This window comes from Nocardiopsis dassonvillei (genome assembly GCF_964273065.1).
GTDB classification, from domain to species: domain Bacteria; phylum Actinomycetota; class Actinomycetes; order Streptosporangiales; family Streptosporangiaceae; genus Nocardiopsis; species Nocardiopsis dassonvillei_B.
The window spans coordinates 1,821,132-1,935,971 of sequence record NZ_OZ186815.1 but is presented as its reverse complement, the minus strand read 5'-3'; the positions used below and the strand labels follow the sequence as shown (position 1 = coordinate 1,935,971).

The 114,840-nt window shown below is 72.9% G+C and carries 96 protein-coding genes and 4 pseudogenes (2 of these 100 running past the window's edge); 47 read left to right on the top strand and 53 right to left on the bottom strand.

What is annotated here, in order from left to right:
• From ACSUPR_RS08695 to ACSUPR_RS08675, 5 genes are all read right to left on the bottom strand, one after another.
• Positions 1-1,452, bottom strand: partial view of a S9 family peptidase gene (locus ACSUPR_RS08695; protein ID WP_436890631.1) — the 5' portion only. It extends 657 nt beyond the left edge of the window; only the first 1,452 of its 2,109 coding nucleotides appear in the window; the start codon lies at positions 1,450-1,452; its stop codon lies beyond the left edge, outside the window.
• Between the two features lie 201 nt (positions 1,453-1,653).
• Positions 1,654-2,664 carry an amino acid ABC transporter permease gene (locus ACSUPR_RS08690; RefSeq protein ID WP_436890630.1) on the bottom strand — a complete coding sequence of 337 codons (1,011 nt, stop codon included), beginning with the start codon at positions 2,662-2,664 and terminating at the stop codon, positions 1,654-1,656.
• Entirely contained in the window at positions 2,661-3,335 is a 675-nt protein-coding gene (locus ACSUPR_RS08685) for an amino acid ABC transporter permease (RefSeq protein ID WP_436890629.1), read from the bottom strand. Before ACSUPR_RS08685 ends, ACSUPR_RS08690 begins: the two co-directional genes overlap by 4 nt.
• Positions 3,336-3,414: 79 nt before the next feature.
• Entirely contained in the window at positions 3,415-4,281 is an 867-nt protein-coding gene (locus tag ACSUPR_RS08680) for a glutamate ABC transporter substrate-binding protein (protein ID WP_436890628.1), read from the bottom strand.
• A gap of 64 nt (positions 4,282-4,345) precedes the next feature.
• Positions 4,346-5,089 carry an amino acid ABC transporter ATP-binding protein gene (locus ACSUPR_RS08675; protein WP_436890627.1) on the bottom strand — a complete coding sequence of 248 codons (744 nt, stop codon included), beginning with the start codon at positions 5,087-5,089 and terminating at the stop codon, positions 4,346-4,348.
• 370 nt (positions 5,090-5,459) lie between these two features.
• On the opposite strand from ACSUPR_RS08675, the gene miaB reads away from it, so the two are divergent.
• A complete protein-coding gene (miaB, locus tag ACSUPR_RS08670; RefSeq protein WP_436891929.1) occupies positions 5,460-6,902 on the top strand; it encodes a tRNA (N6-isopentenyl adenosine(37)-C2)-methylthiotransferase MiaB in 1,443 nt (480 codons plus the stop codon).
• Positions 6,903-7,154: 252 nt separating this feature from the next.
• On the opposite strand, the gene ACSUPR_RS08665 is transcribed toward miaB, so the two are convergent.
• The 3 genes from ACSUPR_RS08665 to miaA all read right to left on the bottom strand — a co-directional run bounded on the left by ACSUPR_RS08665 (position 7,155) and on the right by miaA (position 10,398).
• Positions 7,155-8,402, bottom strand: a complete 1,248-nt coding sequence (locus ACSUPR_RS08665; RefSeq protein WP_436890626.1) for a cytochrome P450 family protein — start codon at positions 8,400-8,402, stop codon at positions 7,155-7,157.
• A 16-nt stretch (positions 8,403-8,418) separates the two neighbouring features.
• Complete coding sequence (locus ACSUPR_RS08660; protein WP_436890625.1) at positions 8,419-9,156, bottom strand: TetR/AcrR family transcriptional regulator; 738 nt, start codon at positions 9,154-9,156, stop codon at positions 8,419-8,421.
• Positions 9,157-9,408: 252 nt separating this feature from the next.
• Positions 9,409-10,398, bottom strand: a complete 990-nt coding sequence (gene miaA / locus ACSUPR_RS08655) for a tRNA (adenosine(37)-N6)-dimethylallyltransferase MiaA (protein ID WP_436890624.1) — start codon at positions 10,396-10,398, stop codon at positions 9,409-9,411.
• A gap of 60 nt (positions 10,399-10,458) precedes the next feature.
• Between miaA and dapF the strand changes: the two genes are divergently transcribed.
• Entirely contained in the window at positions 10,459-11,274 is an 816-nt protein-coding gene (gene dapF / locus ACSUPR_RS08650) for a diaminopimelate epimerase (RefSeq protein ID WP_436890623.1), read from the top strand.
• 6 nt (positions 11,275-11,280) lie between these two features.
• Here dapF and ACSUPR_RS08645 read toward each other — a convergent pair whose 3' ends face one another.
• From ACSUPR_RS08645 to aceB, 4 genes are all read right to left on the bottom strand, one after another.
• Entirely contained in the window at positions 11,281-12,594 is a 1,314-nt protein-coding gene (locus ACSUPR_RS08645; protein WP_436890622.1) for a (Fe-S)-binding protein, read from the bottom strand.
• The gene (locus tag ACSUPR_RS08640) at positions 12,591-13,841 is read right to left on the bottom strand and encodes an FAD-binding oxidoreductase (protein WP_436890621.1); all 1,251 of its coding nucleotides are present in this window, start codon (positions 13,839-13,841) and stop codon (positions 12,591-12,593) included. The genes ACSUPR_RS08645 and ACSUPR_RS08640 overlap by 4 nt, the downstream gene beginning before the upstream one ends.
• 14 nt (positions 13,842-13,855) lie before the next feature.
• Positions 13,856-15,340, bottom strand: a complete 1,485-nt coding sequence (locus ACSUPR_RS08635) for an FAD-linked oxidase C-terminal domain-containing protein (RefSeq protein ID WP_436890620.1) — start codon at positions 15,338-15,340, stop codon at positions 13,856-13,858.
• 204 nt (positions 15,341-15,544) lie between these two features.
• On the bottom strand, positions 15,545-17,149 hold the full coding sequence (gene aceB, locus ACSUPR_RS08630; RefSeq protein ID WP_436890619.1) for a malate synthase A: 1,605 nt from the start codon (positions 17,147-17,149) through the stop codon (positions 15,545-15,547).
• Positions 17,150-17,485: 336 nt separating this feature from the next.
• On the opposite strand from aceB, the gene hflX reads away from it, so the two are divergent.
• Entirely contained in the window at positions 17,486-19,021 is a 1,536-nt protein-coding gene (hflX, locus tag ACSUPR_RS08625) for a GTPase HflX (protein WP_436890618.1), read from the top strand.
• Positions 19,022-19,447: 426 nt separating this feature from the next.
• Positions 19,448-20,656: an amidohydrolase family protein gene (locus ACSUPR_RS08620; protein WP_436890617.1), complete on the top strand. Its 1,209-nt coding sequence runs from the start codon at positions 19,448-19,450 to the stop codon at positions 20,654-20,656.
• 420 nt (positions 20,657-21,076) lie between these two features.
• Here the strand turns inward: ACSUPR_RS08620 and holA are convergent, their stop codons facing one another.
• The 5 genes and pseudogenes from holA to ACSUPR_RS08595 form a co-directional block, all read right to left on the bottom strand.
• On the bottom strand, positions 21,077-22,033 hold the full coding sequence (gene holA / locus ACSUPR_RS08615; RefSeq protein WP_436890616.1) for a DNA polymerase III subunit delta: 957 nt from the start codon (positions 22,031-22,033) through the stop codon (positions 21,077-21,079).
• A gap of 49 nt (positions 22,034-22,082) precedes the next feature.
• A pseudogene (locus tag ACSUPR_RS08610) lies at positions 22,083-24,383 on the bottom strand (ComEC/Rec2 family competence protein); the annotation flags it as partial.
• Positions 24,384-24,840: 457 nt separating this feature from the next.
• Positions 24,841-26,529, bottom strand: coding sequence for a helix-hairpin-helix domain-containing protein (locus ACSUPR_RS08605; protein WP_436890615.1), 1,689 nt, complete (start codon positions 26,527-26,529; stop codon positions 24,841-24,843).
• A 285-nt stretch (positions 26,530-26,814) separates the two neighbouring features.
• Positions 26,815-27,084, bottom strand: coding sequence for a 30S ribosomal protein S20 (rpsT, locus tag ACSUPR_RS08600; protein WP_436890614.1), 270 nt, complete (start codon positions 27,082-27,084; stop codon positions 26,815-26,817).
• A gap of 181 nt (positions 27,085-27,265) precedes the next feature.
• Entirely contained in the window at positions 27,266-28,174 is a 909-nt protein-coding gene (locus ACSUPR_RS08595) for a hypothetical protein (protein ID WP_436890613.1), read from the bottom strand.
• 195 nt (positions 28,175-28,369) lie between these two features.
• Here ACSUPR_RS08595 and lepA point away from each other — a divergent pair, with 195 nt between their 5' ends.
• A complete protein-coding gene (gene lepA / locus ACSUPR_RS08590; protein WP_436890612.1) occupies positions 28,370-30,208 on the top strand; it encodes a translation elongation factor 4 in 1,839 nt (612 codons plus the stop codon).
• A 354-nt stretch (positions 30,209-30,562) separates the two neighbouring features.
• On the opposite strand, the gene ACSUPR_RS08585 is transcribed toward lepA, so the two are convergent.
• The 4 genes from ACSUPR_RS08585 to ACSUPR_RS08570 form a co-directional block, all read right to left on the bottom strand.
• Complete coding sequence (locus tag ACSUPR_RS08585) at positions 30,563-31,453, bottom strand: sugar ABC transporter permease (RefSeq protein ID WP_436890611.1); 891 nt, start codon at positions 31,451-31,453, stop codon at positions 30,563-30,565.
• Complete coding sequence (locus tag ACSUPR_RS08580; RefSeq protein WP_436891928.1) at positions 31,450-33,069, bottom strand: ABC transporter permease subunit; 1,620 nt, start codon at positions 33,067-33,069, stop codon at positions 31,450-31,452. The genes ACSUPR_RS08585 and ACSUPR_RS08580 overlap by 4 nt, the downstream gene beginning before the upstream one ends.
• Entirely contained in the window at positions 33,066-34,307 is a 1,242-nt protein-coding gene (locus tag ACSUPR_RS08575; RefSeq protein ID WP_436890610.1) for a sugar ABC transporter substrate-binding protein, read from the bottom strand. The genes ACSUPR_RS08580 and ACSUPR_RS08575 overlap by 4 nt, the downstream gene beginning before the upstream one ends.
• Positions 34,308-34,719: 412 nt before the next feature.
• The gene (locus ACSUPR_RS08570) at positions 34,720-36,321 is read right to left on the bottom strand and encodes a glycoside hydrolase family 13 protein (protein ID WP_436890609.1); all 1,602 of its coding nucleotides are present in this window, start codon (positions 36,319-36,321) and stop codon (positions 34,720-34,722) included.
• Positions 36,322-36,416: 95 nt separating this feature from the next.
• Here ACSUPR_RS08570 and ACSUPR_RS08565 point away from each other — a divergent pair, with 95 nt between their 5' ends.
• Entirely contained in the window at positions 36,417-37,478 is a 1,062-nt protein-coding gene (locus ACSUPR_RS08565) for a LacI family DNA-binding transcriptional regulator (protein WP_436890608.1), read from the top strand.
• A 96-nt stretch (positions 37,479-37,574) separates the two neighbouring features.
• On the opposite strand, the gene ACSUPR_RS08560 is transcribed toward ACSUPR_RS08565, so the two are convergent.
• Positions 37,575-37,997, bottom strand: a complete 423-nt coding sequence (locus ACSUPR_RS08560; protein WP_436890607.1) for a hypothetical protein — start codon at positions 37,995-37,997, stop codon at positions 37,575-37,577.
• A gap of 315 nt (positions 37,998-38,312) precedes the next feature.
• Between ACSUPR_RS08560 and hemW the strand changes: the two genes are divergently transcribed.
• Complete coding sequence (hemW, locus tag ACSUPR_RS08555; RefSeq protein ID WP_436890606.1) at positions 38,313-39,545, top strand: radical SAM family heme chaperone HemW; 1,233 nt, start codon at positions 38,313-38,315, stop codon at positions 39,543-39,545.
• 74 nt (positions 39,546-39,619) lie between these two features.
• On the opposite strand, the gene ACSUPR_RS08550 is transcribed toward hemW, so the two are convergent.
• From ACSUPR_RS08550 to ACSUPR_RS08540, 3 genes are all read right to left on the bottom strand, one after another.
• Positions 39,620-40,297, bottom strand: a complete 678-nt coding sequence (locus tag ACSUPR_RS08550; protein WP_436890605.1) for a DUF4870 domain-containing protein — start codon at positions 40,295-40,297, stop codon at positions 39,620-39,622.
• 42 nt (positions 40,298-40,339) lie between these two features.
• Positions 40,340-40,669, bottom strand: a complete 330-nt coding sequence (locus ACSUPR_RS08545; RefSeq protein ID WP_436891927.1) for a DUF4870 domain-containing protein — start codon at positions 40,667-40,669, stop codon at positions 40,340-40,342.
• A gap of 947 nt (positions 40,670-41,616) precedes the next feature.
• A complete protein-coding gene (locus ACSUPR_RS08540; protein WP_436890603.1) occupies positions 41,617-42,447 on the bottom strand; it encodes a DUF3097 domain-containing protein in 831 nt (276 codons plus the stop codon).
• Between the two features lie 131 nt (positions 42,448-42,578).
• Between ACSUPR_RS08540 and hrcA the strand changes: the two genes are divergently transcribed.
• From hrcA to ACSUPR_RS08525, 3 genes are read left to right on the top strand one after another with little or no spacing between them, the layout of a single operon-like run.
• On the top strand, positions 42,579-43,592 hold the full coding sequence (gene hrcA / locus ACSUPR_RS08535; RefSeq protein ID WP_436890601.1) for a heat-inducible transcriptional repressor HrcA: 1,014 nt from the start codon (positions 42,579-42,581) through the stop codon (positions 43,590-43,592).
• Between the two features lie 4 nt (positions 43,593-43,596).
• Positions 43,597-44,742 carry a molecular chaperone DnaJ gene (gene dnaJ / locus ACSUPR_RS08530; protein ID WP_436890600.1) on the top strand — a complete coding sequence of 382 codons (1,146 nt, stop codon included), beginning with the start codon at positions 43,597-43,599 and terminating at the stop codon, positions 44,740-44,742.
• On the top strand, positions 44,739-45,476 hold the full coding sequence (locus ACSUPR_RS08525) for a 16S rRNA (uracil(1498)-N(3))-methyltransferase (RefSeq protein WP_436890598.1): 738 nt from the start codon (positions 44,739-44,741) through the stop codon (positions 45,474-45,476). The genes dnaJ and ACSUPR_RS08525 overlap by 4 nt, the downstream gene beginning before the upstream one ends.
• A gap of 61 nt (positions 45,477-45,537) precedes the next feature.
• On the opposite strand, the gene ACSUPR_RS08520 is transcribed toward ACSUPR_RS08525, so the two are convergent.
• On the bottom strand, positions 45,538-46,275 hold the full coding sequence (locus ACSUPR_RS08520; protein WP_436890596.1) for a hypothetical protein: 738 nt from the start codon (positions 46,273-46,275) through the stop codon (positions 45,538-45,540).
• Complete coding sequence (locus ACSUPR_RS08515; protein WP_436891926.1) at positions 46,272-46,802, bottom strand: SigE family RNA polymerase sigma factor; 531 nt, start codon at positions 46,800-46,802, stop codon at positions 46,272-46,274. The genes ACSUPR_RS08520 and ACSUPR_RS08515 overlap by 4 nt, the downstream gene beginning before the upstream one ends.
• A gap of 298 nt (positions 46,803-47,100) precedes the next feature.
• Here ACSUPR_RS08515 and ACSUPR_RS08510 point away from each other — a divergent pair, with 298 nt between their 5' ends.
• From ACSUPR_RS08510 to era, 8 genes and pseudogenes are all read left to right on the top strand, one after another.
• Positions 47,101-47,454, top strand: a complete 354-nt coding sequence (locus ACSUPR_RS08510; protein ID WP_436890595.1) for a histidine triad nucleotide-binding protein — start codon at positions 47,101-47,103, stop codon at positions 47,452-47,454.
• Positions 47,455-47,659: 205 nt separating this feature from the next.
• A pseudogene (locus ACSUPR_RS08505) lies at positions 47,660-48,358 on the top strand (PhoH family protein); the annotation flags it as partial.
• Positions 48,347-49,135 (top strand): annotated as a pseudogene (locus tag ACSUPR_RS08500) (LAGLIDADG family homing endonuclease); the annotation flags it as partial. The pseudogenes ACSUPR_RS08505 and ACSUPR_RS08500, both read left to right, overlap by 12 nt.
• Before the next feature lie 279 nt (positions 49,136-49,414).
• Positions 49,415-49,834: pseudogene (locus tag ACSUPR_RS08495) on the top strand (PhoH family protein); the annotation flags it as partial.
• A gap of 123 nt (positions 49,835-49,957) precedes the next feature.
• On the top strand, positions 49,958-50,446 hold the full coding sequence (gene ybeY, locus ACSUPR_RS08490) for an rRNA maturation RNase YbeY (protein WP_436890594.1): 489 nt from the start codon (positions 49,958-49,960) through the stop codon (positions 50,444-50,446).
• On the top strand, positions 50,446-51,825 hold the full coding sequence (locus tag ACSUPR_RS08485) for a hemolysin family protein (RefSeq protein WP_436890593.1): 1,380 nt from the start codon (positions 50,446-50,448) through the stop codon (positions 51,823-51,825). Before ybeY ends, ACSUPR_RS08485 begins: the two co-directional genes overlap by 1 nt.
• Complete coding sequence (locus ACSUPR_RS08480; protein WP_436890591.1) at positions 51,822-52,163, top strand: cytidine deaminase; 342 nt, start codon at positions 51,822-51,824, stop codon at positions 52,161-52,163. Before ACSUPR_RS08485 ends, ACSUPR_RS08480 begins: the two co-directional genes overlap by 4 nt.
• A 10-nt stretch (positions 52,164-52,173) precedes the next feature.
• Positions 52,174-53,142, top strand: a complete 969-nt coding sequence (era, locus tag ACSUPR_RS08475) for a GTPase Era (protein ID WP_436890590.1) — start codon at positions 52,174-52,176, stop codon at positions 53,140-53,142.
• A 105-nt stretch (positions 53,143-53,247) separates the two neighbouring features.
• Here the strand turns inward: era and ACSUPR_RS08470 are convergent, their stop codons facing one another.
• Complete coding sequence (locus ACSUPR_RS08470) at positions 53,248-53,991, bottom strand: IclR family transcriptional regulator (RefSeq protein WP_436891925.1); 744 nt, start codon at positions 53,989-53,991, stop codon at positions 53,248-53,250.
• Between the two features lie 285 nt (positions 53,992-54,276).
• On the opposite strand from ACSUPR_RS08470, the gene ACSUPR_RS08465 reads away from it, so the two are divergent.
• Together ACSUPR_RS08465 and allB are read left to right on the top strand one after the other, a co-directional pair.
• A complete protein-coding gene (locus ACSUPR_RS08465) occupies positions 54,277-55,551 on the top strand; it encodes a DUF6986 family protein (RefSeq protein ID WP_436890589.1) in 1,275 nt (424 codons plus the stop codon).
• A gap of 117 nt (positions 55,552-55,668) precedes the next feature.
• Positions 55,669-57,018, top strand: coding sequence for an allantoinase AllB (gene allB / locus ACSUPR_RS08460; RefSeq protein ID WP_436890588.1), 1,350 nt, complete (start codon positions 55,669-55,671; stop codon positions 57,016-57,018).
• Between the two features lie 68 nt (positions 57,019-57,086).
• On the opposite strand, the gene alc is transcribed toward allB, so the two are convergent.
• From alc to uraD, 6 genes are all read right to left on the bottom strand, one after another.
• A complete protein-coding gene (gene alc, locus ACSUPR_RS08455) occupies positions 57,087-58,214 on the bottom strand; it encodes an allantoicase (RefSeq protein WP_436890586.1) in 1,128 nt (375 codons plus the stop codon).
• 89 nt (positions 58,215-58,303) lie between these two features.
• Positions 58,304-59,230: a LysR substrate-binding domain-containing protein gene (locus tag ACSUPR_RS08450; protein WP_436890585.1), complete on the bottom strand. Its 927-nt coding sequence runs from the start codon at positions 59,228-59,230 to the stop codon at positions 58,304-58,306.
• A gap of 93 nt (positions 59,231-59,323) precedes the next feature.
• Positions 59,324-60,817 carry a nucleobase:cation symporter-2 family protein gene (locus ACSUPR_RS08445; protein WP_436890584.1) on the bottom strand — a complete coding sequence of 498 codons (1,494 nt, stop codon included), beginning with the start codon at positions 60,815-60,817 and terminating at the stop codon, positions 59,324-59,326.
• Positions 60,818-61,024: 207 nt separating this feature from the next.
• A complete protein-coding gene (pucL, locus tag ACSUPR_RS08440) occupies positions 61,025-61,921 on the bottom strand; it encodes a factor-independent urate hydroxylase (RefSeq protein ID WP_436890583.1) in 897 nt (298 codons plus the stop codon).
• A gap of 367 nt (positions 61,922-62,288) precedes the next feature.
• Positions 62,289-62,633 carry a hydroxyisourate hydrolase gene (uraH, locus tag ACSUPR_RS08435; RefSeq protein WP_436890582.1) on the bottom strand — a complete coding sequence of 115 codons (345 nt, stop codon included), beginning with the start codon at positions 62,631-62,633 and terminating at the stop codon, positions 62,289-62,291.
• Positions 62,630-63,187 (bottom strand): 2-oxo-4-hydroxy-4-carboxy-5-ureidoimidazoline decarboxylase, encoded by a 558-nt coding sequence (uraD, locus tag ACSUPR_RS08430; protein WP_436890581.1) that lies wholly within the window; start codon positions 63,185-63,187, stop codon positions 62,630-62,632. The genes uraH and uraD overlap by 4 nt, the downstream gene beginning before the upstream one ends.
• Before the next feature lie 338 nt (positions 63,188-63,525).
• On the opposite strand from uraD, the gene ACSUPR_RS08425 reads away from it, so the two are divergent.
• The 3 genes from ACSUPR_RS08425 (at position 63,526) to gcl (ending at position 67,115) form a co-directional block, all read left to right on the top strand.
• Positions 63,526-64,323 carry a hydroxypyruvate isomerase family protein gene (locus ACSUPR_RS08425; RefSeq protein WP_436890579.1) on the top strand — a complete coding sequence of 266 codons (798 nt, stop codon included), beginning with the start codon at positions 63,526-63,528 and terminating at the stop codon, positions 64,321-64,323.
• A 65-nt stretch (positions 64,324-64,388) separates the two neighbouring features.
• Complete coding sequence (locus ACSUPR_RS08420) at positions 64,389-65,273, top strand: 2-hydroxy-3-oxopropionate reductase (protein WP_436890578.1); 885 nt, start codon at positions 64,389-64,391, stop codon at positions 65,271-65,273.
• A 126-nt stretch (positions 65,274-65,399) separates the two neighbouring features.
• On the top strand, positions 65,400-67,115 hold the full coding sequence (gene gcl, locus ACSUPR_RS08415) for a glyoxylate carboligase (RefSeq protein ID WP_436890577.1): 1,716 nt from the start codon (positions 65,400-65,402) through the stop codon (positions 67,113-67,115).
• A gap of 110 nt (positions 67,116-67,225) precedes the next feature.
• On the opposite strand, the gene ACSUPR_RS08410 is transcribed toward gcl, so the two are convergent.
• Both ACSUPR_RS08410 and ACSUPR_RS08405 read right to left on the bottom strand, forming a co-directional pair.
• Positions 67,226-68,434 carry a M14 family metallopeptidase gene (locus tag ACSUPR_RS08410; RefSeq protein ID WP_436891924.1) on the bottom strand — a complete coding sequence of 403 codons (1,209 nt, stop codon included), beginning with the start codon at positions 68,432-68,434 and terminating at the stop codon, positions 67,226-67,228.
• A 295-nt stretch (positions 68,435-68,729) separates the two neighbouring features.
• The gene (locus ACSUPR_RS08405; RefSeq protein ID WP_436890575.1) at positions 68,730-72,020 is read right to left on the bottom strand and encodes an AfsR/SARP family transcriptional regulator; all 3,291 of its coding nucleotides are present in this window, start codon (positions 72,018-72,020) and stop codon (positions 68,730-68,732) included.
• Between the two features lie 163 nt (positions 72,021-72,183).
• On the opposite strand from ACSUPR_RS08405, the gene ACSUPR_RS08400 reads away from it, so the two are divergent.
• Together ACSUPR_RS08400 and leuA are read left to right on the top strand one after the other, a co-directional pair.
• The gene (locus ACSUPR_RS08400; protein ID WP_436890574.1) at positions 72,184-73,248 is read left to right on the top strand and encodes an alkene reductase; all 1,065 of its coding nucleotides are present in this window, start codon (positions 72,184-72,186) and stop codon (positions 73,246-73,248) included.
• Positions 73,249-73,891: 643 nt separating this feature from the next.
• A complete protein-coding gene (gene leuA, locus ACSUPR_RS08395) occupies positions 73,892-75,592 on the top strand; it encodes a 2-isopropylmalate synthase (RefSeq protein ID WP_436890573.1) in 1,701 nt (566 codons plus the stop codon).
• A gap of 46 nt (positions 75,593-75,638) precedes the next feature.
• Here the strand turns inward: leuA and ACSUPR_RS08390 are convergent, their stop codons facing one another.
• Positions 75,639-76,352, bottom strand: coding sequence for a DUF2625 family protein (locus ACSUPR_RS08390; RefSeq protein WP_436890572.1), 714 nt, complete (start codon positions 76,350-76,352; stop codon positions 75,639-75,641).
• Between the two features lie 630 nt (positions 76,353-76,982).
• Positions 76,983-77,828, bottom strand: a complete 846-nt coding sequence (locus ACSUPR_RS08385; protein WP_436890571.1) for a CAP domain-containing protein — start codon at positions 77,826-77,828, stop codon at positions 76,983-76,985.
• Between the two features lie 327 nt (positions 77,829-78,155).
• Between ACSUPR_RS08385 and recO the strand changes: the two genes are divergently transcribed.
• The 4 genes from recO to ACSUPR_RS08365 all read left to right on the top strand — a co-directional run bounded on the left by recO (position 78,156) and on the right by ACSUPR_RS08365 (position 81,482).
• On the top strand, positions 78,156-78,887 hold the full coding sequence (recO, locus tag ACSUPR_RS08380) for a DNA repair protein RecO (RefSeq protein ID WP_436890570.1): 732 nt from the start codon (positions 78,156-78,158) through the stop codon (positions 78,885-78,887).
• Positions 78,884-79,720 carry an isoprenyl transferase gene (locus ACSUPR_RS08375; RefSeq protein WP_436890569.1) on the top strand — a complete coding sequence of 279 codons (837 nt, stop codon included), beginning with the start codon at positions 78,884-78,886 and terminating at the stop codon, positions 79,718-79,720. Before recO ends, ACSUPR_RS08375 begins: the two co-directional genes overlap by 4 nt.
• Positions 79,720-80,514 (top strand): SGNH/GDSL hydrolase family protein, encoded by a 795-nt coding sequence (locus ACSUPR_RS08370; protein ID WP_436890568.1) that lies wholly within the window; start codon positions 79,720-79,722, stop codon positions 80,512-80,514. Before ACSUPR_RS08375 ends, ACSUPR_RS08370 begins: the two co-directional genes overlap by 1 nt.
• A 149-nt stretch (positions 80,515-80,663) precedes the next feature.
• Positions 80,664-81,482, top strand: coding sequence for an SGNH/GDSL hydrolase family protein (locus ACSUPR_RS08365; protein ID WP_436890567.1), 819 nt, complete (start codon positions 80,664-80,666; stop codon positions 81,480-81,482).
• A gap of 159 nt (positions 81,483-81,641) precedes the next feature.
• Here the strand turns inward: ACSUPR_RS08365 and ACSUPR_RS08360 are convergent, their stop codons facing one another.
• From ACSUPR_RS08360 to ACSUPR_RS08345, 4 genes are all read right to left on the bottom strand, one after another.
• Positions 81,642-82,031: a Fur family transcriptional regulator gene (locus tag ACSUPR_RS08360; RefSeq protein ID WP_436890566.1), complete on the bottom strand. Its 390-nt coding sequence runs from the start codon at positions 82,029-82,031 to the stop codon at positions 81,642-81,644.
• Positions 82,028-82,930 (bottom strand): metal ABC transporter permease, encoded by a 903-nt coding sequence (locus tag ACSUPR_RS08355; RefSeq protein WP_436890565.1) that lies wholly within the window; start codon positions 82,928-82,930, stop codon positions 82,028-82,030. Before ACSUPR_RS08355 ends, ACSUPR_RS08360 begins: the two co-directional genes overlap by 4 nt.
• Complete coding sequence (locus ACSUPR_RS08350; RefSeq protein ID WP_436890564.1) at positions 82,923-83,759, bottom strand: metal ABC transporter ATP-binding protein; 837 nt, start codon at positions 83,757-83,759, stop codon at positions 82,923-82,925. The genes ACSUPR_RS08355 and ACSUPR_RS08350 overlap by 8 nt, the downstream gene beginning before the upstream one ends.
• A gap of 62 nt (positions 83,760-83,821) precedes the next feature.
• Positions 83,822-84,193, bottom strand: a complete 372-nt coding sequence (locus ACSUPR_RS08345) for a DUF6703 family protein (protein WP_436890563.1) — start codon at positions 84,191-84,193, stop codon at positions 83,822-83,824.
• A 369-nt stretch (positions 84,194-84,562) separates the two neighbouring features.
• Here ACSUPR_RS08345 and ACSUPR_RS08340 point away from each other — a divergent pair, with 369 nt between their 5' ends.
• Complete coding sequence (locus ACSUPR_RS08340; protein WP_436890562.1) at positions 84,563-88,300, top strand: CDP-glycerol glycerophosphotransferase family protein; 3,738 nt, start codon at positions 84,563-84,565, stop codon at positions 88,298-88,300.
• Positions 88,301-88,368: 68 nt separating this feature from the next.
• Here ACSUPR_RS08340 and ACSUPR_RS08335 read toward each other — a convergent pair whose 3' ends face one another.
• The 4 genes from ACSUPR_RS08335 to ACSUPR_RS08320 are packed head-to-tail and all read right to left on the bottom strand — an operon-like array spanning position 88,369 to position 89,659.
• The gene (locus ACSUPR_RS08335) at positions 88,369-88,512 is read right to left on the bottom strand and encodes a hypothetical protein (RefSeq protein ID WP_436890561.1); all 144 of its coding nucleotides are present in this window, start codon (positions 88,510-88,512) and stop codon (positions 88,369-88,371) included.
• A 3-nt stretch (positions 88,513-88,515) separates the two neighbouring features.
• A complete protein-coding gene (locus ACSUPR_RS08330; RefSeq protein ID WP_436890560.1) occupies positions 88,516-88,749 on the bottom strand; it encodes a hypothetical protein in 234 nt (77 codons plus the stop codon).
• Complete coding sequence (locus ACSUPR_RS08325; protein WP_436890559.1) at positions 88,746-88,964, bottom strand: hypothetical protein; 219 nt, start codon at positions 88,962-88,964, stop codon at positions 88,746-88,748. Before ACSUPR_RS08325 ends, ACSUPR_RS08330 begins: the two co-directional genes overlap by 4 nt.
• Positions 88,964-89,659: a hypothetical protein gene (locus ACSUPR_RS08320; RefSeq protein ID WP_436890558.1), complete on the bottom strand. Its 696-nt coding sequence runs from the start codon at positions 89,657-89,659 to the stop codon at positions 88,964-88,966. The genes ACSUPR_RS08325 and ACSUPR_RS08320 overlap by 1 nt, the downstream gene beginning before the upstream one ends.
• Positions 89,660-89,847: 188 nt before the next feature.
• Between ACSUPR_RS08320 and ACSUPR_RS08315 the strand changes: the two genes are divergently transcribed.
• From ACSUPR_RS08315 to ACSUPR_RS08305, 3 genes are all read left to right on the top strand, one after another.
• Positions 89,848-90,684 carry a helix-turn-helix domain-containing protein gene (locus ACSUPR_RS08315; protein WP_436890557.1) on the top strand — a complete coding sequence of 279 codons (837 nt, stop codon included), beginning with the start codon at positions 89,848-89,850 and terminating at the stop codon, positions 90,682-90,684.
• Between the two features lie 8 nt (positions 90,685-90,692).
• Positions 90,693-90,887, top strand: coding sequence for a DUF397 domain-containing protein (locus ACSUPR_RS08310; RefSeq protein ID WP_436890556.1), 195 nt, complete (start codon positions 90,693-90,695; stop codon positions 90,885-90,887).
• A 158-nt stretch (positions 90,888-91,045) separates the two neighbouring features.
• A complete protein-coding gene (locus tag ACSUPR_RS08305) occupies positions 91,046-91,243 on the top strand; it encodes a DUF397 domain-containing protein (RefSeq protein WP_436890555.1) in 198 nt (65 codons plus the stop codon).
• A 380-nt stretch (positions 91,244-91,623) separates the two neighbouring features.
• Here ACSUPR_RS08305 and ACSUPR_RS08300 read toward each other — a convergent pair whose 3' ends face one another.
• Both ACSUPR_RS08300 and ACSUPR_RS08295 read right to left on the bottom strand, forming a co-directional pair.
• Complete coding sequence (locus ACSUPR_RS08300) at positions 91,624-92,091, bottom strand: NUDIX domain-containing protein (protein WP_436890554.1); 468 nt, start codon at positions 92,089-92,091, stop codon at positions 91,624-91,626.
• Between the two features lie 6 nt (positions 92,092-92,097).
• On the bottom strand, positions 92,098-92,844 hold the full coding sequence (locus tag ACSUPR_RS08295) for a transcriptional regulator (RefSeq protein ID WP_436890553.1): 747 nt from the start codon (positions 92,842-92,844) through the stop codon (positions 92,098-92,100).
• Between the two features lie 119 nt (positions 92,845-92,963).
• Here ACSUPR_RS08295 and ACSUPR_RS08290 point away from each other — a divergent pair, with 119 nt between their 5' ends.
• The 6 genes from ACSUPR_RS08290 (at position 92,964) to ACSUPR_RS08265 (ending at position 98,181) form a co-directional block, all read left to right on the top strand.
• Positions 92,964-93,116 (top strand): albusnodin family lasso peptide, encoded by a 153-nt coding sequence (locus ACSUPR_RS08290; protein WP_436890552.1) that lies wholly within the window; start codon positions 92,964-92,966, stop codon positions 93,114-93,116.
• Positions 93,117-93,162: 46 nt separating this feature from the next.
• Entirely contained in the window at positions 93,163-94,875 is a 1,713-nt protein-coding gene (locus ACSUPR_RS08285; RefSeq protein WP_436890551.1) for an albusnodin/ikarugamycin family macrolactam cyclase, read from the top strand.
• Positions 94,876-95,009: 134 nt separating this feature from the next.
• On the top strand, positions 95,010-95,591 hold the full coding sequence (locus ACSUPR_RS08280) for a lasso peptide biosynthesis B2 protein (RefSeq protein WP_436890549.1): 582 nt from the start codon (positions 95,010-95,012) through the stop codon (positions 95,589-95,591).
• Positions 95,584-96,171, top strand: a complete 588-nt coding sequence (locus ACSUPR_RS08275) for a GNAT family N-acetyltransferase (protein WP_436890548.1) — start codon at positions 95,584-95,586, stop codon at positions 96,169-96,171. The genes ACSUPR_RS08280 and ACSUPR_RS08275 overlap by 8 nt, the downstream gene beginning before the upstream one ends.
• A 152-nt stretch (positions 96,172-96,323) precedes the next feature.
• The gene (locus ACSUPR_RS08270) at positions 96,324-96,629 is read left to right on the top strand and encodes an antibiotic biosynthesis monooxygenase (RefSeq protein ID WP_436890547.1); all 306 of its coding nucleotides are present in this window, start codon (positions 96,324-96,326) and stop codon (positions 96,627-96,629) included.
• A 163-nt stretch (positions 96,630-96,792) separates the two neighbouring features.
• A complete protein-coding gene (locus tag ACSUPR_RS08265; RefSeq protein WP_436890546.1) occupies positions 96,793-98,181 on the top strand; it encodes a glycine--tRNA ligase in 1,389 nt (462 codons plus the stop codon).
• 39 nt (positions 98,182-98,220) lie between these two features.
• Here the strand turns inward: ACSUPR_RS08265 and ACSUPR_RS08260 are convergent, their stop codons facing one another.
• Positions 98,221-98,907, bottom strand: a complete 687-nt coding sequence (locus ACSUPR_RS08260; protein WP_436890545.1) for a GntR family transcriptional regulator — start codon at positions 98,905-98,907, stop codon at positions 98,221-98,223.
• A gap of 67 nt (positions 98,908-98,974) precedes the next feature.
• Positions 98,975-100,192, bottom strand: a complete 1,218-nt coding sequence (locus ACSUPR_RS08255; protein ID WP_436890544.1) for a molybdopterin molybdotransferase MoeA — start codon at positions 100,190-100,192, stop codon at positions 98,975-98,977.
• Between the two features lie 75 nt (positions 100,193-100,267).
• Here ACSUPR_RS08255 and ACSUPR_RS08250 point away from each other — a divergent pair, with 75 nt between their 5' ends.
• From ACSUPR_RS08250 to fdhD, 5 genes are all read left to right on the top strand, one after another.
• A complete protein-coding gene (locus tag ACSUPR_RS08250) occupies positions 100,268-101,284 on the top strand; it encodes a 2-dehydropantoate 2-reductase (RefSeq protein ID WP_436890543.1) in 1,017 nt (338 codons plus the stop codon).
• Between the two features lie 103 nt (positions 101,285-101,387).
• On the top strand, positions 101,388-103,343 hold the full coding sequence (locus tag ACSUPR_RS08245) for a molybdopterin oxidoreductase family protein (protein ID WP_436890542.1): 1,956 nt from the start codon (positions 101,388-101,390) through the stop codon (positions 103,341-103,343).
• Between the two features lie 178 nt (positions 103,344-103,521).
• Positions 103,522-105,471, top strand: a complete 1,950-nt coding sequence (locus tag ACSUPR_RS08240; protein WP_436890541.1) for an NAD(P)H-dependent oxidoreductase subunit E — start codon at positions 103,522-103,524, stop codon at positions 105,469-105,471.
• The gene (locus tag ACSUPR_RS08235) at positions 105,468-106,409 is read left to right on the top strand and encodes a 2Fe-2S iron-sulfur cluster-binding protein (RefSeq protein ID WP_436890540.1); all 942 of its coding nucleotides are present in this window, start codon (positions 105,468-105,470) and stop codon (positions 106,407-106,409) included. The genes ACSUPR_RS08240 and ACSUPR_RS08235 overlap by 4 nt, the downstream gene beginning before the upstream one ends.
• 52 nt (positions 106,410-106,461) lie before the next feature.
• Positions 106,462-107,343, top strand: a complete 882-nt coding sequence (fdhD, locus tag ACSUPR_RS08230; RefSeq protein ID WP_436890539.1) for a formate dehydrogenase accessory sulfurtransferase FdhD — start codon at positions 106,462-106,464, stop codon at positions 107,341-107,343.
• Positions 107,344-107,489: 146 nt separating this feature from the next.
• Here fdhD and ACSUPR_RS08225 read toward each other — a convergent pair whose 3' ends face one another.
• From ACSUPR_RS08225 to sucC, 3 genes are read right to left on the bottom strand one after another with little or no spacing between them, the layout of a single operon-like run.
• Complete coding sequence (locus ACSUPR_RS08225; protein WP_436890538.1) at positions 107,490-109,046, bottom strand: aldehyde dehydrogenase family protein; 1,557 nt, start codon at positions 109,044-109,046, stop codon at positions 107,490-107,492.
• Positions 109,043-109,987, bottom strand: coding sequence for a succinate--CoA ligase subunit alpha (gene sucD / locus ACSUPR_RS08220; RefSeq protein WP_436890537.1), 945 nt, complete (start codon positions 109,985-109,987; stop codon positions 109,043-109,045). Before sucD ends, ACSUPR_RS08225 begins: the two co-directional genes overlap by 4 nt.
• Before the next feature lie 17 nt (positions 109,988-110,004).
• The gene (gene sucC, locus ACSUPR_RS08215; RefSeq protein ID WP_436890536.1) at positions 110,005-111,174 is read right to left on the bottom strand and encodes an ADP-forming succinate--CoA ligase subunit beta; all 1,170 of its coding nucleotides are present in this window, start codon (positions 111,172-111,174) and stop codon (positions 110,005-110,007) included.
• A gap of 124 nt (positions 111,175-111,298) precedes the next feature.
• Here sucC and ACSUPR_RS08210 point away from each other — a divergent pair, with 124 nt between their 5' ends.
• The 3 genes from ACSUPR_RS08210 to frc all read left to right on the top strand — a co-directional run.
• Complete coding sequence (locus tag ACSUPR_RS08210; protein ID WP_436890535.1) at positions 111,299-112,660, top strand: MFS transporter; 1,362 nt, start codon at positions 111,299-111,301, stop codon at positions 112,658-112,660.
• A gap of 85 nt (positions 112,661-112,745) precedes the next feature.
• Positions 112,746-114,437, top strand: a complete 1,692-nt coding sequence (locus ACSUPR_RS08205) for a thiamine pyrophosphate-binding protein (RefSeq protein ID WP_436890534.1) — start codon at positions 112,746-112,748, stop codon at positions 114,435-114,437.
• A 14-nt stretch (positions 114,438-114,451) separates the two neighbouring features.
• Positions 114,452-114,840, top strand: the beginning of a protein-coding gene (gene frc, locus ACSUPR_RS08200) for a formyl-CoA transferase (RefSeq protein WP_436890533.1). The gene runs 841 nt beyond the window's last position; the window shows 389 of its 1,230 coding nt (coding positions 1-389); its start codon is at positions 114,452-114,454; its stop codon lies off the right edge, out of view.

The following is a 114,840-nucleotide window of genomic DNA, read 5'->3' as shown; positions in this document are numbered from 1 at the left end:
GGCCCGGGCCACCGCGGTGACGTCCTCGACGTCCACCACGCCCCACTCCTTGTGCAGGCGCTTGCGGTAGGAGCGCCCGTACCCGGTGGACCCGCCGTAGTTGACGTCCACCACGCCGATGCCCCGGCTGGTGAAGTAGGCCTTCACCGGGTCGAACGCGGTCGTGGCGTGCGACACCGGACCGCCGTGAACCCACACCGCGTACGGCGCGGGGCCCACGGAGGGGTGCTCCGGGTGGGTCGGCGGGTAGACGTTGGCGTGGACCGGGGCGCCGTAGCGGCCCGGGAAGACGGCCTTGCGGGGGACCGGCAGGTAGGCGGCGTCGGGGACCGACTCCATCGACCCGCGCAGCACCTCCACCCGCCCGGTCTCCGGGTCCAGCCGCACCAGCGACTGCGGGACGGTCGGCGACGCCGCCACCCCCACCACGGTGCGCCCGTCGGTGTCGAGCATCGACCACGAGGTCAGGTCGGTGTCCACCGGGGACAGGTCCAGGGTGTCGGGGTCGTACACCCCCGGCACCATGTCGGCGTCGCCGTGCAGTGCCACGACCCTGCCCGAGTCCAGGACGCAGAACGACCGGTCGCCCAGCCGCCCGGGCGGGGCGTGGAACTCCTCCTCGGCCGGGTACAGGGCGATCGCCGGGCCGGTGAGCCCCACCTGGTAGAGGTTCCAGAACCCGGGCCAGTCGGAGGCCGCGTACAGGGAGGAGTCGTCGATCCACACCGGGGAGACCACCGACTCCTCCGAGGAGCCCTTGAGCGTGTACTCGCCGGTCAGCCCGTTGCCGTCGAACAGGCCCATCCGCAGCTCGGTCCCGTCCCAGGGCATCTTGGGGTGGTTCCAGCGCACGTACGCCAGCCGTGTCCCGTCGGGGGAGGGGGCGGGGGAGGCGTAGAAGTCCGCTCCCGAGACGATCTCGCGCACCGCCGCCGGATCGACCGCGCCCCGGCCCGACAGCGGCACCGAAACGATCGACCGCCGCACCGTGCCCCCGGCGTGCTGCTCGCGCACGCACAGGACGCTGCGGCCGTCGGGTCCCAGGACCGGTTCGGCGTAGCGCAGCGCGGCGGGCGCGTCCGGCTCGGGGGTGAGCGGCACCGGCTCGGCGGCGCCGCGTTCCAGCAGGTACAGGCGCTGGTCGGGGGAGTTGACGAAGACGACGCCCATGCGCACCAGGGCCTTGTCGTCCCGCCGGGGCACGGGGCGGTAGGCCCGGCCCCCGTACTCGTGCACGCGGCTGCCCACGCTCCACGGGGCGGCCAGCAGCTCGGTCACGGTGCCGTCCGCACCGCGCCGCATGATGGTCCGGCGTCCTTCCTCCGGTCGGCTCTCCTCCCACCACACCTCGTCGCCCACCACGGAGGGGAAGGCGAGGGCGCGCACCCCCCGGGCGACGTCGGCGGCGCTGATGGGCGATGACCAGGAGCCGTGGCTCGACAGTTCAGACATATCCCGCTCAGGATGGGTCGTGGGGTGGATCGGATGACATGTCGACCTTAGTCCTCGCGGGCTCACGTGTGCAGTCCCGCCGCATCCCGTGTCCGTCTTGTAAGGGTTCGTCGCCGCTCCGGGTGCGGGAACGCCGACGGCCCCGCCCACGGGGTGGACGGGGCCGTCGATCGGGCACTGCGGCGGTGCGGTCGGAACGGTCTAGGGCTGCTTGCGCGGCCCCTCGCCGTCGGGAGGCTCCACCGCGGAGGCGCCGGCGGCCGTGCCGGTGGCGTCGACCGCGGCCGGGGCGCCCCCGGCGGCGGTCGGCCTGGCGGAGGGGCGCCCGCGCCGGGCGTTGCGCCGCTCCAGCCAGATCGCCACCCGGCTCAGGGCGATGTTGATGATGATGTAGATGATCGCGCAGATGATCGCGGCCGGGATCACGTTGCTCTCCCGGGTCGCCAGCAGCGTGAAGCTGCGCAGCAGCTCCGGGAAGGCCACGATGTAGCCGAGCGCGGAGTCCTTGAGCAGGACCACCAGCTGGGCGACGATCGCGGGCATCATCGACGTGATCGCCTGCGGGATCAGGATCTGCCACATCGTCTGCGACCGGGTCATGCCGATGGCCTGGGCGGCCTCGGACTGCCCCTTGGGCACCGCGAGGATGCCCGCGCGGAACACCTCCGCCAGCACCGACCCGTTGTACAGGGTCAGGCCGGTGACGACCGCGGCCAGCGCGGTCACCTGGAAGGTGCCGGTCGGGATGTCGAACACCTGCCAGGCGACGATGGGCAGCGCCATGGTGAAGAAGATCAGCATCAGCAGCGGGATGCCGCGGAAGAACTCCACGACGGCCCCGGAGGGGATGCGGATCCACCAGCGCTCCGACATCCGGCCGATCCCGAAGACCAGTCCGAACAGGATGGCGAGCACCGAGGCGGTCAGCGCCGCCGTCAGGGTGTTCTGCAGACCGGGCAGGACGTAGCCGGTCCACGTCTCGGGCCGCAGGAACGGCTCCCACTTCCCGGCCGCCCACTGGCCGTCCGGGTTGACCGCCCACGTGGCCGCCGAGAACAGCGGCCCCTCGCGGTCGGCCAGGGTCCGGTTGAAGCCCAGGTACAGCACGGCCAGGCCGACCGCGGCCAGGGCCACGGTGAGGACCGTGTAGATGACGTTGCGCTGCCGGGCGCGGGGGCCCGGGGCGTCGAAGAGGACGGACTGGGCGCTCATCGGACCACCGCCACTCGCTTGGACAGCCAGCCGAAGAAGTAGCCCGTCGGCAGGGTCAGGATGAGGAACCCGATCGCGAATCCGACGAAGGTCGGCAGGACCGGCGCGATGCCCTGGTCGAACATGAGCTTCATCTGGCGGGACGCCTCCTGGACGCCCAGCCCCGCGACGGAGGCGACGGTGGTGTTCTTGGTGAGGGCGATGAGCACGCTGCCCAGCGGGCCCACGACGGTGCGCAGCGCCTGCGGGATGACGATCAGGCGCAGGTTCTGGGTGAAGGTCAGGCCCAGGGACCGTGCGGCCTCGACCTGTCCCAGCGGGATGGTGTTGATGCCCGAGCGCAGCGACTCCGACACGAAGCAGGCCGTGTAGGCGGACAGGCCGATGACCGCCCACCAGAACACGTCCAGGGCGACGGTGTCGGAGAAGCTCAGGTTCAGGGCGCTGTTGAGGCCCAGCCCGCAGAACAGCAGCACCAGGGTCAGTGGCGTGTTCCGGATGCCTTCGACGTAGGCGGTGGACAGACCGCGCAGCAGCGGGACGGGGGAGACCCGCATCGCGGTGAGCAGGATGCCCAGGATGAAGGAGAACAGGGCACTGAGGAGGGTGAGCCGGACGGTCCATGAGAAACCGTCGACGACCCTGTCGATATTGCTGAGAAAGGCTTCCATGGGTCCCAGCCGGTCAAGGGCCGGGAGGTGGCGCCGGGTCGACCCGGCACCACCTCCCGGACGGGGTCAGATGACGGTCTTACTCGCAGGGGTCGAGCGCGGGCTGCGCCTCCTCGAAGGCGAAGTCGGTCTCACCGAAGGCGGCCTCCAGGAACTCGGTGGCCTTGCCCTCCTCCCACATCTTGGTGATGGCGGCGTTGACGTCCTCGCAGAGGTCGGTGGAGCCGTCGGGCAGGCCGACGCCGTACTTCTCCTCGCCGAAGGGGTTGTTGACGACCCGGTACTCGCCCGGGTTCTGGGCGGCGAAGCCCGCGAGGATGGTGTTGTCGGTGGTCACCGCGTCGACGGTGCCGTTGCCGAGCAGCTCCAGGCACTCGGAGTAGTTGCCGGCCTCTCGCAGCTGGGCGTCGACGCCCAGGCCGCCGTCCTCCTCCGAGTCCACGATGTTGTTGGCCGAGCGGGAGCCGGAGGCCGAGCACAGGGTCTTGCCCGCGAGGTCCTCGGGGCCGTTGATGTCGGTGTTGTCGGCCTGGGTGAGGATGTCCTGCTGGGCGATGTAGTACGGGCCGCCGAAGTCCACGACCTGGCGGCGCTCGTCGGTGATCGAGTAGGTCGCGAAGATCATGTCGACGGTGCCCTGCTGGAGGAACGACTCGCGGTTGGCGGAGGCGGCCTCGGTCCACTCGATCTGGTCCGGGCTGTAGCCGAGCTCGCCGGCCACGTAGGTGGCGACGTCCACGTCGAAGCCGACGGGGGTGCCGCCCTCGTCCAGGCCCAGGCCCGGCTGGTCGTACTTGACGCCGATGGTGATGGTCTCGCCACCGCCGTTGCCCTCGCCTCCGCCTTCGCCGCCCTCTCCGCCGACCTCGGCGGTGCCACAGGCGGTCAGGGCGAGGGCCAGGGCCGCGGCGCTGCCCAGGGCGGTGCTGATGCGACGGACTCGCATTGGGGATACCTCTTCCTTGAGATGCTGCGAAGTTCGCGTGGCCCCTGTGGGGCCGCGGGGACTGCTAGTGGGTCAGGATCTTCGAGAGGAAGTCCTGGGCCCGCTCCGACTGCGGGTTGGTGAAGAACTCGTCCGGTGTGTTCTCCTCCACGATCTCGCCGTCGGCCATGAACACGACCCGGTTGGCGGCGCGGCGGGCGAACCCCATCTCGTGGGTGACCACGACCATGGTCATGCCCTCGCTCGCGAGGTCGGTCATGACGTCGAGGACCTCCTGGACCATTTCGGGGTCCAGGGCGGAGGTCGGCTCGTCGAAGAGGATGACCTTCGGGTTCATCGCCAGGGCACGGGCGATGGCCACACGCTGCTGCTGGCCGCCGGAGAGCTGGGCCGGGTACTTGGCGGCCTGGTTGCCGATGCGCACCCGCTCCAGCAGTTCCATGCCGCGGGCCTCGGCCTCGGCCTTGGACTGGCGCAGCACCTTCATGGGCCCCAGCGTCACGTTCTGCAACACGGTCTTGTGCGCGAACAGGTTGAACGACTGGAAGACCATGCCGACGTCGCTGCGCAGGCGCGCCAGGGCGCGGCCCTCCGCCGGGAGCGGCTGGTCATCGAGGCGGATCACCCCGGTGTCGATCGTCTCCAGGCGGTTGATCGTGCGGCACAGTGTCGACTTGCCGGACCCCGACGGCCCGATGACGACTACCACCTCGCCGGAGTTGACCGTCAGATTGATGTCGCGGAGCACGTGCAAGTCGCCGAAGTGCTTGTTGACGTTCTCCAGCACGACGAGAGGAGTTGAGGTCATGGTCGGAACCTAGTGGGTCGGTGCTGTGGTGTCACCACGAAAAACATGGCCCACAAGCGGAGTGGCCGACTTGTTACTGCGTGATCGATGAAACCGTTATGCGATCAGAGGAAAGGTACCCGTTTGGTCACCCACCGTACTGGAATCGTTTCCAGCGGTTCCGGGGTACCCGGTGCCAGCTTGTGAGGTGACCGACCTTTTCTCCCAGTTCATGTGTCCGATATGCAACCTGGTGGTCCCTAAACCGGTCCCCGGCCCGGAACGCTGAGAGTGACCCCCTCCGCGGCGGCGTCCCGCGGTCCGTGGCACCGGATAGCCTGGGGAGGTGAGCCAGAGTCGTACCTACGAAGTGCGGACCTACGGCTGCCAGATGAACGTCCACGACTCCGAGCGCCTCTCCGGTCTGCTGGAGGACGCTGGGTACGCTCGGGCGGCCGAGGACACCACCGCCGACATCGTCGTCTTCAACACCTGTGCCGTCCGGGAGAACGCGGACAACCGCCTGTACGGCAACCTCGGGCACCTGCGCCCGGTCAAGGACGCCAACCCGGGCATGCAGATCGCCGTGGGCGGCTGCCTGGCGCAGAAGGACCGGGGAGAGATCGTCCGGCGCGCCCCCTGGGTCGACGTCGTGTTCGGCACCCACAACATCGGCTCCCTGCCGGCCCTGCTGGAGCGCGCCCGCGTCCAGCGGGAGGCCCAGGTCGAGATCGCCGAGTCGCTGGAGCACTTCCCCTCCACCCTGCCCAGCCGCCGCGAGTCGGCGTACGCGGCGTGGGTGTCGATCTCGGTGGGCTGCAACAACACGTGCACCTTCTGCATCGTTCCGGCCCTGCGCGGCAAGGAACAGGACCGCCGCCCCGGCGACATCCTCGCCGAGGTGCGGGCCCTGGTCGCCGAGGGGGTCAGCGAGATCACCCTGCTCGGCCAGAACGTCAACGCCTACGGCAGCGGTTTCGGCGACCGGCAGGCGTTCTCCAAGCTGCTGCGCGCCTGCGGCGGGATCGAGGGCCTGGAGCGGGTCCGCTTCACCTCCCCGCACCCGCGCGACTTCACCGACGACGTCATCGAGGCGATGGCGCAGACCCCCAACGTGATGCCGCAGCTGCACATGCCGCTGCAGTCGGGGTCCAGCCGCATCCTCAAGGCGATGCGCCGCTCCTACCGCCAGGAGCGCTTCCTGGGCATCGTGGAGAAGGTGCGCGAGGCCATGCCGCACGCCGCCATCACCACCGACATCATCGTGGGCTTCCCCGGCGAGACCGAGGAGGACTTCGAGGAGACGCTGCACGTGGTCCGCGAGGCACGCTTCTCCGCCGCGTTCACGTTCCAGTACTCCAAGCGCCCCGGCACCCCCGCCGCCACCATGGACGACCAGGTGCCGCCGGAGGTCGTCAAGGAGCGCTACCAGCGGCTGGTCGACCTCCAGGAGCAGATCTCCTGGGAGGAGAACAAGAAGCTGGTCGGCACCGAGGTCGAGCTGCTGGTCGCCGAGGGCGAGGGCCGCAAGGACGGCGAGCACCGCCGCCTGTCCGGCCGCGCCCGCGACAACCGCCTCGTGCACTTCGCCGTCGGCGACGCGGAGGAGCCCCGGCCCGGCGACGTGGTGACCGTCGAGGTCACCTACGCCGCGCCGCACCACCTGGTGGCCGACTCCGGGGTGCGGGACCTGCGCCGCACCCGCTCCGGGGACGCCTGGGCCGCCCGCAACGGCGAGCCCGTCCCGGAGAAGCGGCCCGGCGTCCTGCTGGGCATGCCGCGCGTCGGCGAACCCGCCGAGCAGCCCGCCCCGGTCGGCGGCTGCGACCTCTGACCCCCGACGCGAACGGCCCCGGCGCTCCCGCACCGGGGCCGTCGCCGTGGGGCGTGGCGCCGCCCCGGCCTGGGGTCTGTTTTTTTTGAGTGCCGTCCTGTTCCGCGGGGGGTGTGTGAGGCGCCGGCGGGGTTCTGGGGGCCCGGAGGGGATGTCCGGGGAACGGGGACGTTCCCGTGGGGCCGAGGGTTCCCGCCTTCGGGGGGCGCCGAACGCGGACCGAAGCGGAGCGGAGGTTCAAAAAAACACAGCCTAGAGGCGCACGTAGAGGTCCTGGAAGCGGACGAACGCCAGGTTGGGCTGGCGGGCCGGCGGGCGCTGCGGGTCCAGGGCCAGGCCGGGGAAGGCCGCCAGCAGGGCGGAGACCGCCTCCTGCCCCTCCGCCCGGGCCAGCGCGGCGCCCAGGCAGTAGTGCAGCCCGTGCCCGAAGGCCAGGTGGGCCTCGCCGGGCTCCCCCCGGTGCCGGGTGATGTCGAACCGGTGCGGCTCGGGGTGCGCCCCGGGGTCCCGGTTGGCGCCCGGGCCCATGGCGATCACGGGGGTGCCCGCCGGGACGGTCGTGGTGGACAGCTCCACGTCCTCCACGGCGTACCGTGGGCGGGTCTGGAACACCGGACCGCACCAGCGCAGCATCTCGTGCACCGCCGACGGCATCAGGTCCGGGTCGCTGCGCAGGAGTTCCAGCTGGTCGGGGTGGGTGAGCAGGGCGTGCATCCCGTTGGCGACCAGGTTGGCGGTCGTCTCGTGTCCGGCGATCACCAGGGTGATGACCATGGTGATCAGCTCCTCCTCCGAGAGGCGGTCGCCGTCCTCGTCGCGGACCCGGACCAGGTCGCCGAGCAGGTCGTCGTACTCCTCGGCGCGGTGCAGGGCGATGAGGTCGCGGGAGGCGTCCACGAGGGCCCCGACCGTCGTGTTCATGTGCTCCGGCCCGGAGAAGGAGAACGAGGTGAGGGTGTGCCCCCACTCCCGCCAGGGCCCGCGCTCCTCTTCGGGGACCCCGAGCAGGTCGCAGATGACGGCGATCGGCAGCGGGTAGGCGAAGTGGTCGAGCAGGTCCACGGAGCCGCCCTCCGCGTGGCCGGGCAGGGCGGCGACCAGCTCCCCGGCGATGGCGCGGATACGCGGTCGCATCGCCTCGGTCCGGCGCACGGTGAAGGTGCGAGAGACCAGCTTGCGCAGCCGGACGTGGTCGACCCCGTCCTTGTCGAGCAGGCCCTGGGTGATGTGGGCGATCAGTTCGGGCCGCAGGCCCATGGCGCGCAGCATCTCCGCGCGGGTCGGGGCGTTGCGCTCCCCGGGCAGGTTCTCGGCGTTGACCACGAACCTGCGGTCGCTCAGGACCGTGCGGGCGTCGGCGTCGTCCACGACCAGGCGCACCTCCATCCCGCCCAGGGTGGCGCGGGCCTCCTTCCCGGCGGCGCGGACGCGCTCCAGCAGGGCGACGTGGTCCAGGTCGGCGGGCGGACTGGTGATGTCGAACAGGGGCTGGGTGCTCATGTGCCCTCCAGGGCGTTCACTCGACGGGTGGGAGGTACTCCTCCAGCACGGAGCGGGCCCGTCCCATCAGGTTCTCGAACAGGGGGACGACGTCGGCCCGGGCGGCGCGCAGGACGGAGGGGCCGGCGGTCCGCTCCAGGCTCCGGTGCACGGTCTCGGCGAGGATGTCGGCCCGCGTCCGGGCGTCGGGGACGGGGTAGGACTGCCGGGCCAGGAGCGGCGGCGAGGTCAGGGCGCCCATGACGGCCGAGACGAACATGTAGTTCTGCTCCTCGACCGTCCGGTCGGTGCGCAGCAGCCCGTGGGACCGCAGCGCGGCGAAGAAGTCCTGCATCACGCGGGCCCGCAGGCCGATCAGGTCGCCCTGGGTCCGCCCGAGGGTCTCGACGACGGAGCCGAGGGCGGAGCCGTCCCGGGTGAAGATCGCGTTGACCAGGGGTGTGTCCTCCTGGACCAGGTACAGGCTCCGGGCGACGGCGGCGGGCATGATCATCGCCGGGTCGGCCCGCATGCCTTCGATGAGCCCGGTGCCGACCTGCACCTGGGCCCGGACCACGACCATGCCGAACAGCACCTCCTTGGTGGGGAAGTGCAGGTAGACCGTTCCCTTGCCGATGCCCGCCCGGCGGGCGACGTCCTCGACGGTGACCTTGCCGTACCCGAGTTCGGTGAGCAGCGCGCCCGCGGCGTCAAGGATGCGCGCCGCCCGGCGGGCGCGCTCGGCGTCTCGAAGGGAACCTGCGGTCGTGGCCAACTGGTGCTCCTGGGGATCGAAGGAACGCGGGAGGCCGGGGACGGCCTGTGCCCTCATGTTCTCGCACCCCCGATCCGTGACTGTATGACTGGATTTCATATCCGGTCACGTGGTCAAAACTACGCCGTCGGCGTCCCCCGGGCAAGCCCCCGGTGCGGAGGGAGGGGCTGGGGAGCCCCGGGGGAGGGAGGAGGAGGAAGAGAGCAGGGGTGCGCCCCCGGGCGCACCCCTGAAAGTCCTGGCGGCCGCCGCCTACAGGTTCCGCGGGAGCATCGTCGCGATGTCCACCAGCGCCTCGCCGGGTTCCTCGGGCGACGCCGACAGCGCGGTGTCCACCTGGTGCAGCGCGCGCTCCACCAGGTCCGGGGCGTCGTGGTTCAGCCAGCGCACCCGCGGGTCGCGGCGGAACCACGACTCCTGGCGGCGGGCGAACCGGCGGGTGGCCTGGGCGGTCGCCGCCCGGGCCTCCTCCTCCGACAGCTCCCCGTCCAGCTGCGCCAGCGCCTGCGCGTACCCCAGGGCCTTGGACGCGGTGCGCCCCTTGCGCAGCCCCCGGGCGTCCAGGCCGCGCACCTCGTCGAGCAGCCCCTGCTCCCACATGCGGTCCACCCGCAGGCCGATGCGCGCGTCCAGCTCCGGGCGCGGGGCGGCCAGCCCGATCTGCGTGCACGGATAGAACGCCGAGTGGTCGGGCAGGGTCGCCGTGAACGGCCGCCCGGTCAGCTCGATGACCTCCAGCGCCCGCACGATCCGGCGCCCGTTGCCGGGCAGGATCGCCCGCGCCGCCGCCGGGTCGGCCTCGGCCAGCCGGGCGTGCAGCACCCCGGGGCCCACCTCGGCCAGCTCCGCCTCCAGCCGGGCCCGCACCAGCGGGTCGGTGCCGGGGAACTCCAGGTGGTCCAGGACCGCCCGCACGTACAGGCCGGAGCCGCCCACCAGGATCGGCAGGACGTCCCGGTCGGCGCAGTCCTCCACCCGTTCGCGCGCGAGCGTCTGGTAGCTGGCCACGTCCGCGGGCTCGGTGACGTCCCAGATGTCGAGCAGGTGGTGGGGCACGCCCCGCCGCTCCTCCAGGGGGAGCTTGGCGGTACCGATGTCCATCCCCCGGTACAGCTGCATGGAGTCGGCGTTGATCACCTCGCCGCGGCGCCCGGTGCGCTCCTCCAGGCGCAGGGCCATCTCCACGGCCAGATCGGACTTGCCCACGGCGGTCGGACCCACGACCGCGATCACCTTGATCATCTCCCCAGACTAAGCGGCCCGCGGGCGCTTCGGACCACGTGGAAGCACTACCCTTGGCGCATGCGATTCGCCAAGGGCCACGGAACCGAGAACGACTTCGTGATCCTCCCCGACCCCGACGGGGAGTTCGACCTCACGGAGGCGGACGTCCGCCTGCTGTGCGACCGGCGTGCCGGGATCGGCGGCGACGGCGTCCTGCGCGTGGTGCGCACCCGGGCCCTGGGCGAGGAGCTCGCCCCCTCCGCCCGGACCGCCGAGCGCACCGAGTGGTTCATGGACTACCGCAACGCCGACGGCAGCGTCGCCGAGATGTGCGGCAACGGCGTGCGGGTGTTCGCCCGCTACCTGCGCCACGCCGGACTGGTCGGGGCCGACCGGTTCGAGGTCGGCACCCGCGACGGGGCCAAGGAGGTCACCGTCGAGGCGAACGGCGACATCACGGTGGACATGGGCCGCGTGGAGCGGCTGGGCGCGTCCTCGGCCGAGCTGGCCGACCGCACGGTCCGCGGCGCCCGCATCTCCGTGGGCAACCCGCACCTGGCCTGCGAGATCCCCGAGCCGGTCGCCGAGGTGGACCTGCGGACCCTGCCGGTGCTGGACGCCGAGGCGTTCCCCGCCGGCGCCAACGTCGAGGTGTACAACGAGGTCGGCCCGGGCGTGCTGGAGATGCGCGTGTACGAGCGCGGTGCGGGCGAGACCCGCTCCTGCGGCACCGGCATCGTCGCCACCGCCGCGGCCGCCACCCCGCCGGGGGAGGGCGCGACCTGGCGGGTGCGCGTCCCGGGCGGCGAGTGCACCGTGTTCCTCGACGCCGACGGGGCCCGCCTGCGCGGGCCCGCCGCCATCGTCGCCGAGGGCGAGACCACTCTGCTCTGACCCGCCTCAGCCGCCCAGCAGGCTCTCCGCGGGCAGTCCCCGCAGGGACGCGTCCAGGACCCGGGCGGTGTGCGCCACCGCCATGGGGGCCCCGGCCCGCTCCAGGGCGGAGGCGATCTGGAGGGAGCAGCCCGGGTTGCCCGACACCAGCAGCCGGGCTCCGGTCGAGGCGGCGTCGGCGGCCTTGCGGTCGCCCAGCTCCCGGGCGGGTCCGGGGTTGAACAGGTTGTAGACGCCCGCCGAACCGCAGCAGATCTCCTTGTTCGGCAGGTCGGACAGCGTGAGCTCGGGGATGCCCGCCAACAGGGCACGGGGCTGGCGGGTCACGCCCTGGCCGTGGGACAGGTGGCAGGCGTCGTGGTAGGCGGCGTGCAGCGGCAGCGGGTGGCGTTCGGCCACCGGGCCCAGGTCCACCAGGAACTCGGCGAGGTCCACGACCCTGGCGGCGAACGCCCGGCCCCGCCGGACCAGGGTGTCGTCGGCCCCGGCCTCGGACAGCACGCGTTCGGCGTGGCGCATCCCCGAGCCGCAGCCCGCCGAGTTCACCACGATCCGCTCCACGCCGGCGCGCTCGAACGCGCCGATCAGCGCTTCGAGGAACCCCGCCGCCTCGGCGCCCCGCCCGGCGTGGCCCGAGAGCGCCCCGCAGCAGCCCTGGTCGCGGGGGACGACGACGTCGCAGCCCTCCAGGGCCAGGATCCGCGCCGTCGCCGTGTTCACGTCCGGGAAGAACGCGTCCTGCACGCACCCCAGCAGCATCCCCACCCGGGCCCGCGCCCGGCCCACCGCCGGGACGGTCTCGGGCAGGTCGGCCGGGCGGGCCGACAGCGGCGGGGCGACGCGCTCCATGGTGGCCAGCGCGGGGGAGATCCGCTCCAGCAGCCCGGACCGGCGCACCAGCGAGGAGGCCCCCGACGCCTGGTAGGCGCGGAGCGGGCCGCGCAGCAGGCGCAGCCGCCGCCGGTGCGGGAACAGCGCGAACACCGCTCCGCGCAGCGCCCGCTCGGGCAGCGGCCGCCGGTGCTCCTCCTCCACCCGGACCCGGGTGCGGTCGATGAGGGCGTCGTAGGCCACCCCGGAGGGGCAGGCGGTCACACAGGCCAGGCAGCCCAGGCAGTTGTCGAAGTGGCCGACGGCGGCCTCGGTCAGGACGTCGTCGCGGGTCTGCGCCATGAGGTGGATGCGCCCGCGCGGGGAGTCCATCTCCTGCCCCCACAGCACGTGGGTGGGGCAGGTGGGCAGGCAGAAGCCGCAGTGGACGCAGTCGCCCAGCAGTTCCTCGAAGGGGCGGGCGGCGGTGGGGTCGGGCAGGTCGGTCACGGTCGTTCCTCCCGGGGGGTGTGCGGGGCGTCGGTCACGAAGCGCCCGGGTGCCATGCGGTGTCCGGGGTCCATGGCGTCCTTGACCGCGCGCATCAGTGCCAGCCCGGGCACCTCGCCCCACAGGTCGACCCCCGCCTCGTGCAGGTGCGGCTCCGCCCGCACGGCCGTCGCCGTCCAGCCGCCGTGCGAGCGCAGCCCTTCCAGGAGCACGGCGACGGCGTCCGCGGAGGTGCCGGGCGGGACGGCGACGACGAGCGCCCCCGTCCGTGCCGACCCGGTGGTGCGCACGTCGGCGCCCACGGCCCCGCCGAGTTCGGCGGCCCGGGCGGCCGCCGCGGGCGCCGCCGCCGGGGGCACGGACAGCCGGACCAGGGTCCCCTCGGTCGGCAGCAGCCCCCACGCCGGCGGCAGGGCGTCGCCCACGGTCACCTCCTCGGCGGGCAGGCCCCGGGCCAGCGCGGTGACCAGTTCGGCGGAGCGGGCGTCGACGCCCGCGGGGGTGCCCTCCAGTACCACGCGCAGGAGCGACCGCCCCTCCACGGGCCAGTCGAGCTCCACCGCGGCGGGCACGGCGTGGCTCGACCGCAGCAGGGCGAGTCGGCGTTCGGCGTGGGCCAGGGAGGGCAGCGGCAGTTCGATCAGCCGAAGGGCCGGGGGCAGCGGGTGCAGGCGGAAGGCGGCCGAGACGATGAGACCGAGGCTCCCGTACCCGCCGACGTGCAGCTTGGCGAGGTCGTAGCCGGCGACGTTCTTGACCACCCGGCCGCCGCTGCGCGCGACCACCCCGTCGGGGCGCACCACGGTCATGCCGATGACCAGGTCCCGAAGCGCGCCGGTGAGCAGCCGCCGCGGCCCCGACAGGCCGGTGGCCAACAGGCCGCCCACGGTCCCCCCGGCGCGGACCGGGTCCACGGACAGGCGCTGGCCCGCCGCGGCGAGCACCTCCGCCAGTTCGGCCACCGGGGTGCCCGCGCCGACCTCCGCCACCAGGTCGCCCGCGTCGTGGTCGATCCGGGTCAGGGCACCGGTGTCCACCAACAGTTCCAGCGCTCGCGGCCGCCCGCCCCAGTCCAGGGCGGTGCCGCCGCCGCGGGCGGCCACCGTCCACCCGCGCCGGGCCGCCTCCGCCAGCAGCTCCGCCGCCTCGTCCGCGTTCCGCGGGCGCGCGGTGCGCACCGGGACGACACCGCACACGGCGTCGTCCGGCCCGCCCGCCCGGGCGCCCTCGATCCCCTTCCGCGCCACACCGGTCCCTTCGCTCAGAACTGCTCGGCCCTGCCCGACTCCACCAGCGGGTGCACACCCGTGCGCACGCCCGGCCTCTCCCCGCACAGGCGCGGGGTGGGCAGCAGCTTGTACGGGTTGGCGATCCCCTTCGGGTCCAGGGCGCCCCGGAACAGGTCGAAGGTCGCCAGGTCGTCGGGGGAGAACATGCGCGGCATCTTGCACGCCTTGTCCACGCCCACCCCGTGCTCGCCGGTGATCGACCCGCCGTGTTCCACGCACAGGTCGAGGATGGCCCCCGAGACCTCCTCGGCGCGCTCGCCCGCGCCGGGCTCGCCGTCGTCGAACAGCACCAGCGGGTGCAGGTTGCCGTCCCCCGCGTGGAACACGTTGGCGACCCGGATGCCGCTCTCCCGGGACAGCTCGGTGATGCGGCGCAGAACCTCGGGCAGCGCGGTGCGGGGCACCACCCCGTCCTGGACGATGTAGGAGGGGCTGATCCGGCCCACCGCGGCGAACGCCGACTTGCGGCCCCTCCAGATCCGGGCCCGCTCGTCGGCGTCGGCCGCGGCCCGGGTCCCGAACGACCCGGCGGCCGCGCACAGCCGGGTCACCTCGGCGAGCTGCGCCTCGACCTCGACGGCCGGGCCGTCCAGCTCCACGATGAGCACCGCGGCGGCGCCTTCCGGGTAGTCGCAGGCCACGGCCGCCTCGGCGGCCTCGATGGCCAGGGCGTCCATCATCTCGATCGCCGAGGGCAGCACCCCGGCGGCGATGATGTCGCTCACCGCGCGCCCGCCCGCGTCCATGGACGTGAACGCCGACAGCAGGGTGACGGTCCGCTCCGGCAGCCGCGTCAGGCCCACGGTGATCCGGGTGGCGACGCCCAGGGTCCCCTCGGAGCCGATGAACGCGCCGATGAGGTCGTGGCCGGGAGCGTCGGGGGCCTTGCCGCCCAGGCGCACCAGGGCGCCGTCGGGGGTGACCACGTCCAGTCCGCGCACGTGGTTGACGGTGAACCCGTACTTGAGGCAGTGGGCGCCGCCGGAGTTCTCGGCGACGTTGCCGCCCACCGAGCACACCTGCTGGCTGGAGGGGTCGGGAGCGTAGTAGTAGCCGTGCGGCGCGGCGGCCCGGCTGACGTCGAGGTTGGTCACCCCGGGCTCGACCACGGCGCACTCGTTGTCGGGGTCGACCTCGACGATCCGGCGCATGCGCGAGGTGGCCAGCAGCACGCCCTCGGGGTGGGGGAGGGCACCGCCGGACAGTCCGGTGCCCGCGCCCCGGGGGACGAAGGGCACCCCCTTCCCGGCGCACAGCCCCACCACGGCGGCGACCTGCTCGGCGGTGGTGGGCAGCACCACCACGCCGGGGACCTCGCGGTGGTGGGTGATGCCGTCGCTGTCGTAGACGCGGCGCCTGGAGGCGTCGGTCAGCACGCCGTCCTCGCCGCAGATCTCCCGCAGGCGGGGGACGAGTGCGGCCACGGCTGCCGGGATGGGATGGGCGGTCTCGGGCACGGGCACCTCCCGGGCTGCCGTCGTGGATGCGGTCAGACCTCTGAGTGGACAGCCCGTTGTGGAAAGGTACGGCGGTGTGGTCCGCGACACAAGAGGGCGTGCGGAATTTCTTTTTCGATGGGCGGAATGTCCTCGCGGCAATGGAAAAGGGGCGGCGATCCGGATGGACCACCGCCCCGGGGACCGCGGTGCGGCCCCGTGCCGCTACGGCATGCGCTCGTAGGCGGGCAGGGTCAGGAAGTCGACGTACTCGTCGGCCAGCGCGACCTCGGAGAACAGCTCCTTGGCCTGCTTGTACAGGCCCTCGTCGAACGCCGCGCCCAGGGACTCGCGGATGGTCGCCAGCTCCTCGTCGATGATCCGCGTGACGAGCTCGGCGGTCACCTCGGGCCCGTCGTCGAGGGTGACGCCGTTGTGCAGCCACTGCCAGATCTGGGAGCGGGAGATCTCGGCGGTGGCGGCGTCCTCCATGAGGTTGTGGATCGCCACCGCGCCGTTGCCGCCCATCCAGGCCGCCAGGTACTGCAGGGCGACGTTGATGTTGCCGCGCAGGCCGGCCTGGGTGACGCCGCCCGGCGTCCGGTCGACGGCCAGCAGGTCGGCCGCGGTCACCTCGACCTCGGGGCGCTGCTTGTCGATCTGGTTGGGCTTCTCGCCCAGGACGCCGTCGAAGATCTCCATGGCGATCGGCACCAGGTCGGGGTGGGCGACCCAGGAGCCGTCGAAGCCGTCGCCGGACTCGCGGGACTTGTCGTCGCGGACCTTGGCGAAGGCGACCTTGTTGACCTCCTCGTCCTTGCGGGACGGGATGAACGCGGCCATGCCGCCGATGGCGTGGGCGCCGCGCCGGTGGCAGGTCTTGACCAGCAGTTCGGTGTAGGCGCGCATCATCGGGGCGGTCATGGTGACGGCGTTGCGCTCGGGCAGCAGGAACCCGCGGCCGCGGGTGCGGTGGGTCTTGATGATGCTGAACAGGTAGTCCCAGCGGCCCGCGTTCAGGCCCGCGGAGTGCTCGCGCAGCTCGTAGAGGATCTCCTCCATCTCGAACGCGGCCGGGATGGTCTCGATGAGGCAGGTGGCGCGGATGGTGCCGCGCGGGATGCCGAGGCGCTCCTGGGCCAGGACGAAGATGTCGTTCCAGAGGCGGGCCTCCAGGTGGCTCTGCATCTTCGGCAGGTAGAAGTACGGGCCCTTGCCCTTGTCCAGCTGGCGCCGGGCGCAGTGGAAGAAGTAGAGGGCGAAGTCGACGATGCCGCCGCCGGCGCGTCGGCCGTCGACCAGGATGTGCTTCTCGTCCAGGTGCCAGCCGCGCGGGCGGACCACGATGGTCGCCAGTTCCTCGTCGGCCTTCAGGGCGTAGGTCTTGCCCTGCGGGGACGTGAAGTCGATGGTGCGGTCCAGGGCGTCGCGCAGGTTGAGCTGCCCCTGGATCATGTTCTCCCACAGCGGGGTGTTGGCGTCCTCGAAGTCGGCCAGCCACACCTTGGCGCCGGAGTTGAGCGCGTTGATCGTCATCTTGCGCTCGGTCGGGCCGGTGATCTCGACGCGCCGGTCGGTGATGCCGGGAGCGGGCGGGGCGACCTGCCAGGAGTCGTCCTCGCGGATGTGCTTCGTCTCGGGGAGGAAGTCGAGGTCGACGCCGGAGGCGACCTGCTCCTCGCGCACCCTGCGCGCCGCCAGGAGCTCCTGGCGGCGATCCTCGAAGGCGCGGTGCAGCTCGGCGACGAGGGCGAGAGCCTCGTCGGTGAGGATCTCGTCGAACCGGTCATGGAGAGGGCCGGTGATTTCGACCCCGTGGGTGGCGCCCATGGCAAACCTTCCGCAATACGAAACAAGCTTCTGGGATGTGGAAAACGCTATCGTTGCGGGGGAGGCGAGGTCAACGCCGCCCCCGCTGCGCATGTCGGCGTATTTTCACAAAATGTGAAGCTTGTTGAAATTTTTCCGATAACTTCCGTGGTTCTTGTTCTCCCGCTGAGATGCGGGAGTTCGGAACCGCCCCGTCGGCGGGGTGTCTTCCGCCACGTGGCCTGCGATAATTCAAGTGCCCCGACGGGAAGCGCGTGTCACCATCGACGGGGCGGTCCGCACGGCGAGGACCGGGAAGAATCACCCCGGTGACCGCGTTGACCCACCTGGAGGGATATGAGTACTGCTGAAACCCGTGGAAGCGCCCGCGAGGCCTTCGAGGCCGCCGACGAGGAGAGGCTCCACGACACGTTCGCCACCGAGGACGGGACCGACACCGGTGAGGGGTCCCGCCGCGACACCGGCGGCGACCGTCACCCGTACGGGGACGCCCCCGACCAGGGCGAGATGGAACTCGCCGACCGGCACGCACTGCGCCGCGTCCAGGGGCTGTCCACCGAACTCACCGACATCACCGAGGTCGAGTACCGGTCGCTGCGGCTGGAGCGCGTCGTCCTGATCGGCGTGTGGACCAGCGGCACCCAGGCCGACGCCGACAACTCGCTCGTCGAGCTGGCGGCCCTGTCCGAGACCGCCGGGGCCATGGTCCTGGAGGGCCTCACCCAGCGCCGCTCCAAGCCCGACCCCGCCACCTACGTGGGCAAGGGCAAGGCCGCCGAGCTGCGCGACATCGTCGAGGCCACCGGGGCCGACACCGTCATCTGCGACGGTGAGCTCACCCCCGGCCAGCTGCGCCAGCTGGAGGACGTCGTCAAGGTCAAGGTCGTCGACCGCACCGCGCTCATCCTGGACATCTTCGCCCAGCACGCGCGCAGCAGCGAGGGCAAGGCCCAGGTCGAACTGGCCCAGCTCAACTACCTGCTCCCGCGCCTGCGCGGCTGGGGCGACAGCCTGTCCCGGCAGGCCGGCGGCTCCGGCGGCGGTGGCGCCGGCGGCGGTGTGGGCCTGCGCGGTCCCGGTGAGACCAAGATCGAGACCGACCGGCGGCGCATCAACGACAAGATGGCCAAGCTGCGCAGGCAGCTCGCCCACATGCGCATCGCCCGCGACGTCAAGCGCGACGTCCGGCGCACCCGGCACGTGCCCTCGGTGGCCATCGCCGGGTACACCAACGCCGGCAAGTCCAGCCTGCTCAACCGGCTGACCGGTGCCGGAGTCCTGGTGGAGAACGCCCTGTTCGCCACCCTGGACCCCACCGTCCGCCAGGCGCGCACGCCCGACGGCCGGGCGTTCACGCTCAGCGACACCGTCGGGTTCGTCCGGCACCTGCCGCACCAGCTGGTCGAGGCGTTCCGGTCCACCCTGGAGGAGGTGGCCGACGCAGACCTCGTCCTGCACGTGGTCGACGGCTCGCACCCCGACCCGGAGAGCCAGATCGCCGCGGTGCGCGAGGTGTTCGCCGACATCGACGCCACCGACGTGCCGGAGCTGATCGTGGTCAACAAGGTCGACGCGGCCGACCAGGACGTGCTCAAGGCCCTGCGCACCCGCTACCCCGACATGGTCGAGGTCTCCGCGCGGACCGGGGAGGGCGTTCCCGCCCTGGTCACCGCACTGGCCGGGGCCCTGCCCGAGCTCGCGCACGAGGTGCGCGTCCGGGTGCCCTACTCGCGCGGCGACCTGGTCGCCAAGATGCACGAGGAGGGGCGCGTCCTGACCGAGGAGCACACCGCGGAGGGCACCGAGATGCACGCCTTCGTCTCGGGAGTCCTGGCGGGCAAGCTGGAGGAGTTCGCCCTCAGCACCGCCTGACCCGCACCCCGCGCGGGCCCGGAGCGCCGACGCTCCGGGCCCGTCGGCGTGCCGGGGGTCTCACGTTCTCGGGCGGTCCCCGGCGCTCCCGGCGACCCCCGGATGTCCGCTGGTCACCGCCGTCGGGCACGGGTTTCGTCACGTCGCGCTCCCGCGGGTTCTGCGGCGGAACACTCGCATTCGTCCCTGTGGAGAGGTGTACACGGAGTCCGCGGATGGACTACGGTTTTGGAGCACCGGCCGCCGCCTCACCGACCGGCGGACACGGCGCGCCCGGCGTGCCGGAGCCCCGGCCCGCGCGGCGGTGCCCCCGGCCGCCCCCGTCGGCCCTGTCGGATCGTTCCAGATACGAGGTCGCCATGTCCGCCCGTTCCCCGCACGACCCCTTCCTGCAGTCCACGCGGCGGAACTGACCGGCGGCTGACCATGGCGGTCGTACTCCTCAGCAACATCGGTCGGCTGTGGACCGGCAACGAGATGCTGACCAAGGCGGCACTCCTGATCGACGACGAGCGGGTGGCCTGGGTCGGCCCCGCCGCAGAGCTGCCCCAGCGGCTCCCCGGGGTCTACGAGGACCTCACCGACGTCGACGACATCATCAACATCGGCGGCGGGCTCATCACCCCCGGCCTCGTCGACGCCCACTGCCACCCCGTCTACGCGGGCGACCGCTACGCCGAGGTCAGCATGTGGGCCAAGGGCGCCTCCCAGGGGGACATCTTCGCCGCCGGGGGCGGTGTGTCCACCACCGTCACCATCACCCGCGGCACCGATCCCTGGACGCTGTGCAACGCCGTGCGGGAACGGCTGCGGCACTGGGTCATCACCGGGACCACCACCGTCGAGGCCAAGACCGGCTACCACCTGACCCGCGACGGCGAGCTCGCCGACGTGCGCCTGCTGCGCTCCCTGGAGGAGGAGCCCGGCATGCCGCGCCTGCACATCACGTTCTTCCCCGCCCACGGGGTGCCGCCCGAGTTCTTCGGCCGCCCCGGCGAGTACGTCACCGCCGCCGCCTCCTGGCTCGCCGACGCCGCCCAGGTCGGTGCCGACGGGGTGGACGTCTACTGCGACAACCGGCAGTTCACCACCGAGGACGCCCGGATGCTCCTGTCCGTGGGCCAGTCCGTCGGGCTGCGCACCACCCTGCACGCCTGCTCGCGGCCCCGCCACGGGGCCGTCCGCATGGCCGCCGAACTCGGCTGCAACTCGGTGGACCTGCTGCACGAGACCGACGACGAGGACATCCTCGCGCTGGCCGCCACCCGCACCCCCGTGGTCGCCTGCCCCACCACGTCGATGCACGAACGCCGCCACCCGCCGGTGCGGTCCCTGCTCGACCACGGCGTTCCCGTCGGCCTGGGCACCGACCACAACCCCGGGCAGAGCGGCGCCACGTCGATGCCGCTCATCATCTCCCTGGCCATCGCCATGTTCCAGATGACCGTGCAGGAGGCGCTGCACGCCGCCACCGTCGGCGGTGCTCGGGCCCTGGGGCTGGCCGACCGCGGCATGCTCGCCCCCGGCAACCTCGCGGACCTGGTCCAGTGGGACGCCGACCACGAGGGCGCGTTCGCCTGGTCGATGGGCCTCAAGGCCCTCCACGTCTGGCAGGGCGGCCGCACCATCCACTAGGCTGTGTTTTTTGAACCTCCGCTCCGCTTCGGTCCGCGTTCGGCGCCTTTGGAGGGCGGGAGCCTTCGGCCCTACGGGAACGTCCTCGTTCCCCGGACATCCCCTCCGGGCCTGCAGAACCCCGCCGGCGCCTCACACACCCCCCGCGGAACAGGACGGCACTCAAAAAACAGACCCTAGGCGCGTCCGGTGGTCGCTCCCGCACGGTTCGGCGCCCCGCCGACCGGCGGGGCCGCGGGCCGGAGGCGGCCACGGGCCACCGAAGCGGGGCACCGCGACCGGCCCCCGTCCGCAGGTGGGTGGCGCTGCCGTCGTAGGCCGTCCGCTGAGGGTGGTGACGGGGGGCGACGCGAGTGCGGTGGTCGGTGGCGGGAGGGCGGCGGGCGGCCACAGCGCCGTGGAGCCCCGGGAGGGGGCGGGCTAGCGGTGGCCGCGGGCCCGGGCGATCTCGATGACGGCGCGCTCCAGCGCGTACTCCGGGTCGCGGCCCGCGCCCTTGATCAGCGCGTCGGTCTCGGCGACCACCGCCATCGCCCGGCCGATCCCCGCGGGGGACCAGCCGCGCGCCTGCTGGCGCAGGGTGCGCAGCTTCCACGGCGGCACCTTGGCGCTCTTGGCCAGGTCCGCGTCCGAGCCGCCGGGCCCCGCCACCACCGCGATGCCGCGCACCGCGCCCGCCAGCGCGCTGTTGATGAGCACCGGGGCGGTGCCCACCGCCAGCGACCAGCGCAGCTGCTCCAGGGCCTCGGGCAGGCGGCCCTCCACGGCGCGGTCCGCGACGGTGAACCCGGACGCCTCCGCCCGGCCCGAGTGGTACCGGGCCACCGCGGCCGCGTCCACGCGCCCTTCCGTGTCGGCGATCAGCTGGGTGCAGGCCGCCGCGATCTCGCGCAGCTCGCTGCCGACCGCGTCCAGCAGCGCCTGGGCCGCGTCCGGGGCGATCTGCCGTCCCGCCGCCGCGAACTCGGCCTTGACGAACGCGACGCGCTCGGGGCCCTTGGTCGGGCCCTTGCAGTCCACCCGGGCCGCCCCGGCCTTCACCGCCGCCTGCAGCAGGGCCTTGCCCTTGTTGCCGCCCGCGTGCGTCAGGACGAGGGTGACGTCGTCGGCCGGGTCCTTGAGGTAGGCCGTCACCGTCTCGGCCAGCTCCTTGACCAGGTCCTGGGAGGAGCGCAGCACGACCACCCGGCGGTCGCCGAACAGCGACGGGGAGGTGACCTCCACCAGGGTGTGCGGGCCCACCTGGGCGGGGACCAGGTCGTGGACGTCCACCTCCGGGTCCTGGGCGCGGACGGCGGCCACGATGGAGGCGACGGCCCGGTCGACGAGGAGCTCCTCGTCGCCGACGATGATCGTGATCGGGGCGGGTGCAGGCATACCACGAGGATGCCACGCCCCACCGACCTCCCGCGCGCCGGAGCGACCGGTCCGGCCCCCGGACCAGCGCTAGCGGCCCCTCGCCGGTGCCCACCACCGCGATGTCGCCCGACAGGTCGGTGCGCAGGTCCAGGGCGCCCATCCGGCGCAGCACGCTCTGCGTGAGCGGCGCCGGGTGCCCGTACGGGTTGTCGGCGCCCACCGAGGTCAGCGCGATCCGCGCCCCCGTCGCCTCCAGGAACTCCGGCACCTGCGCGGCCGACCCGTGGTGGGGGACCGCCAGCACCGCCACCGCCAGCGGCTCCCCGAGCATGCCGCGCTGCGCCTCCTCCTCGACGTCGCCCGGCAGCAGCACCGACAGGTCCGGGGCGTCGGCGCGCACCACCACGGAGCCGTCGTTGACCGAGCCGCGGTACCCGGGCGGCGGCCACAGCACCCGCAGCGTCCAGGCGCCGACCCGCAGCCGGTCGCCGCGTTCGGCGGTCAGCAGCCCCACACCGGCTCCGGCGAGCAGCCCGCCGACCGGGGTGTCGCCGAACCCCGGCGGCGCCAGCGCCCGGTCCACGTGCCGGTGCCGCAACACCCCCGGAACGCCGTCCACGTGGTCGGCGTGGTCGTGGCTCAGTACCAGCAGCGGCACCTCGCGCACCCCCAGGCGCTCCAGGCAGCCGTCGACCGCCCGCGGGTCCTGGCCCGCGTCGGCGACCACCGCCGAGCCGGGGGCCACCGACAGTACGAACGCGGCACCCTGGCCCACGTCGCAGGCCGCCACCGCCCAGCCCCGCGGCGGCCAGCCGCCGGGCAGGCAGCGGGCCGCCGCGGCCAATACCAGCACCGCGACCAGCCCGGCGGCCAGCACCCGCCTCACCCGCCCCCGGGACACCACCAGCACCACCACCAGGCCGGCCAGCAGCAGCGCGCCCGCGATGTCGGACCGCCAGGGCAGCGCCCCGTACGGGACACGGGCGCCCGCCCGCGCGACCGCCGCGATCCACGCAACGCCCCACCCGGGCACCACGGCCAGCGCGGCCGCGGCCCCGGGCGCCACCATCGCCAGCGCGGCCACCAGCGAGCCGAGCACCGTCACCGCCGCGACCACCGGCGCGGCCAGCACGTTGGCGGGGACCGCCACCCAGGACACCTCCCCCGACAGGGTGACCACCACCGGCGCGACCGCCACGTGCGCGGCCACCGCCACGGCCAGGGCCTCGGCCACGACCCCGGGCATCGACGCCGACCACTCCCTCGTCCAGCGCGGTACCAGCAGCACGATGCCCGCGGTGGCCAGCACCGACAGCGCGAAACCGTAGGAGGACGCCAGGGCGGGGGAGACGAACAGCACCCCGACCACGGTCACGCCCAACGCCCCCAGTGCCATGTGGGCGCGCCCCGTGGCCAGCGCCAGCAGGGCCAGGGAGCCCATGAACGCGGCCCGTACCACGCTGGGCTCGGGGCGGCAGACCAGGACGAACAGCCAGATCATCGCGGCTCCGCCCGCCACCGTCCACCACGGCGGAGCGCGCACCAGACGGCCCAGCGCCACCACCACGCCGGTCAGGACGGCCAGGTTCGCCCCGGAGACGGTGAGCAGGTGCGTCATCCCGGTCGCCCGGAAGTCGTCCGCCACCTGCTCGTCCACGCCGGAGGTGTCACCGACGATCAGGGCGGGGAGCAGACCGCTCTCCGGCTCGGGCAGCCCGGCGGCGGCCCCGCGCAGCCCGGCCCGTACCTCACCGGCGAACGCCTGCCGGCGGTCGGGCGGCGCCACCTCGCGCGGCGGGCCGCGCACCAGCACCAGGGCGCCCAGGAAGGGGTCGTCCTCGGCCGCCGCGAACACGCCCCGGGCGGTGAGGGACTGGCCCGGCAGCAGCCGGGGCCACTCCTCGCCCGAGGCGAGCAGCACCACGGGGTCCGCTGCGGCGCGCCCCTCCACGCGGGTGACGCGGGCCCGGACCACCCACTCCGCCCGGTCCCGGCGCGGCGTCCCGGAGCGGGCCCGCGGATCGCCGGTGACCTCCGCGGTGAACTCCACCTCGCCGCCCGCCTCCGCCGCGACCCGGGCGGCGCCGACCGCAACCCGGTGCACCTGGACTCCGGCGACCACGGAGACGGTCCCGGCGCAGGCCAGGGCCGCGGCGGTGGTCAGCGCCAGCGCCTCCGCCGGCGCCCTGGTCAGCAGGAACACCAGCACCGCCGTACACAAGGCGGCGCCGCCCAACAGCCACGCCGCCCACGGCGGCAGCAGCGGTGCGGCCAGAGCGGCCGCCCACGCGGCCCCGGCCGGCACCACCGACCGCAGGTCCATCGGCCGGCCCACCCCGTACCCGTCCGCCCCCAGCCACACCACCACACCCGCCACCTCCTCCCACCGGGCCCGCGCTTCGTGCCGGCCGTCCCCGGACCGGGCCCCACCGCCCCCTGGCCGTGCCGCCTCCGCCCCGCCCGGTGCCGTCCCGGCGCTGTCCGCTGCTCCGGTGTCCGCTGTTCCCGCACGGCACCGCGCCGTTCCCGTGCCGTGCCGTTCTGTGCCGAGCCGTGCCGTAGTCACCGCTGAGCCCGCCGTTCCAGGCCGTTCCATGCGGCGCGGTGCCGTTCCCGTGCCGAGCCGTGCCGTAGTCACCGCTGAGCCCGCCGTTCCAGGCCGTTCCATATGGGGCGGTGCCGTTCCCACACGGGGCGGTGCCGTTCCCGTGCGGTGCCGTGCCGTCTCCGCGCGGTGCCGTGCCCGCAGCCACCACTGAGCCCGCAGGTCCCCACCGCGCCGCGCCGTTTCCGCGTGCCCGGCGTCGTTCCGGCGCGGGCGGGGCTCATCCGACGGTCACGTGCGGACGGATCTCCTCCAGGGTCTTGGCGCCGATGCGGTCGACGTTGATGAGGTCGTCCACGCTGGTGAACGGACCGTGGGCCTCGCGGTAGGAGACGATCCTGCCCGCGGTGACCTCACCCACCCGGGGCAGCGTCTCCAGCTCCGCCTCGTCGGCCCGGTTGATGTTCACCAGCGGGCCCCGGGCGGTCCCCGGGGCGGGCGCGGCGGCCTCCGGCTGCGGCAGGCCCACGAGGATCTGCTCGCCGTCGACCAGGGAGCGGGCCAGGTTGAGCAGGTCCAGGTCGGCGTCGGGCAGGGCGCCCCCGGCCGCCTCCACCGCGTCCGCCACACGGGAACCGGGTGGCAGCGTGTACAGGCCGGGGTCCTCGACCTCCCCGCCCACGTGCACCACCAGGTCCGCCTCGGGGTCGGTGTCCGCGGCGGCAGCGGGGGCCGTGGCCTCGGCGGGCAGCACGTGGGCGACCGGTTCGGGCGCCACCGCCTCGGTGGGGCGGTCGCGCAGGAACAGCACGGCGGCGACCGCGAGCAGCGCCACGACGAGCAGGGCCGCCACCGCCCGCCGCGACATGGTCGCCTCCGGCGGCCACCGCCGCGCCCACCGCTCCACGAGGCTCCCGTCCCGCCGGGGGAGGAACTCGGTGTACCCGCTCGGTACCCGCGGGCCCTCCTCCTCCGCGGCGGCGGCCGTCCGCCGCCCGGCCGGTCCGCCCTCACCGCGGCCCCGCCGCCCCCGCCCCGTGTCGCGCTCCACGGGGTGCGCCGCCCCGGTGGTCCCGCCGTGCCCGAGACCCGCGCCGCCCGCCTCCATCCGTTGCCCGGCGTGCGTCGCCTCGCGAGCGGCCTCCGTGCCGTCCGTACCGTCGGACCCGTCCCATCGCCGCCCGGCGCGCGCCACCGCCTCGCGGGCGTCCCTGCCTTTCCCCCCAACGGCCGGGTGCGGGGGGCGCGGGTCGGTTCCGGCCGACCGGTTCCACGGCCGCCCGGCGGTGTGCGTCGCCTCCTCGCGGTCGTCCGGGCCGTTCGTGCCGGAGCGGTCGTTCCACCGCCGTCCGTTGTGCGCTGCCGCGTCCCCGGGGTCCGGGCTCCGCGCGTCGGCCCACCCGTGCGCCGGACGGGCGGCCGACCGCGTCCCCCCGCGGGCGGGTGCGCGGGTGTGCGCGCCCCGGTGCGGCTCGTCGGCGGCCGGTGCGCCCGGCGGACGGCCGGTCCGCGCGGCGTCCGGAGACCGCCGTGCCTCCGGTGCGGGAGCGCCGGGACGCCCGCCCCGCGGGCGCAGGCGCTCGGTGGTGCCCTCCTCGGCGTCCGCCGCGACGGGGCGGGGGAGGGGCGGGTCGTCGGCACCCGCCGTGCCCGCCGGGCCCGTCACGGAGGACCGCCGGGGGGCGGCCCCCGACAGCGGGGGGTGGGGGAGGCGGGCGCCGGTCCACGGGGGAGGGTCGCGCGGGGGAGGGGTGCGCACAGTGCGGGTGGAGTCCGGTTCCGGCGGCGCCGGGACCCGGTCGTGCGGATCGCGCTCGGGCCAGGCGCCCACCGAGTACGGGGCGCTCGGGATGCCCGCGGCGGGCTCGGGGGCGGGCCGGGGGATGCGGGCGCGCAACCGCCGAGCGGCCGGTGAGGCGTCCAGGCCCAGGGCCCGGAGCCGTTCCTGCTGGTCGTGTCGAGGGGTCATGAACCCAAGGTAGGAAGACCCGTCACGGAGCGCCAGCGGTGGTGTGCGGCCTGTGGATAACCCGAAGGCCCGGCCCCCTGGCGGGGACCGGGCCTTCGAGGAAGGGCTCTAGGCCGTGTTCTTTCGAACCTCCGCTCCGCTTCGGTTCGCGTTCGGCGCCTGTGGAAGGCGGGAACTTTCGACCCCACGGGAACGTCCTCGTTCCTCGGACGTCCCCTCCGGGCCTGCCGAACCCCGCCGGCGCCTCACACCCCGCGGAACAGGACGGCACTTGAAAAACAGACCCTAGGCGCTCTGCACCTCGTGCAGGCGCTTGGCGATCGCGCTCTTGCGGTTCGCGGCCTGGTTCTTGTGGATGACGCCCTTGCTCACGGCCTTGTCCAGGGCGCGGGAGGCGGCGCGCTGCGCCACGGCGGCCTGCTCGACGTTCCCGGTCTCGGCAGCCTCGCGGAACTTGCGGACGGCCGTCTTCAGCGAGGAGCGCACCGCCTGGTTGCGGACACGGGCCTTCTCGTTCTGCCGAATGCGCTTCTTCTGCGACTTGATGTTCGCCATGCGAAAACGTGCTCCAGTTGTTCTGTGCTTGTGCGCCGTTCGGTCCGCGGGCTCTGCTCACGGGCAGCCGTTCCGTGAGCGGCCGGCACGGGCGCCGACGCCGGGTGTGTGTTCCACAGGGCTCGAAAGAACGTGGAAGTCCGAGACACGGACTTCCAGTATGCCGTATGGAGCCCAGTGCTCAGCCCAGCCACCCGGCGGTGTAGAGCCGCAGGTCCGCCGGATCGGACAGGCTCACCCCGAGGCGCATCCCCTCGGGCGCCTCCGCGTCGGTCACGCCGATCCGCACCGCCGCCAGCACCGTCTCCGCCTGCTCCCCGGAGGGCACCCCGAAACGGACCGTCACCTCCTCGCGGGTGCGCAGCGCCGACACCGCCTCGGTCACCTGCCGTACCGTGAACCCCCCGTCCAGGACGTCCGCGGGCATCCCCGGGTCCGTCCCGGGCAGCACCACCTCGTCGGCCGGCCCGGCCACCCGCGCCAGGTACCCCTTGGACCAGTACTTCTCCTCGCGGTTCACCACGAACGAGGGGATGCGCCCGCCCGGGGCCGGCTCCACGTGGTGCGCCTGCACCGACAGCACCGGGTCCCCGCCCAGCTCCTCGCGCACCATCTCCATGAGCGTCGGCAGCGACGGGTCGTTGACGGTCACCGGCCGGATCTCCAGGTGCACCCCCGCGTACCCCTGCGCGGCCTCCGCCGCGGCCGGGGCCAGCCGCTCGCGCGCCTGCCGGTCGAACCGGTCGCTCAGCAGCGACGACCCCTCGGTGACGTGCCGCAGCCAGGCCAGCGCCCGCACGTCCGGATACCCCTCCACGAGGGGCCGCAGGTCCTCGGCGGCGGTGACGCCGCCGTCCGCGCCGATCTCCCCGGCGAGCAGGTACACGGTGTCCACCGCGCCGGTGTCCAGCAGCGCCCGCAGGTCCCCGGCGTCGTCGGCGGAGTCCACCCACACCGCGTCGGCCCCCTGGGAGACCGCCCACGGGGCCGGAGTCCCCGAGTACTGGGCCGCCAGGAGCGCACCCACTCCCGCCAGGACGACCGCGACCGCCGCCACGCCCGCCAGCAGCCGTGTCAGAAACCACTTCACCGCCGCAACTCCCGCCGTTCGTGCGCTCCGAGCGGCTCGGAGGTCGCATAATCTGGACATCGGAACAGACCCGCGTGCGCGACCCTACCGTCGCACCGTCCGCCGCCCGCCCCAGGGGAGGGCGCGCCCCTGCCATGGGATGATGGACGACGGCCCGCGGGCCGCACACCCCGAACCCTTGTCGAACGGAGCACGGTGGCACAGCCGAACTGGACCGATCCCGCGCTGATCCGCAACTTCTGCATCATCGCGCACATCGACCATGGCAAGTCGACGCTGGCCGACCGGATGCTCCAGATCACCGGCGTCGTCGAGGACCGTCAGATGCGGGCCCAGTACCTGGACCGCATGGACATCGAGCGCGAGCGCGGCATCACCATCAAGTCGCAGGCCGTGCGCATCCCCTTCACGGCGCTGGACGACCGGACTTACACCCTGGACCTCATCGACACGCCCGGGCACGTCGACTTCACCTACGAGGTGTCCCGCTCGCTGGCCGCCTGCGAGGGCGCCGTCCTGCTGGTGGACGCGGCCCAGGGCATCGAGGCCCAGACCCTGGCCAACCTGTACATGGCGCTGGAGAACGATCTGACGATCATCCCGGTGCTCAACAAGATCGACCTCCCGGCCGCCCAGCCGGAGAAGTACGCCGAGGAGCTGGCCGGGATCATCGGCTGCGAGCCCTCCGACGTGCTCAGGGTCAGCGCCAAGACCGGCGAGGGCGTCGAGGAGCTGCTCAACGAGATCGTCCGGCAGATCCCGCCGCCGGTCGGCGAGGCCGAAGCCCCGGCCCGCGCGATGATCTTCGACTCGGTCTACGACACCTACCGCGGCGTGGTCACCTACGTCCGGGTCGTGGACGGCCGCCTCAGCCCGCGCGAGCGCATCCAGATGATGTCCACCCGGGCCTCCCACGAGATCCTGGAGATCGGCGTCAGCTCGCCCGAGCCCACCAAGTGCGACGGCCTGGGCGTGGGCGAGGTCGGCTACATCATCACGGGCGTGAAGGACGTGCGCCAGTCCAAGGTCGGTGACACCATCACCGCCCTGAACCGGCCCGCCACCGACATGCTGTCGGGCTACCAGGACCCCAAGCCCATGGTGTTCTCGGGCCTGTACCCGATCGAGGGCACCGACTACCCGGTGCTGCGCGACGCCCTGGAGAAGCTCCAGCTCAACGACGCCGCCCTGGTGTTCGAGCCGGAGACCTCCGCGGCTCTGGGCTTCGGCTTCCGCTGCGGCTTCCTGGGCCTGCTGCACCTGGAGATCACCCGCGCCCGGCTGGAGCGCGAGTTCAACCTCGACCTCATCTCCACCGCGCCCAACGTGGTCTACCGGGTGGAGATGGAGGACGGCACCGAGCACGTGGTGACCAACCCGAGCGAGTTCCCGGCGGGCAAGATCGCCGCGATCTACGAGCCGATGGTCAAGGCCACGGTGCTCAGCCCCTCGGACTACATCGGCCAGATCATGGAGCTGTGCCAGGAGCGGCGCGGCGACATGCAGGGCATGGACTACCTGTCCGAGGACCGCGTCGAGATGCGCTACACCCTGCCGATGGCGGAGATCGTCTTCGACTTCTTCGACCACCTCAAGTCCCGCACCAAGGGCTACGCCTCCCTGGACTACGAGCCCACCGGCGAGCAGCAGGCCGACCTGGTCAAGGTCGACATCCTGCTCCAGGGCGAGGCCGTGGACGCCTTCTCGGCGATCGTCCACAAGGACAAGGCGTACACCTACGGCGTGGAGATGACCAAGAAGCTGCGCGAGCTGATCCCGCGGCAGCAGTTCGAGGTGCCGATCCAGGCCGCCGTCGGCGCCCGGGTGATCGCCCGCGAGAACATCCGCGCCATCCGCAAGGACGTGCTCGCCAAGTGCTACGGCGGTGACATCAGCCGTAAGCGCAAGCTGCTGGAGAAGCAGAAGGAGGGCAAGAAGCGCATGAAGATGGTGGGCCGGGTCGAGGTGCCCCAGGAGGCCTTCATCTCCGCGCTGTCCACGGACACCGGCGGCGAGGACAAGAAGAAGAAGTAGTCCCGCCGCCGCACGCGCCGCCAGGGGCGCCCCCGCCGGGGGGCGTCCCTTCGGCGTCACCCCGGAGCGGACCGCGGCCCCCGGGCCGCCCACCGGGGGCCGGGAGAGCGGAGCCGAACGCGGGGGCGCCCCTCGCGCCTTCCGGTCCCAGGGGCAGCGGCAGGCCCCCGGCGGCCGCCGGCAACGGGGCCGGACGAGGAACAGGGCCGGGGAGGCCGGGCAGGCCCCCGAGCCCGCTGCGGGCGGGCCGGGCTGGGGAGCGGCGGCAACCGGCCCTGGACCGGTTCGGACGGCCGGGAACGCGCCGAGGGGCGCCTCCCCCGGGGAGGCGCCCCTTCGCCGTGCCCGACGGCCTCAGCCCTTGACCGCTCCCGCGGTCAGGCCCTCGGTGATGTACCTCTGGAGGAACCAGAACACGACCAGCGTCGGCAGGGACAGCATGAGGGCCCCCACCGAGAACATCCCGAAGTTGGCGTTGCGCTGCGACTCCACCAGCTGGTACAGGCCCAGCCCCAGGGTCTTGGCGCCGGTGTCGCGCAGGAACACGCTCGCCATCAGGAACTCGTTGATGGTGGAGATGAACACCAGCAGCCCCACGATCGCCAGCACCGGGGTGACCAGCGGCAGCATGATCCGGAAGAACACCTGCGCGTGCGTGGCCCCGTCCATCTGGGCGGACTCGTCCAGCTCCTTGGGCACCGTGTCGAAGAAGCCCTTCATCAGCCACGTGTTGATGCTCAGCGCCCCGCCCAGGTACACCAGCAGCAGCCCCCACCGGGTGTCGAAGCCGACCTCGGGCCGGTACTCGCCGACGGTGCTGAACATCAGGTAGATCGCGACGATCGCCAGGAACTGCGGGAACATCTGGATGATCAGCAGGCCGATCATCCCCACCCGGCGGCCCCTGAACCGCATCCGGCTGAACGCGTACGCCGCCAGCGCCGACAGCAGGACCGTCGCCGCGGCGTTGGCCACCGCGAAGAACAGCGAGTTGGCGTACCAGGTGGTGAACGGGGTGTTCCGGAACAGCTCCACGGCGTTGTCGAGCCCGGCCCCGGTGGGCCACAGCCGGGCGCTGCTGAGCGTGCCGACGGGGTTGACCGCCGCCGACACCACGAACAGCACCGGGAACAGGGCGAACACCGCGACCACGGCCATCACGGCGTGCCGCCAGCCCAGCCGCACCGCCCACCGCGCGACCGCGGTGCCGGTGCCGCGCCGGTGCCCCTGCGTCGTCGCGGTCATCGGTCCACCTCCTGCAGGGCCTTGCTGCGGCTGAGGCTGATCACCGACATCACCGAGACGATCACGAAGATCATCACGGACAGCGCCGCCGCGTACCCGTACTCGGCCGTGGCCTGGCTGAACGCCATCCGGTACGTGTAGGTGATGAGCAGGTCGGTGGCGCCCGCGGACGGGTCGTCCGGCGGGAACGGCCCGCCCTTGGTGATCAGCCACACAGCGTTGAAGTTGTTGAAGTTGAACGCGAACGTCGCGATCAGGATCGGGGTCATCGCGACCATGAGCATCGGCAGGGTCACGTGCCGGAACGCCTGCCAGGCCCCGGCCCCGTCGATCCGCGCCGCCTGGGTCAGCTCCCGGGGGATGGCCTGGAGGGCGCCGGTGGCGACCAGGAACATGTACGGGTACCCGAGCCACACGTTGGCGAGGATCACCGCGAACCGGGCGGTCCAGGCGTCGCCCAGCCAGTCGACGTTCGTGCCCAGCAGCTGGTTGAACAGGCCGAAGTCGGTGTTGAACATGTCCCGCCACAGCAGGTACATGGCCAGCGAGCTCATCGCGTACGGCAGCACCACCAGGATCCGGTACGCCTTCCTGCCCCGCAGCCGCGGTACGTGCAGGGTGAGGGCGATGGCCAGGCCCACGACGAACACCAGGGCGGTGACGGAGACGGCGAAGGCGAAGTTCCACACCAGGATGGAGAAGAACGAGGAGGCGAAGGTCGGGTTGAACAGGAACCGGGCGAAGTTGTCGAAGCCGACGTTCACCTGCCAGCCCTGCGGCAGCCGTTTCCCGTCCTCGCTGTAGAACGCGCCGCGCTCGTCGTCCGCGGTGTAGACGATGCCCGTCTCCGTGTCGGTGACGCAGTCGCAGCCGGCGTCGTAGACGCGGGTGGCCCGGCCCTCGTAGGCGGTGGACAGGCTGTTGGCCCGGATGCCGGTGCCGTCGCCCACGGGGACGGCGAACTCCTCCAGCTCCCGGCTGCGCGCGTTGACCTGGGCGGGGGTGAGGACGGTGTAGCCGAAGGCCTCGGTGACCCTGCCGGAGGCGGGGTCGACGGTGGCGTCGTCCAGGGGCCGCAGCCCCTCGATGTCCCCGGCGTGGGCGGAGCCCCCGGGGTCGGTGAGGAGGAAGACCAGCTCACCGGTGTCGGGGTCGCCGGTGGTCGCGACGGTGAGGCCGAACTCGCGGCCCTGCTCGGCGCGGGTCACCGAGTACGCCTCGATGGCGGCGACGGCCTGCTCCTTGTCGCCGCGGTGGCCGTCGCTGAAGTTCGTGACCGAGGTGCTCATGGTGTACAGCACCGGCAGGATCTGGAACGCCACCAGGAACAGGACACCGGGGAGCAGGTACTTGAGGGGCACCGTCCGCCTGGACAGGTACACCCAGTAGACGAGGACGAGCACGGCCGCGACGACGGCGATGCCCCACCAGTTGCCGCCGACGTACAGCGGCAGGGCCGCCCACACGCCCAGGGCGGTGAACAGGCCGAGCAGGACGATCTTGGCCGCCTGGCCCCACAGGGAGCCGGAGCCGGAGAAGCGGCCGCCGGGCAGTGACGTGCGGGCGGGCGCCCCCGGAGCGGGAGCGCCCGCGCTGCTGCGGGAGGACACCCCTATCCGCCGATCTTCTCGGCGATCGTGTCGTGGGTGCTCTCCATGGTCTCGCGCACGTCGGCCCCACCGATGATCGCGGCCTCGGCCTTGCCGAGCGGCTCCCAGGTCTCGCCCATCTCGGGGATGGACGGCATGGGCATGCCCTCGGCGCCGGCCTCGGCGATGGCGGCGATGTTCGGGTCGTCGGCGGAGACCTCCTCCAGGGCCTCGAGCTGGACCGGCGTGCGCGGGTCGGACTCGTAGAGGCTGAGGATGAACCCCGGGTCGGTGACGTGGTTGGCCAGGAACTCCTGGGCCAGGGCGCTGTTGGCGCTGCCCTCGGTGACGAAGAAGGCCTGGTAGCCGATGTAGGGGCGGGCCGGGCCCTCGCCCTCGAAGCCCGGGATGGGGCTGATGGCGTACTCCAGGTCGGCGGCGTCGGCGTCGCCGATGTTCCACGGGCCCGCGATGAAGAACGGGGCCTCGCCGTCGAAGAAGAGGGCGGCGTCGTTCTGGGTGTCGATGGAGCGGCGCAGCACACCCTGGCCGGACTCGCCGTACTCGGCGATCTTCTCCATGGCGGCGATGGACTCGTCGCTGTTCAGGCCCAGGTCGGCCGGGTCCCAGGTGCCCTCGGCGTCCTGGCCGAAGAGGTAGCCCCCGGCGGAGGTGAACAGGGCGTTCATCCGGTAGGGGTCGCCCTCCTGGCCGACGGCCATGGACAGCACCTCGCTGGTCTCGCCGTCCTCCTTCAGGGCGGTACCGACCTCGACGAGCTCCTCGAAGGTCTCCGGGGCGTCCGGGGCCAGCGCGGTGTTGCGCATGAGGAAGATGTTCTCCTGCGAGTACGGCACGCCGAAGAGCTGGCCGTCGAAGCTCAGCGCCTGCAGGGAGGTCTCGTCGAGGGTCTCGGCGCGGTCCGCGGGGAGTTCGACGGGCTGCACGGCGCCGTTGCGGACCAGGTTGCCGGTCCAGTCGTGGGCGCCGATGAAGATGTCGGGGGCGTTGCCCGCCTGGTGGGCGTTGAGCAGGTCGCCCTGGATGTCGCCGAAGGCGAGCTGCTGCACGTCGACCTTGACGCCGTTGGTGTCGGCGAAGTTCTGCGCCGCGGCCTCGATGGCGGCGGCCCGCTCGGGGTCGGACCAGATGACGAGGGTGGTCTCGGCGGACTCCTGGGCGTCCTCGCCGCCGCCTCCGCAGGCGGTCGCCATCAGGGCGGTCGCGGCGAGGGCCGCGAACGCCGGTGCGCTGCGCAATCTCATGGGGTCTTCCTTCCGGGAGGACGGGCTGAGGAGGTCGTGCGTGCGGTCCGCCGGAGGACCCGGAGTCTGCCGCCGCCTGCGTGGTGATGTGACGTTAGCAATAACTTGCAAGCTTTGAAAGACTTTGCAGGCGCTTCGGATAAAGATGTGGAAACACCATGGAAACGGCGGTGTGATTCGATCCCGTGCGTCGTCGCCGCGTCACTCTGGGCTGATCTTATCTGTGACTATGCACCATTTGGTCACACCATTGCCGCCCTACCTGCAAGAACCCGGCGCAACCCCGCCGGCCTCACCGCAAGCACCCGGCACTCCGGCGGACCCGCCCGGGTACGGCGGCGGCCGGGCGCCGCGGGGGCACCCGGCCGCCGGGGTCCCGGAGCACCGCCGGGACCCCCGTTTCCGAGAACGGTCAGACGCGCAGCCAGACCGCGGTCTCTCCGGGCAGGGACAGCACGCCCTCCGCCTGGGCCGCGTACGGGCCGCTGGACAGCAGCACCTCGCCGCCGGTGGGCACCTCGACCGGCTCCGCGCCCAGGTTGACGGCCACCCGCACACCCGGCTCGCGCTCGAAGAACAGCACGCCCTCGGGGGCGTCCAGCCAGGACATCGACCCGTCGCCGAGCGCGTCCAGCTTCCGGCGCAGCTCCAGGGCCCGGGTGTACAGCTCCAGCGTGGAGCCCTCCACCCCGAGCTGGGTGTCGCGCGCCAGCTCCCCCCAGCCCTCGGGCATCGGCAGCCAGGGGGTGGAACCCGCCGGGCCAAACCCGAACGGCGCCTCGCCCGCCTCCCACGGCAGCGGCACCCGACAGCCGTCGCGGCCCCGCTCGGTGCGGCCGGACCGCTCCCAGGTCGGGTCCTGCAGCGCGTCCTCCGGCAGGTCGGTGACCTCCGGCAGGCCCAGCTCCTCGCCCTGGTACAGGTACACCGAACCGGGCAGCGCCAGCATCAGCAGCGTGGCGGCCCGGGCCCGGCGCAGCCCCTGCTCCCCGCCGCCGAACCGTGTGACGTGGCGGGTCACGTCGTGGTTGGACAGCACCCACGTGGTGGTCGCCCCCACGGCGCCGTTGGCCGCCAGGGAGCCGTCGATCACCTCGCGCAGCCGGGCCGCGTCCCAGGGGGCGGTCAGGTACTCGAAGTTGAACGCCTGGTGCAGCTCGTCCGGGCGCAGGTAGCGGGCGACCCGCGCGGCGTCCTCCACCCAGGCCTCGGCGACCATCGTGCGCTCTCCCGGGTAGGAGGCGGCGATCGCCGACCAGCGCCGGTAGATGTCGTGCACGCCGTCCTGGTCGAAGTACGGCAGAGAGGTGCTGCCGTCGAGCAGGTCCGCCTTGGCGTCCTCGGCGATGTCGGGCAGGGCCGGGTCCTTGACCATGCCGTGCGCGACGTCGATGCGGAACCCGTCCACGCCCCGGTCCAGCCAGAAGCGCAGCACGTCGTCGAACTCGTCGTGCACCTCCTGGCTCGTCCAGTCCAGGTCGGGCTGCTCGGGGTCGAACAGGTGCAGGTACCACTGCTCCGGGGTGCCGTCCGGGCGCTTGAGCCGGGTCCAGGCGGCGCCGCCGAAGATCGACTTCCAGTTGTTGGGCGGCTGCTCGCCGTCGGGGCCCCTGCCGTCCCGGAAGATGTAGCGGGAGCGCGCGGGGTCGCCGGGCTCGGCGGCCACGGCCTCGCGGAACCACCGGTGCGCGGAGGACGTGTGGTTGGGGACCACGTCGATGATCACGCGGATGCCCAGGCCGTGCGCGGCCTCCAGCAGCGCGTCGAAGTCCGCCAGCGTGCCGAAGCGGGGGTCGACGTCGCGGTAGTCGGCCACGTCGTAGCCGCCGTCGGCCAGCGGGGACACGTAGAAGGGCGTCAGCCAGATCGCGTCCACGCCGAGCGCGGCCAGGTGGGGCAGGCGCCCGCGGATGCCGGCGAGGTCGCCCTCGCCGTCCCCGTTGGCGTCGGCGAAGCTGCGGACGTAGATCTGGTAGATGGCCGCGTCGCGCCACCAGTGCGACTCATGGGTCATCGTGGGGGTCCTTCCCGGTCGGTGGCTGCAAGTTCTTGCGCAAGGTTACCGCCAACTTTCAACCATGTGACGGCCATCTCGACTAGAGTTGCCCCATGGGTCCACGACTTGCCGACATCGCGCGGCACGCAGGTGTCAGCGAGGCGACGGTCTCGCGGGTGCTCAACGACAAACCGGGCGTTGGCAGCGAAACCCGTAAGGCCGTCCTGACCGCGCTGGACGTCCTCGGCTACGAACGCCCCGCCCGGCTGCGCCAGCGCTCCGCCGGCCTCGTGGGCATGGTCATCCCGGAACTGGACAACCCCGTCTTCCCCATGTTCGCCCAGGCGGCCGAGGGGGCGCTCGCCCAGCGCGGCTACACCCCCGTCCTGTGCACGCAGACCCCCGGCGGCATAACGGAGGACGAGTACGTCGAACTGCTCCTGGAACGCAACGTCTCGGGCATCCTCTTCGTCTCGGGCAAGCACGCCGACACCACCGCCTCCCACGAGCGCTACCGCTCCCTCGTCTCCCGGCGCCTGCCCATCGTCCTGGTCAACGGGTTCGCCCAGGAGATCCCGGCGGCGTTCATCTCCTGCGACGACCGGGAGGCCGGACGCCTGGCCGTGGACCACCTGGTCGCCCTGGGCCACACCCGCATCGGGTTCACCAGCGGCCCCGAGCGCTACGTCCCCGTGCGCCGCAAGCTCGAGGGCTACCACGCGGCCCTGCGCGGCCACGGACTGGACGGGGACGACCTGGTGGAGCTGTCGCTGTTCGGCGTCGAGGGCGGCCACGCCGCCGCCACCCGGCTCATCGACCGCGGCGTCACCGCCATGGTCTGCGGCTCCGACATGATGGCACTGGGCGCCATCCGCGCCGCCCGCCAGCGCGGTCTGAGCGTGCCCCGCGACTTCTCCGTGGTGGGCTACGACGACTCCCAGCTCATCGCGTTCACCGACCCGCCGCTGACCACGGTGCGCCAGCCGGTCCACGCCATGGCGCTGGCCGCCGCCCGGGCGCTGTGCGACGAGATCGCCGGACACCCCGTCTCCCACACCGAGTTCGTGTTCGGCCCCGAGCTGGTCGTGCGCGGCTCCACCGGCATCGCCCCCGCCAACGGGGCGGGCACCCACCGAGCCCCCGGCGGCGCCGCCGTCCAGGGCTCCGCGCTCTAGGAACCCGTGCCCGGGGCCGCGGTCCACCGCGGGCGCCCCGGGAACACGGGAGACCCCTTCCGGCGCGGAGCGGGAGGGGCCTGTCCAGGGGAGCGGTCAGCGCAGCGCCGGGAACCGGCGGACCAGGGCGGTGGAGCCCCACCACCGGCCCGGCCCCAGGGTGTCGGCCGACCGTACCAGCGCCGGCCCCACCAGGACCGGGGCCATGACGATGTGGTCGTCCATGAACGGGTTGTCGGCGGGCGGCAGCACCGCCGCCCACATGAGCACCGGCAGCAGGGCCGCGCCGAGCCCGGCCAGGCCGGCCATGAACAGCGCGTCCGCCCAGGCCGCGCCCGCGAAGGAGCCGAAGACCCCTGCCAGCGGGCCGCTGACGGCGTTGCCGAGGAACCCGGCCGTGGGGCTGCCCCCGGCGATCCAGGCCCCCTCCGCCGGGGTGGCGAACCCCAGGCCGAAGAGCTTGTCCGCGAAGGCCCACAGGAAGATCCAGCCGATGGCGAGCCGGATCAGCGCGAACACGTACCGGGCGGCGGGGGACCGGTGAGGGGGGTGTCGTTGTCGGGGGTGGTCCGGTGGAGCGTCGCGTCGGACATCCCGTGTCCTTTCGGCGGGGGCCTGTGCGGCTTCTTTCACCCACCGGACGACCCCCTGCGCCCCGCCGGGCCGAGGGTCCGTCGGACCGGCCCGGCCGCCGCCGGTCCCGTCGGTTCGGGACGTTCGGCGCGTGCCCCGGTCACAGCCCCGGCAAGCCCGCGGACCTCCGTCCCCGTGAGCGGGATCTCCAAGCCCGCCGGGGCGGACCGGGCACACCGGCGGGTCGGTGACACTGGGTACATGCCTTCCGTTGCCCTCGACGGCGAACCCGTACCGCGCACCGGCGAACTGCCGGAGGCCTCCCTCGCCGAACTCGGCGAGCGGCCGCTCGGGTTCTACGTCCACGTGCCCTTCTGCGTCACCCGCTGCGGCTACTGCGACTTCAACACCTACACCGCCGAGGAGCTGGTCTCCCGGGACGGAACGGCCGTCGCCTCCCGCGACACCTACGCCGACCAGGCCATCGCCGAGATCGCCCTGGCCGACCGCGTCCTGGCGGGCCCCCGGCCCCCGGTGAGCACCGTGTTCGTCGGCGGCGGCACCCCCACCCTGCTGCCCGCGGAGGACCTGGGGCGCATCCTGGCCGCCATCGCCGACCGGTTCGGCCTCGAACCCGGCGCGGAGGTCACCACCGAGGCCAACCCCGAGACCGTCACCCCCGAGTACCTCGCCCGCCTGCGCGAGGCCGGGTTCACCCGGGTGTCGTTCGGGATGCAGAGCGCCCGCGCGCACGTCCTGCGCGTCCTGGAGCGCGGGCACACCCCCGGCCGCCCCGAACAGTGCGTCGCCTGGGCCCGCGAGGCGGGGTTCGAGCACGTCAACCTCGACCTCATCTACGGCACCCCCGGTGAGAGCGACGACGACTGGCGGGCCTCCCTGGAGGCCGCCGTCGCCGCCGGCCCCGACCACGTGTCCGCCTACTCCCTCATCGTGGAGGAGGGCACCCGCCTGGCCGCCCGGGTGCGGCGCGGCGAGCTCGCCGAACCCGACGACGACACCATGGCCGACCGCTACCTCATGGCCGACACCGTCCTCGCCGGGGCCGGGTTCACCCCCTACGAGGTCTCCAACTGGGCCCGCACCCCCCAGGGGCGCAGCAGGCACAACATGCTCTACTGGACCGGCGCCCACTGGTGGGGCGTCGGCCCCGGCGCGCACGGCCACGTCGGCGGCACCCGCTGGTGGAACGTCAAACACCCGGCCGCCTACGCCGCCCGCCTGGCCGTGGGCGACAGCCCCGCCCAGGCCAGGGAGGTGCTCACCGCCGGGGAACGCCGCTTCGAACGGGTGCTGCTGGAACTGCGGGTCGAGCAGGGCTGCCCCCTGGAACTGCTCGAGCCCCCGGGCCGGGAGGCCGCCGCCCGCGCGGTCGCCGAAGGGCTGCTGGACGCGGACGCGCACCGCGCGGGCCGCGCCGTGCTCACCCGCCGCGGGCGGCTGCTGGCCGACGCAGTGGTCCGCGACCTCACCTGAGGAGCACACCCGCACCGACACGCGACGAGGGGCCCGGTCCGAAGACCGGGCCCCTCGCGCGTTCGCTCCGGGACCTACTTGATCCAGGACACGTTGAAGGGGTAGCGGTACCACTCGCCCTTGTTGGCCGCGACACCGCCCAGGATGCCGAAGACGATGGCGGCGACCCAGCACAGGAACCAGGTGAGCATCCCGATGAAGACGAACATCAGGACGCTGGACACCACGTATCCGATGAGGATCAGCAGCTGGAAGTTGAGCGCCTGCCCCGCCTGGTCGCGGACGAACGGCGACTCGTCGCGCTTGATCAGGTAGATGACCAGCGGGACGAGGAAGCCGAGCAGGCCACCGCCCAGGTGGGCGAAGAGCGCCATCTGCCGCTCGTCCTGGCTGGGCGGGGCACCCGTGGCCGAGCCCGCCTGCTGGGCGCCGTAGCCGCCCTGGTGGTAACCGGCCGCCTGGTACCCGCCGGTCTGGTCCTGGTAGCCGCCCGGAGGCGGGTAGCCGCCGGGGGCGCCGGGCGGGGGGTACCCGCCGGGCTGCTGGCCCCCGGGGGGCGGGTAGCCGCCGGACGGGTCCTGGTGGCCCGCTCCGGGGTAGCCGCCGGACGGGTCCTGGTGGCCCGCTCCGGGGTAGCCCCCGGAGGGGTACTGCTGGCCGGGGGCGGGGTACCCGCCGGACTGGCCCTGTCCGCCCTGCTGCGGGTTCTGGCCGTAGGGATCGTCCGGCGGGGGCGTGTTGGGATAGGACATGTCGGATTCCTTAGGGAAAGGTGCGTTCGTGCGTGCGGTGGTTCATTTCAGCAGACGGATGCTGACCGGGTAGCGGTACCACGCCCCCTTGTTCGCTCCGTTGGCTCCTAGGACGCCGAACACGATCGAAACGATCCAGATCAGGGCGATCAGGAGGGAACCGATCCAGGACAGGCTCGGGAAGAAGATACCCAGGCCGATGAAGACCACCCCGGCGAAGACGTACGGGATCAGCAGGGTGATCTGGAAGTTCGCCGCCTCGGAGGCGTGGTGGCGCACGTAGGGCGAGCTGTTCCGCTTGGCGAGGTAGATGGCCAGCGGGGGGACCCAGCCCAGGCAGGCGATGATGAAGCCGGACAGGTGGGCGAGCATCGCCACCAGGACGTCGTTGTCGCCGCCGCCGGCCGGGGCGCCGGGGGCCGGCGGCGTCTGCGGGGCGCCGTACTGCGGCTGAGGCTGCCCGTAGGGCGCGGGGGCGAAGCCGGGCTGGGGCTGGCCGTACTGCGGCTGCGCCTGACCGGGGCCCGGTTGTGCGCCGGGCGGCTGCCCGTACCCGGGCTGGGCCTGGCCGTACCCGGGCTGGCCGCCCGTCTGCTGCCGGTGTTCCTGCTGCGCCTGCCCGCCGTACTGCCCGTACCCCGGTTGACCGCCGGAGGGCTGCCCGTATCCCGGCTGTGCACCGTAGGCCTGCTGCTCGTACCCCGGCTGGCCGCCGGAGGGCTGGCCGTATCCGGGCTGGCCGCCGGAGGGCGGTTGTGCCTGTCCGTAGGCCTGCTGTTCGTATCCCGGCTGGCCGCCGGAGGGCTGGCCGTATCCGGGCTGGCCGCCGGAGGGCGGTTGTGCCTGTCCGTAGGCCTGCTGTTCGTATCCCGGCTGGCCGCCGGAGGGCTGGCCGTATCCGGGCTGGCCGCCGGAGGGCGGTTGTGCCTGTCCGTAGGCCTGCTGCTCGTACCCCGGTTGACCGCCGGAGGGCTGGCCGTATCCCGGCTGTGCACCGTAGGCCTGCTGCTCGTACCCCGGCTGGCCGCCGGAGGGCTGGCCGTATCCGGGCTGGCCGCCCGAGGGCGGTTGTGCCTGCTCGTATTCCGGGGCGTAGGGGGACGGGGCCTGCTGCTGTTCGCCGTACCGCGGCTGCGCCTGCTCGTCGGAGGGCGGGCCCTGGTGCGGGTCCTCCGGGGACGGGGGGTTCGTCGGGGTCTCGCTCATGCTCTTCCTTGGCTCCGCTGGTGAGGGGCGCTATCTCGTGTCTACCGGGCTGTACCGACGACCGGAGGCAGAAACCGGGCCTCGTGTCCGGTTCAAATCCTAGGCGCAGCGGGTCAGGGGCCGTGCGGGCCGGTGACGAAGTCGATCAGCTCCTCCACCCGGCCCGACAGGGCCGGTTCCAGGTCAGCATAGGTACGCACCGATCCCAGGATCCGGCGCCACGCCTCACCCGTGCTCATCCGCCAGCCCAGCGCCTCCAGGACCCCCTCCTTCCAGGGAACCCCCCGGGGGACCTCGGGCCAGGCGCGGATGCCCACCACCGACGGGCGCACCGCCTGCCACACGTCGACGTAGGGGTGGCCCGCCACCAGGACGTCGGAGCCCCGCACCCGCTCGGCGATCCGCGACTCCTTCGACCCCGGGACCAGGTGGTCCACCAGGACCCCCAGGCGCCGGCCCGGACCGGGGGTGAACTCCGCCACGATCGCGGGCAGGTCGTCGACCCCCTCCAGGAACTCGACGGCCACCCCCTCCACGCGCAGGTCGTGCCCCCACACCTTCTCGACCAGCTCGGCGTCGTGGGCCCCCTCGACGTAGATCCGAGCCTCCCGGGCGGTCCGCGCCCTCAGGCCCTGCACGGCGACAGAACCGGAGGCGCTGCGCAGCGGTCCCCGCGGCGCCGCGGACGGCCGCACCAGCGTCACCGGCTCGCCGTCCACCAGGAACGCGGCCGGCTCCAGTCCGAACACCCGGCGCCGCCCGTGCCGGTCCTCCAGGGTCACGGTCGCCTTGTCCCAGCCGACCACCGCGCCGCAGAACGCCTCCCCGGCGTCCTCCACCACGAGGTCGCGGCTGAGCGTGACCTCGGGGACCTCCCTCCGGGGACGGTTCCGCGCCTGGGCCAGAACGTCGCGGCCGTACCGGCCGCCTCTCTTGGTAGCCACGGTGGTGCAGTTTACAGACGGCGTACCGTGCGAACGGGGAGGGAAGCGCCCGCCGACCGGTGGAACGCCCGGAGTTTGCGCGCGGGCATAGAATTAGCACTGATGACCGTGGAGTGCCAGGAGGTGGCGAGTTGCTGGACGAGCGCAAGCTCGCGGTCCTGCGTGCAGTCGTCGAGGACTTCGTCAACACCAACGAACCCGTGGGCTCCAGGGCCCTGGCCGAACGCCACCGCCTCGGGGTGTCCCCGGCCACCATCCGCAACGACATGGTCGCGCTGGAGGAGGACGGCTACATCACGCAGCCCCACACCAGCGCCGGGCGCGTGCCCACGGACAAGGGGTACCGGCTCTTCGTCGACCGCCTGTCCTCGGTCAAGCCCCTCTCGGCGGCCGAGCGCCGCGCCATCGAGTCGTTCCTCAGCGGTGCCGTGGACCTCGACGAGATCGTCGCCCGTACGGTCAGGCTGCTCGCGCAGCTCACCCGGCAGGTGGCCATCGTCCAGTACCCGTCGCTGACCCGTTCCTCGGTCCAGCACGTCGAACTGGTGCCCCTGGCGGGGCAGCGGCTCATGCTGGTGGTCATCACCGACACCGGCCGGGTCGAGCAGCGCGTCATCGACGGACTCGGGGAGGTCGACGCCGACGCGGTCGCCGACCTGCGCGGCATGCTCAACCGGGCCACCGCCGGGCTGCAGCTGGGCGCGGTCCCCGACGCGGTCGAGGACCTGCCCCAGCAGGTCCCCCCCGAGAACCGCGCCATGGCCGTCTCGGTGCTGTCGGTCCTGCTGGAGAGCCTGGTCGAACGCCACGAGGAGAAGATCGTCCTCGCCGGAACGGCCAACCTCGCGGCCGTCGACTTCGCCGCCAGCCTGAGGGACGTCCTGGAGGCGCTGGAAGAGAACATGGTCCTCATCCGTTTGCTGGGTGAGGCGAAGGACCCGTCAATGCTCACGGTGCGCATCGGCGCGGAGAACTTCCACGAGGGACTGCGGTCCACCTCGGTCGTGTCGGCGGACTACGGTGTGGGAAACCAGTCGCTCGCCAAGATCGGTGTCGTGGGACCCACCCGGATGGACTACCCAGGGACGATGGGGGCGGTGCGGGCCGTGGCTCGGTATGTCGGACAGATTTTGGCAGGACAGTAACCCAGTGGCCAGAGACTATTACCAGGTCCTCGGTGTGCGTCGCGACGCTTCCAAGGACGAGATCAAGAAGGCGTACCGCAGGCTCGCGCGCGAGCTGCACCCGGACATCAACCCGGACCCCGCCACCCAGGAGCGCTTCAAGGAGGTGACCCAGGCCTACGAGGTCCTCTCCGACGAGAACAAGCGCCGGATGTTCGACATGGGCCAGGATCCCTTCGCCCCGGGCGGCGGCGGTGGCGCGGGCGGCTTCGGCGGCGCCGCGGGGTTCCCGTTCGACGACATCATGAACGCCTTCTTCGGCGGAGCCCAGGCAGGCGGCCGCGGGCCGCGGGACCGGGTCCGGCGCGGGCGCAGCATCAAGATCCGCGTCGAGCTGGACCTGGCCGAGACGGCGTTCGGCGTGACCAAGGAGATCACCTTCCCCACCGCCATCCTGTGCGCCACCTGCCAGGGTGAGGGGACGGCCGCGGGCACCCACCGCACCACCTGTGAGATGTGCCATGGCCAGGGCGAGGTCTCCCAGGTCACCCGCTCCTTCCTCGGGCAGGTCATGACCTCCCGCCCCTGCCCCCAGTGCGGCGGCCAGGGCTCGGTCATCCCCGACCCGTGCCCCGACTGCGCGGGCGAGGGCCGGGTGCGCGAGAAGGTCACCCGCACCGTCAAGATCCCCGCGGGCGTCGACGACGGCACCCGCATCCAGCTGGCGGGCGAGGGCGAGGTCGGCCCCAACGGCGGCCCGCGCGGCGACATCATCCTGGAGATCCTCCAGCGCCCGCACCCCACCTTCGAGCGGCGGGGCGACGACCTGCACTGCACGGTCACCGTCCCCATGACGGCGGCCGCGCTGGGCGCCTCCTTCGCCTTCGAGACCCTCGACGGCACCGAGAACATCGACCTGCGCCCGGGCACCAACTCCGGCCACGTCATCACCCTGCCGGGCAAGGGCGTCACCCACCTCGACGGCGGGGGCCGGGGCGACCTGCGCATCCGCGTCGACGTGGAGACCCCCGGCAAGCTCGACGAGGAGCAGGAGGCGCTGCTGCGCAAGCTCGCCGAGCTGCGCGGCGAGGACCGTGCCCCGGGCCGGTTCAGCCCCGGCCACGGCGGCCTGTTCTCCAAGCTCCGCGACGCCTTCGGCGCGGGCAAGTGACACCGCCGGTCTTCCTGGCCGACACCGTCGACCCGGCGGCCGACACCGTCACACTCACCGGCCCCGAGGGGCACCACGCCTCCGCGGTGCGCCGCATCCGGGCCGGTGAGGCCGTCGACCTCACCGACGGCCGGGGGCTGCGCCTGCGCTGCACCGTCGTGGACACCGGCAGGGACCACATCGTCTGCCGGGTCCTGGAGCGGACCGAGGAACCCGCTCCGCACCCGCGGCTGACCGTGGTCCAGGCGCTGGCCAAGGGCGACCGCGGTGAGGCGGCCGTGGAGATGATGACCGAGGCCGGGGTCGACGCCGTCGTCCCCTGGTCGGCCGAGCGCAGCATCACCCGGTGGAAGGGCGACCGGGCGGCCAAGTCCCTGGCCAAGTGGCGGGCCACCGCCCGCGAGGCCGCCAAGCAGGCCCGCCGGGCCCGCTTCCCGGAGGTGGCCGAACCCGCCGACCGGGCCGCCGTCGCCGACCTGCTGGCCGCCGCCGACCTGGGCGTCGTCCTGCACGAGGACGCCTCCCTGCGCCTGTCGGAGGTGGAGGTCCCCGACGGCGGCGGGACGGGCGTGGTCCTGGTGGTGGGCCCCGAGGGCGGCTTCTCCGACGCCGAGCTCGACGCCTTCGAGGCGGCGGGTGCCGTGCGCGCCCTGCTGGGCTCCAGCGTGCTGCGCACCTCCACCGCGGGGGTGGCCGCGCTGGCCGTCCTCCAGGCCCGCACCGGACGCTGGTAGCGGATACCGCGACGACGAAGAGGGCCGCCCGGGGTCTCCCGGGCGGCCCTCTTCGCCGTCGTCACTCCTCGGTGGCGGCCCTGGCCGTGGAGGACTGCTGCTCGGTGGTGCCGCCGTCGCCGTCGGCCGAGCCGCCGCCGGTGCTGCCGCCGCCGGTACCGCCGGTGCCACCGGTGCCGCCCGTACCGCCGGTGTCGCCGCCGGTACCCCCGTTACCGCCGGTGTCGCCGCCGGGGTCCTCACCGCCGGTTTCGCCACCGGATGAGGGCTCCTCGGAGGGCGTGCAGTCCTCGTCCTTCGCCGTGTCCCCGTCCTCCGACGAGGCGGAGGGGGACGGGGGGGCCGACGGGCAGGTGGAGGTCGCGGTGGGACCCTCCTCCCCTCCCTCGGCGGGCTCGCTGGGAGCGGTCGAGGGCTCCGGCGAGGGCTCCGGCCCGGGGGCCTGCGGCTTCGGCGCGGAGGTCCGCTCCTCCTCGGCGGGCGCGGCCGCCCCGCCTTCGTCCTGCTCGGGCGGAGTGCCCTGCCGGTCGGCGCCAGCGGGCACCATCTCCAGCATCTGCTCGCGCACCTGGGGCGTGGACATGGCCACGGACGCGGCGATCAGCACGGCCCCGGCCACGGCCAGCGCCGGCCGCAGCCACGGGAGACCGAACCAGACTCCGGCGCGGTGGCCCGCCGTCCGCTCGCGGATGAGGTTCAGCGCCTCGGGCGAGGGCACGACGGTGTCGGCCTCGGCCCGGAGCACCTGCCGCAGGGTCGCCTCGAAATCGTCGTTCGCGGGATCTGTGGGGCTCGTCATGTCGTCTGCTCCAGAACGGTGCGGAGCGCGGAGATTCCACGGGACGTGTGGCTCTTCACCGCGCCCCGGCTGATCCCCATGGCGTCCGCGATCTGTGCCTCGGACAGGTCGCCGTAGTACCGCAGCACGATGGCCTCTCGCTGACGGGTGGGTAGCTTGCGCAGGGCACGGATCACGGCCTCGCGCTCCAACAGGTTCAGTGCGCCGTGTTCGGCGCTGGGGGCGTCGGGCAGGGCCTTGGGGGCGTGCTTCTCCACGACCGCCCTGTGACGCAGCACGGACCGGGCCTTGTTCACCACCGCCTGGCGGAGGTAGGACAGGGCCTTGTTGGGGTCCCGCAGCCGCCGCCAGGCACCGTGCATGGCCACGAACGAGTCCTGTACGACCTCTTCGGCGGTCGCGTGGTCGCGGACCAGCAGGGAGGCGAGGCGAACGAGCGGACGGTAGTGCTCCCGGTAGAGCTCCGTCACGGCATGGTCCGCGTCCCACTCCACGGCAAGGGGCGCCGTGGTGGCTCCGGCCACCAGGGTTTCTGTCGTCACATCCGTTCGACGCACACCCTTGTCGCGGGGTTTACGAAAGGGCATACCTCTTCTTTTCCAGGTAGGGGCTTTCGGCCCGAACACGCACAGAGGCGGTCCGAACACGCGCGGAGGCGGTCGAGAGAGGACGGAGCCCGATCCGCCGACGCGTATGGGAGGAAAGCGTATCGCGCTTCCCGCGGCACGGTGGTGAACCGTGTCTTTCGGGGCGGAAGGGACGAGTGCGGACCGCACGTCCCGCCTGCGGCATCATGGTGCCGACCCGATGCGACGGAGGTTGCCGATGTCCACACAGGCCGACTGCCTGTTCTGCAAGATCGTCCGGGGGGAGGTGCCCGCCGAGATCGTCCGCGAGGGGGACCGGACCATCGCGTTCCGCGACATCAACCCGCAGGCGCCCACCCACGTCCTGGTCATCCCGCGCGAGCACTACCGGGACGCCGGGGCCGCGGCCGAGGCCGACACCGGGCTGCTGGACGCGGTCGTCCGCGACGCCCGCGCGGTCGCCGAGGCCGAGGGCATCGCCGAGAGCGGCTACCGGCTGGTGTTCAACACCGGCAGCGGGGCGGGGCAGACCGTCTTCCACCTCCACGGCCACCTCCTGGGCGGGCGCGGCCTCAACTGGCCCCCCGGGTGAGCCGGAAATAACCGATCGAGCGGGCGGTGGACGCCTTGCTAGACTCGTGACCGTGGGCCCGAGGGGGCTGCAGGGGTCGTGCAGACCCCGGCCCGGGGCCCGGCCGGAGCCGCAGTCCAGGCGGTCCGGACCGTCACATGAGGCGCTCCGCCCGCCGACGGGCGCCCGACCCGAAGGGCAGGGACAGCGGCCGCAAGGCCACACCATGGCCGAGACAACGCACACGCATCCGCGACGGGACGCCCAGGTCAAGGTCGTGGTGCCCGACGAGCACACGATGATCAGCCTGCTCGGCTCGGGGGACGAGCTCCTCAGAGCCCTGGAGCGGGCCTTCGACAGCGACATCCACGTCCGCGGCAACGAGTTCACCATCAGCGGCTCCCCGGAGGAGACCGCCGTCGTCGTCCGCCTGGTCGAGGAGCTCATCGAACTCGCCAAGAGCGGCACCCACGTCACCCCCGACACCATCGAGCGCATGGTGCACATGCTGCGCTCCCCGGGGACCGAGCGCCCGGCGGATGTCCTCACCACCAACATCCTGTCCAACCGCGGCAAGACCATCCGGCCCAAGACGGTCAACCAGAAGCGCTACGTCGACACCATCGACCAGCGCACGGTCGTCTTCGGCATCGGCCCGGCGGGTACCGGCAAGACGTACCTGGCCATGGCCAAGGCGGTCAAGGCGCTCCAGGACAAAGAGGTCAACCGCATCATCCTCACCCGTCCCGCGGTGGAGGCGGGGGAGCGGCTGGGCTTCCTGCCCGGCACCCTCTACGACAAGATCGACCCCTACCTGCGGCCGCTGTACGACGCGCTGCACGACATGCTCGACCCCGACTCCATCCCCAAGCTGATGGCCGCCGGGACCATCGAGGTCGCCCCCCTGGCGTACATGCGCGGCAGGGCGCAGCCCGTGGACACTCCCGTGCTCACCCCGGACGGCTACCGGCCGATCGGCGAGCTGGAGGTCGGCGACCTGGTCGTCGGCTCCGACGGCAGGCCCACCCCGGTGCTGGGGGTGTACCCGCAGGGGGAGAAGGCGATCTACCGCTTCTCCGCCCAGGACGGGTCGTCCACCCTGTGCTCCGAGGACCACCTGTGGACGGTCCGCACGCGCGACGACGCCCGCCGCGGCAGGCCGCCGCGGGTACTCACCGCCAAGGAGATCGCCCAGAGCGGCCTGCGCAGCTCCCACTACCGCAAGTACGAGCTGCCGCTGCTCAGCCGGCCGGTGGAGTTCCCCGAGCGCGAGGTCCCCATGGACCCCTACGCCCTGGGGCTGCTGCTCGGCGACGGCTGCCTGACCGGAAAGACCACGCCGAGCTCCGCCACCCGCGACCCCGAGCTGGTCGAGGCCCTGGACGCGGCGCTGTCCGGGATCCGGGTGCGCCACAAGTCCGGAGTGGACCACGTCCCCAACCGGGAGGGCGCCCCGGGCGACGTCATCACCACCGCCGACCCGGTGACGGCGGTCATGCGCGAGCTGGGGCTGTGCGGGGCCGACTCCGGGAGCAAGTTCGTCCCGGACGACTACCTGTACAACACGGCCGAGGTCCGGCTCGCCCTGCTCCAGGGGCTGCTGGACTCCGACGGCGGGCCGGTCGTGCAGAAGGGCCGCACCTGCCGGGTCCAGTACACCACCGCCTCGCAGCGGCTGGCGGACGCGGTGCGGTTCCTGGTGCGCTCGCTCGGCGGTGTCGTCTACAGCCGGGTCCGCCCGGCCCGCGGGCGGGAGGTCTTCCACCGGCAGGACGCGCACATCCTGGACCTGCGGCTGCCGGAGGGCGTGGCCCCGTTCCGGCTGGCCCGCAAGCAGGAGCGCTACGACACCACCGGCGGCGGCCGCCCCATGCGGTTCGTCGACGCCGTCGAGCCGGCGGGCACCGCCGAGTGCGTCTGCATCCAGGTGGCGGCCGAGGACTCCCTCTACGTCACCGACGACTTCCTGCTCACGCACAACACGCTGAACGACTCCTTCATCATCCTGGACGAGGCGCAGAACACCTCTCCCGAGCAGATGAAGATGTTCCTGACGCGGCTGGGGTTCGGGTCCAAGATCGTGGTGACCGGTGACGTCACCCAGGTGGACCTGCCCAGCGGACAGGCCAGCGGGCTGCGCACCATCGAGTCGATCCTGCGTGATATCGACGACATCGCGTTCTGCCGGCTGAGCAGTGAGGACGTCGTCCGGCACAAGCTGGTCGGGCAGATCGTCGACGCCTACGGGCGCTACGACGCCGCCCGCCAGGACCGCTCCGGGGACGTGCGCGACGAGCGCCGCGGCGGCCGGGGCCGGGGGCGCACGCCCCGGCGCGAGGCCGCCGACACCCCGGGTGAGCCCGGGAGCGGGAGCACCCACCCGCGGCAACGGGCAGACTAAGGGACGAGTACGGCAACGGAGCCGGTGGGCGCGCCGCGTGCGCGGGCCCGCCGTTTCCGTTGTCCGAGGGGTGCCCTCCCTGCGGCGCCCGACCGCGACTACCGAGTGAGGCATCCGCAACAGATGAGTATCGACGTCGCCAACGAGTCCGGCGTCACCACCGTGGACGAGGAGCGGCTCTCCCGGCTGGCCCGGTTCGTCCTGGACGCCATGCGGGTCCACCCGCTGGCCGAGCTGTCCGTGGTCCTGGTCGACGAGGGCCCCATGGCCGACCTGCACGTCCGCTGGATGGACGAGCCCGGCCCCACGGACGTGCTGTCGTTCCCCATGGACGAGCTGCGCCCCGGCGGCCCCGGCCGCACCAGCGAGCCCGGCGTCCTCGGTGACGTGATCATCTGCCCGCAGGTGGCCGAGCGCCAGGCCGAGAAGGCCGGGCACACCACCGAGGCCGAGATCGACCTGCTGTGCACCCACGGCATCCTGCACCTGCTCGGCTACGACCACGCCGAGCCGGACGAGCACAAGGAGATGTTCGGCCTCCAGGGCGAGATCCTCGCCGCCTGGCGGGAGAGCGGGTCCTCCCACGCCGCCGAGGGGAACGAGACCGCCTGATGAGAACGTCGGTGTGGCCCGATGTCGCCGCCCTGACCACCGGCGGACCGGCCGAGTGGATCACGTCGTTCGCCGTCGCCCTGGTGCTGACCGCGGTGGCCGGGTTCCTGGTGGCCGCCGAGGTCGCCGTCACCCGGGTGGTGTCCGTGGGCCTGTCCGGTGCCGGGCAGGGCCGGGGCCGGGGCTGGGAGAGGGTGAGCGCCGACCCCACCCGCCACCTGAACGTGCTGCTGTTCCTGCGCGTGGTGTGCGAGGTGTGCGCGGTCATCGCCGCCGCCGCCGGCATGGTGTTCCTGCTGGGCCCGGGCTGGCCCGCGCTGGTCCTGACGGCCGTGGCGATGGTCGTGGTGGAGTCGGTGCTCATCGCCGTCACCCCGCGCATCCTGGGCCGCCAGTTCTCCGGACCGCTGGCCCGCGCCTCCGCGGCCATCGTCCACCCGGTCCAGGTGGTGGTGGGTCCGCTGGCGCAGCTGCTGGTCGGCGCCGGGCGGGCGCTCACCCCGCGCGGCAAGGGCGACCGGGAGGGCCCGTTCAGCACCGAGGTGGAGTTCCGCCAGCTGGTGGACCTGGCCGAGCAGGGGGAGGTCATCGACCCCGAGGAGCGCCAGATGATCCACTCGGTGTTCAAACTCGACGACACGTCGGTGCGCGAGGTGATGGTGCCCCGCCCCGACATCGTGTTCACCGCCCGGGAGGCCGACGCCGACGCCGTGCTGACGCTGGCCCTGGCCAGCGGTTACTCGCGCATCCCCGTCACGGGGGAGGACGAGGACGACGTGGTCGGCATCGTCTACCTCAAGGACCTGGTGGACCGGCTGCGCGACCGCTGGGCGGCGGCCGCGGGCAACCCCGGGGGCGAGGTGCCGCTGACCGCGGGCGACGTCATGCGCCCGGCCACCTACGTGCCCGACACCAAGCCCATCGACGAGCTGTTGCGCGAGATGCAGAAACAGCGCAACCACGTCGCGGTGGCCATCGACGAGTACGGCGGCACCGCCGGGCTGGTCACGCTGGAGGACATCGTGGAGGAGATCGTCGGTGAGATCACCGACGAGTACGACCACGAGATCCCGCCGGTGCAGTGGCTGGACGGGGACCGCGTCCGGGTGACGGCCAGGCTGCCGCTGGGCGAGCTGGCCGAGCTGTTCCCCGACGAGGCCCTGGACGTCGACGACGTCGAGACGGTGGGCGGCCTGGTCGCGTTCGTACTGGGCCGGGTCCCCGCGGGCGGGGCCCAGGCGCAATACGCTGGGCTGCGGCTCACCCTGGAGGGCAAGAGCAGCCGCCGCAACCGCATGACGACCGTCCTGGTCGAACGCCTTCCCACGGGTGAGGACGACCCGGACGGGAACAAGAACACAAGGAGCACGGAACAGTGAGCGACACGACCCTGGGCGCCGAGGACACCAAGCTCATCACGCTCGCGCGCGCCTCGCGGGCCCGCAACGCGTCCGCCGAGGGCGCCGCGGTACGCGACGAGACCGGTCGCACCTATGTGGCGACCACGGTGTCCCTGCCCTCGCTGAAGCTCAGCGCACTCCAGGCGGCGGTGGCCGCCGCGGTCTCCGGTGAGGCGACCGGACTGGAGGCCGCGGTGGTGGTCACCGCGGCGTCGGAGCTCGACGGGGCCGATCGCGCCGTGCTGGACGACCTCAAGACCCGGACGGTGGTGATCGCCGCTCCCGACGGGGTGCCGGCGAGCATCACCCGCCGTTGAAGAAGGGCAAATGAACGACCTCGACCTGGAGAAGCTGCGGGTGCCGCTGCCGATGCCCTCCCACCCGGAGGGTTTCCGCAGTGGTTTCGCGTGCTTCGTCGGCCGCCCGAACGTGGGCAAGTCGACGCTGATGAACGCGCTGGTCGGCCAGAAGGTGGCGATCACCAGCAACCGGCCGCAGACCACGCGCCGCACGGTCCGCGGGATCGTGCACCGGCCCGACGCGCAGTTGATCATCGTGGACACGCCCGGACTGCACAAGCCGCGCACCCTGCTGGGGGAGCGGCTGGACTCGCTGGTGCGGTCCACGCTGGTCGAGGTGGACGTCATCGCGTTCTGCCTGCCCGCGAACGAGCCGATCGGGCGCGGTGACACCTACATCGCCAAGGAGCTGGCCGAGCAGACGAACACCCCGGTGGTCGCGCTGGTCACCAAGACCGACCTGGCCGACAAGGGGCAGGTCGGCGAGCAGCTGATGGCGGTGAACGGGCTGGGGGACTGGGCGGACATCGTCCCGGTGTCGGCGCAGGCCTCCTACCAGCTGGACACCGTCACCGACGTGCTCTGCTCGCACCTGCCGGAGGGGCCGCCGCTGTACCCGGACGGCGACCTCACCGACGAGCCGGACGAGATGCTGGTGGCGGAGCTGATCCGCGAGGCGTCCCTGGAGGGTGTGCGCGACGAGCTGCCGCACTCGATCGCGGTGGTCGTCGACGAGATGTCGGAGCGGGAGAACACCAGGCCCGGCAAGGAGCTGGTGGACATCTACGCGTCGCTGTACGTGGAGCGCCCCAGCCAGAAGGCGATCGTGATCGGCAGCAAGGGCGCCCGCCTTCGCGACGTGGGCTCGCGGGCCCGCAAGCAGATCGAGGGCCTGCTCGGACAGCGGGTGTTCCTGGACCTGCGGGTGCGGGTGGCCAAGGACTGGCAGCGCGACCCCAAGCAGCTGCGCAAGCTGGGCTTCGACCAGCCGACGTAGCCGCACGTGCGCGGACGGGCCCCGGAGCGGTTCACCGCTCCGGGGCCCGTCCGCGTTCGGGGAGGAGGGGCCGTGGGCCGGGGCCGTCGGTCGGGGGCGGCGGGGCTACTCGCGGGGGTTCTGGTTGTTGAGGTCCCCGGCGAGGGTGGCGGCGCACTGCTGGACGATGGGGGCGGCGCGGTTGACGAAGTCCCAGCTCACCCGGGCCTCGGGGCCGGAGATGGACACGGCCATACCGGAGGGGGCGCCGGTGACGGGGACGGCGACGCAGCGCACGCCGATCTCCTGCTCGCCGTCGTCGATGGCGTAGCCGTTGTGGCGGATGGTGTGCAGCTCGGCGATGAACCGCTCCGGGTCGGTGATGGTGCGGTTGGTGGCGGCGGGCATCCCTGTGCGGCGGACGGTGGCCAGGGCCTCCTCGTCGCCGAGCTGGGACAGCAGTGCCTTGCCGACGCCGGAGGAGTGCGGCAGGACCCGCCGCCCGACCTCGGTGAACATGCGCATGGCGTGCGGGGAGGGCACCTGGGCGACGTAGATGGCCTTGTCGCCGTCGAGCATGGCGAGGTTGGCGGTCTCGCCGAGTTCCTCCACGAGCTGGGCCAGGTGGGGGCGGGCCCAGGTGCCGAGCATCCTGGCGGCCTTGTCGCCCAGGCCGATGAGGCGGGGGCCCAGCGCGTAGCGGCGGGAGGGGAGCTGGCGCACGTACCCGTTGCCGACCAGGGTGCGGATGATGCGGTGGATGGTGGGCAGGGGCAGCCCGGAGGCGTCGGCCAGCTGGCTGAGGGAGGCCTCCCCGCCGGCGTCGGCCATGATCTCCAGCAGCGCGAACGCGCGGTCGAGGGACTGCACTCCGCCGGTGCGCCGGACCGTGTCGTCGGGGCGGACCAGGTCCGCGTCGGATGTCTGTGAGGCTGCCAAGGATCGTGCTCCCATGCTCGGGGCCGCTGCTGTCACTCTCCTTATTTTGCAATACGAAAGAGGGTTTTCGCTCTTGCTTTCCGTGAGAGCTCCCGTGGCGTGTGCTCCGGGCCACTCGGAACCCTTGTTCTTCCGGATCGCAGAAGTTAGTATCCGCATATAGGAATTTGCGCGTGCCTCACGAAGACGCGCCGACCACGGAGGAGGACATCGGACGTGGCCAAGGACAGTCCCCGGGACCTTGCGGATCTGGTCACCGGACTCGACGCCCGGCTCGCCGGAGCCGACGCCCGCCTGGGCCGGGAGTACCCCGGCGCCCGCGGAGACCGGCAACCGGTGCACAGCGTCTACGTGCCCGCCGACCGGGTCGGCCCGGGCCTGGCCGCCGACTGGGGAGCGCAGGCCCTGGCCGCGCTGGACGAGTACGCGCCCGAGCCCGCCGACCTGGCCCGGATCACCGGCCTGGACGAGGCGGCCGTCGCCGAGGCCCTGCCCCGGGTGCGGGCCAAGCTCGCCACCGAGCCGGTCGAGGACCTGCGCGCCGACTTCGAGGACGGCTACGGCGCCCCCGGCGACGAGGCCGAGGACGCCCACACCCGCGCCGTCGCCGAGGCGTTCGCCTCCGACCTGGCCAAGGGCACGGCCACCCCCTACTTCGGCATCCGGATGAAGGGCATGGAGGCCGCCGGGCGCCACCGCGGCGTGCGCACCCTCGACCTCTTCCTGCGCACCCTCCTGGAGGCCCACGGCTCCCTGCCGGAGGGGCTGGTGCTCACCCTGCCCAAGATCACCTCCGTCGAGCAGGTGGAGGCGATGGCCTGGCTGGCCGGGCGCCTGGAGGAGCGGTACGACCTGGACCGGGGGCGGCTGCGCTTCGAGCTGCAGATCGAGACCCCCCAGTCGATCGTGCTCGCCGACGGCACCGTCGCGGTCCCCCGGATGATCGCGGCCGGCGGGGGGCGGGTCACCGCCCTGCACTACGGCACCTACGACTACAGCGCCGCCTGCGGGATCACCGCCGCCCACCAGAGTCTGGCCCACCCCGCGGCCGACCACGCCAAGTCCGTCATGCAGGTGGCCGCCGCCGGGACCGGCGTGTGGCTCTCCGACGGCGGCAGCAACATCCTGCCGGTCGGCACCGCAGAGGAGGTGCACGCCGCCTGGCGGCTGCACGCCGGTCTGGTCCGCCGCTCCCTGGAACGCGGCTTCTACCAGGGCTGGGACCTGCACCCGCACCAGCTGCCGGTACGGCACCTGGCGGGTTACGTGTTCTACCGTGAGGCGTTCGCCCCGGCGGCGGCGCGGCTGCGCGCGTACCTGGGCTCGGTGGAGGGCGGCAACGTCGCGGACGAGCCCGCGACCGCCCAGGCGCTGGCCTCGGTGCTGGCCCAGGGGCTGCGCTGCGGCGCCCTGGACGAGGAGGAGGTAGCCGCGGCGACCGGCACCGGCGCCGACACCCTTCTGGCCCTGGCCACCCGCCGGGTGGGCTGACCGGGGCCGGCGCCCCGGCACGGAACGGGCGCCGGACCGGTAGGCCGTCCGCGGTCGATGTCGGGACGCGCGGGCACCCACGGGTGCCCGCGCGTCCCTGTTGAGGAAAGGTAGGAAATGGACCGTCTCGATCTGGTCGTCCGCGCCGAGCGCGCGCTCACCCCGCGCGGGGAGCGGCCGGTGACCGTCGGGGTGCGCGGCGGGCGCGTCACCGACGTCCTGGACGGCGCGGACGCGCCGCTGAGCGGTGCGCGCGAACTGCGCGCCGCCGCCGACGAGGTGCTGCTGCCCGGTCTGGTGGACAGCCACGTCCACGTCAACGAACCCGGCCGCACCGAGTGGGAGGGGTTCGCCTCCGCGACCCGGGCCGCCGCGCTGGGCGGGGTCACCACCCTGGTGGACATGCCCCTCAACAGCGTCCCGCCCACGACCACCGTCGCCGGACTGGACGCCAAGCGGGCGGCCGCCGACGGCGTCCTGGCCGTGGACGTCGGCTTCTGGGGCGGCGCGGTCCCCGAGAACAGCCGCCCCGGCGGGACCGGGGAGATCACCGCGCTGTGGGAGCGCGGGGTGTTCGGGTTCAAGGCGTTCCTGTCGCCTTCGGGGGTCGACGAGTTCGGCCACCTGTCCGCCGAGGAGCTGGCCACCGCGGCGGAGGCGATCGCCGCGTTCGACGGCCTGCTCATCGTGCACGCGGAGGACCCGGAGGTGCTGGCCGCGGCCCCGGTCGCCGCCGGACGCGACTACGCCGCGTTCCTCGCCTCGCGGCCCGACGACGCCGAGACCCGGGCGATCGCCCTGGTGATCGAGACGGCCCGGCGCACCGGGGTGCGGGCGCACATCCTGCACCTGTCCAGCGCCGCGGCGCTGCCGCTCATCGCCCGGGCCCGGGACGAGGGGGTGCGCCTCACGGTGGAGACCTGCCCGCACTACCTCACGCTGGCCGCCGAGGCCGTCCCGGCCGGGGCCACCGGCTACAAGTGCTGTCCGCCGATCCGGGGCGAGGGCAACCGCGACCTGCTGTGGCGGGCGCTGCGGGAGGGGCTGATCGACTGCGTCGTCAGCGACCACTCGCCCAGCACCCCCGACCTCAAGGACCTGGACACCGGCGACTTCGGCACCGCCTGGGGCGGGATCTCCGGACTCCAGGTGGGGCTCCCGGCGGTGTGGACCGAGGCGCGGCGGCGCGGTGTCCCGCTGGCCGAGGCCGTGGGCTGGATGTCGGCGGCCCCCGCCCGGGTGGCCGGGGTGTCCGGCAAGGGTGCGATCTCCGCCGGCACCGACGCCGACCTGGTGTTCTTCGCCCCCGAGGAGGAGGTGCGCGTGGACGTCCGGGACCTGGCGCACCGCAACCCGGTCAGCGCCTACGACGGCGCGGTGCTCACCGGCCGGGTCCGGCGCACCCTGCTGCGCGGGGCCGAGGTCACCGCGGACTCCACCGCGGGCCGGATGGTCGAGCGGACCTGAGGCACGCGGAGGAGGGCGGCGCACCCGCACGGGCGCGCCGCCCTCCCGCCCTCCCTCCCGGTCCGGCGTCAGCCGCGGGCCTGCGCCCACCGGCGCTCCAGCTCGGCCGTCCCGGCCGCGGTCAGGGAGCCGTACACGTGGAGGCGGGCGATGCCGCCGTCGGGGAAGACGTCGGTGCGCACGTGCGTGGCGGTCACCGGGGCCTCCAGCACGAACCGGTGGACGCCGTCCGGCTCCAGCCGGGTGCGGCCCACGATCTCGAACCAGGCCTCGGGGTCGGCGCCCTGCGCGTCGCGGCCCAGCACCGACACCCATCCGGCGGAGTTGCCCTTGTAGTAGGAGGTGTCCAGCTCCAGGGCGCGGATCTCGCCCTGGGCGGCCAGCCGGAAGCGCACCCAGTCGTGGCCGGTGTCGCGGCGGCGCCGGTTCTCCCAGCCGTCGTCCATCTTGTGCGAGCGGCCCGGCGCGATGATGTTCGCGGGCGAGGAGTAGAACCGGTCGGAGGCGTCCTCCACCGCGCCGCCGTTGAGCAGCGCGACCAGGTCGAAGGAGCCCAGGGCGGCCAGCCAGGCCGGGTCGGCGACGGGTTCGCCGTACACGCGCAGGCGGGCGATGCCGCCGTCGGGGAACTGCTTGACCCGCAGGTGGGTCCAGCGGCGGCCGTCGGAGACCTCGAACCCGTTGGCGGCGTGCCCGTACACGGGGGTGCGGGCCACCAGTTCGGTCCACTCGGCCTCGAGCAGTTCGTCGGTGGTGGGGGTGCCCTCCACGCGGGCGGCCTCCACGCTCACCTCGGTGGGGTGGTTGCCGCGGAAGTGCGCGGTGTCCACGACCAGGCCGCGGACCACGCCGGGCAGGGCCAGGCGGACCAGGGCCCAGTCGTGGTCGTCCGCCGCGGGGTGGGGGCTGTCGGCGGCCGGGCCGCGGCGGCGCCGGGTCTCCCAGCCGTCCATGACCTTGCCCTTGTGGCCGAAGGCGTGCGGGTCGAATTCGGCGGGCTCGGGCCGCAGCAGGTTCTCGCGGTGGGCGAAGAACTCGTCGTTGGCGGCGACGACGGCGCCCCCGAGCCTGCGGTCCGCGAGGTCGACCAGGCCGCCGACGTCGAGGTCGGCGGGGCGGTAGTCGGCGTAGGGGTCGCCGCCGGAGTAGGGACGGGCGTTGTAGGCGCGCGGATCGAAGCCGGGGGTGGTGCTCATGGTCCTCCTGCCGGACGGGGGTCGTTCGGACACCTTCAGACTGGCAGGAGGAACCGGTCATTTCCAGCGAAACTTTTCGATCATCATGTTCAGCTGAACTGAACATTCGCGGTGGCCAGGGCGGCCGCCCGGTCCGCCAGCGCCCGCAGTGCCACCGCGATCTGCGGCCTCTCCCGCGACCCGGCCCGCACCGCCCACACCACGTGCCGCCGCGGCCGGTCCTCGTGCAGCACCCGCAGCGCCACCCCGGGCACGTCGCCGGCCGCGGCCAGCCGGGGCACCAGCGCCACCCCCAGCCCGGCGGCGACCATGTCGAGGATGGCCCGCCAGTCCGAGGCCACGTGCGCCTGCTCGGGGGCGAACCCGGCCTGGGCGCAGGCCGCCACCGTGATGTCGCGCCAGGGGCCGTCCGCGCCGTAGATCCACGGCTCCCCGGCCAGGTCGCGCAGGCGCAGAGCCGGGGCCCCGGCCAGCCGGTGGCGGGCGGGCAGGGCGGCGTCCATGGGGTCGGTGAGCAGCTCCGCGCGCTCGAAGCGGTCGTCCCGCCCGGTCGGGGCCTGGGCCGCCAGCGACAGGCCGACGTCGATCTCCCCGGCGGCCAGCAGGTCGTACACCTCCGAAGCCTCGGCCTGGTGCACCCGTACGGCCAGTCCGGGGTGGGCGTCGCGCACCGCGCTCAGCGCGGGCACCACCAGGCCGGGCACGGCCGTGGCGAAGGCGCCCACCCGCACCGTTCCGGCACCGCCCCGGGCGAACCCGTCCAGCTCCGCCTCGGCCCGCTCCAGCTGGGCCAGCACGATGTCGGTGTGCCGCAGCAGCACCCGGGCGGCGTCGGTGAGCCGCACCCGGCGCCCGTGCGGCTCCAGCAGCTCCACCCCCACCTGGCGGGACAGGGCCGACAGCTGCTGGGACACGGCGGAGGGGGTCGTGCACAGGGCCTCGGCGGTGGCGCGCACCGTCCCGACCCGGTCGAGGGTGCGCAGAACGCGTAGCTTGCGCAGGTCCCAATCGGTCATGGTCCCAGACATACCATTCGGCTCGGCTGAACACTGCGGAAAAGCTGCGGGGGCGGGCGCGCCCGGCGCGCCCGCCCCCGCAGCGGAGCCCGGTCAGGCCCGGTCGGGGTCCTCCTCGCGGTAGGCGGCCCCCGCCTGGTCGGTGTACTTGGCCTCGCCCGGCCCGGCCGAGCCGATCTCACGGGGGTCGATCGCCGCCGGGGCCCGGCGGGACCCGCCGCCGATGACGTTGAAGCAGATGTTCAGCAGGACCGCGGTCACCGCGGCGCCGATGATGCCGGAGTGGGCGATCATCTCCACCGACTCCGGCAGGAACGAGTAGAACGTCGGGTAGGCCAGCGGGATGACCGCCACCCCGAACGCGGCGGCCACCATCACCAGGTTGAGGTTGCGGGTGAAGTCCACCTTGGCCAGCGTCTTGACGCCGCTGGCGGCCACACTGCCGAACAGCACCAGGCCGGCCCCGCCCAGGACCGGTGTGGGCAGGGCGGCCATCACCCCGCCCAGGACCGGGAACATCCCCAGCAGGATGAGGATGCCCGCGCCCGTCGCCACCACGTAGCGGCTGCGGATGCCGGTCAGCGCCAGCAGCCCGATGTTCTGGGCGAACGAGCTGGTGGGGGTGGAGTTGAAGATCGGGCCGATGATCGACCCGCTCACGTCGGCGCGCAGGCCCGCGGAGATGCGCCGGGCGTCCACCTTCGAGCCGGTGATCTCGCCGACCGCGATGATGTGCGAGGCGCCCTCGGTGAGCACCACCAGCATGATCACGCACATGGTGGCGATCGCGGCGACCTCGAACCGCGGGGCGCCGAAGTAGAACACCGAGGCGGGGTTGAACACGGTGTCGGCCTCGCCGACCCGGCTGAAGTCGGCCATGCCCAGCGGCAGCGCCACCAGGGTGCCCACCAGCATGCCGAGCAGGATGGACAGCCGCCCCCAGATCCCGGGCAGCACCCGGGAGGCCACGAGGATGACGGCGAGGGTGATCCCGGCCAGGGCCAGGTTCGCCAGGGGCGCGGCCGGGACCGCGGTGCCGTCCTCGCCGGTGTGGACGCCGCCGTCCATGATCCAGCGGGCCGCCACCGGCATGAGGCTGATGCCGATGACGGTGATGATCGTGCCGGTGACGATCGGCGGGAAGAAGCGGATGAGCTGACCGAAGAACGGGGTCAGGCACAGGGCGAAGACGCCGGCGGCCAGGGAGGCGCCGAACGCCACCGGCAGGTTCTCGCCGTTCTGGCCCGCGGCCAGGGCGGTGACGGCGCTGACGGGGACGAAGGAGGCGGCGACCACGATCGGCATCTGGGCGCCGACCCGGCGGTGGCCGACGGTCTGGAGGAGGGTGGCGATCCCCGCCACCAGCAGCGCGCCGCTGACGAGTATCCCCATGGAGGCGGGGTCGTTCGCGAGCCCGGCGGCGGCTCCGATGACGAGGGCCGGGGCGACGGCACCGGCGTACATGGTGAGGATGTGCTGGATCCCGTAGACGAGCAGCAGCCGGGGCGGCAGCTTCTCGTCCTCGGGGCGCGGGGGGTGGGCGGCGTTCGTTGTGGCCGAGTCCTTCGCGGACGGACTGTTCGACATGGCCAGTTTCCAGCCTTTGTTCGGGCGACCACGGGGGTGGTCGGTCTCTCGGGCGCGTGCGCCCGGCGAATCGCACCGCCTGCGGCCCGTTGACGGGCACGGTGGAGGCGGGCAGCCCGCGGCACGGCGGGCAGGCGAGGGGTCACCTCGGACCGGTGGACGGCCCGGGGCCCGGCCGCATGTCGGGCCCCGGGGGTCGGGCGGCGGTCAGACGAAGCCGGGGACGGTCTTCCACGCGTCGCCCGGCCCGGGGGCGTCGTCGCGCTCGACGACGGCCTCGATCTTGCCGTAGGGGCGGTCGGCGGCGAAGAACACCTCGTTGGGGTTGTCCAGGCCGAACGGCGACAGGTCCACCAGGAAGTGGTGGTTGTTGGGCATGGAGAAGCGGATCTCGGCGACCTCGGGGTGCGCCTCCAGGACGGCGGTGCCCATCTCGAAGAGGGTCTGCTGGAGGGCGAGGCTGTGGGTGTTCGCGAAGGCCTCCAGGCACAGCGCGCGGATGGACGCGTAGGCCTTGTCGAAGTCGTGGTCGGTGCCGACGTAGCGCCAGCGGGCGGTGACGTCGGTGGCCAGGATGCGGTCCGTGGTCTCCTGGAGCGTGGTGTAGCGGGTCTTGGGGTACCCGTGGAACTCCGAGCCGGTGGACTTCAGGACGGTCAGGCCGGTGAAGCCGGAGACGACCCACTCGCGCCCGCCGTCCTTGGTGACGACGGTGGTGCGGGTCTCGGCTCCGCTGCGCACGAAGGAGTGGTCGTGGGGGCCGTCGGAGGTGGCGATGCGGTCCCAGGAGTACTCCTCGATCTCCTGCCGCGCGCCGTGCACGTAGTCGTGCTCGTCCACGAAGTGGCGGGCCAGGCGCAGCGCGAAGTCCTCGACGGCGCCGACGCCGCCCCACTCGCGGGCCTTGGCGTAGACCGTGTTCTTCTGGGTGTCGGTCGGCAGGCACTTGGCGTTGTCTCCGACGGTGTGGACCTCCTCCAGGTCGCCGCGCAGCTGGGACGTGACGTTGACGTCCTTGATCCGGTGGACGTCGGTCCGGCGGTCGATGTGGACGAGGCGGACCTCCGCCTTGCCGTACTGGTTGTCTCCGAGTCTGATGCCCATCAGGGTGAACTCCATCCGTGTGGATAAGTCTTCGTCGTTCGCGTGTGAACGCTGTGCGTACGAGGGAGGACCGCTGTGGTCATGCGGAAGGACCTATCACGCACCCTGAGTCTGTGATCCTGCGTGCCGCCGTGTCCTGAGGCGTTTCCTTTCCGTCGTCCGGTGCCGGGCTGTGCCCGCTCCGGGCCTCCGCTCCGCTTCGGCCCGCCGCTGCGGCGCCTCGGAGGGCGGGAGCCTTCGACCGCTCTGTCGATGTCCTCGCCCGCCCGTCGCCCACCACCGCCCCCAACGGACGGGCTGCGGCCGCGGACCTTTCCTCGAGGACGTCTCCTCCACGGTCTCCAGGACCCCGCCGGGCGCCGGAGCGCTAGGAGCCCCGGTAGGTCGAGTAGGCGAAGGGGCTGAGCAGGAGCGGCACGTGGTAGTGCGCGTCCTCCTCGGCGAGGTCGAAGACGATGGAGACCTCGGGGTAGAAGCCCCGCTGGCCGGTCGCCCCGAAGTAGGCGGCGGTGTCGAAGGTGATCCGGTGGTGCCCGGCGGCGAGCCGCTCGGGACCCAGGTCGCCGATCCGGCCGTCGCCGTCGGTGACGCCCTCGGCCACGGTCCTCCAGGAGGAGCGGCCGGCGTCGGCCGCCGCCTCCAGCCGGACGGGGACCCCGGCCGCGGGACGGCCGAGTGCGGCGTCCAGGACGTGCGTGGTGACGTGGCTCATGCGGTGGCCTCCAGGAGTTTGACCAGGCGCAGGGCGGCGATCCCGCGCAGTTCTCCGCCGACGACGGCCAGTTCGGTGTCGCGGTCGTTGGCGAGCCGCCCGACGAGGTCGGCCAGCAGGTCGCGGGGTCCGCGGCCGCTGGCGCAGACGAGGTAGATCTGCCCGAACCGCTCCTCGTACTCCTGCTGGGCGTACCGGAAGATCCGCTGGACGCGGACGGCGGCGTCGTCGGTGTCGGCGGCGAACGCGGACTGCTCGCCCCGCGACCAGGCGGCCTCGGTGTCCTTCCCCTCGGCCTTCTCCCCGATACGGGGGTGGCGGGCCAGGGCGGAGGCGACCTCGTCGGCGGTGATCTCCCGGGCGTGGGCGTCGGCCGTCTCGAGGAGGGCGGCGCGGTCGGCGTAGGGGGCGGCGGCCGCGACGGCCCGCACCCAGCGCTCCACGTCCAGGCACTGCGCGAGTTCGGCGCGCAGTTCCTCCTCCGGCAGGGCGTTCAACCGCTCCAGGCCCTGGTCGGGCCGCGGCTCCGGCTCCGCCGGGGTGCTCTCGGGCATGGGTTCTCCCGTGGCCCGGCCGAAGCCGGGCTTTCGTAGTGCAGACATGCGATTCCGTATTACGGATTGGAGGGACTCTAATTGATGGCGGTGTGACCTTGTCAACACTCGCAAGGGGCTTTCGGCGAAAAACAGGCCGATTCATGGCCTCCGCGGAAGAACGCGCGAACATGCCGGTCCGCCCGTGGCGCCCGGGGGTGCGGGGGTGGGGGGTGCGCCTCGCGGCGGGTGCCGGCCGACAGGGGTGTTGACAACCGCGGCCGCCGGGCTCACACTCAAATCATTCCTCAAAGCGAAAAGCATCTTCCACATAGTGGAAATCGAGCCGGAGGCAGTGCATGAGCCACACCCTCGGGTACACGGTGAACTGCTCCATGCTCTTCACCGAGCTGCCCCTCCACGAGCGCCCCCGGGCCGCCCGCGACGCCGGATTCGACTCCGTCGAGTTCTGGTGGCCGTTCGAGAGCGCCACCCCGCCCGGCGAGGACGTCGACGCCTTCGTCGCCTCCATCGACGCCGCGGGCGTGCGCCTGACCGGCCTCAACTTCTTCGCCGGGGCCCTGCCCGGACCCGACCGGGGCGTGCTCTCCCAGCCCGCGCGCTCCGCCGAGTTCCGCGCCAACCTCGACGTGGTCACCGCCATCGCCGAGCGCACCGGCACCACCGGGTTCAACGCCCTGTACGGCCTGCGACAGGCCGGGGTCGACCCCGCCGAACAGGACCGCCTGGCCCTGGAGAACACCGTCGCCGCGGCCGAAGCGGTCGCCCGGGTCGGCGGCACCGTCCTCATCGAGCCCCTCAGCGGGGCCGAGGACTACCCGCTCAAGACCGCCCGCGAGGGCCTCGACTTCGTCGGGAGGGCCAGGGCGGCGGGGGCGGACAACGTCGCCCTGCTCGCCGACCTGTACCACCTGGCCGCCAACGGCGACGACGTCGCCGCGGTCGTCCGCGACCACGCGGCCGAGTTCGGGCACGTCCAGATCGCCGACGTCCCCGGCCGCGGCGAGCCCGGCACCGGCGAGCTGCCCATCGACGACCTCCTCACCGCAGCCCAGAAGGGCGGATACCAGGGCCTGGTGGGCCTGGAGTACAAGCCCACCGTCCCCACCGCGCAGAGCTTCGGCCGCCTGCGCTGAGCACCGCACCGGCCGCGCCCACGGCCACAGCCACAGCCACAGCCACGAACAGGAAGGGGCATCCCGTGTCCATCCGCAAGGTCGCCTTCATCGGTCTCGGCATCATGGGCCTGCCCATGGCCGTCAACCTCGTCCGCGCCGGATACACCGTCACCGGCCACAACCTGACCCCCGACCGCGTGGACGCCCTCGTCGCCGAGGGCGGCCTGCGCGGCGGCGGGGTCGCCGGGGCGGTCGCCGACGCCGACGCCGTCATCACGATGGTCCCCGACTCCCCGGACGTCGAGGCCCTCCTCCTCGGCGAGGACGGCGTGTTCGAGCACGCCAAGCCCGGCACCCTCGTCATCGACATGAGCACCATCCGCCCCGACGTCTCCCGCTCGGTGGCCTCCGCCGGCGCCGAACGCGGCTTCCGGGTCCTGGACGCGCCGGTCAGCGGCGGTGAGGCCGGAGCGATCGAGGCCAAGCTGTCCATCATGGTCGGCGGCTCCCGTGAGGACTTCGAGGCGGCCCGGCCGCTCTTCGACGTCCTGGGCACCACCCCGGTGCTGGTCGGCCCCAGCGGCGCCGGACAGACCGTCAAGGCCGCCAACCAGCTCATCGTCGCCGGCAACATCCAGCTCCTGGCCGAGGCCCTGGTCTTCCTGGAGGCCCACGGCGTGGACACCGAGGCCGGGCTGGAGGTCCTGGGCGGCGGACTCGCGGGCAGCACCGTGCTCCAGCGCAAGGGCAGGGCCATGCGCGAGCGGAACTTCACCCCCGGCTTCCGGATCGCCCTGCACGACAAGGACATGCGCATCGTCACCGACTCCGCGCACGCCGCCGGGGTCGTGATCCCCCTGGGCGCCCAGGTCGCCCAGTACGTCGCCGCCCTCAAGCAGCAGGGCCACGGCGGCCTCGACCACTCCGCGCTGCTGAAGATCGTCGAGCAGTTCTCCGGCCGCGAGTAGCCGACCCGCGGCGGAGGAGCCGCTCCGCCGCCCGGGCCGACCCGGCGACCGCGCGTGTGGCCGCACCGCGGAACCCGCCGGGCCCGGCCCGCCCCGGTACCTCCCCCTAGCACTGAAGGAACAGCCATGGCACAGATGCCCGTGATGAACGCGGTCGTCGAGGTCTTGAAGGACGAGGGCGTCGACACCGCCTTCGGCTGCCCCGGCGCCGCCATCCTGCCCCTCTACAAGGCGCTGGAGGACGTCGGCGGGATCGAGCACCTCGTCGTCCGCCACGAGGAGGGCGCCACCCACATGGCCGACGGCTGGTCGCGCACCACCGGCAGGGTCGGGGTGGCGATCGGAACCTCCGGTCCCGCCGGGACCAACATGATCACCGGCCTGTACACCGCGATCGCCGACTCCATCCCGATCGTCTGCATCACCGGCCAGCAGCGCACCGACCTGCTGGACAAGGAGGGCTTCCAGGCCGTCGACATCGTCGAGATCGCCAAGCCCGTCACCAAGTGGGCGGTGCAGGTCAAGGAGGCGGCGACCGCCCCGTGGATCTTCCGCGAGGCCTTCCGGATCGCCCGCGAGGGCCGGCCCGGGCCCGTCCTCATCGACATCCCCGTGGACATCGCCCAGCAGGTCATCGAGTACGACCCCGCGCTGGACGCCCCGCTCAAGGTCAACACCGTCGAGCCCCACCTGCCCCGCATCGAGCGCGCCCTGGACCTGCTGCTGGCCGCCGAGCGCCCGCTCATCCTGGCGGGCGGCGGCGTCATCCTCGCCGAGGCCTCCGACGACCTGCGCGCACTCGCCGAGTACCTGCGCGTCCCGGTCCAGGTCACCCTCATGGGCAAGGGCGCCTTCGACGAGGACTCCCCGCTGTACGCGGGCATGACCGGCGTGCAGACCTCCCAGCGCTACGGCAACGCCTCGTTCCTGGAGTCCGACCTGGTCCTGGCCGTGGGCGCGCGCTTCGCCGACCGGCACACCGGGCAGATCGACGTCTACCGGGGCGAGCGGAAGTTCATCCACGTCGACATCGAGGCCACCCAGATCGGCCGGGTCTTCGAGCCCGACCTGGGCGTGGTCTCCGACGCCCGGCTCTTCCTGCGCGAGCTGCTGGCCGCGGCGAAGCGGCGCGACGCCCGGGCCGAGGTCGGGGGCTGGGTGGACCGGGTCGGCGAGCTCAGGGCCACCCTGACCCGGCGCGAGGACTTCGACAGCGTGCCGGTCAAGGCGCCGCGCGTCTACAAGGAGATCAACGAGGTCTTCGACGAGGACACCTACTTCGTCACCGCCATCGGCCTGTACCAGATCTGGGGCGGCCAGCACCAGAAGGCGTACAAGCCGCGCCGCTACCAGATCTGCGGCCAGGCCGGCCCGCTGGGCTGGGAGATCCCCGCGGCCATCGGCGTCAAGAAGGCGCTGAAGGAGACCGATCCCGACGCCGAGGTCGTCGGCATCGTCGGCGACTACGGGTTCCAGTACATGGTCGAGGAACTGGCCGTCGCCGCCCAGTACAACGTCCCCTACGTCATCATCATGCTCAACAACGAGTACCTGGGCCTGATCCGCCAGGCGTCCATCCCCTACGAGATGAACTACCAGGTGGACATCCACTACGACGAGTACGGCACCGACAACGTCAAGATCATGGAGGCGTACGGCTGCTCCGGCCGCCGCGTCTGGGAGCCCGGGGAGATCCGCGACGCCCTGGAGTGGGCCCGCAAGGAGGCCAGGTCGACCTCCCGGCCGGTCCTCGTGGAGATCATGATCGAACGCGAGGCCAACACCCCGCACGGTCCGGCGATCGACGCGGTCAAGGAGTTCGAACCGGTCCCCGGTGCCTGACGGACCTCCGCGGGCCGGGCCTTCCTTCACCTCCGGCCCGCGGTGCACAACGGCCCCTCTCCCCTCACTGGCTCGGGGGAGAGGGGCCTTCCACGCGTCCGCGGCGCGGGTCAGCCGCAGTAGGCGTCCTCCTCGCCGATGATCCGGTACGGGCAGTCGGCGTAGTCGAGCAGCCGCAGCACGGCCTCCTCGTTGCGGGCGGTCTCCCTCTCGATCACCGAGGACGGCGGGTAGAACCCGCCCTCCCAGGCCGAGCGGGGGTACATCTCGTAGGTGAAGTTGACGATGCGCTGGTCGCCCCACAGCCAGTCGTTGATCGTCCCGTCCGTGATGTACAGGTCGCTGGACTGCTGGGGCGTGTACCCGTTGGCCTCGGCCATGTGGGCGCCCAGCGCCGCGTGGGTGTCGTACTCGTCGCGGTTCATCCCCTCGGTGACGTCGGAGTAGGTGTTGCCGAACGGCCACAGGATGAGCTCGCTGTAGGTGTGGAAGTCGATGGCGGCGGTGATCTGCTGCTCGCCGTCCACCACCCGGCTCCGCACGAAGTCGGCGACCACCCGCACCTCGGGGGCGGACTCGGGGGCCGGGCCGCGGTAGGTGACGCTGCCCGGGCTGCCGGAGGAGCCGCCGCAGCAGCCCCACATGTAGTCCCAGTTGCGGTTGAGGTCGGTGCCCACCGCCGAGGTCCCGGTGTTGGGCTGGCGGTTCTTGCGCCAGTCCCGCCAGGTGCTGCCCGCCATGTCGTACTCGGAGCCGTCCGGGTTGACGTTGGGGACGATCCAGATCTCGCGCTCGTCGACCAGCCCGGTGATGCGCTCGTCGGTGCCGTACCCGTCGGTGAGCAGGTCCAGCAGGTACACGGCCATCTCGACGGTCAGGTGCTCGCGGGCGTGCTGGGCGTGGGTGAACAGCACCTCCGGCTCGTCCTCGTCGGTCGCCGCGTTGTCGCTGATCTTGACGGCGACGATGTCGCGGCCCTCGTGCGAGGTGCCGATGACGGAGGAGACGGCCAGGCCGGGGTGGTCGGCGACGACCTCGTCGACGAGGTCGAGGAGCTCGGGGTAGGTGGTGTAGCCGGGATCGGGGTTCGCGAACGTCCGCGGGACCTCCAGGGCCTCCACCCCGAAGCCGAGCGCGGCGATCTCCGCCGCGTCGTCGGGGGTGGCGGTGACCAGGACCTCGTCGGCGGCGACCTGGTCGATGGCCGCACCGGTCGAGGCGATGGCGGTGCGGTCCTGCGGAGTGCTCGCGCCGTCCACCACGTACAGGTCGTACTCGGGTTCGGCGGTGGCGCTCCCGGCGGCCAGGGTGCCGAGCATCAGGGCGGCGGCGGTCAGGGGGACGAGGGTGCGGCGGACGCCCGAGGGGATGCGGGCGCGCCGGGGGGACGGGAAACGGGTGGTCTCCACGGGATGCCTCCGTGAGCGGGGGTGAGGCGATCGGACACGGTGGCGTCATTGCAGAAGAGATCACCACGTTCTGTCAACATTCATGATCTCTAAGTCATATGTGGATGTTTGCCGCGGAAAACCCCGAAGCCCATGTCACGTCCGCCGGACCCGCTCCTGTCGTCGCGGGTACCCCGTCCCCACCCGGCCACATCCGGCCACCCGCCTACCTCGGCTGAGGCTCCCGGGCGGGGGAGAGGGCCTCGGCGACGGCGGCCTCCAGGGACAGGTCACGGCCCCCGGAGCGGGCGCGCTCGACCGCCTCGGAGCCCAGCAGGGCGCGGGCGGCGGCCAGGGCGCGGTCCACGTCGAACCGCTCCGCCTCGGGCATCGGCGCCCCCGCCTCCTCCCGGATCCGCTCGGCGCAGCCCACCAGCCGGGCCGCCGCGGCACCGTCGCCGTCCAGGGCGGCCGCCCCGGCCAGCCCCTCCAGGGCCAGCGCCACCGCACGCGGGTCCCCGCTCATGCGCGCGTACCCCAGCCCCTGGAGGTGCAGCTCCCGGGCCGCGGCGGCGTCGCCGCGCTGCTCGGCCGTGAATCCCAGCTCCGCCAGCGCGAACGCCAGCCCCGGCCGGTACCCGTCCTGGCGGTGCACCTCCAGCACCTCGCCCAGGTACTCCTCCGCGGTGTCGAGGTCGCCGCGGCGGCGGGCGGTCATCCCCAGTCCGGCCACGGTGAACCGCCGCCCCGCCCGGAAGGCCTGCTCACCGGCGATCCGCAGGGCCCGCAGGTTGTGCCGGTCGGCCCCGTCCAGGTCCCCGGTCAGCATGTGGACCCGGGCCAGGCGGCCCAGTTCGTCCACCACCGTCGGCCACAGCCCCAGGCCCTCCGCGAGTCCCAGGGCGCTGCGGTGCCGGTGCGCGGCCTCGGCGTAGGACCCCTCGATCCCCGCGACCACGCCCAGCAGGCTGTGCGCCCGGGCCTCGCCCCACGGTTCCCCGGTGCGGGAGAACAGCGCCAGGCTCCGGTCCGCGTCGCGGCGGGCGGGTCCCAGGTCGCTGCGCCGCAGTGCCCGCCATCCGCGCAGGTGGAGCACGAAGGCCGTCCACCACGGGTCGCCCTCCGCCTCGAACGTCCGCAGGGCCTCCGACAGCCGGTCGTCGGGCCAGGTGTCCGGGACGAGGCCCGTGCCGACGCTGTCGGAGAGGGCCGTCATGAACACCAGCAGGGTCTCCGCGCGGGCCCGGGTCCGGGGGTCGGACGGCCTCTCGGCGGTCCACAGCGCCTCGCGCGCCGGTCCGCGCCCGGGTTCGCCGACGCACTCGGCCGCCCCCAGCGCGGCGTGCCACAGCAGGGCCTCGGTCCGGTCGGCGGGGTCCGCCGGGCCCGGTACCTCCAGTGCCCGCGACAGCAGCCGGTACCCCTCCCGGTACCGGCCCCTCAGGTACCAGAACCAGCCGTGGCGGGCGGCGACGCGCAGCGCGATGTCCGGGTGCCCGTGGTCGGCCGACCACTCGATCGCCGTCCGCACGTCGGTGGCCTGCCGGTCGGCGTCCTGCTGGTGCGGATCCAGGGTGAAGTCCGCCGCCTCGCCCCGCTCCCGGCCCTCGGCGATGTGCCGCGCGTAGCGGTGCCACACGCGGTCCTCCTCTCCGGCGGCGGCCAGCCGCTCCGCGGCGTAGGCGCGGATCGTCTCCAGCAGCCGGTACCGGGTGCCCTCACGTCCGACCGCGACCAGGGACCGGTCCACCAGCCCGGCCAGGATCCCGGCGACGTCGGCCGTCGCGACCCCCGGCCCGCCGGCGGGGTCGGCGGCGATCGTCTCCGCCGTCTCCAGCGTGAACACGCAGGTGGGAACGGACAGGCGGCGCAGTACCGCCTGCTCGGGGCCGGTCAGCAGCCGCCAGCTCCAGTCGACCGTCTCCCACAGGGTGCGCCTGCGGTCCTGGCCGCCCGCCCCCAGGACCCGGAAGCGGTCGTGCAGCCGGTCGGCGAGCCGGTGCACCCCCAGGGAGCGCACCCGGGCCGCGGCCAGTTCCAGGGCCAGCGGGAGCCCGTCGAGGTGGCGGCAGATCGCGGCCACCGCCTCCGCGTTCCCCGCGTCCACGGTGAAGCCGGGCACCGACGCCGCGGCCCGCCGGGCGAACAGGACCGCCGCGTCGGAGGCGGCGACCTCCTCCGCCGAGCTCCCGGAGGGCAGACCCAGCGGCTCCACCTGGTGCAGGCGCTCGCCGGGCAGGCCCAGCGGCTCCCGGCTGGTGGCCAGGACCCGCAGCCCCGGCGCGGCCCCGAGCAGGCGCCCCACCAGGTCGGCCACCGGGGCGACCAGGTGCTCGCAGTTGTCCAGCACGAGCAGGGCCGGACCGGAGCCCAGGGACTCGGCGATGCGCGCGGTCACCGACCGGGGCCGGGAGGTCCGGGACGTCTCGTCCTGGAGGCCCAGCACGGCCGCGACCTCCTCGGCGACCCCGTCGCCGGCGTCGGCTCCGCGCCCCGACAGCTCCACGAACCACACCGGGCCGAACCGGCCGTCGCCGTCGGCGACCGAGGCCAGGGCCATCGAGGTCTTGCCGACACCGCCGGGCCCCAGCAGCGTGGTCAGGCGCGACTCCGCGAGGTCGCGCCGCACCGCGGCGACGCAGGCATCCCTGCCGACCAGGTCGGTCAGCGGCGCGGGCACCGAGCCCCGGGGCCGGTCCGCGGGGACGGGGGCCGCCTCGGGGGACGTGGCGTTCGGGTGGCGGGCGGGCCCGGGGCGGGCCGGTGCGGCCGGAGCCAGGTCGGACGACTGGGCGAGGATGTCCGCGTGCAGCCGGGTGACCTCCGGCCCGGGGTCCACACCGAGCTCCTCGGCCAGCAGCTCCCGCAGCTCCCGGTGGCTCTCCAGGGCCTCGCCCTGGCGGCCCGCGCGGTACAGGGCGAGCATGTGCGCCGCCCGCAGCCGCTCCCGGACCGGGTGCTCGCGCACCAGGTCGCCGAGCTCGGCGACGAGTTCGGGGCCCTCGCCCAGCTCCAGCCGGGCCCGGGCGCGGTCCTCCAGGGCTGCCAGGCGCATCTCCTCCCAGCGGGCCAGCGGTGCCGCGGCGAAGGCCGCGTCGGCGTGGTCGGCCAGGGCCGGGCCGCGCCACTGCTCCAGGGCCTCGTCCAGCAGGCGCACCCGCTCCCGGGGGCCGCCGGGCCGGGCCCGGGCGACGAGCGCCTCGAACCGGTCGGCGTCCAGGGCGTCGGCGTCCACGCGCAGCCGGTAGCCCGAGGGGCCCGACTCCACCCGGGAGCGGAACCCCGGCTCGCCCCGGTCCAGGGCGCCGCGCAGCCGGGACACCGCGGTCTGCACCGCTGCGGCCGGGTCGGGCGGCGGGGCGTCCCACAGCTCTTCGACCAGCCGGTCGACCGACACCGCCTCGCCGCGGTGGACGAGCAGCAGTGCCAGCAGGGCGCGCACCTTGGCACCCGGCACGCCTACGGACGCGCCTCCGTCGGTCCACACGGCCAGCGGCCCCAGCACCCCGAATCGCATACCGGAGAGCCTATACGCGGGGGTCCGCGCGCTCCGCGCCGCGAGGTGGGCCCGGTCACGACAGCGGACGGACAGCGGACGGCAAGGGGTCGGACGGCGCCCCGGCCTACGTTCGAACCGTTCCCGAGGGCGGAGCCCTCACCCAGACACCCCGGAGGTTCCCGTGAACGAGTCCCTGTTCGAGCCGGTCAAGATCGGCCGCAACGAGGCCGCCAACCGCCTGTTCATGGCCCCGATGACCCGGTCCCGCGCCTACGGCGGCCGCCCGGACGGCCGCGTCGCCGAGTACTACGGCCAGCGCGCGTCCGCCGGACTGATCATCACGGAGGGCATCCAGCCCAGTGTGCGCGGCCAGGGCTACATCGACACCCCGGGCCTGCACGACGCCGCGCAGGTGGAGGCCTGGAAGCCCGTCACCGACGCCGTCCACGAGCGCGGGTCGCTGATCTTCGCCCAGATCATGCACACCGGCCGGATCGGCCACCCGGTCCTGTACCCGGACGGCGGCCTGCCGGTGGCGCCGTCCCCGGTCGCCTCCGGCGAGCAGCTCTTCGACGGGTCGGGCATGGTCCCGCACCCGGTTCCCCGGGAGCTGACCGTCGCGGAGATCCGCGAGGTCGTGGACGACTTCGCCACGGCGGCCGAGAACGCCGTCGCCGCCGGGTTCGACGGGGTGGAGCTCCACGGGGCCAACGGCTACCTGATCAACCAGTTCCTCTCGGACGAGTCCAACCGCCGCACCGACGAGTACGGCGGCGACGCCGAGCGCCGCTCCCGGTTCGCGATCGAGGTGGTGGACGCCGTCGCCGACACCATCGGCGCCGACCGCACCGCGCTGCGGATCTCCCCGTCCAACGGCTACAACGGCATCTCCCAGAGCGACCCGGTCGGGCAGTACACGACCCTGCTGAGGGGGCTGGCCCACCGCTCCGACCTGGCCTTCCTGCACACCGCGCAGATCGGCGGGGACGAGCACACCCCGCTGCTCCGCCGCCTGTGGGAGGGGACGCTGGTGGTGAACCCGGCGACGGGGCTGGACCTGTCGAGCGTGGAACCGGCCCTGGAGCGGGGCGCCGACGCGGTGGCCCTGGGCGCGGCCTGGCTGGCCAACCCCGACCTGGACGCGCGCCTGCGCTCGGGCGCCGACCTCAACGAGCCGGACCCGGCCACCTTCTACGGCGGCGACCACACCGGCTACACCGACTACCCGTACCTCGCCGGCGCCTGACCCCCGGCCGGGGCGCCCCTCCACCCGGGGGGCGCCCCGCCGCCGTCGCGCCCCGGGGCGTCCTCCGCCCGGCGGTCGGGGGCGGGGCGGTGCTCCCGCGGGCCGCGGGGCCGCGGGCCGTCGCGCCGGTTCGAGCGGGATGGAGGCCGGGGCCCTTCGGCGCCGACCGGAGAAGAGAAATCCCGCCGGGGGACCGGCGCGACCGTCGGCCGCGGCTTACGTGTGAACGGCGCGGAACGACGGCGGCCTCGGGTGTTGGCCGCACCCTGGATCCCCCGGCGGGACTCGAACGACCCCCCTAGCACTGAAGGGTTCGTCCCAATGGTACAGACCTCTCCGGCATATCTCGAGATCGAGGTATCGGTTGTCTCGAAATCGAGACTCCTGCGGAGGGGCGGATGAATCCCGGACCCGCGCGCGTTGGGGAAGGCGCAGGTCACGTGACACTCGTCCCATCATGTGGACAGGGAGTTCCAGCATTTCCGGGCCTTCTGCTAGCGTGGCCCCATCATGCTGTGCGAGCTGCTCCTTCTTAGCGGCCGCGGCGGGGGTCGTTAGTACGGGTCGGCTCCCTCGCCGCGGGGCTTCGGCTTGTCCACGGTCGGCCATTGACCACGCCCAGCGAATCCGAGGAGCCACCGCAATGGTGCCCCAGCAGCAGACCTCCCCCATGCCCTTCCAGCGCTACGCGCCCTTCAAGCCGGTCGACCTGCCCGACCGCACCTGGCCGTCCAGGACCATCACGCAGGCGCCCCGGTGGCTGTCCACCGACCTGCGCGACGGCAACCAGGCCCTGATCGAGCCGATGGACCCCGCCCGCAAGCGCGAGATGTTCGCGCTGCTGGTCAGGATGGGCTACAAGGAGATCGAGGTCGGCTTCCCCGCCGCCAGCCAGACCGACTTCGACTTCGTGCGCTCCCTGATCGAGGGCGACCTGATCCCCGACGACGTCCAGATCTCGGTCCTGACCCAGGCCCGCGAGGACCTGATCGAGCGCACCGTGCAGAGCCTGGTCGGCGCCAAGCGCTCCACCGTCCACCTGTACAACGCCACGGCGCCGACCTTCCGCCGCGTCGTCTTCAAGGTGGACCGCGAGGCCTGCAAGGCCATCGCCGTCGAGGGCACCCGCCACGTCATGCGCTTCGCCGAGCAGTACCTGGGCGACACCGAGTACTTCGGCTACGAGTACTCGCCCGAGATCTTCATCGACACCGAGATCGACTTCGCCCTGGAGGTCTGCGAGGCGGTCATGGACGTATGGCGTCCGGGCCCCGGCCGCGAGATCATCCTGAACCTGCCCGCCACCGTCGAGCGCTCCACCCCCAACGTCTACGCCGACCAGATCGAGTGGATGAGCCGCAACCTGTCGCGGCGCGAGCACGTGGTCGTCTCCGTGCACCCGCACAACGACCGCGGCACCGGGGTGGCCTCCGCCGAGCTGGCCGTCATGGCCGGCGCCGACCGCGTCGAGGGCTGCCTGTTCGGGCACGGCGAGCGCACCGGGAACGTCTGCCTGGTCACCCTGGGCCTGAACCTGTTCAGCCAGGGCGTCGACCCGCAGATCGACTTCTCCGACATCGACGAGATCCGCCGCACCGTCGAGCACTGCACCCAGCTGCCCGTGGCCCCCCGCCACCCCTACGGCGGCGACCTGGTGTACACCGCCTTCTCCGGCTCCCACCAGGACGCCATCAAGAAGGGCTTCACCGCCCTGGAGGAGGCCGCCCGGGCGGCCGGGGTCCCCGTCGAGGAGTACGGCTGGGACGTGCCCTATCTGCCCATCGACCCCAAGGACGTCGGCCGCAACTACGAGGCCGTCATCCGGGTCAACAGCCAGTCCGGCAAGGGCGGCGTCTCCTACATCATGCAGCGCGACCACTCCCTGGACCTGCCGCGCCGCCTGCAGATCGAGTTCTCCCAGGTCATCCAGAAGTTCACCGACGCCGAGGGTGGAGAGTTCTCCGGCGAGCGCATCTGGGAGATCTTCTCCGACACCTACCTGCGCGAGGACGGCCCGGTCGCCGTCCTGGCGCACCGCTCCACCACCGACGCCGAGGGCACCTACCGCATCGAGGCCGACGCCCGGGTCAAGGGCGAGATCCGCGAACTGACCGGCACCGGCAACGGACCCATCTCCGCCTTCTGCGACGCCCTGGCCGACGTCGACGTCAAGGTACGGGTCATGGACTACGTGGAGCACTCCATGGGCGCCGACGGCGACGCCCGCGCCGCCGCCTACGTCGAGGCCGAGATCGAGGGCCGCGTGGTGTGGGGCGTGGGCATCCACAGCAGCATCACCACCGCGTCGCTGCGCGCCCTGTGCAGCGCCATCGGCCGCGCCTGACACACGGACGCACGGGGCCCGCGGCACCGCCGCGGGCCCCCGCCCGTCACAGGGTCCCGAACGGCCCCGGGTCCGGTCCGCCCGCCAGGGCGGCGAAATCCCGGTTCAGCCCCACCAGCTCGGCGACCGGCACCGGCCGCCGCCGCACCGCGGCCGGATCACCGGCCGCCTCCCGGGTCCACAGGAACGGGTCCGCCGCCAGTCCGAGGTCCGGGGCCAGGCCCGCGACCGCCCGGCGCCAGCCCGGCCAGCGCAGGTCGGCGTAGAAGTTCTCCAGGTTGTGCTCCTGGAGCATCCACAGCAGCCACGAGGAGTAGGCGGCCTCCAGCGGCTCCCACCGCAGGCTGTCGGGGGCGAAGTACACCATCTCACCGGGCCTGCCCGGATACCGGTCGTCCTCGCAGGCCGGGCCGTTGAGTGCGAACACCCCGCCCAGCACGTCGTGCCCCACCACGAGCCGCACCGGGGGGCCGTGCACCACGGCCGCGCTCAGGTCGTTGACCTCGCCCAGCCCCGCCAGGCCCGGGCCGCCGCCCCCGTGCACCCGCAGCCAGCCGTCGTCCACGAGCAGGCCGCCGCTCTCCAGCGCCATCGCGCCCAGGAACGACCGGGCGGTCACCTGCAACCGGTGCAGGCAGGTCCGCCCCCGCCCGGGGTCCCCGGGCAGCGCCCGCACCGGGACCCGGGACCGTTCCAGGTGCCCGAGCACCTGCGGCCACCCGGGCCGGTCCACCTCGATCAGCTCACTGAGCTCGCGCACCCGTGCCCTCCCGCCCGCGGCGAACGTCTTCGATACCGTGCCGCTCACCCTAGTACCGGCCCCGGACACGTCGCCCGCACGACCGGGAACCCCCGTCCGCCGTGGTTCCCGCGGTGACGGGGTTCCGGGCGGGGTGCCCGCCGGGGCATCCGGCGGACCCTCCGGACGCCCGTTCCCGCGGCCGGGGCCGGAGGGGGCGCGGTGCGGCGGCCGGACGCGGCGGTGCCGTATCCGGGTCCGCGCCCACCGGTGACCTGCGGCCCCCCGGAGGCACTGTCCCCCGAGGCGGCGCCGCGCACCGCCGTCCCCGCTCGCCGCCGTCCTCGAGCCCTCCGGCGCCGAGCGCGACGTGTACTCCGCGGACCTCCCCGGGACCCCCGACACCGTCGGGTTCCGGCTGGAACGCCCGGTCCGGGCGCTCACCGACCCGGAGCGGCGGAACCGCCCCCCGGCCTCCGGTGACGCCGCCCGGCGAGGCCTCCGCGCCGGGCGGCCAGGCCCCCCGGACCGACCTCCGGGGCTCCGGGAGCGTGCGCTCCGGCGGCCCGGTCGGCCCGATGGCGGACCGCGGCGCCCGCGTGCGCGGGGCGGGGCCGCACCCGGCGGGATACGGCCCCGCCCGTCGCCGGACTACTCCCAACCGAACATCTGGGTCCAGGCGTTGCCGGACTCGCCGACGCCGATGGCCACCAGGCCGCAGTTGAGGATGTTGGCGCGGTGCCCCGGGCTGTTCATCCAGGAGTCCATCACCTGGGCGGCGCTGGTCTGGCCCTTGGCGACGTTCTCGGCGCCCCAGGCGTCGTAGCCGTGGCGGCGGGCCCGGTCCCCGGGGCCCTCGCCCTCCGGGTTCTCGTGGCTCATGTAGTCGCGCCGGTCCATGTCCTCGCTGTGCTCCTGGGCGGCCGCGGTGAGCCGCCTGTCCACACGCAGGGTGCCGCACCCGGCCCCGGCGCGCTCGGCGTTGACCAGGCGGACCACCTCGTCGGTGACGGCGGAGGCACCCGCGCCGCCCTGGCCGCCGTTGCCGCCCCCACCGTTGCCGTTGCCGTTACCGCCTCCGGCGCTCCCGCCGCCGCCCGCGGCGCTGCCGCGGTCCGCGTCCCCTCCTGCGGACTCCTCGGAGTCCTCTGGTGAGGACGAGGCGGTGACGCCGGCGCTCTGCGGCTCGATGTCCCCCGACGGGGTGTGCTCCGCCGCCGGCGCGTCCGGGGACACGAAGAAGTCCGGGTCCTCCGACGCCTCCGGTACCGCCGGCGGCTCGGTGCTGACGGACGAGGCCGAGCCCTCCGGCAGTGCCGACCCGTCCGCGGTGGTCCGGAACGGGTTCAGTTCCTCACCGGCCCCCGTGACCAGAAGCGTTCCGGCCAGTGTCAGGCCGACGGGCACCGCGGCCAGCGTGACGGCCAGGGGCACCGGCCGTCTGCGCTGCGAGCGCCGGGTGCTGGCCCGTCGTTTTCCTCGACGACCACGCGCCATAATCGCTCTCCTCCGGTATGTGCGGGTTACGGGCGGATCGACCACCCGAAGCGGGGTTCGTACCCTCGGGCGGTTCTCGGTTCGCCCATGGCCACGTGAGATCTCGGTGGCTCCGGAATAGGGGGCCGGGCCACGGCGTGGCGGCGCCGGGGATGCCGCGGGGGAAGGGCGGCGGGCCCGACGAGTGATATCTAGCGCGTGAGAGTAGACCAAATATCTTGAAAAGGGAATCCAAAACGTGATCAACCTGGTCAAGGCGGTGCGCGTCGTGCACATGTGGTCGATCCCGGCGCAAGGACGGTCACCGGTATCCGCGACAATGGGGGAGTGAGCCTCTACCGTGACGAGGGCGTCGTCCTGCGCAACCAGAAGCTGGGCGAGGCCGACCGCATCATCACCCTGCTGACCCGGCGCCACGGCCTGGTCCGGGCGGTGGGCAAGGGGGTGCGGCGCACCCGGTCGCGGTTCGGCGCCCGGCTGGAGCCGTGCACCCACGTCGACCTGCAACTGCACACCGGCCGTACCCTGGACGTCGTCACCCAGGCCGAGACCGTCCGCGCCTACGGCGAGGCGATCGTCGCCGACTACTCCCGCTACACCGCCGCCACAGCGATGCTGGAGACCGCCGAGAAGGTCGTCGCCGTCGAGAAGGACCCGGCCCTGCGCCAGTTCCTCCTGCTCCTGGGAGCGCTGCGCACCCTGGGCGAGGGCTCGCACGACGCCCGGCTGGTCCTGGACGCCTACCTGCTCCGCTCCCTGGCCGTGGCCGGGTACGCGCCGGCGCTGACCGAGTGCGCCCGCTGCGGCGGCCGCGGGGAGCACCGCTCCTTCGCGATCCACGCGGGCGGAACGGTGTGCACGGTGTGCCGCCCGCACGGCAGCGTGCACCCCTCGCCCGAGACCGTCCGCCTCATGTCCTCCCTGCTCGGAGGCGACTGGGCGGCGGCGGACGCCAGCGACCCCCGGCACCGCTCCGAGTGCAGCGGGCTGGTCGCGGCGTACCTACAGTGGCATCTGGAAAACGGAATCCGATCACTGCGCCACGTGGAGCGTTCTTGAGTCTGTTCAGCTTCGACACCGGTAACCGGCGGGAGTACACCGCGCCCGTCCCGCACGAGAGCGGGGCGCGCCCTCCCGAGATCCCCGCCGACCTGGTGCCCCGGCACGTCGCCGTGGTCATGGACGGCAACGGCCGCTGGGCCAAGCAGCGCGGCCTGCCGCGTACCGAGGGCCACAAGGCCGGTGAGGCGTCCCTCTTCGACGTCATCGAGGGCGCCCTGGAGTTGGGCATCCCGAACCTCTCGGCGTACGCCTTCTCCACGGAGAACTGGAAGCGCTCCCCGGAGGAGGTGCGCTTCCTCATGGGCTTCAACCGCGACGTCATCCGCCGCCGCCGCGACGAGCTGCACGCCCGCGGGGTGCGCGTCACCTGGGCGGGCCGCTCCGGCATGCTCTGGAAGAGCGTCATCAAGGAGCTGCGCGACGCCGAGGAGATGACCCGCGACAACACCGCGCTCACCCTCCAGTTCTGCGTCAACTACGGCGGCCAGGCCGAGATCGTCGACGCCGTGCGCGCCCTGGCCCGCAGGGTCGCGGCCGGGGAGGTCTCCCCGGAGAAGATCACCGAGGAGACCCTCTCCCAGAACCTGTACTCGCCCGAGGTCCCCCCGGTGGACCTGTTCCTGCGCTCCTCGGGCGAGCAGCGGCTGTCCAACTTCCTGCTCTGGCAGTCCGCCTACGCCGAGTTCGTCTTCCTGGACACGCTCTGGCCCGACTTCGACCGCCGCGACCTGTGGCGGGCCTGTGAGATCTACGCACGCCGGGACCGCCGCTACGGCGGCGCCGAGCCGAACCCCGTGGCCGGGTCCCGGCAGGAGGAGGAGAAGAAGTGATGGCGGATCAGGAAACCCCGCTGCTGCGTCCGGGCATGTCCCTGGTCTCGATCGGCGACAGCTTCACCGAGGGCGTGGGGGACCCCTACCCGGACGGCTCCGGCTTCCGCGGCTGGGCGGACCGGGTGGCCGAGCACCTCGCCGACCACCTGGGGGAGATCCGGTACGCCAACCTCGCCGTGCGCGGCAAGCTGATGCGCCAGATCGTCACCGACCAGCTGCCCCCGGCCCTGGAGATGGCCCCGGACGTGGTCACCCTGTGCGCGGGAGGCAACGACCTGCTGCGCCCGGCGGGGGACCCGGAGCGGATGGCCAGGATCCTGGACGGCACGGTGTCCCGGCTGCGGGCCAACGGGTCGCAGGTCGTGCTGTTCACCGGCGTGAACATCGCCACCGGGTACATGCGCGGCACCATCGGCCTGTTCGCCCGCTACTACATGAACGTCCGGGCGATCGCCGACAGGTACGGCTGCCTCCTGGTCGACCAGTGGTCGATGAAGGTGCTCACCGACGGCCGCGCCTGGGACGCCGACCGGCTGCACATGTCCCCCGAGGGCCACCGCCGCCTGGCGCTGCGGGTGGCCGAGGTGCTGGGCGTCCCGGTCGCCGAGCGCTGGGACGAGCCCTGGCCCGAGGCGGAGCCGGTGGGCCGCACCGCGGCGCTCAGGGAGGACCTGACGTGGGTGCGGGAGTCGCTGGGGCCGTGGATCGGGCGCCGCCTGACCGGCCGCTCCTCCGGTGACGCCGTGACCGCCAAGCGCCCGGAGCTGGCGCCCCTCACCAAGGAGAGGTGACCCCGTCCCGAAGCCGCTCACGGAGGGCGCGCCCGGGTGGTGGTCCGCGGCCTCCGGGGCCGGGCGGGGTGTGACGTCACGCTCAAAACCCGGAAAACCGGAAACCTACTGTCGCGTAACCATGGCGCGAAGTTGCATCATCACTCACCATGAGCGGCTTTGGGACGAACGACCTCACCACCAGGGACATCCTGTCCTACGTCGCCCTCGGTGACAGCTTCACCGAGGGCATGAGCGACCCCTACCCGGACAGCGACAGCGTGCCCAACGGCCGCTACCGGGGCTGGGCGGACCGGGTGGCCGAACACCTCGCCGACCACGTCGGCGAGGTGCGCTACGCCAACCTCGCCGTTCGCGGCAGGCTGATCCGGCAGATCGTCGACGAGCAGCTGCCCCGCGCGGTCGAGCTCTCCCCCGACCTCATCACCATCTGCGCGGGCGGCAACGACATCATCCGCCCCGGGGCGGACCCCGACGCCGTGGCGGTGGTCTTCGCAGAGGCCATCGCCGAGCTGTCCCGCACCGGCGCGCGCATCGTGATCTTCACCGGATTCGACACCAACTGGCAGCCGGTCATGCGCCACCTGCGCGGCAAGATCGCCACCTACAACATGCACCTGCGCGCCATCGCCGACCGCTACGGCTGCGACGTGGTGGACGTGTGGAGCATGCGGGTCCTGGACGACGCGCGGGCCTGGAACTGGGACCGCCTCCACCTCTCCCCGGAGGGCCACCGCCGCCTGGCGCTGCGCGTGTGCGAGGTCCTGGGCGTTCCGGTCGAGGGCGACTGGAACGAGCCGTGGCCGCCCGCCGAGCCCCGCGACTGGCGGGTCGCCCGCCAGGAGGACCTGCACTGGGCCCGCGAGTTCCTGATGCCGTGGATCCACCGCCGGCTGACCGGCCGCTCCTCCGGTGACAACGTCACCGCCAAGCGCCCGGCCCTGGAGCCCCTGCGCCGGGACCGCTGACCGCGCACCGGCCGCCGGGGGCGCTCCACCCGGCGGCCCCGGCGGGCGCGGTCACCACCGCGCCCGCGCCGGGGCCGCACGCGTGTCCGCCCGCACGGTCCCTGCGGGGGCCTCGTCCGGGAAGGGTCCGCCTCCGCGGCGGACCCGGGTCCCGTTCCCTCAGGAGGCCTCGGAGCAGGACGCGCAGGTCCCGAAGATCTCCACGCTGTGAGTGACACTGGTGAACCCGTGGGCCTCGCCCATCTCGGCGGCCCAGCGCTCCACGGCCGGGCCCTCCACCTCCACCGCTGTGGAGCACACCCGGCACACCAGGTGGTGGTGGTGGCTCTCGCTGCCGCAGGCGCGGTAGACGGCCTCGCCCTCGTCGGTGCGCAGGACGTCGATCTCCCCGGAGTCGCTCAGCGCCTGGAGCGCCCGGTAGACCGTGGTCAGGCCGATCTTGGAACCCTCGGCGCGCAGGTCCGCGTACAGGTCCTGGGCGCTGCGGAAACCGCTGGACGCGTTCAGCGCCCGACGGACCGCCTCGCGTCGTGTCGTCGTCGTGTTCAACGGCTCACCCTCCCCGGATCGCTCTCGGGCATCGTACCGGCCGCGGCGGCCACCACCGGTGGCCGGGTGTTCGCGTCCCTGCGCCCCGAGGCCCGGCGCAGCACCCCTCCCACGCCCACGGCCACCACGAAGACGGCCAGGGCCAGCAGGACGATCGTGGCGCCCGGGGCCAGGTCGGCGTAGAACGCGGTGCTCAGCCCGCCCAGTGAGGACAGCAGGCCGATCACCACCGCCAGCGACATCGTCACCCGGAAACTGCGGGTCAGCTGCTGGGCGGCGACCACCGGCACGATCATCAGGGCGCTCACCATGAGCAGCCCCACCACCCGCATCGCGATCACCACGGTCAGCGCCGCGGTGACCGCCAGCAGCACGCTCAGGAAGCGCACCGGGAGCCCGTGCGCCCGGGCCACCTCCTCGTCCTGGCAGAGCACGAACAGCTCGCGGCCGAACACCGCCACCACCGCGGCCACGCCCACCGCGAGCACCGCGACGACCCACAGGTCCTCCTCGCTCACGGTGCTCACCGAACCGAACAGGAACCCGGTCAGGGTGGCGTTGCTCGCCCCCGGCGTCAGCCCGATCAGGAGCACGCCGCCCGCGATGCCGCCGTAGAACAGCAGCGCCAGGGCCACGTCGCCGCTGGTGCGGGTGCGCACCCGCACCACCTCGATGAGGACCGCCCCGATCATCGACACGACCGCCGCGGAGAGCAGCGGGGAGGTGCCGGTGAGCAGGCCGAGGGCCACACCGGTCAGGGCGACGTGCCCGATCCCGTCGCCCAGCAGCGCCAGGCGCCGCTGGACCAGGTAGGTACCGATGACCGGCGTGATCAGGCCGACCAGTACCGCGGCGACCAGCGCCCGCCGCATGAACTCGTACTGGAGGAGGTCAATCACGGCCGGGCACCTCGAGTCGCATCAGGTCCGCGGGGGAGGGCAGCTCGGCCGCCCGCGGGTCGGGGTCGTTGGGGTCGGGATGGGGGTGCTGGTGCTCGTGGCCGGGCCTGGCGCACTCGCCGGTCGGCGCCGGCGGGGTGCCGTCGTGCACGATCCGGCCCGACTCCAGCACCACGGCGCGTTCGATGACCTCCTCCAGCGGCCCCAGCTCGTGCAGGACCAGGACCACGGTGGCCCCCCGCTCGCGCAGGCGGGCGATGGTGCGGGCGAGCGCGCGCTGGTTCTCGGCGTCCACCCCGGCCATCGGCTCGTCCATGACGAAGGTGTCGGGGTTCCCGGCCAGGGCGCGGGCGATGAGCACGCGCTGCTGCTGGCCGCCGGAGAGCTCGCGCACCGATGCCCGGGCCAGGTCGGTCAGGCCGACGGCGGCCAGGGCGTCGTCCACCGCGGCCCGGTCGGCGCGGGTGGGCAGCGACAGCCGGCGGCGGGCCGCGACCTGGCCGGAGGCGACGATCTCGCGCACCGTGGCGGGCACGGCGCCGCCCGCGGTGAGCCGCTGGGGCACGTAGCCGATCCGCCGCCAGTCCCGGAACCGGGACAGCGGGGTGCCGTGGACGCGGATTCCGCCGGAGGTGAGGGGCACGATGCCGAGCATCGCGCGCATGAGGGTGGACTTGCCCGACCCGTTGGGGCCCAGGACGGCCACGGTCCCGCCCGCGGGTATCGCGACGTTCACCCCGTCCAGGACGGGGACCCCGTCGTAGGCGACACGGGCGTCGACGGCCTGGAAGGCGGGTGGGACGGACTCGTCCCTGATCTGGGCGGACACGCCACCATTATCACGAAAACGAAAATGATTGTCAAAACGCCCGGCCTCAGGGTGATAACAGTTCAGAAACCCAGGAGCCGGGCCACCGCCAGGACCGCGATCACCGCCACGACCAGCACCCTCGGAGCCCGCTGCCGGGAATCCAGCGAGGGCCAGGCCAGGAAGGCCAGCCACGCCAGGAACAGCGCCACCGGCAGCAGGCAGAGCGCGCCCGCCAGCCCCGGGGCCAGCAGTCCCGCCACGAACAGCACGCCCAGCAGCAGCGGCGTCAGCCACCGCGGCGACCGGTGCAGCCACACCAGCGGTACCGCGCTGCGCCGCTCCACCGCCCGGCGCACCGGTCCCGCGCCCGGCGTGTACAGGGAGTCCCCCGGGGGGAGGGGGCGGCCCTCGTCTTCCATCCGCTTCTCGTCACCGTGTTCGGGAGGGGTCATGGGGGTCCGTTCAGTCCAGGGGGCCGTCACATCGCTCCGGGGCCGTCACCGCCGCGGCGTCCCGGCGGGTTCCCCGGCCACCGTCGTCACCCGACCGATACCCGCGCGGAGCACCCGATTCCCCCTCCTGTGATAATCCTGAAGCGAAACCCTAGTGCAGGGCTCCGGTACGCCGCCGAGGTCGACCCCGGCCGGTCTCGTACCACCTCCCCGTCCCCCGGAGGGCACCCCCGTCGGGGGAGCTCTCACCCAGGGTGAACAGAGAACCACAGCAAGCACCGACCGCCGTTCCCGTCCACGCGCGAGCCGCATCTGCCGGGTCCCGCACGCTGCCCGCGGCAGCGAACCCTCCGGAGGGTGTCAACTTCCGTGCCCGAACCGACAGTCATCGTGACGTTCGACGTCACCGAGCCCCATCTCCAGCACTGCCTCGACTCCCTGGCCCGACAGACCGGGCTCCAGGGGGACGGAGACCCCGCGTCCGGTGCGGACGCGGGGATCGAGGTCGTCCTCGTCCCCGTCCGCCCCGCGCCCCGCGTCGGGCCCCCCGGCGGCCCCGCCGCCGGGCGGGGGACCGAAGTCCTCCCGGACGAGGAGGAGAACGAGAACGGGGGCGAACAGGACGAGGCCGCTCCCGCAGAGGCGAACGGCGCTCCCGCGGAGGAGGACGGCCAGGGGGACGAGGCCGTCGACCAGGCCCAGGACGCCCTGGCCGTCGCCGCCGCGTTCGCCGCCGCTCCCCCCGCCGGGATCACCGCCGTCCTCCTGGCCGACGACCCCGCGCCGGACGCGCCCGCCGCCCGCGCACGGGGCGCCGCGGCCGCCCGCGGCGGGCACCTGCTCTTCCTGGAGGGCTGCGACGCCCTCACCGGCTACGCCCTCTCCTACATGCTGGGCACCGCCCTGGACAGCCGCTCCGACCTGGTCGTCGGCAACGTCCACACCTTCGACGAGCTCGGTGCCGCCCCCTCCAAGCGCCACCGCCGCCACTGCTCCCGCCAGCGCCTGGCCGAGGACCCCCGGAACATCCCCGGCCTGGCCTCGGACGGGGACCCCGGCAACAAGCTCTGGCGGCGCGACTTCTGGAACTCCCTCACCGACCACGGCCTGCACCCCGACGACGCCGACCTGGGCCTGCGCCGCGCGGCCATGTCCGCCCGCGCCGTCGACGTCCTGCCCGGCACCACCCTGCTCAAGCGCCGCCGCGAGCGGGAGGCGCTCCCCCTGGACGAGGAGACGCTCACCCGCAGGCTGGGCGCCATGACCCGGCTCGCCGAGGGCCTGGCCTCCCACGACCGCGACCTGTGGGACCGCACCCTCCTCCAGGGCGAGCTGCACCGCCTCCTGATGCGGCTCGATGACGCCGACGAGGCGACCCGCGCCACCGCCGTCGCCCTGGTCAACGCCTACCTCGACCACGTGCCCGCGCGCCTGTTCGACGGGCTCGGAGTCCTGGACCGCCTGCTGTACCACCTGGTCCGCAAGCACCGCGTCGAGGACGTGCTGGAGGTCGCCACCTTCGCCAAGAGCGTCGAGATCAAGAAGGCCACGCTGGTCCGGCGCGGGTTCGGCTACTACATCCGCTACCCCTTCTTCGAGGCCGAGGACCCCGCCAAGGCCGTCCCCCGCGAGATCTACCGGATCGACGAGGACATCAAGGTCCGCCAGAAGACCGAGGAGATCTCCTGGGAGGACGGGCTGCTGCTCGTCCGGGGCCGCCTGGGCATCCGCCACCTGCGCGCACACCGCCGCTGGCACCAGCACGTCACCGCCTACGCGGTGCGCTCCGACGACCGCCGCCGGGTCCGCCTGCCCGTGCGCATCCGCCGCGCCGCCGAGTACCGGCTGCCCGACGTGCTCGACGCCGCCCGCCACGACTACGGCGGCTTCACCGTCATCGTCGACCCGCGCCGGCTGCGCACCTCCGGCCGCTGGGAGGCCTCCGACTGGAAGATCGAGCTGGTCGTCCTCAACCGGGGCATCACCCGCCGCCGGACCGTTGCCAACCCGGTGCCCGGCCCCGCCAGACGCCCCGGCTACCGGCGGGTCGACGAGGAGGTGTGGGTCCGCCCGCACTGGAACCGCGAGCAGCAGCTCGTCGTGAGCCTCGAACCCTGCCTGGCACGCGTCACCGGACACCGCTTCGACGACCGCGCCGGGGTGCTGGAGCTGAGCGGCGAACCGGTCGCCGCGCCCGCCGCCGAGGCGGTCGAGCTGTGCCTGACCCGGCGCCCCGGAACCGCCACGGTCAGCGTGCCGCTGGTGTTCGAGGGCGGCCGGTTCGAGGCCCGGGTCCTCGCGCGCGACCTGTTCGACCGCGCCGTCAACGAGTGCGGCGGCGTCATCCGCCAGGAGGAGTGGGACGTCCAGCTGGTCACCGCCGACCGGAGAGCGGTGCCCCTGGTGGTGCCCGAGGAGGTCGCCCCCGCCGCCTACGCCGACGGCGACGGCCGCCGTGAGCTGTCCGTGCTGCGCTCGACCACCGGCCACCTGCGCCTGCGCGCGGGCCACGCCCGCCCCTCGGTGGAGGAGGCCCGCTGGGAGGGCCGCGACCTGGTGCTGTCCGGGGTCTTCCGGGCCTCCGCCGGGCTGGGCCTGGTCGCCAAGGCCCGGGGGCGGGACGAGGAGCACGTGCTGGAGGTGGAGCGCTCGGGGGAGCGGTTCACCGCCCGGTTCTCCCCGGCGGACGTGCCCACGCTGTCCGGGACCCTCTCGCTGCCCTCCGGGGGCTACCAGCTGTGGGGCCGGGTGGGCTCGGACGGGTTCGCGGAGGAGCCCGGCGCCCGGGGCGCGACCGGGGAGCGCGGCGCCGACGTCGGCGTGGAGTTCACCGAGGAGCTGCTGGCCGCGCTGCCGCTGGAGATGCAGACCGCCGAGCGCGGCTACACGCTCTCCTACCAGGGGCAGGGCATCCCCGTCCTCCAGGTCGGCGGCGACCTGCGCCCCGCCGAGCAGGGCACCTTCGCCCAGCGGGAGCTGCGCGAGGTCTTCTACCCGGCCCGGCGCCGGGAGCCGGTCGTCGACGGCGTCCTCTTCGACACCTACACCGGCCGCCAGTACTCCGACAGCCCGCAGAGCATCTACGCCGAGCTTCGCCGCCGCGAGCGCTGGGCCGACTACCCCATGTCCTGGCTGGTCGCCGACGGCCAGGTGAGCCTGCCCGAGGACCTGACCCGTGTCCGCCACCGGGGCCGCGAGTACTACGAGGGCCTGGCCCGCAGCCGGTACCTGGTGACCAACTCCCGCCAGCCGGTGTGGTTCCACCGCCACCCCGACCAGACCGTGGTCCAGACCTGGCACGGGTCGATGCTCAAGCGCATCGGCTTCGACGTGGAGAACATCCGCGGCAAGTCCCGGGACTACTTCGACAAGCTGGCGTGGGAGACGCGGCAGTGGGACTACCTGGTGTCCCCGAGCCCGTGGGCGACACCGATCCTGCGCAGCGCCTTCCGGTTCGAGGGCGAGATCCTGGAGACCGGATACCCGCGCAACGACGTGTTCTTCTCGCCGGAGCGGGACGCGATCGCCGCGCGCACCCGCGCCCGGCTGGGCCTGCCCGAGGACAGGAAGGTGGTGCTGTACGCGCCGACCTGGCGCGACGACAAGTACTACACGCGCGGCAAGCACAAGCTGGACCTGCACCTGGACCTCCAGCGCATGTACGACGAGCTGGGCAAGGACCACGTGCTGCTGGTGCGCCGCCACCCGCGCGTGGTGGACGCGGTGCCGATCGTGGGCCGCGACTTCGTGTACGACGTGTCGCTGTACCCGGAGATCATGGAGCTGTTCCTGATCACGGACGTGCTGATCACGGACTACTCGTCGATGATGTTCGACTTCGCGAACACGGGGCGCCCGATGCTCTTCTTCACCTATGACCTGGAGGGGTACCGGGACAACCTGCGCGGGTTCTACTTCGACTTCGAGTCGACCGCGCCGGGGCCCCTGCTGATGGAGTCCGACCAGGTCATCGAGGCCCTGCGGGGGATCGACGACGTGGTCCGCGACAGCGGGGACGCCTACCGGGCGTTCGTGGAGCGGTTCTGCCCGCTGGACGACGGCGGCGCGGCCCGCCGGGTCGTCGACCGGGTCTTCGGCACCGACTGACGGGTTCGGCCCCACGGCCGGGGCGGCGGGCACGCGCCCGCCGCCCCGGCTTGTCCTGTTCCGGTGGGTCAGTCCGCGTCGGCCCGGTCGCCGAGGACGGAGCGCTGCCAGGCCAGGAACTCGCCCTGGCGGCGGACGGCCTGTTTCTCCTCCTCGGTGAGGTCGTCCGGGATGGGGTCGTCGGCCGGGTCGGTGTAGCCGGGCTCGCCCATGTCCTACTCCCTGGTCTGTGAGGTCTCGGTGGTGTGGCGGTCGGCGAGGAGCTCGCGCATGGCGGCGTGGTCGGGTGCGGCCAGGCGCTCATGGGGGTTCGGCCCGGTCCAGCCGATGGGCCGGTAGGCGACGACCTCGGTGCCGCCGTCGGGGGCGGGCTCCAGGGTGAGGACCCACCGGCCGTGGATGAGGTCGTCCAGCATGCGCAGGGTCGGGTCCGGGGTGCCGGCGGTCACAGGTCCTCCAGGGGGCTGCGCCAGATGAGCGGGAGGGGGTGGGGGTCGCGTCCGGAGGTGACCGCGACCCGGGTGGTGTGGCCGTGGGTGGCGGCGTAGACGGCGTGGCCCTCCAAGGTGGGGCCGAGGTAGCGCAGCGGTACCTGGTGGGTGTTCGCCCAGAACCCCAGGGTCTGGATCGAGGGGAACTCGCGGATGTCGCACACCTGGTGCATCAGGCCGCCCTCCCCAGGTCCCGCTTCAGGATCCGGGCGGCCGCCATGGCGTCCTTCCACAGCCCGTCGCGGTCGGCGGTCATGCGGGTGGTCCTGCGGAACGCGGCCGTGCGGGCCCGCAGCCGTGCGGCCGCCCGGCTCTCGGCGGTGCTGGACCCCGACCGGGTGCGGGAGCGGGCGCCTTCGCGCAGGGCTTGGACGCGGGGCCGGGACGCCAGGGCGGCGGTGAACCCCGAGTCGGGCACCGCGTGGGCGACCGCGTCCGCGATGGGGGTCGGCGCCGGGATCGGCGCGGCGACGGGCTCAGGGGGCGGGGCCGAGGACGGTGCCGGGGCCGCGACGGGGTCCGGCGGCGATGCCGGGTGTGCGGCCAGGGCGGTCGGGGGTTCGGGGCGCTGGTCCGGGCTGGTGCGGGGCGCCGGGACCCGGGACCGGGCTGTGGAGCCCGTGTTGCCGACCCTGCGAGGGAGCGGGGGTGCGGGCTTCACCGGTGCCGGTGTCGGGGCCTGGGGCGGGGCGGTGTGGGAGATCCACTGCCGCACCGCCAGGGTCAGCGGAGCCAGGTCCCGTCCCGGGTGGGTGACGTACATGCGGGTCCGGCTGGCTCGGTGGGGCCGACGCCATCGCAGGGCCTCGGAGGTCGGCCAGCGGGCGGCCACGAGTTCGGAGCAGTTCAGGTAGCGGTATCGCGCCATACGCACACACCTCTGGTCAAGGCGCCGGGCAGGAGACCCCGGCGGATCGGAATTTCAAGTTAGCATCATCATGGAACCTGAATTTCCGGTTTTCAAGAGTGGCTTGAAATCCCGTCCCTGAAATCCCTGAATGTCTGGTTCGAGGTCGCAGGGTCTACGATCAGGGCATCGATACCTCCGGGAGTCCCATGACGCAGCGCTACAGCCCCACGGTTCGGCGACGACGCCTGAGCGAAGAGCTACGCCGCCGTCGCACCGACGCCCGCATGACCTTGGACGACGCCGCACAGGCGACCGAAATCTCGCGGACCACCGTGAGCAACATCGAGTCGGGTGTGAAGAAGCGGCCCCAGATCAACGAGATCAAGGCCCTCCTTGAGGCCTACGGCGTCACTGACGAACGCGAGCGCGAGGAGATCCTGAACCTCACCCGGCAGTCACGGGAAACGGGCTGGTGGGCGCGCTACAGAGACGTTCTGAGCGGAAAGTTCATCGGCTTCGAGGCAGAAGCGAGCGTGATCAGCACCTGGGAGCCCCTGGTCATCCCTGGCCTGCTCCAGGTCCCGGAGTACTCCCGCCTGTTGGCCAAGGCCGCAAAGATCGGCGATGAGCACGGTATTCAGCGCGCAGTCGACGCGCGCATTGAGCGCCAGCGCATCCTTCGCTCAGACCCACCCGAGTTGTGGGCGGTCTTCTCCGAGTCGTCCCTGCTCTCCCTCACCGAATATCCCGACGTGCTCAAGCAGCAGGCCGGATACATCCTGGACGCTGCGCAGGCGGCGAAGACGACCATCCAGATGACTCCCGCGCACCGCCTGGGCCCGGGACTCGGCGGTCCGTTCGTGATCATGGACTTCCCTGAGGCGGTCGACCCGTCCATCGTCTTCCTGGAGACGGACACCGATGGCCTGTATCTGGAGGAGCCGGAAGAGGTCGCCCGCTACCGCAACACCTTCGGCCATCTGCGCATCGCAGCGCTCACACCGGATGAGACCGTGGAGCGTCTGGCAAGAATGATCACCTAGGAACGATGATGAACTCGAACATCCCGAACTTCGCCTTCCGTAAGTCCTCCTACAGCCAGCCCCAGGGCCAGAACTGCGTCGAGGTCGCCGACCTCCCCGAGGGTTCCGCCGTCCGGGACACCCAGAACCGGGAGGCCGGGCACCTGATGTTCAATCAGCGTGAGTGGTCCGGCCTGATCGCATCCGTACGCCTCGGCGGGTAGAGCGAACAGAAAGGCCCCGACTGTGCGGTCGGGGCCTTTCTGCGTTCAATTCCCAGACTCACTGGATCCGGGAGAGGAGGGCTGGGGAAGGTTCCCCGACCGGAGGGCCTGATGGGGGCAGGGCGGGTGTGGACGGCCGGGGTGGGGGTGACGCGGGCATGACGATGCAGACTGAAAGCCCTGACCCCCTCGCCTTCCGTGAGCCCTCCTACAGCGCGAACGCCTCCGGCTGTGCCGAGGCCGCGAACCCCTCCACCCACGGGGCCGCTGTGCGCGACACCCAGAACCGTGCGGCCGGGCACCTCCCTTTCCCCGCTCCGGAGTGGGCGGCCCTGCTCAACGTTCTTCGGCCCTGATCGACCGACCCAACACCTCCGATTACCGAACGCCCGTCCGCTATCAAGCCCGTGGAACAAAAAGACCCGACGTAGGGCGGGCGCGGGCGGCCACACTCGGAGCGAGATCGACCAGTTAAGACCTACTCACCACGCGGATCGCATCCCCGCGCGGAAGGCCCCGCGTACGCGCCCGGACACGACCGCAGGTGCACGATCCGGCCGGTCACCGTGGCGAGCAGGGTGATCCCGCCGATCTCCTTGGCCTGTGCGTCGGCTACTTCACCGACGACATCCCGATCCACGTCCTGGAGACGATCTGCGCCGTGTCCCGCCACATCTTCCCGGCCGGCCGGACCCTCGACGGAGAACCGGTTCTGACCCGCGCAAGACACACGCGCCTATCCGGCGTGGGGCACACCTCCTCGCAGGGCGTGTTCCACCCGGAGCCGCTGGGTGTGGTGCATCGGCAAACGTTCGATCTCTGCGGGCGTGAACCACCGCACCTCGTACGACTCATCACTCACCGCCAACTCCCCACCCACCACGCGGGCTCGGAAGCACACGTTGAACTGGCGGCGCACTTCACCGTCGCTGTACGCGATCACATGGCGGGCATCGGTGTAGGTGCCCACCAACCCGACCACCTCCACCTCATAGCCCGTCTCCTCCCGCACCTCGCGCACCGCCGCCTCCGGCAGGCTCTCTGCCATCTCCATCGCCCCGCCGGGCATCGCCCACAACCCGTTGTCCACCCGCTGCTGCAACAACAGACGACCTTCGCCGTCGATGACGGCCGCACTGGACGCCACCACCAGACTGTTGGGCACCGGCGCGGCCGGATCGTCGTAGTACTCGCTACGGGCCATATCCAGTCACCCCTCCAGTGGTCGGGCATCGCGCCACACTGCTTCCATACTGGCGGCGTAGGCGTCGAACAATCCCCGTGAAGCCGTGCGTTTCAGCTTGAACAGCGGGTTGCCGTAGGCGTTGGCCCCGTATAGGTGGCTGTTGACGTACATGTGGTCATCGGCCCGGTAAAGCGAGTTGTACAACGTCGTGGAATGCATCCTCATCTCGATTCCGGGCAAGGCCGCCAACGGCCGGTAGTGCATTGCTGCCAGGTGACACCGGGACCGGATGCCGTGGCCGAAGCTCTCCTCCTCCCCACGTACACGCACGGCTTCGCAGTCGGGGTTCCCGATGAGGACACGCACCCGGACACCACCCTCGGCCTTTTCTCTGAGTAGGTCGTTCCAGCCAGGGATCTGCTCGGGTAGGAACAAGGCCGCATAGACCAGGATGTCGATCGCCCTCTCCGCGGTCGCGAACATCGTCCGCCACTGCTCGATCGGCACCTCGGAGCGTTGAAGGTGAACGGACTTCAGATCCTTGTCCGCGACCGATTCGCCTTCTCTCCGCTGCTCCAGAGAGGGCCAGAGTTCATGGACGTCCAGGCCGAGCACTCGGGCCACCGCATGGGCGTTACGTCGGTGGGGAACCCGCCCGGTGCTGATCCAGCGGGCCACGGTCTTGGGGTCGGTGCGCACCTGCTCGGCGAGCGAGGCCATCGTGTGCCCGGATCGCTCCAGGCACAGGCGAAGCCGTTCGTTAGGGGGCATGGGGACGTTTTATCGCACCAGGACGTCCTTTGAGGTGTCCTCCGTGCGGTAGATCCGTCCCCCGGCTCAGGAACAAACTGAGGTTCACACCACCGGCGCACATGAAGGAGCGTGCAGCGATGCAGGAACACGCCAACCCCGTACAGGCGGTGGAGGCATCCGGACCGGAACCCTTCCTCCCCGACGTCGTCGAACTCGGAGACGCGGTGGAGCTGACCGAGGGGACCAGTAGCCGGAGCGGCAGCGAGGACAAGCGTTACAAGTACCGGTAATCCCACATGAGGTCGGCGGCCGCGTGCACCGAAGACAGGAGAAGCCATGAGCTGGTTCGGCGGTGTGGTCGCAACCGCTGCCCTCTCCACCTCGCGACCAGTGTTGCCCGCCTGGTCGCGGACACTTCCCTGTGGCGAGCTGTGGGCGGTGGGCCAGGGCAGCGGACCCACCGTGACCGTCACCGAGGTCGGCCCGTTGACGGGGGCGATACTCGGTACCCACATGGTGTCCGCTGAGGACCTGAGCACATGGCTACAGGGGAACTGGCGTTCGGGACCTCCCTGTTGGCCGGGCACCTCTGCGGTGGTCGTCGCCGCTCAAGGAGAACTGACGGTGTTCGCCGACCCCGTGCACGCCCTCCCCCTCTACTTCTGTGAGGTGGCGGGCGCCGTGGTCTGGGCGTCCTCCAGCCGTGCCCTGTCCGGTGTCACCGGTACCGGAGTGGAGCCGGCCTGGGTGTCAAGCCTGCTCATGGAGCCAATGGGGTCGTACGCCGTGGAGCAGAGCGCGTTCCAGCAGGTTCACGCCCTCCCCCCAGGGCATCGCCTGAGCGTGGGGCGAGAAGGACCGGTCACGGTCGACCGCTGGTGGTCACCACCTAAGGGCGCTCCACGTTCCCAGGCCGTACGTCTGTTGAGAAGGGCACTGGAAGAGTCCGTCGCCGTGCGGCTCGCACAGGCGGAGCATCTCTCCTGTGACATGAGCGGAGGCCTGGACTCGACATCCCTGTGTCTTCTCGCCTCGCGGCAGTCCACAGGGGAACGACGTCTCAGCGCATGGACCGTTCATCCCGCCTCCAGGGATCACGGCGGTGATCTCGACCACGCACGCGAGGCCGTGCGCGAACGGCCCGATGTACACCACGTGCTACTGCCCTTGACCGAGAACGAACTCCCTTACAGCGGCCTGGAGCGGGTACCCCCGACCGACGAACCGGCCCCGGCCACCATCACCCGGGCTCGGCACGTCTTCGCCTATGAGCGGATCCGCGCCGCGGGGAGCACTCTCCATATGACCGGTGACGGTGGCGACGCGCTGTTGATGCAGTCTCCCGAGCTCGCACCAAGGTTGGCGGCGCGGGGGCATATGATCCGCGCACTCCGGGATCTGCACGGGTGGGCCAAGCTCGACCGGCGCTCTCCGATCGGTCTGCTGCGGCGTCCGGCCCAAACCGAGAGCAGATCGACCCCCCGCTGGCTCACCCCGAAGACACTTGCCCTGGCAGCGCCGGGTATCGACCGTGGCGTCATGGATCTCCTGCGCCGGGACGCGGAACTCTTCGGGTTGCGCGGTATCGGACGCACCGCCCATGCTGACGCGCAGTTCGCCGCGTCTTTCGGAGTTCGGCTGGAATCCCCGTTCTTGGACAGGGCCGTGGTGGAGGCCGCTCTGACTTTCCGTGTCGGGGATCGAGGGTCTCCTTGGAGCTACAAGCCGCAGTTGTCCGAGGCGATGCGAGACGTTTTGCCTGTAGTCATCGCGCAGCGCCGCACAAAGGGAGGCACGGACGCCGACCACCATCTGGGATTGCGTGCACACCTACCGGAGATATCCGCCCTTCTCGACGGCTGGTTGGCTGACCACGGCCTGATCGACCCACACGTGATGCGCGAAGAACTCCGTCTTGCGGCCCTGGGTAGGGATACCCCCTGGGGGTTGCTGGAACCGGTGATCGCCGCCGAAGTATGGGGGCGCTCAGTCGAGGCGGACCCTCCCGTCATGTGGACACGGGCCCGGGAGCGGCAGGTGGCCGAGTAATGGTGCTTCCACCGTGGCTTTCCCCGGCTCCGCAGCTGAGGCTGATCTGCTTCCCTTCCGTCTGCGTCATCTTGGACGTGGAGAAGGGGACGGTGAGACTGATGTCCGGAGAGGCTGTTCAGGCCGTCGCGCACTTGGAAAGCACGAAAGGCGCGACCTCGGTCCTCTCCGCCTACCCGGACCGGGAATGCATGGTCGCGGCGCTGGTGAAGGCGGGGGTTCTCATCGGGGAGGAGCAACCCCGGGCTTGGAACGGAGTCCGGTCGGGGGTCCCCTCCTCCCCCAGCTGGGGGACCAGGGACAGCCCTGCCGCACTCGTGCCGATCCCCCGATCATCACTGCGCTGGTACATCCTGGGAGCCTGTGCGCTGTTCACCGTCGTGACCATCGGCCTGCACAACCGCATACAGGCGTTCGCCCGCACCCGGCGTCTGGCCGGACGGACGGCGGCGGGTGCTCCCGACCATGCCGCGGCGGAGGCGGCGGCATACGCCGTGAGGAGGATCGGCCGCCTGCTGCCGCTGCGCGTGGCATGTTGGGAGGAGGCCGCGGCGACCGCCGTCGCCCTGCGCTGGGCGGGGTACCGGGCCGTGTTCCGGCACGGGGCGGCCACCGATCCGGTGCGGCTGCACGCCTGGATCGAGGTCGGCGGCCGACCGGTCGCCGAAACCGACGACATCACCGATTACGCACCCTTCGAGGAGTCCTGTGAGTGACATCGCCGAACCCGTCCTGTGGGCCCGGGTCGAGGGCATCGCGCTGGGGGCGCTGCGTGCGGACCTGGCCCGGGAGTACTGGCGGTGGGAGAGCGACCCGGGCGCGGTGCTCGGTTACGGACGCCAGGTGCCCGAGAGCCCGGAGTCCCGGGCCGAGGGGCTGGAGCACCAGTTGCGCGGGGCGCCCGACCAGGCCAGGTTCACCGTCTACGACACGCGGGGCGGCGATCCGGTCCCGTGCGGGTTGGCGAGTCTGCTGATCGACCACCAGGTGCGCACTGCCGAATTCATCCTGGTCATCGCACCCGAGAGCCGCGGCCGGGGTGTGGGGGCAGCGGCCACGCGGTTGACGCTGGACTACGCCTTCCATGTGATCGGGGTGGAGATGATCTGGCTCAAGGTGCTCGAACCCAATGCCGCCGGGCGTGCCGCCTATGCCAAGGCGGGGTTCCGGGAGGTGGGCACCCTGCGCAGCGCCGGGATCTGGAGCGGGCGACGCTGCGGGGAGGTGGTCATGGACGCCCTTCCAGGAGACTTCCCGTGGCCGTCGGTGATCCCGGGCACCACGGCCGCTTCCTGACCAATGACCAGGGGCGTTCGGAGACGACACGGTGAGCGCAGTGATGATCGACTCCTTCACCTCGCCCATCGAGTGGCACGCGGCGCCGGCGGTGATCCGCCGGGCGTGGAGGCGCGGCCGCCACCGCTCGCACCGTGCGCCACAATGGGGGCGTGATCGTCATCACCCGCTACTCCGTGTCCGAGGCCGAGACCGAGGCCTTCCGCGCCGATGCCGCAGCCGCGGTCGAAGTGCTCTCCCGCCGCCCCGGGTTCCGGGGCCACCGGCTGGGGCGGGCCGCCGACGACCCCACGCTGTGGACCGTGGTCACCGAGTGGGACGGTGCGGGCTACTACCGTCGGGCGCTCTCGGACTTCGACGTCAAGATCCACGCCGTTCCGCTGCTCTCGCGGGCGCTGGACGAGCCGACCGCGTTCGAGATCATGGACGCGGAAAGCCCGCATCCTCCCGTTTCCTGACCGGGAATCGCGGGCGCGCGGCCCCTACCGGTGCTCTAGCCTGGGTGGACGGGCACTCACCGTGGCCACTCCCGGTCCCGGTGGGCGACCCCTTTCCCAGTACACAGCAACGATGTATCGCGCACTGCGATCCACCGACCGCCAGCCGGATGGAGAGTCACCCATGGCCGCAAAGTCAGAGGCAATGGACGCACTGGTCAACCTCGCCAAGCGACGGGGTCTGGTGTACCCCTCCAGCGAGATCTACGGTGGCCTGCGCGCCGCCTGGGACTACGGCCCCCTGGGCGTGGAGCTGAAGAACAACGTCAAGCGCCAGTGGTGGCGGACGATGGTGCAGGAGCGCGACGACATCGTCGGCCTCGACTCCAGCGTCATCCTGGCCCGCGAGGTCTGGGAGGCCTCCGGCCACGTGCGCGAGTTCGTCGACCCGCTCACCGAGTGCCAGTCCTGCCACAAGCGCTTCCGTGCCGACCACCTCACCGAGGCCTACGAGGAGAAGCACGGCCACGCCCCGGCCGAGGGCCTGGCCGCGATCGCCTGCCCCAACTGCGGCGCCAAGAACTCCTTCACCGAGTCGCGCATGTTCAACGGCCTGCTGCGCACCTACCTGGGCCCGGTCCAGGACGAGAAGGGCCTGGCCTACCTGCGCCCGGAGACCGCCCAGGGCATCTTCATCAACTACAAGAACGTCGAGCAGAGCGCCCGCCGCAAGGTCCCCTTCGGCATCGGCCAGATCGGCAAGTCGTTCCGCAACGAGATCACCCCCGGCAACTTCATCTTCCGGACCCGCGAGTTCGAGCAGATGGAGATGGAGTTCTTCTGCAAGCCGGGCTCGGACGAGGAGTGGCACCAGTACTGGATCGACACCCGCCTGCAGTGGTACGTCGACCTGGGCATCGCCAAGGACAACCTGCGCCTGTACGAGCACCCGCAGGAGAAGCTGTCCCACTACTCCAAGCGGACCGTGGACATCGAGTACCGGTTCAACTTCGTCGGCAGCGAGTGGGGTGAGCTGGAGGGCGTCGCCAACCGCACCGACTACGACCTGCGGACGCACTCCGAGGCCTCCGGCGTGGACCTGTCGTACTTCGACCAGGAGAACAACGAGCGCTACACCCCGTTCGTCATCGAGCCCGCGGCCGGTGTCGACCGCGCCGTGCTGACCTTCATGCTCGACGCCTACAACGTCGACGAGGCGCCCAACGCCAAGGGCAAGCTGGAGAAGCGCGCCGTCATGCGCCTGGACCCGCGCCTGGCCCCGGTCAAGGCCGCGGTGCTGCCGCTGTCGCGCAACGCCGACCTGTCGCCCAAGGCCCGCGACCTGGCCGCGCGGCTGCGCCGCCGCTGGAACGTCGAGTTCGACGACGCCGGCGCGATCGGCCGCCGCTACCGCCGCCAGGACGAGATCGGCACCCCGTTCTGCGTCACGGTCGACTTCGACACCCTGGAGGACGACGCGGTGACCGTGCGCGAGCGCGACACCATGTCCCAGGAGCGCGTCTCGCTGGACCGGGTGGAGACCTACCTGTTCGAGCGCCTGCCCGGCTGCTGAGCCCGGTCGGCGGCCCCGCCCGCGGGCGGGGCCGCCGGGTCAGGACTCCCGGGCCCCGTCCACGTGCTCGTGGTAGGTCCGCCGGGTGCGCTCGGTGTGCTCGTTCATGAGGTCGCGGGCCAGGTCGGCGTCGCCCGAGTCGATGGCGTCGACCAGGGCCTCGTGCTCGTCCCAGGAGGACGTTCCCCGGACCCGGGCCACCGGCGTGTAGTACCAGCGGACCCGGCGGTCGACCTGGGCGGCGAGCTCGCTCAGGACCTTGTTGCCGGACGCCTCGGTGACGCCCCGGTGGAACTCCGCGTTGATCTGGACCACGGCGTCGATGTCCCCGGCGTCGGTGGCCGCCCGCCCGCGGGCGACGAGGTCGCGGAGCAGCGCGGTCTGCTCGGGGGAGGAGTGCTCGGCGGCGAGCCGGGCCGACTCCGTCTCCAGCAGGGAGCGCACGCTCAGCAGCTGGTCGGCCTCGGACTCGGTGGGGGTGTGGACGAACGCCCCGTAACCGGGCCGCAGGTCGACCCAGCCCTCGTTGCTCAGGCGCTGCATGGCTTCGCGCACCGGCTGGCGCGACACGCCCAGCTGCTCGGCCAGCTCCGTCTCGACCAGGTGCTGGCCTGGGGAGAGCGCGCGTGTCGTGATGAGTTCCAGGATGGCCTCGTACACCGCTTCGCGCAGCGGGACGGGCCGCTGGATGCGGCCGGCGGCGGCCTTCAAACCCTGGGATGGCATGGAGCGGCTCCGGGGGTCGGTTGCGGGTTTCTTGTAGACAGTCTACAAAGTGCGCTCCGCGGAGTGGTCATCCCGGCGAGCCGAGGAGCTCCACCCGCCCCTGCCGGTATCCGGGCGGGATCACGGCGTAGCCGTCGGCGACCGCGGCGGCGCCCAGGTCGGCGGACCCCCGGTGGGGGATCGGCGTCGCGTGGGCGCCCTCCACCCGGACCGGGACCAGCAGGGTCGTGTCCGGCCGGGCGGGCGGGGCCTCGGCGAGCCGGACCCGCCGTCCGGTGGCGGTGGGGTCCGGGCGCCCGGTGGCGGCCGCCAGCGCGGGGACCAGGAGGGTGAGCGCCGCCACCAGGGCGGCCTGCGGGTTGCCCGGCAGCCCGACGACCACCGTTCCCGAGGGCAGGACGGCGAGCGACTGGGGGTGCCCGGGGCGGCAGGCGACGCCGTCGACCTCCTGGCGGGCGCGCAGGGCGCGCAGGCAGGCCCGCAGGTGGTCGGCGGGGCCCGCGGAGGTGGAACCGCAGACCGCGACGAGGTCGGCCGTCCGGGCCGACCGGTGCAGGGCCGCGGCCAGGGCCCGGCGGTCGTCCGGTACCGCCACCGTCCGCTCCAGCCTCCCCCCGGCCCAGGCGACCACCCCGGGGAGCATCGGTCCGATCGCGTCGCGGACCGTCCCCGGGAGGGCGGGTCCGCTGCGGACGACCTCGTCCCCCGTGACCAGGGCGTGGACCACGGGCCTGGCCACCGGCAGGGAGTCGTGCCCCAGCGCGGCCGCCAGCCCCAGCAGGGCCGGGGTGACCGGGGCGCCCCGCAGGGCCGCGGTGGTCCCGACGGAGGCGACCTCGCCCCGGGGCCGGACGTGTCGGCCCTCCTCGGCGGGCCCCCGCACGGTGTCCTCCTCCCGGTGCGCCCGCTCGTAGGGCAGGACGGCGCGGGTCCCCGCCGGTACCGGGGCGCCGGTGGCGATCTCCACGGCCTGCCCGGGCGCCAGGGCGGCCCCCGGGCCCGGAGCCCCGGCCAGGAGCCTTCCCACGAGGGTCCAGGGTCCCTCCCCGGCGACCGCGTATCCGTCCATCGCGGCGCTGTCGAGGGCGGGGACGTCGACGGCGGACACCAGGGCGGCGCCCAGGGTGGCGCCCGCGGCCGCGCGCAGGGGCGTGTCGGTGACGGGCACCGTGCGCGCGGCGCCGGCGATCCGCGCGGCCCGCCGGGCCACGTGCCACGGCGTGGAGGGCCGAAGGTCCGGCGGGGGAGGCGGCAGGGGGGTTCGCGTGGCGCCCGGCTCGGGCATGTTCTGCTCCCTTGTGCGGAGGGCCGACTACAGGGAAGATAATACTGTATACAGTATCCCTAGGAAAGGTGCATCATGCGAATAGCCGTACTGGGTGCCGGGGCGATCGGCGCCTACGCGGGCGCCGCGCTCCACCGCGGCGGCGCCGAGGTCCACCTCATCGCCCGCGGCGCCCACCTGGAGGCCATGCGCGAGCGGGGCGTGCGGGTGATCAGCCCGCGAGGCGACTTCACCGCCCACCCCCACGCCACGGACGACCCCGTCGAGGTCGGCCCGGTGGACGCGGTCCTCCTCGGGCTCAAGGCCCAGCAGTACGCCGGGTGCGGGGACCTGCTCCGGCCGCTGCTGGGGCCGGACACCTCCGTGGTGGCCGCGCAGAACGGAATCCCCTGGTGGTACTTCCACGGAGTCGGCGGCCGCTGGGAGGGCCAGCGCATCGAGAGTGTCGACCCCGGCGGCGCGGTCAGCCGGACGATCCCGGTCGAGCGCGCCGTCGGCTGCGTGGTCTACGCCGCCACCGAGATCGCCGAACCGGGCGTGGTCCGGCACCTGGAGGGCACCCGGTTCTCCATCGGCGAGCCCGACCGCACCGTCTCGCAGCGGTGCCTCGACTTCCAGGCGGCCATGGAGGCGGGCGGGCTCCGGTGCCCGGTCGAGCCCGACCTGCGGCACGACATCTGGGTCAAGCTGATGGGCAACATCGTCTTCAACCCGCTGAGCGCACTGACCGGTGCCACGATGGCCCGGCTGTGCCGCTATCCCCGGACGCGGGCCCTGGCGCGCTCCATGATGCAGGAGACCCTGGACGTGGCCGCCCGGCTCGGAGTGCACACGACCGTCTCGATCGAGCGCCGGCTCGCCGGGGCCGAGCGGGCCGGGGACCACCGCACCTCCACCCTCCACGACCTGGAGCGGGGGCGGCCCATGGAGCTGGACGTCATCCTGTCCGCGGTGGTCGAGCTGGCCGACCTCACCGGGGTTCCGGCTCCGTCCCTGCGGGCGGTGGACGCGGTGGCCGGCCTGCTCAACCGGAGGGTGATCGAGGCCGCCGAGGGCCGGGTGCCCGTCCACGGCGGCGTCCCGGGGCCTTGACTCTGCTGCCGGGCCGCCAAATACTGTACACAATATCCAAAAGACATCCCTGTGCCGGCGTCCCCGGCGCGCCCCGACCGGGACGACCACCGAGCGAGGCTCCATGAGAACGAACGAGACCGTCCCCCACCAACGACTCACCCGACCCCTGGTCCGGGAGGGGGGCGCGCTGCGCCCCGCGTCCTGGGACGAGGCGCTCGACCGGGCCGCCGCCGGGTTCCGCCGCAGTGTGGACCGGCACGGCCCCGACTCCTTCGGGATGCTCTCCTGCGCCCGCGCCACCAACGAGATGAACTTCATGGCGCAGAAGTTCACCCGCGTCGTCATCGGCACGAACAACGTCGACTCCTGCAACCGCACCTGCCACGCCCCCAGCGTGGCGGGACTGGCCGCGGCCTTCGGCTCCGGGGGAGGGACCTCCTCCTACGCCGAGATCGAGGACACCGACCTCATCGTCATCTGGGGCGGCAACCCCCGGTTCGCCCACCCGATCTTCTTCCAGCACGTGCTCAGGGGGGTGCGGCGCGGTGCCCGCCTCTATGTGGTGGACCCGCGGCGGACCGCCACCGCGGAGTGGGCCGACCGGTGGCTCGGCCTGAACGTGGGGACCGACATCCCGCTCGCCCACGCCATCGGCCGCGAGATCGTGCACGCCGGGCTGGTCAACGAGACCTTCGTGCGCCGGGCGACCTCCGGGTTCGACGACTACCTCGCCCTGGTCGAGCCGTGGACGCTCAGCGCGGCCGAGGCGGAGACCGGGGTCCCCGCCGAGGCGGTCCGCGAGCTCGCGCACGCCTACGCCCGGGCCGAGCGGGCCCAGCTGTGCTGGACCCTGGGCATCACCGAGCACCACAACGCCACCGACAACGTCCGGGCGCTGATCAACCTGTCCCTGCTCACCGGCCACGTGGGGCGCCACGGCTCGGGCCTCAACCCGCTGCGCGGGCAGAACAACGTGCAGGGCGGCGGGGACATGGGGGCGATCCCCGACCGGCTGGCCGGGTTCCAGGACATCCTGGACCCCGGTGTGCGGGCCCGCTTCGAGGAGGCCTGGGGGAGGCCGATCCAGGGGCGCAGGGGGCTGACCCTGACGCAGATGTTCGAGGCGATGGACGAGGGGGAGCTCAAGGCGCTCTACGTCATCGGCGAGAACCCGGTCCAGTCCGAGCCGGAGACGCACAAGACCCTGCGCCGCCTGCACGCCCTGGACCACCTCGTCGTCCAGGACATCTTCCTGACCCGCACCGCGGAGCAGGCGGACGTGGTCCTGCCCGCGAGCGCCTCCTGGTGCGAGTCGGACGGCACCTTCACCAACAGCGAGCGCCGGGTCCAGCTCGTGCGCAAGGCGCTGGACCCGCCGCCGGGCGCGCGCGACGACATCGAGATCATGTGCGACATCGCCGACCGGATGGGCGTCCCCTGGCGGCGGCCCGAGGCCGAGGAGATCTGGGACGAGGTGCGCTCCCTGTCCCCGATGCACCGCGGCATGTCGTACGCGCGGCTGGCCGAGAACCAGGGCATCCAGTGGCCCTGCTACTCGGAGGAGACGCTGGAGCCGTCCTACCTGCACGCCCGGCTGTGGTCGGAGGACCCGCGGGAGCGGGGCGAGCCCGCCCCGTTCGGGCTGGTGGGGCACTCCCCGCCGGTGGACCTGCTGGACGAGGACTTCCCCTTCAGGCTCACCACCGGCCGCCGCCTGGACGACTACAACACCGGGGTGCAGAGCGGGGGTTTCAGCTCGCCGCTGCGCCGGGGCGAGCTGCTCGACCTGTCGCCGGAGGACGCCGACAAGCTCGGCGTCCGGGACGGGGAGACGGTGCGCGTCACCTCCCGGCGGGGCTCGGTCCTGGTGCCGGTCTCGATCACCGAGGCGATGCGTCCCGGGCTGGTGTTCATGACCTTCCACTTCCCGGACCAGGTGGACACCCAGCTGCTGACGATCGACGCCACCGACCCGGTGGCCGGCACGGCGGAGTACAAGGCCGCCGCGGTGCGGATCGAGCGGGTGGGGGCCGCCGACGGCGGGCGGTCCGCCGAGGCGGCCGCGGCCCCGGCCTGACCGGCCCGCCCGCCGGGCCGCCTCCCCAGCCCCTGGACGGAGGCGGCCCGGTCCGGTCCCCGCGGGGACCGGGGGAATTCGGGTGATGAGGAGGGTTGCCGAAATCCCGATCGCATCCTACCGTTCTTTGTATACAGAATACTGTGAGCTGTCACACAGTGAGACGAGGTGATCGAGCGTGGACCTGCGGATCCTGGACGAACCCCCCACCGCGGCCGAGCGCGAAGCGATCGAGGCGCTCCTGGGCCCTCCGGAGTCCTCCTGGGACGGAGGCGCACGCACCGACGAGGACCTGCGCTCCGCCAGCGGCGGGCACCGGGCGCGCGAGCGACGGGACCTGCTGCTGCCCGCACTCCACGCGGTCAACGACCGGGTCGGCTGGATCAGCCGGGGCGCCCTGGGCCACATCTGCCGCAGGCTGACCGTGCCCCCGGCGGAGGCCTACGCCGTGGCCACCTTCTACGCCATGTTCGCCCTGCACGAGCGGCCCCGCCGGGTCGTCCACCTGTGCACCGACATAGCCTGCGCCGCCTCGGGGGCCGCCGGGCTGCGCGAGCGGCTCACCGAGCGCCTGGGACCTCCGGGAGAGGGGACCGGGGACGCGGCCTGGCACGAGAGCCCCTGCCTGGGCGTGTGCGAGCGGGCCCCCGCCGCCCTGGCCCTGGAGGCGGGCGCGCCTCCCCGCTACGCGCTGGCCGCCCCCGCGGACGCGGCCGCCCTCGACGCCCTCACCGCACCCGGCCCCCCGGAGGCGGAGCCGTCGGAGAACGGGGAGCACGGGGCGGCGGCCACGACCTTCTCCGCGCTCCCCCCGTCCGGGGCCCATCCCGAGCCGCCGCCGGCCGCCGCGGTCCCCGACGCCGGGGACCCCCGGCACGTCCTGCTCCGGCGGATCGGCCGCGTCGACCCGCTCAGCCTCGACGACTACCGCGCCGAGGGCGGCTACAGCGCCCTGCGCCGGGCCCTGGAGCTGGGGCCCGCCGGGGTCGTCCGCGAGGTGGCCGACTCCGGGCTCGTCGGCCGGGGCGGCGCCGCCTTCCCGACCGGGCGCAAGTGGCGGGCCACGGCGGAGCAGCCCGACACCCCCCACTACCTGGTCTGCAACGCCGACGAGAGCGAACCGGGCACCTTCAAGGACCGGGTCATCATGGAGGGGGACCCCTACTCCCTCGTCGAGGCGATGACCATCGCCGGACTGGCGGTGGGCGCCCGCCTGGGCTACCTCTACATCCGCGGCGAGTACCCCCGGGCCCTGGGCCACATGGAGAACGCCATCGCGACGGCCCGCGGCAGGGGGCTGCTCGGCGACGACATCATGGGCTCGGGACAGTCCTTCGACATCGAGATCCGCCGCGGCGCGGGCGCCTACATATGCGGTGAGGAGACCGCGATCTTCGGCTCCATCGAAGGCCTGCGGGGGGAGCCGCGCACCAAGCCGCCCTTCCCCGTGGAGAAGGGGCTGTTCGGCAAACCGACCACCGTCAACAACGTCGAGACCCTGGTCAACGTCCTGCCGATCCTCCTGGGGGGCGGTCCCGCCTACGCCCGCGTCGGTACCGGCGCCTCCACCGGCACCAAGCTGTTCTGCCTCTCGGGCGCGGTGCGCCGCCCGGGCCTGTACGAGCTGCCCTTCGGGGCCACCCTCGGCGACCTCATCGAGGCCGCCGGGGGCCCGCACGAGGGCCGGACCGTGCGGGCCGTGCTCCTGGGCGGCGCCGCCGGCGCCTTCGTCCGGGGGGACGAGACGGACATCCCCCTGACGTTCGAGGGTGCCAGGGAGGCCGGCGCCACCCTCGGCTCGGGCGTGGTGCTCGTCCTGGACGACACCTGCGACCTGCCCGCGACCCTGGTGCGGGTGGCCGCGTTCTTCCGCGACGAGTCCTGCGGGCAGTGCGTCCCCTGCCGGGTCGGCACCGTGCGCCAGGAGGAGTCGCTGATCAGGCTCACCCGGGGCGCGCCCCCGGAGACCGAGGTGCCGCTGCTGCGGGAGGTCGGCCGCGCGATGCGCGACGCGTCCATCTGCGGCCTCGGACAGACCGCCTGGAACGCGGTGGAGTCCGCCATCGACCGACTCGGCCTCTTCCCGGAGACGGCCGCCGCCACGACCGCCACCCAGGAGGACCGATGACGATTCCCGTACGGCTCGCCCCGCCCCGCCGCCTCATCGACGCGACCATCGACGGCCGGGAGGTCCGGGTCCCCGAGGGGACCACCATCCTCCAGGCCTGCGCCGAACTCGGGGAGGAGATCCCCACCCTCTGCTACGGCGACACCCTCACCCCGCGCAACGCCTGCCGGGTGTGCGTCGTGGAGATCGAGGGCGCCCGGACCCTGGCCCCGGCCTGCTCCCGGGTCCTGGAGCCGGGGATGGGCGTGGCCACCGACTCCGAGCGCGTGCGGCACAGCCGCAAGCTGGTCCTGGAACTCCTGGCCTCCTCGGTGGACCTGTCCACCACGCCCGGCGTGCCGGAGTGGTCGGAGCGCTACGGCGCCGACCCGGAGCGGTTCGGACCGCGTGCCGAACCCGCCCCGCTGGGCGCGCGCGACGCCCGCCACGCGGGCGCGCACGAGGCGGGGGACGGGTCCGCGGCGGCCACCGTCGAGCAGCCCGCCAAGATCGACAACGACCTGTACGTCCGGGACTACTCCAAGTGCATCACCTGCTACAAGTGCGTCGACGCCTGCGGGGACCAGTGGCAGAACACCTTCGCGATCGGCGTGGCCGGCCGCGGGTTCGACGCCAGGATCTCCACCGAGCACGACGTGGCCCTGCCGGACTCGGCCTGCGTGTACTGCGGCAACTGCGTCGAGGTCTGCCCCACCGGCGCGCTGTCCTTCACCACGGAGTTCGAGATGCGGCGGGAGGGCACCTGGGACGAGGAGCGCCAGACCCGGACGACCACGGTATGTACCTACTGCGGCGTTGGCTGTAACGTGACGCTGCACGTACAGGACAACGACATCGTGAAGGTCACCTCCCCGCACGACAACCCGGTGACCCACGGCAACCTCTGCGTCAAGGGGCGGTTCGGCTTCCAGCACGTCCAGCAGCGAGGGGACGGCTGAGTCGGATGCGGAAGCGGTCTGCGGGAACCCGGCGAAAGGAGTCGAGGGCGCCATGGGACGTGTGACCACCCGGGAGCGGGTTCTGCGCATCAGGGAGGGCGTACCGAGCGAGCGCGTCGACACGCTCGTCGCCGAGGAGCCCCTGGAGGTCCGTATCGACGGCGACCCGCTCACCGTGACGATGCGCACGCCCGGACACGACTTCGACCTGGCCGCCGGGTTCCTGGTGGGCGAGGGGGTGGTCCGCGGCGCGGACGACCTGCTGGCGATCCGCTACTGCGCCGGGGCCACCGAGGACGGCTCCAACACCTACAACGTCCTCGACGTGACCCTGGCCGCCCACGTCCCCGCCCCCGACACCTCCCTGGAGCGCAACTTCTACACCACGTCCTCCTGCGGACTGTGCGGCAAGGCCAGCCTGGACGCGGTGCGCACCCAGGCCGCCTGGTCGGTGGCCGGGGACGGGGCCCGGGTCGCGGTCGCCACCCTGGTGGAGCTGCCCGACCGGCTGCGCCGCGCCCAGCGGGTCTTCGACCGCACCGGCGGACTGCACGCGGCCGGCCTGTTCACGGCCGAGGGCGAACTCGTCGTGCTGCGCGAGGACGTGGGCCGGCACAACGCCGTCGACAAGGTCGTCGGCTGGGCCCTGCGCGAGAACCTCGTGCCCCTGCGCGGGCACATCCTGATGGTCTCGGGCCGCGCCTCCTTCGAGCTGGTGCAGAAGGCCTGGATGGCGGGCATCCCGGTGCTCGCCGCCGTCTCCGCCCCGTCCTCCCTCGCGGTCGACCTGGCCGCCGAGGCGGGGATGACCCTCGTCGGGTTCCTGAGGGGCTCCTCCATGAACGTCTACGCCGGGCGGCAACGGATCCTCCTGGATGAGGTGTTGATCGCGCCTTTGACGGCCCCGGGGGGATCCGGCGGTCCGAAGCCGTAGACGCGGGTCCGGACCGTGCCTTCCAGCCCCCCGCACGGACCGGGCCCGACAACGTTCCGATCGCCCGCCGGCGCCTGCGCCGACGGGCGATCGGCCGGTCCGCGCCCCTCGCGTGGCGCCGCGGGGGCACGGACCGGGCGCGGGGATCACCTCCCCGCGAGTTCCTCCTCGGGGTGCAGGGTGCGGCGCGGGAAGTTGCCGGGGAGGCGCTCGCCCTCCGGGCCCCGGGTGACCGCGCGCACCAGCAGCTCCCCGCCGACGAACGCGCCCCGCCAGGACCGGCCCCAGCCGCCGAAGAGCTCCTCCCGGTCCCCGCGCGACCGCGGACGGTTGATCCCGACCTTGAAGGCGCGCACCTCGGCCGCGAGCCGCTCGGCGGTACCGGTGTCGTCGCACGACAGCGTGGCCACCAGGGCGCCGTTGCTGACGTTGAGCGCGGCCAGCAGTTCGGCCTCGGTGTCCACCGGCACGATCGTGTCGACCGGGCCGAAGGGCTCGGCGTGGAAGAGCGGCGAGGAGCGCGGCGGGTCCAGCAGCGCCACGGGCGCCATGTAGGCCCCGGCGTCCTGGCCGGGGACCAGCAGGGCGTCGGCCGTGGAGCCCCGGTACAGGGGCACCGCGCCGCCCCGGATCGCCTCGTCCACCTGCGCGTCCAGCTCCTCGGCCTTGGCGGCGCCGATGAGGGGGCCGAAGTCCAGCTCGGGGAGCGGGTCGCCCGGCGACTCCACCGCCAGGGGGTGCCCGAAGCGCACGGAGGACACCGCGGCCAGGTACGCGGCGAGGAAGTCGGAGAACCGGTCGCGCTGGACGACGAAGCGCGGGTAGGCGGTGCAGCGCTGCTTGGCGTAGTCGAAGGTGCGGCGGATCTGCCCCGAGAGCGTCTCCCAGTCCGAGTACTCCCACACACCCCAGCAGTTGAGCCCCTCCTGTTCCAGGATGTGCGGGCGGTCCAGGTCGGCCAGGTCGGCGGCGACACGGCCGCCGGTGTCCCGGCCGCCGACGAAGGAGACGCAGCCGATCTCCGGGCCGCGCACCAGGGCGGGGGACAGGCTCCGGCCCGAGCCGCTCACCAGGGTGAAGGGCAGGCCCTCCCGGACGGCCAGGGCGGTCGCCAGGGTCAGGCACACCAGTCCGCCGTCGGTGGGCGTCTTGGCGATGACGGCGTTCCCGGCCAGGGCCTGGACGCACATCGCGTGCGCCAGCACGCTCATGGGGTAGTTCCAGCTGGCGATGTTGCTGACCGGGCCGTCCAGCGGGGCGCGGCCTTCGGTCATCCGCCCGATCTCCCCGACGTACCACTCCACTCCGGAGACGGCCCGGTCCACGTCCTGGAGGGCGAGCCGCCAGGGCTTGCCGATCTCCCACACCAGGGCCAGGGCCAGCAGCTCCCGGTGCTCCCGCCACGCCCCGAGGGCGGCCGTGACGCGGGCGCGGCGCTCGTCCAGGGGGACCCGGCTCCACCGCCGGTGCTCCGCCACGGCGGCGGCCACGGCGTGCGCTGCGGCGGGGCCGTCGAGCATGGGGGCGGCGGCGCAGGCGCCGCCGTCGACGGGGGAGAAGAAGGGGCGCGGAGCGCCGTCGTCGCGCCACCGCCCGCCCCAGTGGTTGCGGGTCCGCTGCTCGCCGAACGCCTCGGGGGCGACGGCGCGGCAGCGGGAGTACAGGGTGTCCCGGCTCAGGGCCGGGTCGACGATGAGGTTCACGGTTGTGCGGGCACCGCCCCGGTGGACGCGCCCTCCTCCTTCCGGGAGCGGGGGGCGGTCGCGGCCACCAGGGCACGGACCAGCTCGGCGGTTTCGCTGGGGGTCTTGCCGACCTTGACGCCGGCGGCCTCCAACGCCTCCTTCTTCGCGGCGGCCGTCCCGGAGGAGCCCGAGACGATGGCGCCCGCGTGGCCCATGGTCTTGCCCTCCGGAGCGGTGAAACCCGCCACGTAGCCCACCACGGGCTTGGACACGTTCTCCCGGATGAACGCCGCCGCCCGCTCCTCGGCGTCCCCGCCGATCTCACCGATCATCACGATCACGTCGGTGTCGGGGTCGGCCTCGAACGCCGCCAGCGCGTCGATGTGCGTGGTCCCGATGATCGGGTCCCCGCCGATGCCCACCGCCGAGGAGAACCCGATGTCGGCCAGCTCGTACATCATCTGGTAGGTCAGCGTCCCGGACTTGGACACCAGCCCGATCCGGCCCGGCTTGGTGATCGTGGCCGGGATGATGCCCGCGTTGGACTGGCCCGGCGTGATCAGGCCCGGGCAGTTCGGGCCGATGATCCGGGTCGCGTTGCCCTTGCTCTGGGCGTAGGACCAGAACGCGGCGGTGTCGTGCACCGGCACGCCCTCGGTGATCACCACGGCCAGGCCGATCGAGGCGTCGATGGCCTCGATCACCGCGTCCTTGGTGAACCGGGGCGGCACGAAGATGACGGTGACGTCGGCGCCGGTCTTGTCGATGCCCTCGGCCACCGAACCGAACACCGGCACCCCGGTGCCGTCGAAGTCGACCGTCTGGCCGGCCTTGCGCGGGTTGACGCCGCCCACGATGTTGGTGCCCGAGGCGAGCATGCGGCGGGTGTGCTTGGTGCCCTCCGAGCCGGTCATGCCCTGGACGAGGACCTTGCTGTCCTTGGTGAGGAAGATGGCCATGGTTCGTGTTGCTCCCTCTACTTCGCCGCGAGCTCGGCGGCCTGCGCGGCGGCGCCGTCCATCGTGTCGACCTGTCGCACGGCCGGGTGGGCGCGATCGGTGAGGATCCGCCGGCCCAGCTCGGCGTTGTTGCCGTCCAGGCGGACGACGAGCGGCTTGGAGACGTCCTCGCCGCGGCCCTCGAGCAGTTCCAGGGCCTGGACGATGCCGTTGGCCACGGCGTCGCAGGCGGTGATGCCGCCGAAGACGTTGACGAACACGCTCTTGACCGAGGGGTCGCCCAGGATGATCTCCAGGCCGTTGGCCATGACCTCGGCCGAGGCGCCGCCGCCGATGTCGAGGAAGTTGGCGGGCTTGACGCCGCCGTGCTCCTCGCCGGCGTAGGCGACCACGTCCAGGGTGGACATGACCAGGCCCGCGCCGTTGCCGATGATGCCGACCTCACCGTCGAGCTTGACGTAGTTGAGGCCCTTGGCCGCGGCCCTGGCCTCGAGCCCGTCGGTGCCGTGCGCGTCGGCGAAGCCCCGGCGCTCCGGGTGCCGGAACAGGGCGTTCCCGTCCAGGGTGACCTTGCCGTCCAGGGCGACGACGCGGCCGTCCCTGGTGAGGACGAGCGGGTTGACCTCGACGAGCGTGGCGTCCTCGCCGACGGTGACGTCCCACAGGCGGCGGATCGCCGTCGCGACGGCATCGCGGGCGTGCTCGGGTATTCCGGCGGCCCGGCAGATGTCCAGGGCCTGCGCCGTCGTCACCCCCGGGGGACCCACCGGTGTGCGCACCACCGCGCCGGGGTCCGTCTCGGCGACCTCCTCGATCTCCATGCCGCCCCGGGCGGAGCAGATCGAGAGGAAGCCGCGCTCGGCCCGGTCCAGCAGGAAGGAGAAGTAGTACTCCTCCGCGATGTCGGACGCCTCCTCGACCAGGACACGGTGGACCGTGTGGCCCTTGATGTCCATGCCGAGGATCCGCTCGGCCTCGGCCCGGGCGTCCTCCGGGCCCTCGGCGACCTTCACACCGCCGGCCTTGCCGCGGCCACCGGTCTTGACCTGGGCCTTCACCACCACCGGGCGGCCGAAGCGGGAGGCGAGGGCGTGTGCCCGGGCGGGGGTGTCGGCGATCTCGCCGGCGACGAGGGGTACGCCGTATTCGCCGAACAGCTGCTTGGCCTCGTATTCGTAGAGATCCATGATCCTCCTCGAACCGTGTGCTCCCCGTCACTGTAGACCGCGCACATACTGTATGCAATATCCAAAAACCAAAGGACTTCCCGATGTCAATGTGATCTGGAATACTGTATACAGGAGGTGGAACATGTCCCCCCGAAACCCTCCGGAGCCCGCCCCCGGGCCCCTTCCCACCGCGGAGGTGCGCGACTGGCACGGCCGGGACCACGCCGTCGGCCCCTCCTGCCGCTCCCTGACCGGCGCGCCCCGCCCCCTCGTCCTCTTCCGCGTCCTGCTGGCGGTCGCCGCCGTCGGGGTCGGCCAGTTCGGGTACGGCGCCGCCGTCCCGGAACTGGCCCGGGCCCACGGCCTCGATCCGGCGGTGATGCTCGCGCCCTTCGTCCTGTGGGTCCTCCTCCAGGGCGGGACGGCTCCGCTGCTGTCCCGGCTGCGCGGCCGCGGCGCCTGCCCGCCGTCGGTCGCGATCCCCGCCGGGGCCCTGCTCTGCGCCGCCGGGTCGCTCGCGCTCGGACACGCCGACCCGCTGTGGGCCGCCCTGGGGTACGGGGTCCTGGGCGGAGTCGGGGCCGGGCTCGTCTACCACTCCGCCGCCGACCTGGTGGCCGGGTGGTTCCCCGACCGGCGCGTCATCCGCTCCGCGGCGGTCGGCGGGGCGTTCGCCCTGGGGTCGCTGCCGCTGATCCCCCTGGTCGCCACCGCCCCGCCCGTCCTCTCCCACACCGCCGCCGCCCTGGCGGCGGCCGTGCTGGGCCTGGTCGGCGGATGGGGCCAGCGCGGTGCCCCGCCCCGCTGGTGGCCCCCCGGCTCCGACCCGCGCGACCACGCCCTGCGCCCCCGCGCGGAGGCGGCCAGCGACCGCGACCTGACCGTGGCCCAGGCCTGGGCGAGCGGTGCCCTGCCCGCCCTGCACCTGATCGCCACCCTGTCCGGGGCCTGCGCGCTGTTCACGGTGGCCGCTCTGCCGTCGCTGCTGCTGGGCCACGGGCGTGAACCCGCGGCCGCGGTCGCCGCCGTGGGCGCCTTCGCCCTGGTCAGCGGTCTGGGTCGGTGCGGTGCCGAACTCGCGGCCGAGCGGTGGGGCCGCAGGCGGGTCCTGGGGGCGGCCATGACGGTCGCCGCCGTGGGCCTGTTCGGCCTCGCCTGGGCCGTCCCCGCGGGCCCGGCCGCCCTGCCCGTCCCCGCCGCGGCCCTGGTCGGCCTGGGCACGGGGGCCTGCTATCCGCTGGCCCGCTCGCTCTCGGAGGACTACTTCGGATCCCGGGCGGAGCCGGGTGTGCAGGGGCTGGTCTACAGCTCCAAGGCGGTCGGCGGCCTGCTGGGGGTCGGCTGTGCGGTCGCCGTCCTGTGGGCCGCGCCGACCGGCGGCGGGGGGTTCTGGCTCCTCATGGCGCTCCACGCCGCGGTGGCCGCGGTCCTGGTCGCGGCCTGCCTGCGTCGGCCGCTGCCGGTTCGGACGCTTCCGGGGAGCGGGGGACCCTGGACAGCGTGAGCGACGCGTGTTCCAATGGACTGCATTCGGTATACAGTATTCGATGCCGGGGGGCTCGACCCCCTGAGAAGGGACCGGCCCGACCATGAGCCGAGGCGACACCGACGACACCACGACCATCAGCGGCGGACACCTGGTGGCCAAGGCCCTCAAGGCGGAGGGCGTGGACGTCATCTTCACCCTCTGCGGCGGACACATCATCGACATCTACGACGGCTGCGCGGACGAGGGGATCGACGTCATCGACGTCCGCCACGAACAGGTGGCGGCGCACGCCGCCGACGGCTACGCGCGGGTCACGGGCAGGCCCGGCTGTGCCGTGGTCACCGCGGGGCCCGGCACGACCGACGCGGTCACCGGCATCGCCAACGCCTACCGCGCGGAGAGCCCGATGCTGGTCATCGGTGGCCAGGGCGCTCTCTCCCAGCACAAGATGGGGTCCCTCCAGGACCTGCCGCACGTGGACATGATCGCCCCCATCTCCAAGTTCGCCTCCAGCGTCCCGCACACGGCGCGGGTGGCGGACATGGTGTCCATGGCCTTCCGCGAGGCCTGCAACGGCGCGCCCGGGCCCGCCTTCCTGGAGATCCCCCGGGACATCCTGGACGCCTCGGTGCCCCTGGAGCAGGCGCGCATCCCCGCCAAGGGGAAGTACCGCGCCTCCACCCGCCAGGCCGGCGACCCCGAGGCGGTCGAGCGGCTGGCGGACCTGCTGGTCCGCTCCGAGCGCCCCAGCATCCTGCTGGGCAACCAGGTCTGGACGACCCGGGCGACCCGGTCGGCCACCGAGCTGGTACGGGCCCTGAACGTGCCCGCCTACATGAACGGCGCCGGGCGCGGGACCCTGCCCCCCGGCGACCCGCACCACTTCCAGCTGTCCCGTCGGTACGCCTTCACCAACTCCGACCTCATCATCATCGTCGGCACCCCCTTCGACTTCCGGATGGGCTACGGCAAGCGGCTCTCCCCCGACGCCACGGTCGTGCAGATCGACCTCAACTACGCCACCGTCGGCAAGAACCGCGACATCGACCTGGGGATCGTCGGGGACGCCGACGTGATCCTGTCGTCCGTCCTCCAGGCGGCCTCCGGCTACGGGGACAACGGCGCCGCCCGGCGCAAGGAGTGGCTGGAGGACCTGCGCGCCCAGGAGCAGAAGGCGCTGGACAAGCGCGCCCCGCTGCTCTCCTCCTCCGCCTCCCCGATCCACCCCTACCGCCTGGTGTCGGAGATCAACGACTTCCTCACCGAGGACTCGATCTACATCGGCGACGGCGGCGACATCGTCACGTTCTCGGGACAGGTCGTCCAGCCCAAGGCGCCGGGGCACTGGATGGACCCCGGGCCCCTGGGCACCCTCGGCGTCGGCATCCCCTTCGTCATGGCCGCCAAGTACGCCCGGCCCGACAAGGAGGTCGTCGCGCTCTTCGGCGACGGCGCCTTCAGCCTCACCGGCTGGGACTTCGAGACGCTCGTCCGGTTCGACCTGCCCTTCGTCGGCATCGTCGGCAACAACTCCTCGATGAACCAGATCCGCTACGGGCAGATCGCCAAGTACGGGGCCGACCGCGGCGAGATCGGCAACACCCTGGGCGACGTCCCCTACTCGGAGTTCGCCCGGATGCTCGGCGGCTACGGCGAGGAGGTCCGCGACCCCGAGGAGATCGGCCCCGCCCTGCTGCGGGCGCGCGAGTCCGGAAAGCCCTCACTCATCAACGTCTGGATCGACCCCGACGCCTACGCGCCGGGGACCATGAACCAGACCATGTACAAGTAGCCGGGAGGAAGGCCATGGCCAAGGCACTCGACGGTGTCCGCGTACTCGACATGACCCACGTCCAATCCGGCCCCTCGGCGACCCAGCTCCTGGCCTGGATGGGAGCCGACGTGGTCAAGCTGGAGGCCCCCTCCGGAGACATCACGCGGCGGCAGCTGCGCGACCGCCCCGACGTGGACAGCCTCTACTTCACGATGCTCAACTCCAACAAGCGCAGCATCACGCTCAACACCAAGACCGACCGGGGCCGGGAGATCTTCTTCGACCTGGTGCGCCGCAGCGACGTGCTGGTGGAGAACTTCGCCCCGGGCGCCCTGGACCGGATGGGCTTCACCTGGGAGGTCCTGCACGAGGTCAACCCCCGCCTCGTCTACGCCTCGATCAAGGGGTTCGGCGCCGGCGC

Bases quoted from the DNA above. Each gene is read 5' to 3' on its own strand.
- ACSUPR_RS08295 (WP_436890553.1), bottom strand. From the start codon at position 92,844: ATGCCCCCTAACGAACGGCTTCGCCTGTGCCTGGAGCGATCCGGGCAC.
- ACSUPR_RS08320 (WP_436890558.1), bottom strand. From the start codon at position 89,659: ATGGCGCGATACCGCTACCTGAACTGCTCCGAACTCGTGGCCGCCCGC.
- ACSUPR_RS08335 (WP_436890561.1), bottom strand. From the start codon at position 88,512: ATGGGCGAGCCCGGCTACACCGACCCGGCCGACGACCCCATCCCGGAC.
- ACSUPR_RS08255 (WP_436890544.1), bottom strand. From the start codon at position 100,192: ATGCCCGAGCCGGGCGCCACGCGAACCCCCCTGCCGCCTCCCCCGCCG.
- ACSUPR_RS08290 (WP_436890552.1), top strand. From the start codon at position 92,964: ATGCAGGAACACGCCAACCCCGTACAGGCGGTGGAGGCATCCGGACCG.
- ACSUPR_RS08575 (WP_436890610.1), bottom strand. From the start codon at position 34,307: ATGAGATTGCGCAGCGCACCGGCGTTCGCGGCCCTCGCCGCGACCGCC.
- ACSUPR_RS08265 (WP_436890546.1), top strand. From the start codon at position 96,793: ATGGCCGCAAAGTCAGAGGCAATGGACGCACTGGTCAACCTCGCCAAG.
- alc (WP_436890586.1), bottom strand. From the start codon at position 58,214: ATGAGCACCACCCCCGGCTTCGATCCGCGCGCCTACAACGCCCGTCCC.
- ACSUPR_RS08585 (WP_436890611.1), bottom strand. From the start codon at position 31,453: ATGACCGCGACGACGCAGGGGCACCGGCGCGGCACCGGCACCGCGGTC.
- ACSUPR_RS08545 (WP_436891927.1), bottom strand. From the start codon at position 40,669: ATGCTCGCCCACCTGTCCGGCTTCATCATCGCCTGCCTGGGCTGGGTC.
- ACSUPR_RS08365 (WP_436890567.1), top strand. From the start codon at position 80,664: ATGAGCGGCTTTGGGACGAACGACCTCACCACCAGGGACATCCTGTCC.
- ACSUPR_RS08310 (WP_436890556.1), top strand. From the start codon at position 90,693: ATGAACTCGAACATCCCGAACTTCGCCTTCCGTAAGTCCTCCTACAGC.
- ACSUPR_RS08410 (WP_436891924.1), bottom strand. From the start codon at position 68,434: ATGCTCGGCACCCTGGCCGCCGGGAGCGCCACCGCCGAACCCGAGTAC.
- fdhD (WP_436890539.1), top strand. From the start codon at position 106,462: ATGGGACGTGTGACCACCCGGGAGCGGGTTCTGCGCATCAGGGAGGGC.
- ACSUPR_RS08205 (WP_436890534.1), top strand. From the start codon at position 112,746: ATGAGCCGAGGCGACACCGACGACACCACGACCATCAGCGGCGGACAC.
- ACSUPR_RS08345 (WP_436890563.1), bottom strand. From the start codon at position 84,193: ATGACCCCTCCCGAACACGGTGACGAGAAGCGGATGGAAGACGAGGGC.
- ACSUPR_RS08285 (WP_436890551.1), top strand. From the start codon at position 93,163: ATGAGCTGGTTCGGCGGTGTGGTCGCAACCGCTGCCCTCTCCACCTCG.
- ACSUPR_RS08570 (WP_436890609.1), bottom strand. From the start codon at position 36,321: ATGACCCATGAGTCGCACTGGTGGCGCGACGCGGCCATCTACCAGATC.
- ACSUPR_RS08425 (WP_436890579.1), top strand. From the start codon at position 63,526: ATGAGCCACACCCTCGGGTACACGGTGAACTGCTCCATGCTCTTCACC.
- aceB (WP_436890619.1), bottom strand. From the start codon at position 17,149: ATGGGCGCCACCCACGGGGTCGAAATCACCGGCCCTCTCCATGACCGG.
- ACSUPR_RS08405 (WP_436890575.1), bottom strand. From the start codon at position 72,020: ATGCGATTCGGGGTGCTGGGGCCGCTGGCCGTGTGGACCGACGGAGGC.
- pucL (WP_436890583.1), bottom strand. From the start codon at position 61,921: ATGGGCATCAGACTCGGAGACAACCAGTACGGCAAGGCGGAGGTCCGC.
- ACSUPR_RS08325 (WP_436890559.1), bottom strand. From the start codon at position 88,964: ATGCACCAGGTGTGCGACATCCGCGAGTTCCCCTCGATCCAGACCCTG.
- ACSUPR_RS08300 (WP_436890554.1), bottom strand. From the start codon at position 92,091: ATGGCCCGTAGCGAGTACTACGACGATCCGGCCGCGCCGGTGCCCAAC.
- ACSUPR_RS08565 (WP_436890608.1), top strand. From the start codon at position 36,417: ATGGGTCCACGACTTGCCGACATCGCGCGGCACGCAGGTGTCAGCGAG.
- sucD (WP_436890537.1), bottom strand. From the start codon at position 109,987: ATGGCCATCTTCCTCACCAAGGACAGCAAGGTCCTCGTCCAGGGCATG.
- ACSUPR_RS08445 (WP_436890584.1), bottom strand. From the start codon at position 60,817: ATGTCGAACAGTCCGTCCGCGAAGGACTCGGCCACAACGAACGCCGCC.
- ACSUPR_RS08680 (WP_436890628.1), bottom strand. From the start codon at position 4,281: ATGCGAGTCCGTCGCATCAGCACCGCCCTGGGCAGCGCCGCGGCCCTG.
- ACSUPR_RS08620 (WP_436890617.1), top strand. From the start codon at position 19,448: ATGGCGGTCGTACTCCTCAGCAACATCGGTCGGCTGTGGACCGGCAAC.
- ACSUPR_RS08260 (WP_436890545.1), bottom strand. From the start codon at position 98,907: ATGCCATCCCAGGGTTTGAAGGCCGCCGCCGGCCGCATCCAGCGGCCC.
- ACSUPR_RS08235 (WP_436890540.1), top strand. From the start codon at position 105,468: ATGACGATTCCCGTACGGCTCGCCCCGCCCCGCCGCCTCATCGACGCG.
- ACSUPR_RS08550 (WP_436890605.1), bottom strand. From the start codon at position 40,297: ATGTCCTATCCCAACACGCCCCCGCCGGACGATCCCTACGGCCAGAAC.
- holA (WP_436890616.1), bottom strand. From the start codon at position 22,033: ATGCCTGCACCCGCCCCGATCACGATCATCGTCGGCGACGAGGAGCTC.
- ybeY (WP_436890594.1), top strand. From the start codon at position 49,958: ATGAGTATCGACGTCGCCAACGAGTCCGGCGTCACCACCGTGGACGAG.
- ACSUPR_RS08305 (WP_436890555.1), top strand. From the start codon at position 91,046: ATGACGATGCAGACTGAAAGCCCTGACCCCCTCGCCTTCCGTGAGCCC.
- ACSUPR_RS08690 (WP_436890630.1), bottom strand. From the start codon at position 2,664: ATGAGCGCCCAGTCCGTCCTCTTCGACGCCCCGGGCCCCCGCGCCCGG.
- hflX (WP_436890618.1), top strand. From the start codon at position 17,486: ATGAGTACTGCTGAAACCCGTGGAAGCGCCCGCGAGGCCTTCGAGGCC.
- ACSUPR_RS08315 (WP_436890557.1), top strand. From the start codon at position 89,848: ATGACGCAGCGCTACAGCCCCACGGTTCGGCGACGACGCCTGAGCGAA.
- leuA (WP_436890573.1), top strand. From the start codon at position 73,892: ATGGTGCCCCAGCAGCAGACCTCCCCCATGCCCTTCCAGCGCTACGCG.
- ACSUPR_RS08385 (WP_436890571.1), bottom strand. From the start codon at position 77,828: ATGGCGCGTGGTCGTCGAGGAAAACGACGGGCCAGCACCCGGCGCTCG.
- gcl (WP_436890577.1), top strand. From the start codon at position 65,400: ATGGCACAGATGCCCGTGATGAACGCGGTCGTCGAGGTCTTGAAGGAC.
- ACSUPR_RS08675 (WP_436890627.1), bottom strand. From the start codon at position 5,089: ATGACCTCAACTCCTCTCGTCGTGCTGGAGAACGTCAACAAGCACTTC.
- allB (WP_436890588.1), top strand. From the start codon at position 55,669: ATGGACCGTCTCGATCTGGTCGTCCGCGCCGAGCGCGCGCTCACCCCG.
- sucC (WP_436890536.1), bottom strand. From the start codon at position 111,174: ATGGATCTCTACGAATACGAGGCCAAGCAGCTGTTCGGCGAATACGGC.
- dapF (WP_436890623.1), top strand. From the start codon at position 10,459: ATGCGATTCGCCAAGGGCCACGGAACCGAGAACGACTTCGTGATCCTC.
- ACSUPR_RS08605 (WP_436890615.1), bottom strand. From the start codon at position 26,529: ATGACCCCTCGACACGACCAGCAGGAACGGCTCCGGGCCCTGGGCCTG.
- uraH (WP_436890582.1), bottom strand. From the start codon at position 62,633: ATGAGCCACGTCACCACGCACGTCCTGGACGCCGCACTCGGCCGTCCC.
- era (WP_436890590.1), top strand. From the start codon at position 52,174: ATGAACGACCTCGACCTGGAGAAGCTGCGGGTGCCGCTGCCGATGCCC.
- ACSUPR_RS08250 (WP_436890543.1), top strand. From the start codon at position 100,268: ATGCGAATAGCCGTACTGGGTGCCGGGGCGATCGGCGCCTACGCGGGC.
- ACSUPR_RS08665 (WP_436890626.1), bottom strand. From the start codon at position 8,402: ATGAGCACCCAGCCCCTGTTCGACATCACCAGTCCGCCCGCCGACCTG.
- ACSUPR_RS08510 (WP_436890595.1), top strand. From the start codon at position 47,101: ATGTCCACACAGGCCGACTGCCTGTTCTGCAAGATCGTCCGGGGGGAG.
- hemW (WP_436890606.1), top strand. From the start codon at position 38,313: ATGCCTTCCGTTGCCCTCGACGGCGAACCCGTACCGCGCACCGGCGAA.
- ACSUPR_RS08210 (WP_436890535.1), top strand. From the start codon at position 111,299: ATGTCCCCCCGAAACCCTCCGGAGCCCGCCCCCGGGCCCCTTCCCACC.
- ACSUPR_RS08685 (WP_436890629.1), bottom strand. From the start codon at position 3,335: ATGGAAGCCTTTCTCAGCAATATCGACAGGGTCGTCGACGGTTTCTCA.
- ACSUPR_RS08245 (WP_436890542.1), top strand. From the start codon at position 101,388: ATGAGAACGAACGAGACCGTCCCCCACCAACGACTCACCCGACCCCTG.
- miaA (WP_436890624.1), bottom strand. From the start codon at position 10,398: ATGATCAAGGTGATCGCGGTCGTGGGTCCGACCGCCGTGGGCAAGTCC.
- rpsT (WP_436890614.1), bottom strand. From the start codon at position 27,084: ATGGCGAACATCAAGTCGCAGAAGAAGCGCATTCGGCAGAACGAGAAG.
- ACSUPR_RS08520 (WP_436890596.1), bottom strand. From the start codon at position 46,275: ATGACGAGCCCCACAGATCCCGCGAACGACGATTTCGAGGCGACCCTG.
- ACSUPR_RS08485 (WP_436890593.1), top strand. From the start codon at position 50,446: ATGAGAACGTCGGTGTGGCCCGATGTCGCCGCCCTGACCACCGGCGGA.
- ACSUPR_RS08450 (WP_436890585.1), bottom strand. From the start codon at position 59,230: ATGACCGATTGGGACCTGCGCAAGCTACGCGTTCTGCGCACCCTCGAC.
- ACSUPR_RS08370 (WP_436890568.1), top strand. From the start codon at position 79,720: ATGGCGGATCAGGAAACCCCGCTGCTGCGTCCGGGCATGTCCCTGGTC.
- uraD (WP_436890581.1), bottom strand. From the start codon at position 63,187: ATGCCCGAGAGCACCCCGGCGGAGCCGGAGCCGCGGCCCGACCAGGGC.
- miaB (WP_436891929.1), top strand. From the start codon at position 5,460: ATGAACGTCCACGACTCCGAGCGCCTCTCCGGTCTGCTGGAGGACGCT.